Annotated in this window: 97 protein-coding genes, 1 pseudogene and 1 riboswitch (1 of these 99 cut by a window edge); of the genes and pseudogenes, 76 read left to right on the forward strand and 22 right to left on the reverse strand. The window is 60.3% G+C overall.

Annotated features, from left to right (window positions below; translation table 11 throughout):
- Positions 1-313 precede the first annotated feature (313 nt).
- The gene (locus FHW77_RS17365) at positions 314-1162 is read right to left on the reverse strand and encodes a LysR family transcriptional regulator (RefSeq protein ID WP_044459754.1); all 849 of its coding nucleotides are present in this window, start codon (positions 1160-1162) and stop codon (positions 314-316) included.
- 103 nt (positions 1163-1265) lie between these two features.
- On the opposite strand from FHW77_RS17365, the gene FHW77_RS17370 reads away from it, so the two are divergent.
- Positions 1266-2600, forward strand: a complete 1335-nt coding sequence (locus tag FHW77_RS17370; RefSeq protein WP_037090986.1) for an aspartate aminotransferase family protein — start codon at positions 1266-1268, stop codon at positions 2598-2600.
- 30 nt (positions 2601-2630) lie between these two features.
- Here FHW77_RS17370 and FHW77_RS17375 read toward each other — a convergent pair whose 3' ends face one another.
- Together FHW77_RS17375 and FHW77_RS17380 are read right to left on the reverse strand one after the other, a co-directional pair.
- Positions 2631-3257, reverse strand: a complete 627-nt coding sequence (locus tag FHW77_RS17375; protein ID WP_044459755.1) for a GDSL-type esterase/lipase family protein — start codon at positions 3255-3257, stop codon at positions 2631-2633.
- Between the two features lie 55 nt (positions 3258-3312).
- Positions 3313-4224, reverse strand: a complete 912-nt coding sequence (locus FHW77_RS17380) for a 2-dehydro-3-deoxygalactonokinase (RefSeq protein ID WP_044459756.1) — start codon at positions 4222-4224, stop codon at positions 3313-3315.
- A 116-nt stretch (positions 4225-4340) separates the two neighbouring features.
- Between FHW77_RS17380 and FHW77_RS17385 the strand changes: the two genes are divergently transcribed.
- The 9 genes from FHW77_RS17385 to FHW77_RS17425 all read left to right on the forward strand — a co-directional run bounded on the left by FHW77_RS17385 (position 4341) and on the right by FHW77_RS17425 (position 14048).
- Positions 4341-5249, forward strand: coding sequence for a dihydrodipicolinate synthase family protein (locus FHW77_RS17385; RefSeq protein ID WP_004438166.1), 909 nt, complete (start codon positions 4341-4343; stop codon positions 5247-5249).
- A complete protein-coding gene (locus FHW77_RS17390) occupies positions 5246-6412 on the forward strand; it encodes a mandelate racemase/muconate lactonizing enzyme family protein (protein ID WP_044459757.1) in 1167 nt (388 codons plus the stop codon). The genes FHW77_RS17385 and FHW77_RS17390 overlap by 4 nt, the downstream gene beginning before the upstream one ends.
- Before the next feature lie 24 nt (positions 6413-6436).
- Positions 6437-7708: an ABC transporter substrate-binding protein gene (locus tag FHW77_RS17395; RefSeq protein WP_044459758.1), complete on the forward strand. Its 1272-nt coding sequence runs from the start codon at positions 6437-6439 to the stop codon at positions 7706-7708.
- A 66-nt stretch (positions 7709-7774) separates the two neighbouring features.
- Entirely contained in the window at positions 7775-8701 is a 927-nt protein-coding gene (locus FHW77_RS17400; RefSeq protein ID WP_006698684.1) for a carbohydrate ABC transporter permease, read from the forward strand.
- Between the two features lie 10 nt (positions 8702-8711).
- A complete protein-coding gene (locus FHW77_RS17405) occupies positions 8712-9542 on the forward strand; it encodes a carbohydrate ABC transporter permease (RefSeq protein WP_004438176.1) in 831 nt (276 codons plus the stop codon).
- Between the two features lie 2 nt (positions 9543-9544).
- Entirely contained in the window at positions 9545-10627 is a 1083-nt protein-coding gene (locus FHW77_RS17410; protein WP_022563544.1) for an ABC transporter ATP-binding protein, read from the forward strand.
- On the forward strand, positions 10624-11604 hold the full coding sequence (locus FHW77_RS17415; RefSeq protein WP_044459759.1) for an NAD-dependent epimerase/dehydratase family protein: 981 nt from the start codon (positions 10624-10626) through the stop codon (positions 11602-11604). Before FHW77_RS17410 ends, FHW77_RS17415 begins: the two co-directional genes overlap by 4 nt.
- Entirely contained in the window at positions 11532-13283 is a 1752-nt protein-coding gene (locus tag FHW77_RS17420) for an SMP-30/gluconolactonase/LRE family protein (protein WP_182590610.1), read from the forward strand. Before FHW77_RS17415 ends, FHW77_RS17420 begins: the two co-directional genes overlap by 73 nt.
- A 3-nt stretch (positions 13284-13286) precedes the next feature.
- Positions 13287-14048, forward strand: a complete 762-nt coding sequence (locus FHW77_RS17425; protein WP_044459761.1) for an SDR family NAD(P)-dependent oxidoreductase — start codon at positions 13287-13289, stop codon at positions 14046-14048.
- A gap of 93 nt (positions 14049-14141) precedes the next feature.
- Here FHW77_RS17425 and FHW77_RS17430 read toward each other — a convergent pair whose 3' ends face one another.
- Positions 14142-15368, reverse strand: coding sequence for an MFS transporter (locus FHW77_RS17430; protein ID WP_006698679.1), 1227 nt, complete (start codon positions 15366-15368; stop codon positions 14142-14144).
- A 120-nt stretch (positions 15369-15488) separates the two neighbouring features.
- On the opposite strand from FHW77_RS17430, the gene FHW77_RS17435 reads away from it, so the two are divergent.
- A complete protein-coding gene (locus FHW77_RS17435) occupies positions 15489-16082 on the forward strand; it encodes a TetR/AcrR family transcriptional regulator (RefSeq protein ID WP_004438189.1) in 594 nt (197 codons plus the stop codon).
- A 39-nt stretch (positions 16083-16121) separates the two neighbouring features.
- Here the strand turns inward: FHW77_RS17435 and FHW77_RS17440 are convergent, their stop codons facing one another.
- Positions 16122-18230 (reverse strand): sensor histidine kinase, encoded by a 2109-nt coding sequence (locus FHW77_RS17440; protein WP_044459763.1) that lies wholly within the window; start codon positions 18228-18230, stop codon positions 16122-16124.
- On the reverse strand, positions 18227-18967 hold the full coding sequence (locus tag FHW77_RS17445; RefSeq protein ID WP_004438193.1) for a response regulator transcription factor: 741 nt from the start codon (positions 18965-18967) through the stop codon (positions 18227-18229). Before FHW77_RS17445 ends, FHW77_RS17440 begins: the two co-directional genes overlap by 4 nt.
- A 209-nt stretch (positions 18968-19176) precedes the next feature.
- On the opposite strand from FHW77_RS17445, the gene FHW77_RS17450 reads away from it, so the two are divergent.
- The 12 genes from FHW77_RS17450 to FHW77_RS17505 all read left to right on the forward strand — a co-directional run bounded on the left by FHW77_RS17450 (position 19177) and on the right by FHW77_RS17505 (position 34125).
- Positions 19177-20205, forward strand: coding sequence for an ABC transporter substrate-binding protein (locus tag FHW77_RS17450; protein WP_487272281.1), 1029 nt, complete (start codon positions 19177-19179; stop codon positions 20203-20205).
- 114 nt (positions 20206-20319) lie between these two features.
- Positions 20320-21345 (forward strand): ABC transporter substrate-binding protein, encoded by a 1026-nt coding sequence (locus FHW77_RS17455; RefSeq protein ID WP_003503939.1) that lies wholly within the window; start codon positions 20320-20322, stop codon positions 21343-21345.
- 85 nt (positions 21346-21430) lie between these two features.
- Entirely contained in the window at positions 21431-23662 is a 2232-nt protein-coding gene (locus FHW77_RS17460; RefSeq protein ID WP_044459764.1) for an ABC transporter permease, read from the forward strand.
- The gene (locus FHW77_RS17465) at positions 23659-24720 is read left to right on the forward strand and encodes an ABC transporter ATP-binding protein (RefSeq protein WP_037091001.1); all 1062 of its coding nucleotides are present in this window, start codon (positions 23659-23661) and stop codon (positions 24718-24720) included. Before FHW77_RS17460 ends, FHW77_RS17465 begins: the two co-directional genes overlap by 4 nt.
- A gap of 306 nt (positions 24721-25026) precedes the next feature.
- Positions 25027-26064, forward strand: coding sequence for an NAD(P)-dependent alcohol dehydrogenase (locus FHW77_RS17470; RefSeq protein WP_044459765.1), 1038 nt, complete (start codon positions 25027-25029; stop codon positions 26062-26064).
- Between the two features lie 374 nt (positions 26065-26438).
- The gene (locus FHW77_RS17475) at positions 26439-27323 is read left to right on the forward strand and encodes an AraC family transcriptional regulator (protein ID WP_004438205.1); all 885 of its coding nucleotides are present in this window, start codon (positions 26439-26441) and stop codon (positions 27321-27323) included.
- 97 nt (positions 27324-27420) lie between these two features.
- Entirely contained in the window at positions 27421-28332 is a 912-nt protein-coding gene (locus FHW77_RS17480) for an ABC transporter substrate-binding protein (protein WP_004438208.1), read from the forward strand.
- Positions 28333-28403: 71 nt separating this feature from the next.
- Positions 28404-29906 carry a sugar ABC transporter ATP-binding protein gene (locus FHW77_RS17485; protein ID WP_006698672.1) on the forward strand — a complete coding sequence of 501 codons (1503 nt, stop codon included), beginning with the start codon at positions 28404-28406 and terminating at the stop codon, positions 29904-29906.
- Complete coding sequence (locus tag FHW77_RS17490) at positions 29896-30873, forward strand: ABC transporter permease (RefSeq protein WP_004438211.1); 978 nt, start codon at positions 29896-29898, stop codon at positions 30871-30873. Before FHW77_RS17485 ends, FHW77_RS17490 begins: the two co-directional genes overlap by 11 nt.
- A 39-nt stretch (positions 30874-30912) precedes the next feature.
- Entirely contained in the window at positions 30913-31644 is a 732-nt protein-coding gene (locus FHW77_RS17495) for an SDR family oxidoreductase (RefSeq protein ID WP_004438213.1), read from the forward strand.
- A gap of 88 nt (positions 31645-31732) precedes the next feature.
- Positions 31733-33343 carry an FGGY-family carbohydrate kinase gene (locus FHW77_RS17500; RefSeq protein WP_044459766.1) on the forward strand — a complete coding sequence of 537 codons (1611 nt, stop codon included), beginning with the start codon at positions 31733-31735 and terminating at the stop codon, positions 33341-33343.
- A 56-nt stretch (positions 33344-33399) separates the two neighbouring features.
- Entirely contained in the window at positions 33400-34125 is a 726-nt protein-coding gene (locus tag FHW77_RS17505) for an SDR family oxidoreductase (RefSeq protein ID WP_037091203.1), read from the forward strand.
- Positions 34126-34229: 104 nt separating this feature from the next.
- On the opposite strand, the gene proP is transcribed toward FHW77_RS17505, so the two are convergent.
- Together proP and FHW77_RS17515 are read right to left on the reverse strand one after the other, a co-directional pair.
- Positions 34230-35750, reverse strand: a complete 1521-nt coding sequence (gene proP, locus FHW77_RS17510; RefSeq protein ID WP_004438219.1) for a glycine betaine/L-proline transporter ProP — start codon at positions 35748-35750, stop codon at positions 34230-34232.
- A gap of 165 nt (positions 35751-35915) precedes the next feature.
- Positions 35916-36212: a PRC-barrel domain-containing protein gene (locus FHW77_RS17515; RefSeq protein ID WP_004438228.1), complete on the reverse strand. Its 297-nt coding sequence runs from the start codon at positions 36210-36212 to the stop codon at positions 35916-35918.
- 232 nt (positions 36213-36444) lie between these two features.
- On the opposite strand from FHW77_RS17515, the gene FHW77_RS17520 reads away from it, so the two are divergent.
- From FHW77_RS17520 to FHW77_RS17535, 4 genes are all read left to right on the forward strand, one after another.
- Positions 36445-37284 carry an inositol monophosphatase family protein gene (locus FHW77_RS17520; protein WP_044459937.1) on the forward strand — a complete coding sequence of 280 codons (840 nt, stop codon included), beginning with the start codon at positions 36445-36447 and terminating at the stop codon, positions 37282-37284.
- 48 nt (positions 37285-37332) lie between these two features.
- Positions 37333-37941 carry a dual specificity protein phosphatase family protein gene (locus FHW77_RS17525; RefSeq protein WP_006698666.1) on the forward strand — a complete coding sequence of 203 codons (609 nt, stop codon included), beginning with the start codon at positions 37333-37335 and terminating at the stop codon, positions 37939-37941.
- Positions 37935-39620, forward strand: a complete 1686-nt coding sequence (locus FHW77_RS17530) for a metallophosphoesterase family protein (RefSeq protein WP_100911389.1) — start codon at positions 37935-37937, stop codon at positions 39618-39620. The genes FHW77_RS17525 and FHW77_RS17530 overlap by 7 nt, the downstream gene beginning before the upstream one ends.
- Before the next feature lie 82 nt (positions 39621-39702).
- Positions 39703-41349 carry a Na/Pi cotransporter family protein gene (locus FHW77_RS17535; protein ID WP_044459768.1) on the forward strand — a complete coding sequence of 549 codons (1647 nt, stop codon included), beginning with the start codon at positions 39703-39705 and terminating at the stop codon, positions 41347-41349.
- On the opposite strand, the gene FHW77_RS17540 is transcribed toward FHW77_RS17535, so the two are convergent.
- Positions 41346-42332 (reverse strand): LacI family DNA-binding transcriptional regulator, encoded by a 987-nt coding sequence (locus tag FHW77_RS17540; protein ID WP_044459769.1) that lies wholly within the window; start codon positions 42330-42332, stop codon positions 41346-41348. The two genes, FHW77_RS17535 and FHW77_RS17540, sit on opposite strands and share 4 nt — an antisense overlap.
- Before the next feature lie 504 nt (positions 42333-42836).
- Between FHW77_RS17540 and FHW77_RS17545 the strand changes: the two genes are divergently transcribed.
- The 7 genes from FHW77_RS17545 to FHW77_RS17575 all read left to right on the forward strand — a co-directional run bounded on the left by FHW77_RS17545 (position 42837) and on the right by FHW77_RS17575 (position 50966).
- On the forward strand, positions 42837-44690 hold the full coding sequence (locus FHW77_RS17545) for an ABC transporter permease (RefSeq protein ID WP_044459770.1): 1854 nt from the start codon (positions 42837-42839) through the stop codon (positions 44688-44690).
- Positions 44690-45823 carry an ABC transporter ATP-binding protein gene (locus tag FHW77_RS17550; protein ID WP_006698661.1) on the forward strand — a complete coding sequence of 378 codons (1134 nt, stop codon included), beginning with the start codon at positions 44690-44692 and terminating at the stop codon, positions 45821-45823. Before FHW77_RS17545 ends, FHW77_RS17550 begins: the two co-directional genes overlap by 1 nt.
- A gap of 33 nt (positions 45824-45856) precedes the next feature.
- A complete protein-coding gene (locus tag FHW77_RS17555) occupies positions 45857-46981 on the forward strand; it encodes an ABC transporter substrate-binding protein (protein ID WP_044459771.1) in 1125 nt (374 codons plus the stop codon).
- A gap of 23 nt (positions 46982-47004) precedes the next feature.
- Positions 47005-48144 (forward strand): ABC transporter substrate-binding protein, encoded by a 1140-nt coding sequence (locus FHW77_RS17560; RefSeq protein WP_100911609.1) that lies wholly within the window; start codon positions 47005-47007, stop codon positions 48142-48144.
- An 83-nt stretch (positions 48145-48227) separates the two neighbouring features.
- On the forward strand, positions 48228-49316 hold the full coding sequence (locus FHW77_RS17565; protein ID WP_161794453.1) for an ABC transporter substrate-binding protein: 1089 nt from the start codon (positions 48228-48230) through the stop codon (positions 49314-49316).
- Between the two features lie 61 nt (positions 49317-49377).
- Complete coding sequence (locus FHW77_RS17570) at positions 49378-50307, forward strand: inositol monophosphatase family protein (protein WP_161794451.1); 930 nt, start codon at positions 49378-49380, stop codon at positions 50305-50307.
- Between the two features lie 32 nt (positions 50308-50339).
- The gene (locus FHW77_RS17575; protein ID WP_044459940.1) at positions 50340-50966 is read left to right on the forward strand and encodes a dual specificity protein phosphatase family protein; all 627 of its coding nucleotides are present in this window, start codon (positions 50340-50342) and stop codon (positions 50964-50966) included.
- A gap of 115 nt (positions 50967-51081) precedes the next feature.
- On the opposite strand, the gene FHW77_RS17580 is transcribed toward FHW77_RS17575, so the two are convergent.
- The 6 genes from FHW77_RS17580 to argE form a co-directional block, all read right to left on the reverse strand.
- Positions 51082-52539, reverse strand: a complete 1458-nt coding sequence (locus FHW77_RS17580) for an NAD-dependent succinate-semialdehyde dehydrogenase (RefSeq protein WP_044459773.1) — start codon at positions 52537-52539, stop codon at positions 51082-51084.
- Between the two features lie 15 nt (positions 52540-52554).
- Entirely contained in the window at positions 52555-53598 is a 1044-nt protein-coding gene (locus FHW77_RS17585; RefSeq protein WP_100911392.1) for a tartrate dehydrogenase, read from the reverse strand.
- Positions 53599-53611: 13 nt separating this feature from the next.
- Positions 53612-55075, reverse strand: coding sequence for an aldehyde dehydrogenase family protein (locus FHW77_RS17590; protein WP_100911393.1), 1464 nt, complete (start codon positions 55073-55075; stop codon positions 53612-53614).
- 192 nt (positions 55076-55267) lie between these two features.
- Complete coding sequence (locus FHW77_RS17595; RefSeq protein WP_004438300.1) at positions 55268-55624, reverse strand: cupin domain-containing protein; 357 nt, start codon at positions 55622-55624, stop codon at positions 55268-55270.
- Positions 55625-55654: 30 nt separating this feature from the next.
- Positions 55655-56578: a 2-hydroxyacid dehydrogenase gene (locus FHW77_RS17600; protein WP_044459775.1), complete on the reverse strand. Its 924-nt coding sequence runs from the start codon at positions 56576-56578 to the stop codon at positions 55655-55657.
- Between the two features lie 21 nt (positions 56579-56599).
- Positions 56600-57724 (reverse strand): acetylornithine deacetylase, encoded by a 1125-nt coding sequence (gene argE, locus FHW77_RS17605; RefSeq protein WP_044459776.1) that lies wholly within the window; start codon positions 57722-57724, stop codon positions 56600-56602.
- Positions 57725-57948: 224 nt separating this feature from the next.
- Between argE and FHW77_RS17610 the strand changes: the two genes are divergently transcribed.
- From FHW77_RS17610 to FHW77_RS17630, 5 genes are all read left to right on the forward strand, one after another.
- Positions 57949-58827, forward strand: a complete 879-nt coding sequence (locus FHW77_RS17610) for a GNAT family N-acetyltransferase (protein WP_004438306.1) — start codon at positions 57949-57951, stop codon at positions 58825-58827.
- A gap of 125 nt (positions 58828-58952) precedes the next feature.
- Positions 58953-59186: riboswitch (cobalamin riboswitch) on the forward strand.
- A gap of 159 nt (positions 59187-59345) precedes the next feature.
- Positions 59346-60377: an ABC transporter substrate-binding protein gene (locus tag FHW77_RS17615; RefSeq protein ID WP_044459777.1), complete on the forward strand. Its 1032-nt coding sequence runs from the start codon at positions 59346-59348 to the stop codon at positions 60375-60377.
- A complete protein-coding gene (locus tag FHW77_RS17620) occupies positions 60374-61402 on the forward strand; it encodes a FecCD family ABC transporter permease (protein WP_162699260.1) in 1029 nt (342 codons plus the stop codon). Before FHW77_RS17615 ends, FHW77_RS17620 begins: the two co-directional genes overlap by 4 nt.
- Positions 61399-62196, forward strand: a complete 798-nt coding sequence (locus FHW77_RS17625; protein ID WP_044459779.1) for an ABC transporter ATP-binding protein — start codon at positions 61399-61401, stop codon at positions 62194-62196. The genes FHW77_RS17620 and FHW77_RS17625 overlap by 4 nt, the downstream gene beginning before the upstream one ends.
- Complete coding sequence (locus FHW77_RS17630; protein WP_044459780.1) at positions 62193-62645, forward strand: pseudoazurin; 453 nt, start codon at positions 62193-62195, stop codon at positions 62643-62645. The genes FHW77_RS17625 and FHW77_RS17630 overlap by 4 nt, the downstream gene beginning before the upstream one ends.
- A 144-nt stretch (positions 62646-62789) precedes the next feature.
- On the opposite strand, the gene FHW77_RS17635 is transcribed toward FHW77_RS17630, so the two are convergent.
- Entirely contained in the window at positions 62790-63614 is an 825-nt protein-coding gene (locus tag FHW77_RS17635) for a class I SAM-dependent methyltransferase (RefSeq protein ID WP_044459781.1), read from the reverse strand.
- 113 nt (positions 63615-63727) lie between these two features.
- Between FHW77_RS17635 and FHW77_RS17640 the strand changes: the two genes are divergently transcribed.
- The 7 genes and pseudogenes from FHW77_RS17640 to FHW77_RS17670 all read left to right on the forward strand — a co-directional run bounded on the left by FHW77_RS17640 (position 63728) and on the right by FHW77_RS17670 (position 71358).
- On the forward strand, positions 63728-64861 hold the full coding sequence (locus tag FHW77_RS17640; protein ID WP_044459782.1) for an ABC transporter substrate-binding protein: 1134 nt from the start codon (positions 63728-63730) through the stop codon (positions 64859-64861).
- A 98-nt stretch (positions 64862-64959) separates the two neighbouring features.
- The gene (locus tag FHW77_RS17645) at positions 64960-66099 is read left to right on the forward strand and encodes an ABC transporter substrate-binding protein (protein WP_044459783.1); all 1140 of its coding nucleotides are present in this window, start codon (positions 64960-64962) and stop codon (positions 66097-66099) included.
- Positions 66096-67163, forward strand: coding sequence for a FecCD family ABC transporter permease (locus FHW77_RS17650; protein WP_044459784.1), 1068 nt, complete (start codon positions 66096-66098; stop codon positions 67161-67163). The genes FHW77_RS17645 and FHW77_RS17650 overlap by 4 nt, the downstream gene beginning before the upstream one ends.
- On the forward strand, positions 67157-67909 hold the full coding sequence (locus tag FHW77_RS17655; protein ID WP_004438328.1) for an ABC transporter ATP-binding protein: 753 nt from the start codon (positions 67157-67159) through the stop codon (positions 67907-67909). Before FHW77_RS17650 ends, FHW77_RS17655 begins: the two co-directional genes overlap by 7 nt.
- An 80-nt stretch (positions 67910-67989) precedes the next feature.
- A pseudogene (locus tag FHW77_RS17660) lies at positions 67990-68196 on the forward strand (hypothetical protein); the annotation flags it as partial.
- A gap of 14 nt (positions 68197-68210) precedes the next feature.
- A complete protein-coding gene (locus FHW77_RS17665) occupies positions 68211-70058 on the forward strand; it encodes a type I secretion system permease/ATPase (protein ID WP_044459785.1) in 1848 nt (615 codons plus the stop codon).
- On the forward strand, positions 70045-71358 hold the full coding sequence (locus FHW77_RS17670) for an HlyD family type I secretion periplasmic adaptor subunit (RefSeq protein WP_044459786.1): 1314 nt from the start codon (positions 70045-70047) through the stop codon (positions 71356-71358). The genes FHW77_RS17665 and FHW77_RS17670 overlap by 14 nt, the downstream gene beginning before the upstream one ends.
- A gap of 24 nt (positions 71359-71382) precedes the next feature.
- Here the strand turns inward: FHW77_RS17670 and FHW77_RS17675 are convergent, their stop codons facing one another.
- A complete protein-coding gene (locus tag FHW77_RS17675; RefSeq protein WP_044459787.1) occupies positions 71383-72303 on the reverse strand; it encodes an SMP-30/gluconolactonase/LRE family protein in 921 nt (306 codons plus the stop codon).
- A 33-nt stretch (positions 72304-72336) separates the two neighbouring features.
- The gene (locus FHW77_RS17680) at positions 72337-73050 is read right to left on the reverse strand and encodes a GntR family transcriptional regulator (RefSeq protein WP_044459788.1); all 714 of its coding nucleotides are present in this window, start codon (positions 73048-73050) and stop codon (positions 72337-72339) included.
- Between the two features lie 103 nt (positions 73051-73153).
- Here FHW77_RS17680 and FHW77_RS17685 point away from each other — a divergent pair, with 103 nt between their 5' ends.
- From FHW77_RS17685 to FHW77_RS17730, 10 genes are read left to right on the forward strand one after another with little or no spacing between them, the layout of a single operon-like run.
- Positions 73154-74206 (forward strand): Gfo/Idh/MocA family protein, encoded by a 1053-nt coding sequence (locus tag FHW77_RS17685; protein WP_044459789.1) that lies wholly within the window; start codon positions 73154-73156, stop codon positions 74204-74206.
- Positions 74199-75215 carry a Gfo/Idh/MocA family protein gene (locus FHW77_RS17690; protein WP_044459790.1) on the forward strand — a complete coding sequence of 339 codons (1017 nt, stop codon included), beginning with the start codon at positions 74199-74201 and terminating at the stop codon, positions 75213-75215. Before FHW77_RS17685 ends, FHW77_RS17690 begins: the two co-directional genes overlap by 8 nt.
- Positions 75212-76285: a Gfo/Idh/MocA family protein gene (locus FHW77_RS17695; RefSeq protein ID WP_044459791.1), complete on the forward strand. Its 1074-nt coding sequence runs from the start codon at positions 75212-75214 to the stop codon at positions 76283-76285. Before FHW77_RS17690 ends, FHW77_RS17695 begins: the two co-directional genes overlap by 4 nt.
- A 22-nt stretch (positions 76286-76307) precedes the next feature.
- Positions 76308-77579, forward strand: coding sequence for an ABC transporter substrate-binding protein (locus tag FHW77_RS17700; protein ID WP_004438356.1), 1272 nt, complete (start codon positions 76308-76310; stop codon positions 77577-77579).
- Between the two features lie 57 nt (positions 77580-77636).
- Positions 77637-78605 (forward strand): carbohydrate ABC transporter permease, encoded by a 969-nt coding sequence (locus FHW77_RS17705; RefSeq protein WP_004438359.1) that lies wholly within the window; start codon positions 77637-77639, stop codon positions 78603-78605.
- Positions 78598-79641: a carbohydrate ABC transporter permease gene (locus tag FHW77_RS17710; protein ID WP_035208507.1), complete on the forward strand. Its 1044-nt coding sequence runs from the start codon at positions 78598-78600 to the stop codon at positions 79639-79641. Before FHW77_RS17705 ends, FHW77_RS17710 begins: the two co-directional genes overlap by 8 nt.
- Before the next feature lie 22 nt (positions 79642-79663).
- On the forward strand, positions 79664-80743 hold the full coding sequence (locus tag FHW77_RS17715) for an ABC transporter ATP-binding protein (RefSeq protein WP_044459792.1): 1080 nt from the start codon (positions 79664-79666) through the stop codon (positions 80741-80743).
- A 37-nt stretch (positions 80744-80780) separates the two neighbouring features.
- Positions 80781-82505: an L-arabinonate dehydratase gene (gene araD, locus FHW77_RS17720; protein ID WP_044459793.1), complete on the forward strand. Its 1725-nt coding sequence runs from the start codon at positions 80781-80783 to the stop codon at positions 82503-82505.
- A gap of 10 nt (positions 82506-82515) precedes the next feature.
- Positions 82516-83313 carry an NAD-dependent epimerase/dehydratase family protein gene (locus tag FHW77_RS17725; protein WP_100911395.1) on the forward strand — a complete coding sequence of 266 codons (798 nt, stop codon included), beginning with the start codon at positions 82516-82518 and terminating at the stop codon, positions 83311-83313.
- A gap of 34 nt (positions 83314-83347) precedes the next feature.
- Positions 83348-84058, forward strand: a complete 711-nt coding sequence (locus FHW77_RS17730) for a ribonuclease activity regulator RraA (RefSeq protein ID WP_003506768.1) — start codon at positions 83348-83350, stop codon at positions 84056-84058.
- A gap of 3 nt (positions 84059-84061) precedes the next feature.
- Here FHW77_RS17730 and FHW77_RS17735 read toward each other — a convergent pair whose 3' ends face one another.
- Complete coding sequence (locus tag FHW77_RS17735) at positions 84062-86413, reverse strand: helix-turn-helix transcriptional regulator (protein ID WP_044459941.1); 2352 nt, start codon at positions 86411-86413, stop codon at positions 84062-84064.
- A 135-nt stretch (positions 86414-86548) separates the two neighbouring features.
- Here FHW77_RS17735 and FHW77_RS17740 point away from each other — a divergent pair, with 135 nt between their 5' ends.
- The 19 genes from FHW77_RS17740 (at position 86549) to FHW77_RS17830 (ending at position 111022) form a co-directional block, all read left to right on the forward strand.
- Positions 86549-87577 (forward strand): ABC transporter permease, encoded by a 1029-nt coding sequence (locus tag FHW77_RS17740; RefSeq protein ID WP_044459795.1) that lies wholly within the window; start codon positions 86549-86551, stop codon positions 87575-87577.
- Complete coding sequence (locus FHW77_RS17745) at positions 87577-88458, forward strand: ABC transporter permease (RefSeq protein WP_022563594.1); 882 nt, start codon at positions 87577-87579, stop codon at positions 88456-88458. The genes FHW77_RS17740 and FHW77_RS17745 overlap by 1 nt, the downstream gene beginning before the upstream one ends.
- 4 nt (positions 88459-88462) lie before the next feature.
- The gene (gene nikE, locus FHW77_RS17750; protein WP_044459796.1) at positions 88463-90109 is read left to right on the forward strand and encodes a nickel ABC transporter ATP-binding protein NikE; all 1647 of its coding nucleotides are present in this window, start codon (positions 88463-88465) and stop codon (positions 90107-90109) included.
- A gap of 17 nt (positions 90110-90126) precedes the next feature.
- Complete coding sequence (locus FHW77_RS17755; protein ID WP_182590611.1) at positions 90127-91683, forward strand: hydantoinase/oxoprolinase N-terminal domain-containing protein; 1557 nt, start codon at positions 90127-90129, stop codon at positions 91681-91683.
- Positions 91676-92809, forward strand: coding sequence for an S-methyl thiohydantoin desulfurase family protein (locus FHW77_RS17760; protein ID WP_044459797.1), 1134 nt, complete (start codon positions 91676-91678; stop codon positions 92807-92809). Before FHW77_RS17755 ends, FHW77_RS17760 begins: the two co-directional genes overlap by 8 nt.
- Before the next feature lie 43 nt (positions 92810-92852).
- Entirely contained in the window at positions 92853-94448 is a 1596-nt protein-coding gene (locus FHW77_RS17765) for an ABC transporter substrate-binding protein (RefSeq protein WP_044459798.1), read from the forward strand.
- A gap of 117 nt (positions 94449-94565) precedes the next feature.
- Positions 94566-95642 carry an S-methyl thiohydantoin desulfurase family protein gene (locus tag FHW77_RS17770; RefSeq protein ID WP_006698622.1) on the forward strand — a complete coding sequence of 359 codons (1077 nt, stop codon included), beginning with the start codon at positions 94566-94568 and terminating at the stop codon, positions 95640-95642.
- Complete coding sequence (locus FHW77_RS17775; RefSeq protein ID WP_044459799.1) at positions 95639-97177, forward strand: hydantoinase/oxoprolinase N-terminal domain-containing protein; 1539 nt, start codon at positions 95639-95641, stop codon at positions 97175-97177. The genes FHW77_RS17770 and FHW77_RS17775 overlap by 4 nt, the downstream gene beginning before the upstream one ends.
- A gap of 44 nt (positions 97178-97221) precedes the next feature.
- Positions 97222-98166 carry an isoaspartyl peptidase/L-asparaginase family protein gene (locus FHW77_RS17780; RefSeq protein ID WP_182590612.1) on the forward strand — a complete coding sequence of 315 codons (945 nt, stop codon included), beginning with the start codon at positions 97222-97224 and terminating at the stop codon, positions 98164-98166.
- A 105-nt stretch (positions 98167-98271) separates the two neighbouring features.
- Positions 98272-99177 carry a LysR family transcriptional regulator gene (locus FHW77_RS17785; RefSeq protein WP_004438405.1) on the forward strand — a complete coding sequence of 302 codons (906 nt, stop codon included), beginning with the start codon at positions 98272-98274 and terminating at the stop codon, positions 99175-99177.
- A 178-nt stretch (positions 99178-99355) separates the two neighbouring features.
- Complete coding sequence (locus FHW77_RS17790; RefSeq protein WP_044459801.1) at positions 99356-100300, forward strand: ABC transporter permease; 945 nt, start codon at positions 99356-99358, stop codon at positions 100298-100300.
- Positions 100297-101115 carry an ABC transporter permease gene (locus tag FHW77_RS17795; RefSeq protein ID WP_044459802.1) on the forward strand — a complete coding sequence of 273 codons (819 nt, stop codon included), beginning with the start codon at positions 100297-100299 and terminating at the stop codon, positions 101113-101115. Before FHW77_RS17790 ends, FHW77_RS17795 begins: the two co-directional genes overlap by 4 nt.
- The gene (locus FHW77_RS17800) at positions 101112-102746 is read left to right on the forward strand and encodes an ABC transporter ATP-binding protein (RefSeq protein WP_044459803.1); all 1635 of its coding nucleotides are present in this window, start codon (positions 101112-101114) and stop codon (positions 102744-102746) included. Before FHW77_RS17795 ends, FHW77_RS17800 begins: the two co-directional genes overlap by 4 nt.
- A 13-nt stretch (positions 102747-102759) precedes the next feature.
- The gene (locus FHW77_RS17805) at positions 102760-103602 is read left to right on the forward strand and encodes a serine hydrolase (RefSeq protein WP_044459804.1); all 843 of its coding nucleotides are present in this window, start codon (positions 102760-102762) and stop codon (positions 103600-103602) included.
- A 29-nt stretch (positions 103603-103631) separates the two neighbouring features.
- Entirely contained in the window at positions 103632-105176 is a 1545-nt protein-coding gene (locus FHW77_RS17810) for an ABC transporter substrate-binding protein (protein WP_035208529.1), read from the forward strand.
- Positions 105177-105303: 127 nt separating this feature from the next.
- Positions 105304-106746 (forward strand): M20 family metallopeptidase, encoded by a 1443-nt coding sequence (locus tag FHW77_RS17815; RefSeq protein ID WP_044459805.1) that lies wholly within the window; start codon positions 105304-105306, stop codon positions 106744-106746.
- 503 nt (positions 106747-107249) lie between these two features.
- Positions 107250-108179, forward strand: a complete 930-nt coding sequence (locus tag FHW77_RS17820; protein WP_004438419.1) for a sugar ABC transporter substrate-binding protein — start codon at positions 107250-107252, stop codon at positions 108177-108179.
- A 237-nt stretch (positions 108180-108416) separates the two neighbouring features.
- Complete coding sequence (locus FHW77_RS17825; RefSeq protein ID WP_044459806.1) at positions 108417-109958, forward strand: sugar ABC transporter ATP-binding protein; 1542 nt, start codon at positions 108417-108419, stop codon at positions 109956-109958.
- Positions 109959-109990: 32 nt separating this feature from the next.
- Positions 109991-111022, forward strand: coding sequence for an ABC transporter permease (locus FHW77_RS17830; protein ID WP_022563607.1), 1032 nt, complete (start codon positions 109991-109993; stop codon positions 111020-111022).
- Positions 111023-111103: 81 nt separating this feature from the next.
- On the opposite strand, the gene FHW77_RS17835 is transcribed toward FHW77_RS17830, so the two are convergent.
- On the reverse strand, positions 111104-111859 hold the full coding sequence (locus FHW77_RS17835; RefSeq protein WP_044459807.1) for a gamma-glutamyl-gamma-aminobutyrate hydrolase family protein: 756 nt from the start codon (positions 111857-111859) through the stop codon (positions 111104-111106).
- 293 nt (positions 111860-112152) lie between these two features.
- Between FHW77_RS17835 and FHW77_RS17840 the strand changes: the two genes are divergently transcribed.
- The gene (locus FHW77_RS17840) at positions 112153-113250 is read left to right on the forward strand and encodes a TRAP transporter substrate-binding protein (protein WP_003510333.1); all 1098 of its coding nucleotides are present in this window, start codon (positions 112153-112155) and stop codon (positions 113248-113250) included.
- Positions 113251-113619: 369 nt separating this feature from the next.
- Here FHW77_RS17840 and FHW77_RS17845 read toward each other — a convergent pair whose 3' ends face one another.
- Both FHW77_RS17845 and FHW77_RS17850 read right to left on the reverse strand, forming a co-directional pair.
- Positions 113620-115101, reverse strand: a complete 1482-nt coding sequence (locus FHW77_RS17845; protein ID WP_044459808.1) for a TRAP transporter large permease — start codon at positions 115099-115101, stop codon at positions 113620-113622.
- Between the two features lie 31 nt (positions 115102-115132).
- Positions 115133-115343, reverse strand: partial view of a TRAP transporter small permease subunit gene (locus FHW77_RS17850; protein ID WP_100911398.1) — the 3' end only. It continues 329 nt past the right edge of the window; the window shows 211 of its 540 coding nt (coding positions 330-540); its start codon lies beyond the right edge, outside the window; the stop codon is at positions 115133-115135.

Here is a 115343-nt window from a genome sequence, read left to right on the forward strand (position 1 = left end):
ACACGTTTTCGTTGAGCGGGTCTTGATCCGATCTGATCCCTCGACGCAATTTCCAAGCTCTGTCGGAATTATCTCAACGATCCGGCCTGCCGTTACGCCGGATTCTTACGGGTGGTTTCTCGGGCTTTGTTAAGGGTCGCTGTTCATCTGAGGTTCATGTGCAGGAGGCGAATTTGTCTCCGGTCGCTCCGCCAAGCGGCACGATAGAGGCTCGTTGTTTGAAAAGAACAACGGGCCTCTTTTGGTTCTGGGGCAAAACTGCATTGCGTTAATCCAAAAGCCGCGCGAATGCGGTGGCCTTGGGTGGAATGTTTCAAGGGGTCAACCTTGGAAGAACGGCACGGATGTGGTCACCCAAGGCCCTGGCTGCAGGGGAGCTCTGCGGGCCGGAGCATTCGATTGCTATGCCGATTGTCGGCAGCGGAGGCAGCCAGCTTTTAACGACATGCAGATCCGGTGGAACAGCGGTTCTCGTGAGCACGCTGATGGCATGGCCGGATCGCGCAATTGCGATGAGGCCCGCTAGGCTGTTGCTGGCAAAGGCGATCCTGTAGCGGCGATTGGCTGTTTCCATGGCGTTGCACGCCGCGCGATGATCCAGCGTCGCCGGTGCCGAAAGAGCGAGCGGCAGCACATCCTTGGCAAGAAGTTCCGTGTCCGGCCTGTCCGCCACCCAGACGAAGCTTTCCCTTCGAAGAACCTCGGAGTGATCCGGTTCCGAGCGCGAAACCAGCGCCATGTCGATCTGACGGCGCTGAAGGAGAGGGCGCAGCTCTATCGTCGGCGCGCAGACCATACGCAAATCCACTTCCGGATAGGTGGCGCAGAAGCCCCTGAGCAATTCGGGAAGAAAGGCGATGGAATAATCTTCGGGACATCCGAGGCTAACCGTGCCCTGGACCGTGGCGCCGTTCATGTCGGCGAGGATTTCGTCATGACGGGCAAGCAGGGTGCTGGCATGGGCCAGCAGTTTTTCGCCCGCCGCCGTCACCCGTACGCCCGCACCGGTTCGTTGCAGCAACGGTTGCCCCACCTGTTCTTCCAGCCGCTGCATCTGTGTGCTGAGCGCCGATTGCGTGCGCCCCACCTGCGTCGCTGCGGTGCTGATGGAGCCTGCGCGGGCAACGGTGACAAAGTTCTTCAGAAGGGTGAGATCAAGCATGGCGATATCAAAATTATCTATATCCGCTTGAAATACTATCAATTGGACTGCCGGTGCAAGAGCCTGTTATCGTCCGGCAAAATCAGACACAGGGAACCTCGGCATGGACGATCTTTCGAAGAACTTCACATCGTTGAATGAGGAGCCGGCCTTCTGGGCGGCGGCCAACAGACATCTCACCCGTTATGGGCCTGCCTTCGAGGAGATCATTGTTGAGCGGGCCGAGGGGAGTTTCGTTTATGATGCGGATGACCGTGCCATCCTCGATTTCACCTCCGGCCAGATGAGCGCCCTGCTCGGGCACACCCATCCCGACATCGTCGCCACCGTCAACCGGCAGATGGCGTCGGTTGCGCATCTTTTTTCCGGGATGTTGTCCCGTCCCGTGGTCGAACTCGCGGCGAGGCTGGCAGCCCTCGCGCCCGGTCTCGACCGGGTACAATTGCTGACCACGGGCGCCGAATCCAACGAGGCGGCCATCCGTATGGCGAAGCTCGTCACCGGTGGTCACGAGATCGTCGCTTTCGCCCAGAGCTGGCACGGCATGACCGGCGCAGCGGCTTCCGCGACCTATAGCGCCGGCCGCAGGGGCTATGGCCCTGCAACGGCTGGCTCGCTCGTCATCCCGGCACCGAATGCCTATCGTCCGCGATTCAGGAATCCTGATGGATCGAATGACTGGAAGGCGGAGCTTGATGACGCCTTCGAACTGATAGACCGCCAGTCCACCGGCAATCTTGCCGCCTTCATTGCCGAACCAATTCTGTCGAGCGGTGGCATCCTCGAATTGCCCGTCGGCTATCTTGCTGCGCTCAAGAAGAAGTGCGTCGAGCGCGGCATGCTGCTCATCCTCGATGAAGCCCAGACCGGGGTCGGAAGGACCGGGCACATGTTCGCCTTTCAGCGGGATGGCGTTACACCCGACATCATGACGCTGTCAAAAACGCTGGGGGCCGGCCTCCCGCTCGCCGCGGTAATGACCAGCGAGGAGGTGGAGCAGAAAGCCTTTGAGAGAGGTTTTCTCTTCTATACGACCCACGTGTCGGATCCGTTGCCTGCGGCTGTCGGCGTTACGGTTCTCGACGTGGTGGCCCGCGATGGCCTTGTCGAGCAGGCAATCGCCCGTGGCAACCGCCTGAAGGAAGGCCTTCTGTCACTTCAACAGCGGTTCGAATGTGTCGGCGACGTGCGCGGCCGCGGGCTTCTGCTGGGGCTTGAGGTCGTGGCTGACAGGCATACGAAAGCGCCCGGTTTCGAGCTCGGCGCCCGCATCATGCAGGAGGCGATGCTGCGAGGGCTCAGCATGAACATCGTCAAACTGCCCGGCATGGGCGGTGTTTTCCGCATTGCGCCGGCGCTCACCGTATCCGATGCCGAGATCGACCTCGGGCTGGAAATACTGGCGGACTCAATCGAATCCGCCCAGGCGACGCGGTAGCATGTCGATGCCGGGCTTGTTTCCTGAAAATCAGGCGAGAAGCGCCGGCGTCTTCCGAAGTGCTTCCGCCCAGACCGCGTAACCTGCGGTGTTAAGGTGAACCAGGTCGGGAAGATAATAACGGAACATCGGCAGGCCGTTTTCCCCCATAAGGCCGGCATTCGGGTCCAGCCAGACGGCGTCGTTGGAGTTTTCGCACCAGTCCTGCGCTATGCGGTTGAAAAGGTCGAATTCGCCACGATAAATCCAGCGCGCGGGGCTGTGCTTGATGGCCAGAACAAAAACCTGCGTCTGCGGCAGCGCCTGCAGGATGCAATGCCTGAGCGCCTGCAGATGTTGCAGCGCCGTGGCCGCCTTTAAGCCATCGCTGGCTATGTCGTTCTCGCCGAAATAGAGCGCCACTCTCCGGGGTCTCAGCGGCAGCAGGAGTTTTTCCATGTAGTGAACGGCCGAGAGGCAGGTGCCGCCGCCAAAGCCGAGATTGACGATGTCGAGCGTGCCCAGATCTTCGGCGATGGAGTTCCATATCCGGAAAGATGAGGAGCCATAAAAGGCAATCGGGTCCTCCGGCAGCCCGAGTCGCTGAAGGCGCGTCAGGATGGTGAGGATATCGTTTTCGTGACGGCTGGTGCCGATGCTGGCCGGGTAATCGTACATGTTGGTCCCTGGTATTGTGAAGGCCGGACACTAGGTGTCCAGCCGGCGTTTCCATTCAGGAAAGCGTCTTCTGCAGAACCGCCAGGGCTCCCTTCGTCAACGCGTCGTCATCGCCCATTGATATTCTGAGGCCGAATTCGCCAGCGGCAATAAGATAGAGATCGTTGAGCCCATCATTGCCCACAATCGCCGCATCGTCTCCCTCTGCGTACCATCCCGCATCGCGGGCCTGCCGAAATTCCTGTCCGATGACCAGCCCACGGACATAAGACCGCAGCCGCTGTGCCGACAGTTTGCCGGCGAGCCCGCCTGTGCGTGCGGAAAACAACAGCGACAGCATGGCTGCGGATTTTTTGGCCTCTTTCAAACCCCACAGGTATGCCTCCGGATCGTCGACCGGCGGCTGTGCGGAACCGCGCGCGATGAAGGAGTGATTGATGAGTAGGTTGAAGATTTCACCGGTCACGAATGTCTGGAAACCATCGATCCGCCCTGTCTTCACCCGTGCCCATTTGCTGTGGGTTCCGGGGATGATGAGGGTGGCGTCTTCTGTAAGGCCGTGGCCGACGATCTGGGTTTCCTCGCCGCGCATGACATCCGGAAACGGCTGGCGGCCGGGGTCGTTCAGGCCTGGCAGGAATACAAGGTCGGACCCATTGGGCAACGTCCTGCGCACCGTGCCGGCGGCAAGTTCCGCCGGTCCCGCCGGGCAGGGCACATAGGCCACCTCGACCCAGCCGTTGCGGCTGGTGATCATGCCGAGCGCGGCCACGGGCAGAGCGCCGTGTTTTGAAAACCAGGGGGCGAGTGCGTTCATGAGGGCAGGCTCATGTTGCCCTTCGGCAAGGCTCGAAATGCCGTCGGCGGTTTCCAGATGTTCAAGTTCCGCCCCGTCGTTACCGACAAGCGCCGCTCGCAATGATGTCGTTCCCCAATCGACGATGATCGATGTCGCCCGTGCTGCCATTTCCCTGAACCTCCTCGTTCATTTCATCTGGGGGCTTGTCATAGGGCTCAAGTCTATGTAGTGTCAATTAGTGAATTCAAGGTATCAATATATGATACTTAATTGGGAGGAGTAAGATGGTGGCTGGCCTGAAGGGGATTTTGCCCGTTTTGCCAACGCCTTTTCTGGCGGATGGCGGCATTGACCAAGCGGGTATGGAGCGACTGGTGATCTTCGCGCTCGAAAAAGGCGTGGATGGTGTGGTGTTCCCGGGTTTTGCCAGTGAGGTTGAGACTTTGGATGCTGCAGAGCGTGCGTCGCTGCTGAAGATCGTTGTTGATGCTGTTGCTGGCCGGGTGCCGGTCGTGGCGGGCGCGAGCGCGGCAGACTGGAGAGACGTGGTTGAACATGGCCGCGCCGCATCTGATCTCGGTATTCGCCACCTGATGGTTCAGCCGCCAAAATCGGTCGGGACTGATGCGCCGGCGCTGATCGAGTTTCTGGGTAAGGTTGTCGAGGCGCTGCCCGGGGTTGAAATCATCCTGCAGAACGCGCCTGCGCCGCGCGGGTCTGATCTGTCGCCGGAGGCGATTGTCGAGATCGTCCGGTCTCTGCCGCAGGTCACCTACGTCAAGGAAGAAACGCTGCCGGCCGGTCCCGCCATCAGCCATATCATCGCCCATGCGCCCTCAACATTGAAGGGTATCATCGGCGGCGGCGGCGCCCGTTACATTCTGGATGAATATGCGCGTGGCGCCACCGCTGCCATGCCGGCGCTGGAGATCGTCGAGGAACACGTGGCAATAGATCGCGCTCTCCGCGCGGGCCGTCAGGATGAGGCCCGGAAAATCTATGTCCGCACTCTTCCGCTTCTGGTTCTGCAGGCGGTTTATCGCATGCGGCTGACCAAGTACGTGCTGGCCCGCCGTGGGGTGATCGAGGGTCTCGGTGTCCGCGCGCCCACCCCGGAACTCGACAAGGCGGCGATTGCCGATATCGACGCCAACCTCGTCGAGCTCGGCCTTGTCGCCCCGGAGGCCGCATGAACAGCCCCGTTGCAACCATCGAAGTCTTCACGCTGACCCAGCCACGCAAAGTTCCCTATCTCGGAGCGCTGCGGGAAGGTGAAGTGGTCAACCCCAATGGATACATCGTCAGAAAGGGCAACCGCACGGTCTATCCAACCTTCGACCGCAGCGTGCTTCTGCGAATGACGACGGAAGCCGGCACCGTCGGCTGGGGTGAGACCTATGGCATCGTAGCACCCGGTGCGGTGGCGGCTCTCATCAACGACCTGCTGGCCGGTTTCGTGATCGGCCGCGATGCATCCGATCCATCGGCGATCTACGACGATCTTTACGATATGATGCGCGTGCGCGGTTATACCGGTGGCTTTTACGTGGATGCGCTTGCTGCAATCGATATCGCCCTCTGGGATATTGCCGGACAGGAAGCCGGAAAATCCATTCGAGACCTGCTGGGTGGCGGCGTGGACAATTTCTCGGCCTATGTTTCCGGCCTGCCGGAGAAGACGCTGAAGGCGCGCGGAGAGCTGGCGAAATACTGGCAGGATCGTGGCTTCGACGCCTTTAAATTCGCGACGCCCGTTGCCGATGATGGGCCGGCGGCGGAACTTGCCAATCTTCGGCAGGTGCTCGGCCCGCAGGCGAAGATCGCCGCCGATATGCACTGGAACCAGACACCGGAGCGAGCGCTGGAGCTCATCGCAGAAATGCAGCCATTCGATCCATGGTTCGCCGAGGCGCCCGTCTGGACGGAGGACATTGCCGGGCTGGAAAAGGTTTCGAAAAATACCGACGTGCCGGTCGCGGTGGGCGAGGAATGGCGCACCCATTGGGATATGCGCGCCCGCATCGAACGCTGCCGTATTGCGATCGTGCAGCCGGAAATGGGCCATAAGGGTATCACCAATTTCATCCGTATCGGCGCTCTCGCAGCCGAACACGGCATCGACGTCATACCGCACGCTACCATTGGCGCCGGCATATTCCTTGCCGCCAGCCTGCAGGCATCGTCGACGTTGCCGACGCTGAAGGGGCACGAATTCCAGCATTCGATCTTCGAGCCGAACCGCCGCCTGCTGGAGGGCGACATGGATTGCCGCGAAGGCAGGTATCACCTGCCGTCGGGTCCGGGACTGGGCGTAAGACCGTCGGAGGCGGCGCTCGCCCTTATTGAACGTATCTGATTTGGTTCTTTGGAGGAGGAAACCATGACCAAAAGAATGAAGAAGCTGGCGCTGGGTACGGCGACCGCCGTTTTGATGACGATGAGCGCCGTTGCCCCTGCCATGGCCGATACCGTCCTGAAATTCATTTCCTGGCAAACGGATGACGCGGGAACGGGTGAATGGTGGCGTTCGGCAATCGCCGCCTTCGAGAAGCAGCATCCCGGCGTGAAGATCGAGTTCACCAAGGCGGAACGCAGCTCCTACGCGGATACGATGACCACGCTTTTCGCTGCCAACCAGCCGCCGCAGATCGTGCATCTCGCATCCTTCGAGTTCCAGATGTTCGCCGACAGCGGCTGGCTGGAGCCGCTCGACCCGTGGCTTAAGAAGGACGGCATCGACATGACCGGCTGGGCCGGTCAGCAGAAATGCGAATGGAACGGTGAGACCGTGTGTATTATGACGAACTACTTCGGCTTCGTCATGGCTTATAACAAGAAGATCCTGGATGAGGCGGGCGTCGCGGTTCCGAAGACCTATGACGAGTTTCTGGCGGCCGCAAAAGCCACCACCAAGGATTTGAACGGTGACGGTATCATCGACCAGTTCGGGACCGGCCACGAGACCAAGGGCGGTCCCGGGCAATATCTGACGGAGATGCTGAACTATGTCCTCGATGCCGGCGCATACTGGACCGACAAGGATGGCAACATAACCATCGACACGCCACAGATGGTGGAGGGGTTGACCCGGTGGAAAACCGTGATGAAGAGCGGTATCAGCCCGGTCGACATGAGCGCCAGCGACGTGCGCAAGCTTTTTGCCGATGGCAAGATGGCGATGCGTCTCGACGGGCCTTGGCTTTACGGCACCACCGAGAAGGGTTCAGCCAAGGCTGACATCGTTTACGCGGCACCCCCGCTTCATCCGCCGCTGGGAGGATCGTCCAACGTGCTCGCCATGCCGGCCGATATTCCCGATGACCAGAAGGCGCTCGTCTGGGATTTCATCAAGCTGACGATGTCGCCGGAGTTCCAGCGCAGCTATGCCACCCTTGGCGGCAACACCCCGCCAAGCCCCAAGGCCGACGTGTCGGGTGTCGAAAAGACCATCCCGCATTTTCCGGTACTGATCGAGACGATGAAGGCCGCATCCGAGGCGGGTATCGACCGCATTCCGACCGGACTTGAGCTCTTCTACAATGAATTCAGCAAGATGGTGATGGAAGAAAGCCAGCGGATGATCATTCAGGACCTCGATCCCGCGGAGGTGGCAAAGACCATGCAGGCGAAGGCCGAGGCCATCAAGGGCTGATCCCGTTTCGCCATGGCCCGCCTGGCGGGCCGTGGTTACCATCCGCATCCGGCAGGAGGACCATCCATGACCGCACCCGCTCGGGCCGGGCGCCGCAAGTTCTTTGATCTTGCGCGTCCCAGCCGGCAACATCTCCTCGGCTATATTCTGATCGCACCCGCGGTCCTGATGGTTGCCGCCATCATCGTCTGGCCGCTTGTGCTGGCCATCGACCTGTCTTTCCAGCAGGTCAAGATACCGCGGCTCGGTGGCGCAAGCCGGCCGTTTTCACTGAGCAATTACACCTGGCTTTTCTCATCGCCGGAATTCTGGCTCGCCTGCTGGGTGACGCTGAAGCTGGTTGTCGTCGTCACCGCGGGCAGCGTGGCCGTTGGCCTCAGCACGGCGCTTCTGGCCAATAACCGCTTCAAGGGCCGAACCGTTGCGCGGCTGGGAATGGCGCTGCCCTGGGCAGTGCCGGAAATCATCGCGGTCGTCATCTTCGCATGGATGTTCGATACGTCCTTCGGGCTGTTCGGATGGCTGGCGATAAAGCTCGGTTTCACCGACCAGATGATCCCGTGGGTGAGCAGTTCGACAGCCGCCTTCTGGGCTGTCGCTATCACCATGGTCTGGAAGGGTTTTCCTTTCGTGTCGATCATGTGCCTCGCCGGCCTTCAGTCCATTCCCGCCGATTATTACGCGGCGGCAAAGGTGGATGGCGCGAGCGTCTGGCAGCGTTTCCGCTGGATCACCATGCCGCTTTTGATGCCGGTGCTGGGCGTGACGCTGGTGCTGACGCTTCTGTGGGTGTTCCGCGACTTTTCCATCATCAAGGTTCTGACCGGTGGCGGACCGCTGAGGTCGACCCAGACCCTGTCGATCATGACCTATGACCAGGCCTTCCAGTATCACAATTTCGGCCGCGCCGCCGCCGTCGGCGTGCTGACACTGGTGATCTGTATCGTCGCGAGCCTTCTGATGCTCGGCCGGCGTTCGAAATCGATCTATTGAGGAGGCTTTGATGAAACGGACATTTTTACAGAGCCTTGCCCTTTACGCGACTGTCATCTTCACGCTGGTGATGATCCTGTTCCCGGTCTACTGGCTTCTGGTCACGGCGCTCTCCACCACCGATGAACTGTACCGCCTTCCGCCGACCTTCTGGCCGGATGATGCGCAATGGGACATTTTCGCCAGGGTCTGGGCCGCGAAGCCGATCCTGCTATGGCTGTGGAACTCGATGCTTGCGGCCGTCGGCTCGGTGGCGCTGTCGATGCTCGTCTCCGTCAGCGCCGGTTATGCCCTTTCGCGTTATTCCATGCGGGGCGGCGCGACCATGGGTCTCTTCGTCCTGACGGCGAAGATGCTTCCTGCAACGCTGCTCGTCATTCCGCTGTTTTCGATCTTTTCCAGCTTCGGTCTGATCGGCAGCCTCTGGACACTGGTGCTGGCGCATTCGACCATGATCATTCCTTTCGCCACATGGATGCTGAAAGGCTATTTCGACACCATTCCGAAGGAACTGGAGCAGGCCGCGATGGTCGACGGTTGCTCGCCGATCGGTGCAATGGTCCGGGTCGTGCTTCCGATCGCCACACCCGGTCTTGCTGCCACGGCACTTTATGCCTTCGTGCTCAGCTGGGCGGATTACGCCTATGCCCGCACCTTCCTCGTCAACTCGCCGGACAACTGGACGGCCAATCTCGGCATCACCACGATGCAGGGCGAATACGTCACCTACTGGAACGACATTTCCGCCGCATCCGTGTTCATCGCGCTGCCGATCATCGCAATCTACCTGTTTCTGGAACGTTATTTGGTCGGCGGACTCACCGCTGGCGCGGAGAAATAAGCATGGCCAATATTTCCATTCGCAATGTCAGCAAGTCCTATGGCGCCCTCAACGTGCTCAGGCCCTTTTCGCTCGAGATCGAAAACGGCGAGTTCGTGGTGCTGGTCGGGCCTTCCGGCTGCGGCAAGTCGACGATGCTGAAAATCCTTGCAGGCCTTGAACCGGCAAGCGAAGGGCAGATCTTCATCGGCGAAAACGAAGTCACGGATCTGGCGCCGGGTGACCGCGACATCGCCATGGTGTTTCAGAATTACGCGCTTTATCCGCACCTGACGGTCCGGCAGAACATCGGCTTCGGCCTGAAGATGCGCGGCACGGACAAGACGGAGATTGATCGCCGGGTGGATGACGCGGCGCGCATTCTCGAGGTAACGCCCTATCTCGATCGCAAGCCGAAGGATCTCTCGGGCGGACAGCGGCAGCGCGTGGCGCTCGGCCGCGCCATCGTGCGTCAGCCGCAGGCCTTTCTGATGGACGAACCGCTGTCCAACCTCGATGCCAAGCTGCGCGTCCACATGCGTGCCGAAATCGGCGCCCTGCACAAGCGTATCGGTGTCACCACCGTTTATGTGACGCATGACCAGGTGGAAGCCATGACCATGGCGGACCGGGTGGTTATCATGCAGGGCGGCATCATCCAGCAGATCGCGGCGCCCGATGAGCTTTTCAACAATCCGGCCAACCTCTTTGTCGCCGGTTTCATCGGATCGCCCGGCATGAATTTCCTCAACGCGGAACTGCGTGACGGCGCACTGACTGTTTTCGGCCAGAAGGTAAACCTGCCGGCGGCATCTGCCAGGCAGGGTAGCGTGATCGTGGGCTTGCGGCCAGAGCATCTCGTTCTGGGCGATGGGCCGGTGACCTTCAGCGTTCGCCCGACGCTGGTGGAAAGTCTGGGATCGGAAAAATACGTCTATTTCGATGCGGAAGGCGCAAGGGTCGCAGATGGCGAGGAGGGCAGGTCCAAGGGGCTGATCGCCCGCGTCTCGCATAGCGGCAACCTTCGGGCTGACGAAGCGCTTCAGCTCGGCTTTGATCCGGCACAGCTTTATCTCTTCGACGCAAAGACCGGAGCACGGCTATGATCCTCGTCACCGGATCGGCAGGCCGTGTGGGTCGTGCTGTCGCCGCTGCCTTGCGTATGGACGCTCGGGCGGTCCGCGGCTTTGACCTTCGTCCGTCGGGTACGGGCGGTGAGGAGGTCGTCGGATCGCTGGAGGACGGGCAGGCGCTGTCCAAAGCCATGGAAGGTGTGAGCGCCGTTCTGCATCTCGGGGCCTTTATGTCATGGGCGCCGGAGGACCGGGACCGCATGTTTGCGGTCAATGTCGAAGGCACGCGCCGTCTTCTGGATGCGGCCGCAGCCGCAGGCGTGCAGCGGTTCGTCTTCGCCTCTTCAGGAGAAGTCTATCCGGAAAACCGCCCCGAATTCCTGCCGGTCACCGAGGATCATCCGCTTCGCCCCAGTTCGCCCTATGGCCTGACCAAGCTTCTGGGCGAGGAACTGGTTCGCTTTCACCAGCGGACTGGCAGCATGGAAACCGTGATCCTGCGCTTTTCTCATACGCAGGATGCGGCTGAGCTGCTGGATCAAGACAGCTTCTTCTCCGGCCCGCGTTTTTTCCTGCGACCGCGCATTCGGCAGCAGCGGAATTTCGGGAACGTTGCGATTGCCGAACTGCTACAGTCCCGGGATATCGGCGAAGCGTCACATATATTGGCGCGTAATGAAAACGGCCGGCCATACCGCATGCACATAACCGATACACGCGATATGGTGGCCGGGATCCTGCTCGCCCTCGATCACCCTGACGCGGCGGGCTGCATCTTCAATCTCGGCGCGGATGAGCCATCCGATTTCGCCGAGCTTCTGCCGAAAATGGCCGCGGTGACCGGCCTCCCCATCGTGACTGTCGATTTTCCCGGCGACGGCGTTTATTACCATACGTCTAACGCGCGGATCAAAAACACCCTGGGGTTTGAGGCACAATGGACGATGGACCGGATGCTGGAAGAGGCGGCCGCCGCAAGGCGGCAGCGTCTCGCGAAGGAGACGCGATGAAACCCGAGACACCGGGCGGCACCGCTGCGCTGGCGAAGGGGTTGACCCTTCTCGACATGGTGGCCGATGCGCCGGAGCCGCCGCGTTTTGCGGAACTGTTGCGCGCATCCGGCCTGCCCAAGCCGACTTTTGCCCGCATCCTGCGCACCCTCATAGCCTATGGGCTCGTTCGTCAGGATGAGGCGCGTGGAACCTATGTTCTGGGCCAGCGCTTTCTCGAAATGTCCCACAAAGTCTGGGAGAGCTTCGATCTGGTATCGGCCGCGACACCCGAACTCGAGAGGTTGGCTGCCGAACTGGGCGAGACCGTAGCGCTCTGCCGGCTGGACGGCATCATGACGCAATATCTTGCGGAACGTTCTCCAAACGGTCTCTCCGTGCGGGTAGAAGTGGGACGCCGGGTTCCTTTGCATTGTACCGCGCCGGGCAAGGCGCTGCTTGCCTTTCAGGACCCCGCTGTCGGCCGTTCCCTGCTCGATCGGCTGACGCTGGATGCGCAGACGCCGCGGACGATTACCACGCTCGATGCACTTCAGGCCGATCTGACGCTGACGCGGGCGAGGGGTTACTCGATCTCCTATGAGGAGCACCTGCCAGGGGTGAATTCCGTTGCCGCACCCGTCATGGGCCGTGACAATACGCCGATGGGTGTGCTTGTCGCGCTCGGGCCGTCGTCGCGGCTCGATGCGTCCAACATTCATCCTGCCGGGCGCGAACTGATTGCCGCTGCACGCCGGATTACCGGCGCCGCCGGGGCTGTCGCCATCAGCTCGCGGCCACGACCGCGTTCGGTAACAGGACGCCCCAGCGCCGAACTCAGCTGCATTCTTCCCTGGGGCGCGCAGCTTGGGGAAAGCCCGGTCTGGCATGAAGGCGAAAACGCGCTCTACTGGGTGGATATTCTGCACCCCGCCGTCCATCGTTTCGATCCCGCCACCGGCCGTAACGAAACCTGCGAGACAGGTAAGCTGGTCAGTGCCGTCATTCCAGTCTCCGGAGGGCGATTGCTTGTGGCGTCGCAGGATGGCGTCGAGTGGCTGGACTTCACTTCGGGCCGGTTGACACCCTTCGTCAGCCCGGAGGCTGGCATTGGCGATAACCGCTTGAACGATGCCAAATGCGGGCCGGACGGCGCCATCTGGGTCGGGTCGATGCGCATCGATGCCTCCAAGCCCACCGGCGCGCTTTATCGGATCAATGCCGATGGGGCATTCGAACGCAAGGAAGGCGGCATCGTCGTCTCCAACGGTCTCGGCTGGAGCCCCGATGGCAGGACCTTCTATTTCGTCGATACGGTGCCCGGCCTTATCCATGCCTATGATTGTGACCCGACGACCGGCGCCCTGTCGCAGCGCCGTGAATTTGCCCGTATTCCCGTGGCCGACGGCCGTCCGGACGGCCTCGCCGTGGATGCGGAAGGCGGGGTGTGGTGTGCGATCTGGGACGGCTGGTGCGTGCGCCGCTATCTTCCGAACGGCAAGCTGGATCAGGTGATCGAGATGCCGGTGCCGCGCCCGTCGAGTGTGGCCTTCGGCGGGCCGGACCTGTCGACGCTCTTCATCACCAGTGCCCGCACGCGCCTGCCGGCATCCACGCTCGCCGACGCCCCGCTGTCTGGTGGCCTGTTCTCCTGCCGCCCCGGAATTGCCGGCGCGCGCATTTCACTGTTCGAAGGATAAATTATGCGTCTTGAAAGCGTCTTTGGTTTGAAAGGCCGCACGGCGCTCGTCACCGGTTCCAGCCGCGGCATAGGGGCAGCCATAGCGGAAGGGCTGGCGGGGGCCGGCGCGCATGTCATCCTGCATGGCGTGAAGCCGGGTGCGACAACCGCCGTGCGGCAACGCATCGCGGACGGCGGCGGCTTGGTCCAAGAGCTGGCGGGTGATCTCTCCGAACCGGGCGCCGGGCGCGATCTTGTCGAGCGCGCCGAGACGGTCGCACCGGTTGATATTCTCGTCATCAATGCGAGCGCCCAGATCAATGCGGTACTGTCGGAGCTGAAGCCCGATGATCTGGCGTTTCAGCTGGCTGTCAATCTCGGGTCGACAGTGGACATGCTGCAGATGATCCTGCCGCGCATGGCGTCGCGAAAATGGGGAAGGGTGGTTTCCATCGGCTCGGTCAACCAGTTGCGGCCGAAGGGCATCGTCACCGCCTATGCCGCCACCAAGGCTGCGCAGCATAATCTGATCCAGAGTCAGGCGCGCGACTATGCGAAGGACAATGTTCTCCTCAACACTCTAGCGCCCGGTCTGGTCGATACGGATCGCAATGCCCATCGCCGGGACGAAGACCCCGAAGGCTGGGCTGAATATGTCCGGACCCTGAACTGGATGGGACGAGCCGGTCAGCCGGAGGAAATGGTGGGCGCCGCCATCTTCCTGTCTTCGCAGGCCTGCAGCTTTATGACCGGCGAGAGTATTTTCCTGACGGGCGGTTATTGACTTCTCCGCATATCCTGCGCGGAGAAGCGTTTTTGAAGCGTCTACTCATGAGAAGCGGTGCGGTCCGTCCGTTTCATTGTCCGCCAGCCCGGATCATTCGGCGGGCTGCGCTGCCGGAGACCCACCCGGATGCCTTCGCTCCGCCGAGAGGCTGCGCTGACCAAGCCCAATGATCGTCACCGTTGAAAGGCTTGCGGCGACCGACACCCAGAAGCCATTGTCCGGGCCGAAATTGTCGATCACCCATCCCGAGACGAAAGCGCCCAGTGCCATGCCGATACCGATACCGGTCATGACCCAGGTCACGCCTTCCGTCAGCATCGATTCCGGCACCCGGCGTTCAATCAGGCCGAAAGCGGTGATGAAAATGGGAGAGATTGCCACACCGCTGAGGAACACGGCAAAGGCAAGCAGGGCGACACTGGATGCCGCGACGAGGAGCGGCAGCGCCGTCAGCGCAAGAACGCTGACAGCGATCAGCAATTGCCGGTGCAGCGGCGTTTTCGGGTTGAGCGCACCAAGAAGCAGGCCGACGACGAAGGAGCCAATGGCATAGACGCCGATGACGAGGCTGGCCGCTTCCGGCTGGCCGAGTTCCTTGGTGATGGCGACGGCGCTCACCTCGGCGGTGGCGAAAGTCGAGCCGACGAAGATGAGTGCGACCGTGATGATCTGTACCGGACGCAGCCATATTGCAGAACGCTGCCGACGGCCGCCCTCGACCGGACGCACTTTGGGTTCTGTGGATCGCTGCAGAAGAAAGGCAAATGTTCCGACCGCCAGAAATGCCGTGCTGATCATCATGCCCGCTTCTGGAAAAAGCGAAACCGCAAGCCCGACGGAAAGCGATGCACCCGCAATGTAGACAAGTTCGTCAGCCGCGGATTCGAAGGCAAAGGCCGTATTCAGTTCCGGCCGGTCCCGAAAGAGTTCCGTCCAGCGGGCCCGCATCATGGCGGGGATGCTTGGCATGGCGGCGGCGAGGAAAGCGGAAAGAAACAGCGTCCACGCCGGCCATCGCTGATTGGTAGCGATGATCAACGCCGCAAAGGCGAGGACGGATAGAATGGTCGCGGGGATGAGAACGCTGCTTTGGCCCCGGCGGTCCACCAGCCGCGAGATTTGCGGCGCGACGGCGGCATTGGTCAGCGCGAAGGTTGCCGATACGGCGCCTGCCAGCCAATATTCGCCATGCGTTTGCGACAACATGGCCACGATGCCGATCGGCGCCATGGCGATGGGAAGGCGGGCAAAGAAACCTGCGGCAGAAAAGCCTTTGGCGCCTGGAACCCGGAAAATTTCTCTGTATGGATTAGACATCGGATGCACCTTGTTTAGGGAGTATCCACCACACACATACGTGGCGTATGTGAATGAAATAATTGCATACGCGGCGTATGTCAACTAATATACGCGACGTATGTAGATGCTGGAGCAAAAATGCGCAAACCTCGCAGTGAAATGATTGCTGAAACGCGGGCAAAGCTGCTGGCTGCCGGACGCAGGGCGTTTGGCAGTATTGGTTATGCTGAGGCCTCCATGGATGATTTTACCGCCGAGGCAGGGCTGACCCGTGGTGCGCTCTACCATCATTTCGGTGACAAAAAGGGTTTGTTGCTGGCGGTGGTGGCCGAGATCGACGCGGAGATGACAAAAAGGCTTTGCGAGATTTCTTCGAGAGCCTCGACGCGTTGGGAAGGGTTCGTCGAGGAGAATGTCGGCTATGTCCGTATGGCGCTTGAACCGGAAATCCAGAGGATCATGTTTCGCGATGGACCGGCCGTCCTTGGCGATCCATCCCGCTGGCCAAATGCCAATGGCTGTATTTCCGCTGTTTCGCGCAGTCTCGATGCGCTCAAGCAGGAGGGAACGATCGCCGATATCGATTCCGAGGCGTGTGCCCGTTTCATCAATGCGGCAAGCAGCAGCGCAGCCCAGTGGATTGCCAATTCTGACGATCCGGAAACAACGTCGGAACGGGCCGTAAGGAGTTTCCGGACCTTTCTGGATGGATTGCGCATCAGCAAGGGCTGATCCCCGGGCGGCAGCGCCCCGACACCCGATCCTGCAATGTTATCTCGCCTGCCCGGCATGAATCGGGAAAAGCAGCTGTACCCTTGCGCCCTCACCGGGCTTTGAATGGATGTGGGCTTCGCCACCGCTCTGGCGCACGAAACCATAGACCATGGCAAGTCCCAGGCCTGCGCCTCCATGGTCCCCCCGGGTGGTGAAATAGGGTTCGAAGGCCTTGTCCACGGCCTCCGGCGTCATGCCGATGCCCTCGTCCGAGACGGTTATCGCCAGAGTATCCTTCTCGCAGGCCGCCTCGATTGAAATCAGGCCGCCGTCCGGCATGGCGGCCGCGGCGTTGAGGCAGAGATTGAGGATGGATTGCTCGAAGAGGGCGGGGTCGAGCGGGATGGCGGGAAGATCATCATCGAAATCGAGTGCAATCCGGCATTTGGGGCCAACCGCGATCTCGAGAATATCGGCCATGCCGCGCAGGAGATTGGCCACGTTAATGCAGCTTGGATGGATGGGCTGCTGGCTGCCGATGGTCAGCATGCTGCTGGCCAGGGAGCGGCCGCGATCAGCTGCCTTGCGAATGCGGGCAATATGCCGGTTCTGGCGGTCATTGAAACCGGCCTCTCGCTCCAGAAGGCCGAGGCTGCCGGTGATGATGCCGATCATGTTGCCCACCTCGTGGCTGACCTGGTGGGTCATGCGCATGATGCCGTCCAGCCGCTGGGCCTTGACTGCTTCCGCCTCCTGCCGGTCTAGCGCGGTCACATCGCGGGCAAGCAGCACGATGCCGCCATCCGGCTGGCGCGACATCGATATTTCTATAACCCGCTGGTCGGCAGTTCGATGCCGCACCACGGCGCGCTCCAGCAGGTTCCCATGCCCACCATCGAAGGGCAGCAGCGTCGAATCGATTTCGGGAATGGGCTCGACGAACCGGCGGATCGGCAGCTTTCGGGACGAGCCGGAGCGCCCGACAAGTTCGATGATGCGGCGGTTCATGGTGATAGGCCGCCCGGCCGGATCGAACAGCGCTATTCCCTCATTCATGTTGCGGAATGTGGAGCGGATGGTGCGGGCTGCGGCTTCGGCCGTACGCCTGAGGCGAGAGACACGGTCGACGCTGTCGTGGAAGGCGCGAAACGCGTCGAGCAGGCGGATGAGCTCCGTCTCGGGACCCGTATAGGAGGGCGGCCCGACATCCGTTTCCCCCTTGGCGAGGGCATTCATGCCGTTGGAGAGCGTCACGATCCCGCGCGAGACACGCATCACCGACCGGATCGAAAAAATCGCCACGATGAGAACCAACAGCGAGGCAACGGCGACAATGATCAGCAGCCGGTTGAGAGCATCGGAGGTGGAGATAAGATCTTCGTTCAGACTGCGCGCGACCGCGTCGCCCTGCGTTTCGGTCACATGCGAAAGATCGCGCGAGACGGTGTGAAGGCGCGATACCGAGGCGCGGATCGCGAACATCTCCAGAAGGTAACGGCTCTGGGCCTCGAAAACCCGCTCATAGGGCTGAAGCTCGGCAATGGGCAGGCGCTCGCCCGGATAACCCTGCTGACGCGCCGTTGTTTCCGCCACATAGCGGCGGCGCAGTTCGCCAAGTTGAAAAAGACTGTCGGACGCGGACGCGGCCTGTACGATGCCATTCATCCGCCGGCGCAGCTCCGGATCGAGGATACCCTGACCGGTGGCGATTTCGCCGAGCGCGGCTGCCGCCTCCGCCTTGTGGCCCTGCGCGGCATCGGCATCCTTAGCGAGATCGAGTGTCTGCGCTCGGATACGCTGCAGCAGTTCAACGATACGCTCACTCGCAAAGCCGCGTGCTGCCCGCTCGCCGCTGCCCGGCTCTGTCATCTGCAGAAGCAGATCGACCTGCTGGACAACGGAGCGGCTTTCGCTGGAAACGCGATAGGGCGAGGCGGCATTCATCAGGAAAGGTGCACTGGAGACGAGATCGGAGACCTGCCGCGAGACCAGCGAGGCCTTGGCGAGACTGGAGAAGGCCTGCAATCCATAGGCCGCCATTTCATCGCGGGCGCGCTGCAATCCGTAAATCGCGATGGCGGACAGGCTGAAGACGAGGACGCAGGTAAAGACGATCGCAAAGGGCAGGCGAAAGGCGATGGAGGAAAGGAAGGAGCGGCTGATCACGGGTAGGGCTCGCCCTCATCGGTGTGGAGCACGTAACCCTTGCCGCGCCGGGTCTTGATATGGCGCGGCAGATCGGGGTTTATCTCGATCTTGCGCCTCAGCCGCAGCACCAGCACGTCGACGTTTCTGTCGATATAACGGTCGCTCTCCGAACCCAGCCTGTCGAGAATCTGGGAACGGCTGACGGGCTGGTTGGGCGTCTCGGCAAGAATTTCCAGGAGCGCGAATTCGGCGCTCGTCAGTGTCCGGCTGCGGTCCGCGAGGCAGACAGCGCGGCGTGCATCAAGATCGATCGCCCAGTCGCCAAGCCGCAGCGCCGCGCGCCCGTGGTCACGCTCGCTGTCCTTCTCCTGTTTTAGCGAGGGAATTGTCCGGCGCAAGACGGCCTTGATCCGCGCCGTGAGCTCGATTGGTTCGAAGGGTTTGACCACGTAGTCGTCGGCGGCGGTTTCCAGGCCGAGCACCCGGTCGGCGGCACTTCCGGCGGCGGTGACCATGACGATGCCGATGTCGATCTGGCTGCGTAGCCGCTGGGCGAAGGTGCGCCCGGACGTGCCAGGCAGATTGTGATCGACGAGGACGAGCTGCATCCTGTCCTTTGCCAATATCTCGTCGGCCTCCTCTGCGGAGCGCGCACAGGTGGGCAGCCAGCCCTCGGCCTCGACGAGATCCGAGATAAGCTCGGCCATATCCGGATCGTCCTCGACGATCAGAATGCGAACCTTCTGATTAAGCACTGCAACTTCCTCCCGCCACCATCATAGGCATGGTGGCGGCTATCTTCAAAGGCTCGCTGGTTATCTCTCCTGTCATAATTGTAATATCTGTAATCTTGTTCGGCAGTGCGGTGAAAGATTGGTAACCATTCTTCGATTGCGGTGCGGACAGGATGTGACATGCTGTTGATGGAGACTGGAACGGGGAGGTTCCAGGCAGGGAGGCTTAATTGAAAGCATTGACCGCACTTGCGGCGAGCATGGTCCTTTGGCTGTGCGGCGCAGGGCATGGCACGGCCGAACCGAAGTTGAACGTCCTGTGCGGCGTCGATGAGGCCTGGTGCGTGACCATGCAGCGGGCATTCGAAGCCAAGACCGGACTTGAAATTTCGATGGTTCGCAAAAGCACCGGCGAAATTCTCGACCAGATTCGCGCCGAGCGATCCCATCCGACAGTCGACGTGTGGTGGGGCGGCACCGGCGATACACATTTGCAGGCAGGTTCCGAAGACCTACTGGACGAATATCGGCCCGCCAATCAACAGGATCTGTTGCCCTGGGCGCAGAACTTCAATGCGATGTCCGGGTCGAAATCGGCTGGAATTTATGCTGGCGCGCTTGGTTTTGCCTATAATTCGGAACTGCTTGCCAAAAACAGCTTGCCCGCTCCCACCTGCTGGAAGGATTTGGCCAAGGATGTCTATCGCGGCCATATCCTGACCGGCAATCCGAACTATTCCGGCACGGCCTTCACCATGCTCGCCACGCTGGTGCAGCTGTTCGGCGAGGAAGAAGCCTTTGGTTTCATGACGAAGCTGAACCTCAATGTCGTGGGTTATACCAAGGTCGGTTCGGCACCCGTCAAGGCGGCGGCGCGGGGTGAGGTTCTTATCGGGATTTCCTTCATGCATGATGCCGTGACCCAGAAGATCGAGGGTTTCCCGCTGGTCATCGTCGCGCCCTGCGAGGGCACCGGCTACGAGATCGGGGCGGTCAGCATTGTCAAGGGCAACCACAATACGGCGCTTGCGCAGACCTTCGTGGAATTTGCGCTGAGCCCTGAAGGACAGGAAACCGGCGCCATAGCCGGCCAGAACCAGGTGCCGTCCAACGCCCGGGCGACATTGCCGCTGACAGCACCTGATATATCGATGATCAAGATGGTGGATTACGACTTTGCCACCTTCGGCCAGCCGGAAGAGCGAAGTCGATTATTGAGCCGCTTCGACAGCGAGATTCACCCGAGCCAGACCCAGTAGGGCCAAATACCAAAAATCCCGAAACGACAGCACGCGCGCCACAAGGCGCCGCGACCGGCAGCGCCATGTCTGCGCGTGACCCGAAATTCAGACGCAAGCTACAGGAGGATAACCATGCGACTGACGATACTTTCCACTCTGCTTTTTGCCGGTACGGCACTGAGCGCCGTTTCCGCGCAGGCGGCCGGCGAACTGAACCTGATCTGCTCGGCCGATGTCGTCATCTGCGAACAGATGAAGGGCGATTTTGAAAAATCTCATGACATCAAGGTCAATATGGTGCGCCTGTCTTCGGGCGAGACCTATGCCAAGGTGCGCGCGGAAGCCCGCAACCCGAAAACCGATATCTGGTGGGCCGGCACGGGCGACCCGCACATGCAGGCAGCCTCGGAAAACCTGACGCTCGAATACAAGTCGCCGATGCTGGACCAGTTGCAGGACTGGGCGGTCAAGCAGGCGGAGAGCACGGGTTACCGGACTGTCGGCGTTTATGCCGGTGCCCTGGGCTGGGGTTACAACACCGAGATATTCAAGTCCAAGGGTTACAAGGAGCCAAAGTGCTGGGCCGACCTTCTGGCGCCGGAACTCAAGGGCGAAATCCAGATCGCCAATCCGAACTCTTCGGGTACCGCCTATACCGCGCTTGCCTCACTTGTGCAGATCATGGGCGAGGATCAGGCCATCGATTACCTGAAGAAGCTCAACGCCAATATCTCGCAATATACCAAGTCCGGCTCCGCACCGGTCAAGGCGGCGGCGCGCGGCGAGACGGCGCTCGGCATCGTCTTCATGCATGATGCGGTGGCCCAGACTGCGGAAGGTTTCCCGGTCAAGTCAATCGCTCCGTGCGAGGGCACGGGTTACGAGATCGGCTCGATGTCGATCATCAAGGGCGCCCGCAACCTCGACAATGCCAAGACCTGGTACGACTGGGCGCTGAAGCCGGAGGTCCAGTCGCGCATGAAGGACGCCAAGTCCTTCCAGCTGCCGTCCAACAAAACGGCGGAAGTGCCGAAAGAGGCACCGAAGTTCGAGGACATCAAGCTCATCGACTACGACTTCAAGACCTATGGCGATCCTGCCAAGCGCAAGGCGCTGCTGGAACGCTGGGATCGCGAAGTTGGTGCGGTCGCCAACTGATCTGAACTCCGGCGATCGGCATCCCGGCTTTTGAAGCCGGGGTGTTCGCCACTCTTTCATCGGCATGAAACAAGCGAGGTCGGCCATGACACGTGGCAATCGCAGGCTGGACATCGTCCTGGCGTTCGGGGCTTTCGCCCTCATTCTTCTTCCCTGGTATCGCATCGAAGGCGGCTTTTACAGCTTCCGCTGGCTGTCCGGGTTTTTCTCCTCCGCCAGCAATGCGCCAGGTGTGTTGCAGATACTGTCTTATGGAAAACCATGGCTGGTCGGCATTGTCATTTTCTTCCTTGCCGCATGCCTTGTCCGGCCGATCCGTGATCCGATGCGCCGGGGCGGTTTGCTTGCATTCATTGGCGCTGCTGGTCTAGTCTTCCTTGCCTTGCAAGGGCTGGCCATCGGCTTTACCGGCTGGACCTGGACAATCAGCGAAAATCTCTTCGGCATGCTCGCCGATGGCCAGCCGTCCATGGGGGCGGGGGCCGTCGTCATGTCGTTCGTCTTCGTGCTTCTTTTTGCCTTCGGGCTTGCCGAACGTGGTGTCATGAAGGGCGATGCCTTTGTCGTCGGCGCCATTTCCGTTCTGGTTTTCCTCGTTACGGTTTTTGTCTTCTATCCGATCGGCAGTATGCTGGTTGCGTCCGTTCAGGATTTCGACGGCTCCTTTAATGCCGATGGATTCATTCGCAATATCAAGGATCCCGGCATATGGAGCCTTGGCTGCGTCGTGGGTGAGGAGCGCTGCGGTGTTGCCTGGCGCACGCTCTTCCTCGCGCTGATGACCGCCTTCGGTTCGACCGTGCTCGGCCTTGGCTTTGCCCTGATCGCCACCCGTACGCGCTTTCCCTTCAAGAAGGGACTGCGGCTCCTGACGGTGCTGCCAATCATAACGCCGCCTTTCGTTATCGGTCTGGCCCTGACGCTGCTCTTCGGCCGCGCCGGCGTCGTCACCGAATGGCTTTCCTATCTCTTCGGCATTGAGCCGGGTCGCTGGCTTTATGGCATGACCGGCATCTGGATCGCGCAGGTTCTTTCGTTCACGCCCATCTCGTTTCTGGTGCTGATCGGTGTAGTCGAAGGGGTGAGCCCCTCCATGGAAGAAGCCTCCCAGACGCTGCGCGCCGACCGCTGGCGCACTTTCTGGCGGGTTTCCCTGCCGCTGATGAAGCCCGGTCTCGCCAATGCTTTTCTCATCGGCTTCATCGAAAGCATGGCGGATTTCGGCAACCCGCTGGTGCTTGGCGGCACACACGGCGTCCTGTCGACGGAAATCTTCTTTGCTGTCGTTGGTTCGCAGAACGATCCGTCGCGCGCCGCGGTTCTGGCGATCATCCTGCTGTGTTTCACGCTTTCGGCGTTCCTTGCCCAACGCTTCTGGCTGGCAGGCAAGAATTTCGCCACGGTGACGGGAAAGGGCGACAGCGGCGCGCATATCGCGCTTCCGCGTGGCCTGTCCATCGGCGTTCATGCCGTTGTCGTGCCGTGGATGGCCTTCACAATCGTCGTTTATGGCATGATCCTTGTGGGCGGTTTCGTGAAGACCTGGGGTCTCGACAATTCCCTCACCTTCGACCATTACCTCCGCGCATTTTCCGTGAGTTTCTCCAACGGCTCCATCGCGTGGACCGGCGTTGCCTGGAACTCGTTCTGGACGACCATGAAGATCGCGCTGATTTCCGCTCCGCTCACCGCCGCAGTCGGTCTCCTGACGGCCTATATCATCGTGCGGCAGAAATTTGCCGGGCGGAACCTGTTTGAATTTGCGCTGATGATGAGCTTTGCCATTCCCGGCACAGTCATCGGCGTCAGCTACATCATGGCCTTCAACCTGCCTCCGGTGGAAATGACCGGCTCGGCGCTGATCCTGATCGCCTGCTTTGTGTTCCGTAACATGCCGGTCGGTGTGCGCGGCGGCATTGCGGCGATGAGCCAGCTGGACAAGAGCCTCGACGAGGCCTCGCTGACGCTGCGGGCCAACAGTTACCGCACCATTCGCAAGGTCATCCTGCCGCTCCTAAGGCCCGCGATCACGGCCGCACTGGTCTATTCCTTCGTGCGCGCCATCACCTCCATCAGCGCCGTCATCTTCCTCGTCAGCGCCGAATACAACATGGCGACGTCCTACATCGTCGGCCTCGTCGAAAACGGCGAATATGGGGTTGCGATTGCCTATTCCTCCATGCTGATCGTGGTGATGATCACCGTCATTGCCGGCTTCCAGTTCCTCGTTGGCGAGCGTCGGCTGCGGCGCGAAAACCGCGTCGCTGGCCTACCATCCGCTTCCCCCGTTCCTCTTGCCCAGGAGAAAACCGCATGATTTCCGTTAAGCCCGGCTCCGTTACCTTCAAGAATGTCCGCAAGACCTTCGGTGCTTTTACCGCCATACCGGACCTGTCGCTCACCATCGAACCAGGCACGCTGGTAACTCTGCTCGGCCCATCCGGCTGCGGCAAGACGACGACGTTGCGCATGCTGGCGGGCCTCGAACACCCGACGTCCGGCCGCATTCTCATCGGCGATCAGGATGTCACGATGCTGCCAGCCAACGAGCGCGATGTCTCGATGGTCTTCCAGTCGTATGCGCTGTTCCCGCACATGACGGCGCTCGACAATGTTGCTTATGGCCTGCAATCCTCCGGGCTACGCAAGGCGGAAGCGCGGGAAAAGGCGGAAGAGGGGCTGAAGCTTGTCGGCCTTGCCGGCATGGGGCACCGCCTGCCTGCCGAACTTTCCGGTGGGCAGCAGCAGCGTGTCGCGGTTGCCCGTGCCCTGGTGCTGGAGCCGCAGGTGCTGCTGCTGGACGAACCTCTTTCGAACCTCGATGCCCGCCTTCGCCGCCGGGTCCGTACCGAAATCCGTGAGTTGCAGCAAAGACTTGGTTTCACTGCGGTTTACGTGACGCATGATCAGGATGAGGCGCTCGCCGTCTCCGACCGCATCATCGTGATGAAGGATGGAGAGATCGCCCAGTCTGGTGCCCCGCGCGAGCTCTATGAGGCTCCAGCCTCCGCCTTCATTGCCGATTTCATGGGTGAGGCGAATGTCGTGGGCTGCGAAGTGGTAAGGCTGGATGGACCGGACGCAATGGTCCGCGTTGGGGGCATCGATTATCGGCTTTCCGCAGGCAACGCCAGGCTGGGGCCGGCGAAGCTTGCGGTTCGCCCGGGCTCGATTTCAATCGGTCAGCCCGGCGGGCAGGGGGTTGCCGGGCGGGTGCTGCACAGCGCCTATCTGGGCGGCCACGTGGAATACGAGGTGGAAACCGAGATCGGCACGCTTTTCATCATCGATCATATGGCGGAAACCGGCCTGCCGCCGGCAAGCGACGTCACACTCGGCTTCAGGAACCGCGGGATCGCTTTGATCCAGGCCTGATCCCCAGGCAAGCCAGATGCGGTTCCGGTCCGCTTCTGGCTGTCGACGCGCGGTCAGCACGCCGCATTCCAGATCGCCGCCATGCCGGGCGAATAGCTCCGGCAGACGAATCAGTCCTCATGTCCGGCTCCGGAAAGGACACGACATCGCGCCAGTGATGAGAAATTGCAGGCTCCTCGATACAGTTTTTCCTGTGTGAAGAAAAACCGGTTGTTCCGGCGGATTTCTGTTTACTTTTGCCGAGGTTGCGCGCCATCACGCTGACTGAATTCGCTGCCAGGCGTATCGTAAACCACGGAGGATGAGATGAAGGCACTGGTGCTGGAAGAAAAAGGGAAGCTCGCGCTCAGGGACTTTGACATTCCCGGTAAACTCGGACCGAAGGATGTGCGTATCCGCACCCACACGGTCGGCATTTGCGGCTCCGACGTCCATTATTATACACATGGCAAAATCGGACATTTCGTGGTCAACGCCCCGATGGTGCTCGGGCACGAAGCCTCTGGAACGGTGATCGAAACCGGCGCCGAGGTAACGCATCTCAAGGCTGGCGACCGTGTTTGCATGGAGCCGGGTATTCCCGACGCAACGTCTCGCGCGTCGAAGCTCGGCATCTACAATGTGGATCCGGCCGTCCGTTTCTGGGCGACGCCCCCTGTGCATGGTTGCCTGACGCCGGAAGTCATTCATCCCGCTGCTTTCACGTACAAGCTGCCGGACAATGTGTCCTTTGCGGAAGGCGCCATGGTTGAGCCCTTTGCCATCGGCATGCAGGCGGCGCTGCGTGCCCGCATCCAGCCGGGCGATGTCGCCGTGGTAACAGGCGCCGGTCCGATCGGCATGATGGTGGCGCTTGCCGCGCTCGCGGGCGGCTGCGCGAAGGTCATCGTCGCCGATCTTGCGCAGCCCAAGCTCGATATCATCGCCTCTTACGATGGCATCGAGACCGTCAATATCCGCGAGCGCAACCTCGCCGAAGCGATCGCTGAGGCGACGGACGGCTGGGGCTGCGATATCGTCTTTGAATGCTCGGGCGCTGCCCCTGCCATTCTTGGCGTTGCCGCCCTCGCACGACCGGGCGGCGCAATCGTGCTCGTCGGTATGCCGGTCGATCCGGTTCCGGTCGATATTGTCGGCCTTCAGGCCAAGGAACTTCGGGTCGAGACGGTTTTCCGCTACGCCAATGTCTATGATCGCGCCGTGGCGCTCATCGCATCCGGCAAGGTCGATCTGAAGCCGCTGATTTCTGCGACCATTCCCTTTGAAGACAGTATTGCCGGTTTCGACCGTGCGGTGGAAGCGCGGGAAACGGACGTCAAACTGCAGATAGTGATGTCGCAATAAGTGCCAGACATTCGCTCGCTGATGCATAAGCGGCGAAAGGTGCGCGGAAAAGTATAAGTAGGGCCTGCCTGTGGCAGGCAGGCCTTACTCCAAAAATTCATCACAGATCGCCTCCTGATGAGAATTGTTTGGGCGCATCACGGCAAATTGAGCAAAAAAAACAGGCTCTCCGCAACGTTGACTGTCAATCACGCTGAGGCACTATTCAATTTCTGGCAAAAAACAGTCAAAAAAGTATCGGTAATTTCTCCGGCGTGATGTGGATGTTTAGCCGCGGCCCGCCCTATGCTCCTCATCAACGCCTGGGACGAGCCATAAAGAGGAATGGCTTCGCTTCGCAAATGCGGCGGACGTGACTGATGGGAGGAACCATGATGCAGCCCGATCTGGAACTGGTGCACATCCGCAAGGGCGAATCTTTCGCTGCCTGGCGGCATGGCTATCCGTTCCGTACCGTGCGCTGGCATTATCATCCCGAATATGAAATTCATCTGGTCGTCGCGACGTCAGGCACCTTCTATATCGGTGATTTCGTCGGCCGTTTCGGCCCCGGTCAGCTCATCATGACCGGCCCCAATCTCCCCCAGAACTGGATCAGCGAGATCGAGCCGGACGAAATCGTGCCGACGCGTTCCCTCGTGATCCAGTTTCCGGAGAGTTTTATCGAGGATGCCTGCGCCTCCATGTCCGAGATGGAAGTGGTGCGCGGCCTGCTGGACCGCAGCCGTCGCGGTATTCTCTTTGACGACGAGACGAGCGATCGGGTCCGCCCGCTGATCCTTCGGCTTATCGAGGCGCAGGGCCTGACGCGTCTGGCACTTTTCTGGGAAATTCTCGATCTCTTGGTCAATGCGCCGACATCCGAGGTGCTGGCAAGCCTCAGCTACGAACTGGATCTGACCGGGATTGGCGACAGCGGCATCAATCGCGCCCTCTCTCATCTGCGCGAGCATCTGACCGAACAGGTGGAGGAAATCGATCTCGCCGACATGGTGGGCCAGAGCCCGAGCGCCTTCTCCCGGGCCTTCAAGCGCCATACCGGCACGACGCTGGTGCGCTATCGCAATCAATTAAGGATCGATCTTGCCTGCCAGATGTTGCTGGCGGATCAGGATGTGAAGGTGGCCGAGGTCTGCTACGATGTTGGCTTTTCCAATCTTTCCAATTTCAACCGGCATTTCCTGAAACTCAAGGGAATGTCACCGTCGAGGTTCCGAACCATTTTTGCGGCCCAGAAGGCAGCTGTTATGGCGGAGTAAACCAGCGACACATCGCCGATTTTTACCAATTCGGGCAGAGGTCTGTCCGGAAACGGGCACTTGTTGCCCCAACTTTCCTAATGGGAGGAAGAATGAGATGAAAATGAAATCCAAGTTTCTGATGGCGACAGCCGCAATTGCAATGATGGCCGCTCCGGCGCTGGCGCAGGAAAAGCTGAAGATCGGCATGACCTTCCAGGAGCTGAACAACCCCTATTTCGTGTCGATGCAGGAAGCGCTGAAGGAAGCTGCGGCAAGCATCGGCGCTGACGTTGTCGTGACCGATGCCGGCCACGATGTGGCAAAGCAGATTTCCGACGTTGAAGACATGCTTCAGCAGAAGATCGACATTCTGCTTCTCAACCCAACCGACAGCGCCGGCATCGAAGCCGCCGTGCACGCTGCCAAGGCTGCCGGCGCAATCGTCGTTGCGGTTGACGCCAACGCCAATGGCCCGGTCGATACCTTCGTCGGCTCGAAGAACCGTGACGCGGGCTACAAGTCGTGCAAGCATCTCGGTGACGCGCTCGGCGGCAAGGGTGAAGTCGCGATCCTCGACGGTATCCCGGTCGTGCCGATCCTTCAGCGCGTCGAAGGTTGCAAGGCTGCACTCGCCGAATTCCCCGAGATCAAGCTGGTCGATACACAGAACGGCCGTCAGGACCGCTCCGTCGCTCTGGGCGTCGTTGAAAACATGATCCAGTCGCGTCCGAACCTCGCCGGTATCTTCTCGGTGAATGATGGCGGTGCGATGGGCGCTCTGGCTGCTATTCAGGGTTCCGGCAAGGACATCAAGCTGACCTCGGTCGACGGTGCTCCGGAAGCTGTGAAGGCGATTGCCGAGGGTGGCCCGTTCATCGAAACCACCGCGCAGTTCCCGCGTGACCAGGTGCGTGTCGGCCTCGCCATGGCGCTCGCCCAGAAGTGGGGCGCTCGCGTCGTGCCGAAGGAAGTCCCGATCGACGTTATGGTCGTCGACAGCAAGAACGCCGGCGAGTTCAGCTGGTAAGAACTCCTCCCAGGCTCCGTCCCCGCTTTATGCGGGGGCGGGGTTAAATCCCGACCATTGAGGAGGGTGAAATGCTGGAACTGAATGGAATAAGAAAAAGCTTTGGCAAGATCGAAGTCCTGCGCGGCGTCGACCTTGAGGCGCGCGCCGGCGAGGTGCATGCGCTTCTGGGCGAAAACGGCGCCGGCAAATCGACTCTTATGAAGATCCTGAGCGGCATCCTGCAGCCCTCGGAAGGAACGATCCGCATTGACGGCATGGATCGCCGCTTCGCCAATTACGATGAGGCGATTGCCGCCGGTGTCGGCATCGTGTTTCAGGAATTCAGCCTGATCCCTTATCTCAACGCCGTTGAAAACATGTTCCTTGCCCGCGAAATCCGCGGGCCGCTGCGCCTTCTGAACAAGGGCGCGATGCGCAAGCGCGCAGCCGAAATCATGGGCCGGCTCGCCGTGGATGTACCGCTCGACGTGCCGGTGCACCGCCTTTCCGTCGCCCAGCAGCAATTTGTCGAAATCGCCAAGGCCTTGTCACTGGATGCCCGCATTCTCGTGCTCGACGAGCCGACCGCCACGTTGACGCCTTCCGAGACCGAACATCTGTTCAAGGTCATGCGCGAACTGCGACGTCAGGGTGTCGCGATCATCTTCATTTCGCACCACCTCGAGGAAATATTCGAGATCTGCGACCGCATCACCGTCCTGCGCGATGGCGAGCTGATCGGCTCTTGCCTGACGTCGGAGGTCGACAATGACCGCCTGGTTGAAATGATGGTCGGCCGGCGCATCGAAGCCAGCTTCCCGCCGAAGCCGCAACTCGATCCTTCCGCCGCGAAGGTGATCGAAGTCGAGGAGCTGCAACTGAAGAAGGGCGGCCCTGTCTCGCGTTTCGCGCTGCGCAAGGGCGAAATTCTTGGTTTTGCCGGGCTCGTTGGCTCAGGCCGCACGGAAACAGTTCTCGCCATGCTCGGCGCGCATTCCGCGACGCGCCGCAAGATCAAGCTCGATGGTGTGGAGACGCGTTTTTCCGGCCCCGATGATGCGCTGATGCGCGGCATTGGCCTGCTGCCGGAAAGCCGCAAGGAAGAGGGCCTGATCACCAGCTTCTCCATCCTGCAGAATATCTCGCTCAACAATTACGGCAAATACCGCAAGGCGCACTGGTTCCTCGATCTCAAGAAGGAACTGGAGTACACGACAAAGGCCATGGCGCAGGTGCAGGTGAAGGCACAAGGGCCTTACGCCCGCGTCGACACGCTGTCCGGCGGCAACCAGCAGAAGATCGTTATCGCGCGCTGGCTGAACCACGACATGCGCGTGCTGATCTTCGATGAACCGACACGTGGCATCGATGTCGGAGCGAAGGCAGAAATCTATTCGCTGATGCGCGAATTTGCTGCCAGGGGCCATTCGATCATCATGATCTCCTCGGAACTGCCGGAAGTCATCGGCATGTCCGACAGGGTCTGCGTCTTCCGGTCCGGCGGCATCGTTGCCACGGTCGAGGGAGACGACATCAATTCAGAAACAATAATGACAAACGCCACCACCGGGAGAGTTGAACATGTCGCTTGATGCAAACACCGGCGTTGCCGCGAAAACGGGCGGTTTCAGTCTCAGTGCCATGCTGCGCTCGCCGCTCGCCCTGCCGCTGGCGGGTCTGATTGTCGTATCCATCCTGATGGGGCTTGCGAGCGACAATTTCTTCAGCCTCAACAACATCATGAACGTGTTGCGGCAGGTTTCCGTCGTTGGCATTCTGGCCGTCGGCATGACTTTCGTCATTCTGACCGGCGGTATCGACCTGTCGGTCGGCGCTGTCATGGCGCTTATCGGAACGCTTTCCGCTGGCCTGATGGTGAACACCGGCCTCTCGCCTGCAATTGCGCTGCCGGCCGGCCTGTTCATCGGTCTCGGCATCGGCATCTTCAACGGGGCGCTTGTCGCCTGGGGCAAGATGCCCGCCATCATCGTCACGCTCGCCACCATGGGCATGGCCCGTGGCCTTGGCCTTATCTATTCCGGCGGCTACCCCGTCAGCGGTATTCCGAGCTGGATTTCCTGGTTTGGTGTCGGCCGTATCGGTGTGGTTCCCGTCCCAGTCGTCATCATGGTGGTGATCTACGCCATCGCCTGGGTGCTGTTGCAGCGCACCGCTTTCGGCCGCCACGTATATGCGCTCGGCGGAAACGAGCTGGCAGCCCGTCTTTCGGGCGTGAAGACCCAGCGCGTCAAGCTTGCCGTCTATGGCATCTCGGGCGTCACGGCAGCATTTGCGGCACTGATCCTCACCGGTCGCCTGATGAGCGGTCAGCCCAATGCCGGTGTCGGCTTCGAACTCGATGCCATCGCGGCCGTTGTTCTTGGCGGCACGGCGATTGCAGGCGGCAGGGGCCTCATTCTCGGCACGCTCATCGGCGCGGTGCTGCTCGGCATTCTCAATAACGGCCTCAACCTGATGGGCATCAACCCCTATCTGCAGGATGTCATCAAGGGCGGCATCATCCTGCTGGCCATCTATATCGGACGGGAATGGCGCTAAGCCGGCCCGGAAATATCTTCATAAACGCAGGAGAATTAAATGTCTGAATCGCTGCAAGGCAAGATTGCGGTCATCACCGGCGCCGCATCCGGCATCGGGCTTGCCACCACAGAAGCGCTGTTGGAACAGGGCGCGACCGTGGTCATGGTGGACTGGAACGAGAAGGCCCTCAATGATCTGGTTGCCAAGCTTGGCGACCGCGCCATCCCGCAGGTCACCAATCTGCTCGATGCCGACAGCTGCAACGCAATGATCCCTGAGATCCTCAAGAAGGTCGATCATATCGACATTCTCTATTGCAATGCCGGCACCTATATCGGCGGCGATCTCACCGAGACGACGCCGGAAGCCATCGACAAGATGCTCAATCTCAATGTCAACGCCGTCATGAAGAATGTTCATGCCGTCGTGCCGCACATGTCGGAGCGCAAGACGGGTGACATCATCGTCACCTGCTCGATTGCCGGCCACTTCCCGACCTATTGGGAACCGGTCTATTCGGGTTCGAAATGGGCGATCACCAGCTTCGTGCAGGGCATGCGCCGCCAGATGATCCCGCACGGCGTGCGCGTTGCGCAGGTCTCCCCTGGCCCGGTCGTTTCCGCACTGCTGGCCGATTGGCCGGAGGAAAACCTCCGAAAGGCCAAGGAATCCGGCAGCCTGATCGATGCGAGCGAAGTGGCCGATGCCGTCGTCTACATGCTGACACGCAAGCGCACCGTCACCATCCGCGACATGCTGGTCTTGCCGACCAACTTCGACCGCGTTTAAAAAATCCCTGGGCGGCGGAAAGACCGGACACGGTCCCGCCGCCCAACCCTTTCCAGCATCGGATGATCCCCTCCGAGGAGTATCGCAAATGGCTTCCTATCTTGTTGGCGTCGATGTCGGGACCGGCTCGGCGCGGGCCGGTGTCTTCGACGTCTCGGGCAAGCTCCTCGCCACCGCCAAGCGTCCGATCAGCATGCATCGCGAAGATGGCGGCATTGCCGAGCAATCGAGCGCGGAAGTGTGGCAGGCGGTTTGCGACAGCGTCCGGGAGAGCGTCTCACGCGCTGGTATCGATCCTGTCGATGTTGCCGGGATCGGTTTCGATGCCACCTGCTCACTCGTCGTTCGCGGGCCGGACGATGAGACCCTGCCGGTTGGCGCTGCCGATCATCCCGAACGCGATATCATCGTCTGGATGGATCACCGTGCCGTTGAACAGGCGGAGCGCATCAATGCCGGAGAACATGCGGTTCTTAAATATGTCGGTGGCCGCATCTCTCCCGAAATGCAGACGCCGAAGCTTTTGTGGCTTCGGGAAAATCTACCGGATGTCTATGCCCGTGCCGAACACTTCTTTGACCTGACGGATTTCCTCACTTGGAAAGCCTCCAGTGCACTTGATCGATCCGCCTGCACGGTCACCTGCAAATGGACCTATCTCGCCCACGAGAACCGATGGGATTCGGAATATTTCAACAATATTGGCCTTGGCGATCTGGCGGAACAGGGCTTCCGCCGCATCGGTGAAAGCGTCGTCCATCCGGGCACGGCGCTCGGCACCGGTCTGACGGAAGACGCCGCAAAGGCGATGGGGCTGGTGGCAGGCACCGCCGTTGCTGCGGGCCTGATTGATGCCCACGCCGGCGGCGTCGGTACGGTTGCTGCGGGTGGCGATGCTTCGAAATGCCTTGGTTATGTTTTCGGGACCTCGTCCTGTACCATGACGACGACAGCCGAACCCGCCTTCGTGCCTGGCGTCTGGGGGCCTTATTATTCGGCCATGGTTCCCGGTGCGTGGCTGAATGAGGGCGGCCAGTCTGCTGCCGGTGCGGCCATCGATTATCTGGTTCAGCTACATCCGGCAGTCCCCGAAGCGAAGGTGCTTGCCGAGAAGGATGGCAAAGCCTTGCCGGTCTGGCTTGCCGACCGCGCCCTCGGCCTCGCCGAATCCGCTTCCGCCGCAGCAAAGCTTGCAGAGGATTTTCATGTGGTGCCGGAATTTCTCGGCAACCGCGCACCCTTCGCCGATCCCCATGCCCGTGCGGTCGTTGCCGGATATGGCATGGAAACCGGCGTGGATTCCCTTGTCGCGCTTTATGTGGCCGGGCTTCTCGGCCTTGGTTACGGGCTTCGTCAGATCATCGAAACGCAGGCCCGCAACGGCGCGCCGGTGGAAACCATCAGTGTCAGCGGCGGTGCGGGTGCCCACCCGCTTGCACGGCAGTTGCTGGCCGATGCGACCGGGCTTCCCGTCGAATTGACCGAATGCGAGGAGCCGGTGCTGCTTGGTTCGGCCATGCTGGGCGCCGTCGCCGCCGGAACCTATCCGGACCTGATGGCGGCGATGCCCGCGATGTCGCGTATCGCCAGCTGTGCGGCTCCCGATCCCGCTTTCCAGATGGTTCATCAGGCACGCTACGACGCCTTTCTTGCGTTGCAGAACGCAGCGCGCGCCATTCGCGCCGCCAGCCATTCCTGAACCGCGTCACAAGCTTAGATCATCCGGCCGCATTGGCCGCAAATAACGAGGATTCCATGCAGTTTTCCGGAAAATCCGTCATCATCACCGGCGCAGGCAAAGGCATCGGCCGCGCCTGCGCGCAGCTGATGGCCGCACGCGGTGCGGAGGTCGTGGCGATCAGCCGCACGCAGTCCGATCTCGACAGCCTCAGAAGCGAAATCGGCGGACGTTCGATCCGTGCCGATCTTGCCGACGTCGCCGCCACCCGCGCCGCCATGGCCGAAGCCGGCACCTGCGATTTCCTGATCAACAGCGCCGGCATCAACGTGCTGGAAAGTGTGCTTGACATGAGCGATGCAGGCTACGAGGCCGTGCTGGGCATCAATCTGCGCGCAGCCATCATCACCTGCCAGGAATTTGCCCGCGCCCGTGTTGCAAGGGGGGGCGGTGGCGCCATCGTCAACATCACCTCGATTGCAGGGCATCGCGGCTTTCAGGATCACCTGTGTTATGCGGCGTCCAAGGCCGGGCTTGAGGGCGCAACCCGCGTGCTTGCCAAGGAACTTGGCCCGCATGGTATTCGCGTCAATGCCGTCGCTCCCACCATCACACTCACTGAACTGGCTGCGGAAGCGTGGAACGATCCGGTCAAAAGCCAGCCTATGATGGTGCGTCATCCGCTCAACCGCTTCGCAGAAGCCGAAGAGGTGGCGCAGAGCATCGCGCTGCTGCTTTCCGATGACAGCAAGATGATTTCAGGCGCCGTATTGCCAGTGGACGGCGGCTTCCTCGCCGTTTGAGCGAAACAACAGCTGCTCTCGGCGCAGGCCGATTGAAACCTGAAAAAATCGATGCGCGGGGTGCGATACGCATTGCCCGCGCATTTCATCTATGGCGGATGGAGTTAGTTCAGGTCCGGGTGCCGGCCGACGAGCTGACTGCGTTTCGCCTGCAGAATTTCTTTCTGCTGTTCCAGTTTGAGAAGCTCCTCGTCAATCTCTTCAACGCTTTTTTCGATGTGCAGATATTGCGCGGCGAGAAGCGATTTCGCCTCTTTGCGGCTGGAGGCGTTGGGCGTATCGCCATAGAGAGGCCGGTTCGCCGTCTCTTTCAGGAAGAAAGTGGTGACAATGCCGAAGACAGCGGCGACCATGAGGTAATAGGCCGGCATATAGATGTTGTCGGTCGCTTCCACCAGCCAGGCCGTGGCCGTTGGAGTCAGGCCGGCGACGATGATCGAGATGTTGAACGCGATCGCCAGGGCGCTATAGCGTATGCGCGCCGGGAACAGAGCGGGCAAGGTCGAGGCCATGATTCCGATCAGGCAGTTCAGCGCGACGGCAAGAATAAGCAAGCCGAAGAAAATCTGGACCACCTGCCCGCTGGCGATAAGATGGAAAGCCGGTAGCGAGAGAAAAAAGATCGCCGTGCTGCCGACAGCGAGGAAAGGTTTGCGGCCTATCCGGTCGCTCAAAAGCCCGATGGCCGGCTGGACGAACAGCATACCCACCATGACGGCGATGATGATGAGGACGCCGTGATCCTCGCTGTAATTCAGCGTCTTTGACAGGTATGTGGGCATGTAAGTCAGCAGCATGTAGTAGGTGACATTGGTGACGAGAACCATGCCGATGCAGATTGCCAGCGAACGGAGATGTTTGCTGGTGATCTCCGCGATGGGGACCATGGGCCGTTCCTTCAGCGACTGACGGTCCTCCTCTTCAGCGCGGTGAAGGCGTTCGGTGAAAGCCGGCGTCTCCTCCGCGGCGTGGCGAAGATAAAGGCCGATCAGTCCGAGCGGAGCGGCAAGGAAGAACGGAATGCGCCAGCCCCAGTCAAGAAATTTCGCCTCGCCCATGGCGGTGCTGAGCAGCACCACCAGCCCCGCGCCAAGCACAAAACCGGCAATCGAGCCGAAATCGAGCCAGCTGCCGAGATAACCGCGTTTTCGGTCGGGCGCATATTCCGCCACGAAGATGGCCGCACCGGTATATTCTCCGCCCACGGAAAAGCCCTGAACGAGCTTGCAGAGCAGCAAAAGGATAGGGGCCCAGATGCCGATGGTCGCATAACCCGGAATGAGGCCAATGCAGAAGGTGCTGGCGGCCATGATGATAATGGTGAGAGAGAGGACCTTCTGCCGCCCGAACCTGTCGCCCATCGCCCCGAAGAAAACGCCACCTAGCGGACGAATGAGAAACGGCACCGAAAATGTCGCAAGTGCCGCCACTGTCTGAACGGCGGGCGCAGCCTCCGGAAAGAAGACCTTGCCAACGGCGTAAGCGACAAAGCCGTAAACACCGAAATCGAACCACTCCATGGCATTTCCGAGGGCGGCTGCCGTCACGGCTTTTTTGACCTTCTCGTCATCGATGACGGTCACGTCGTCAATGCTCAGCGGGCTGGCCTGAATCTGACTGTTCAATTGTTGTCCCCTTGAATGCCTTGCAACCATTTATTGCGCGACGTGAAAATGCGTGACATGCGCATGTGTTCCATTTGCAGGCGGAAGCGGTGCGGGGGCGGGGTGTGCCCCAATAAACGAACGCCCGGCAATGGCCGGGCGCTTGTGAAGTCTGGTGGGATGTATTCAGTGACGATGCTCGGGCATGTCCTTCAACTGATCCTTCGTCCATGAGGTCACCGCGTGGACATCGCCGTCCTCATCGCGCATGAAATCGAGATCGCTGAGCGGAACTGCGACGGGCTTTGCGCCGATGCCGAGAAAGCCGCCGACATCGATGATCGCCGTGCTGCCGGCGCCGACGCCGTGTACGTGGTCAACCTTCCCGACCTTGTGGTCATCGGCGCCATAGACGGTCGCGCCTTCTAGAACCGACGGCGTCAGTTCGGTTTCAACCAGACGTACGTGATTGCTATGATCCATTTTTTCCTCCTGTCATGGTTTACAGGAACGAAACTCCCGCGCTGCAAAACCGTTCCATTGGCTGTTGGTCGCAGTCATTGCGCTGCCTTGCTAACAGACCTGCAAGCTTCCGGAATGAACATGCCGATACTTTGTCATTCGATAGTCATGTTTGACCGAGGAAACCCTCTTGAAATTAATGAACGCGTGTGCAATATGAACACGCGTTCACTCAAAAGAAATGGTTTTGCGCATGGACTCGATGCCCTATCCGGATACATTGGCAGCTCGCGCTGAACTGTGCCGCAGCGTTATTTTATCCGCCGGCGAACTGGTACTCAAAGGTTTTCAGGGTGAGGCGACGCGAAGCTTCTCCATGAAGGGGCCGCAGGATTTTCTGACAGTGACCGATGCGGCTTCCGAGGCGCATATTCGCGGGGCGATCTCGGCTTGTTTCCCAGGCGATAGTTTCTTTGGTGAAGAAGGCGGTGGTGAGATCGGCGATCGGGTGTGGGTCGTCGATCCCGTGGACGGCACCGCGAATTTCGCGCGTGGCATCCCGCATTTCTGCATCTCCATTGCTTATGTCGAAAAAGGGCGGACCGAAATCGGCGCGATCTATAATCCTGCGCTTGACGAGCTTTATTTCGCGCGTCGCGGTGAAGGAGCAACGCGCAACGGGCAGCCGATTCAAACCGCGGAAACGACGCGCTTTGATGCGTCATCGATCGAGATGGGCTGGTCGACCCGGGTCGCGAATTCCACATATCTCGATATCGTCAGGAACCTGCTCGATATGGGCAGCAATGTTCGTCGTGCAGGCTCTGGAGCGCTGGCGCTTGCCTATGTGGCCGACGGTCGTTCCGACGCCTATCTCGAATTGCATATGAATTCATGGGATTGTCTTGCGGGCTTGCTACTCGTCAGCGAAGCTGGCGGCGATGTCTGCCCATTTCTGGAGATTGGCAGTCTTCGGGATGGCGGGCCTGTTCTGGCTGCGGCCCGCGGTGTTGCCAGAGGCGTCAGCCAGGCAGCGAATATACCCCTTGCCGAAAGGACGCCGTCGGACCGGCAGCGCGCCGCCTCGGCCTGATTTCAGGCGAACACCTGTTCGGGGTGTTCGCGCATGTGGAGGAATGAAATGGATGGACCCGTTTATGCCCGCCCGGCAATCAGCCTGATTGCGGAAGGGCTCGGTCCGCATAATGCCGCCCTTTACATCGGCGGCAGCGATGGTGCTGGCGACCGGGAGCTTCTGCGCCGGCACGGCATTACGACCGTCGTTAATTGCGCCGTCAATCTTGATATCAATCTCGTGCAGACGATGGCCGAAGAAGGCGACCGGCGGGCTGTCGGTTATGGTGACATCCGCTATTACAAGCTTGGCCTGATCGACGGCGATGGCAGTCCTGACACCATGATGCTGGGCGCTTATTACATACTCGATGGCGCACTTCGCCAGACCATGCCGAAGCGGGAAACTTATCCATTTGTCGATGGCGGCAATGTGCTTGTCAACTGCCGCAGCGGTCGCAGCCGTTCCGTCTCGCTGGTGGCGCTTTTCCTGCACAAGCAGCAGCCCGACCTCTATCCGACGCTCGACGATGCGCTGGCCGTGATCCGCACGAAACGGGAATTGCGGCCTGACGAATGGTTCGAGACGCCGAAACCGATGCTTTATGCCGCCGCCCGCCGCGCTTCCGAATGGATCGACTTGGTTGAGGGCAGAAAGATCGCGCAATCATGCTGACACATATGCTGCCTTCCGTTGCCGTCATTGCCGATGCGCATTTTCATGATACTTCAGCGGATTTCGGGTTTCCCGGCATCGAAATCGATGGCGAGCGCATCACCATGCGCAGCTGGTCGGAAACGCGTGAATCCACCCGGGTTTTCAACGAGAGCGCGGATGCATTGCATGCGGCGCTGGAAGAGGTGCGCCAGCGTGGCATTCGCCATGTGGTGCTGCTCGGCGATTATACCGATGACGGCCAGCGGGTGACGACTGAAACGCTGAAGGGCATTCTGGAGCGCCATCGCGATACCCATGGCACCGCTTTTTATGCGCTGCCCGGGAACCATGACATTTTCGGCCCTTGCGGCCGAAATCACACCAAGGAATTCCTGACGGAGAACGGCAAAGGCGTCCTGGTTTCCAGCGATGCGCGCCGCACCGGGGAAGGGGTCGTCATAACCGACCGCATGTACTGCGAAGGTTATCCCGCCGGCCTCGATCCGATGGGGGCTTTCGGTTATTTCCGCCAGCCGGATTATCTGCATTGGGAGACGCCCTTCGGCGCGTCCGACGCGCCGGAAGACCGGCTCTACGACGTGCGCTCTCCCGATGGGCGGAATGTCTATAGGTTGATGGACGCCTCCTATCTTGTCGAGCCGGAAGAGGGCCTCTGGCTCCTGATGATCGATGCGAATATTTTCGAGCCGCTGGACGGTGTCTTTCAGCGAGGTGAGGAAGCCGCCTTTACCGACAGCACTTCGGGTGGCTGGAACGCGCTCCTGCGTTGCAAGCCCTTCATCATTGACTGGATTGCCGACGTGCGCCACAGGGCGGAGCTGCTCGGCAAGACCTTGCTGGGCTTTTCCCATTATCCGGTGCTCGATCCCTTCGACGGAGCAAGCCGTGCCGAAGGTGCCCTGTTCGGTGAAACCAATGTCGTGCGCCGTACGCCACGCAAGGCGGTGGAAGAAGCGCTGGTGCGGGCTGGGTTAACCGTCCATTTCAGCGGGCACCTGCATGTCGAGGGCGTGACGCAGGGTGGGAAGGGTGATAGGTCGCTCACCAATGTTGCCGTCCCTTCGCTCGTCGCCTTTCCTCCCGGATTCAAGGTCATCCATCCAGCCCGGCAGGACATCAGCGTGGAAACGGTGGAAATGACCGCTCTGCCGGTCAATGACCGTATTTGCCAGGGTTACGCGCAGGAGACGGTACTGGCAGGTGAAGAGGACGACCCGTCTTTTGCAGCCGGTGATTATGGTGGGTTCCTGCTTGGCCACAAGCGGGCGCTGATCAGGCATCGCTATTTCAGCAAGGAATGGCCGGCAGAGGTCGTTGCGGCAATCTCCGACAAAACCGTGCAGGAGGTTCTCCTCCTGCTTGGGCATGATGGCCACGAACTGTCTGATGGACTTGCGCTGTCATTCGAATTGCCCATGTTCGAGCTGATTGCCGACTGGTATTGCCTGCGACAGGCGGCGGGTCTAGCCCTGCCGCATATCCCGCATGAGCGGCTCTGCCTCTATCGGAAATTGGCGCAGCGTTTCGGCCGCGCGCCGGATCGTCACGACGGGTCAGTCAGGAGTTTTATCGAAATCTTCCTCGGAGCGCTCGGCCTGTTTCTTGAGCGTGCAGAAGGCAGCCCGCGCGACATTACGCTTCGGCTCGGGTCGCAGCGTGAACGCGTTGCGGTTTGATCCGACGATTTGCGGAAGGGGCGGTCTATCATGGCTGGGTTGATTGCTGTCCGGCCGCCGGGACGGCAGGCGGGGGGATTGAATGGAATCGGTCGTTGTCGGCATCAACCTGTTCGGCGCCGTGGCTTTGCTGCTTTTCGGGCTTGCGCAGATAAAGGATGGCATGTCACGCGCCTTTGGTGCGAGGCTCCGCATCGGTCTGGCCGCCGGCACGCGCGGCCGGTATCGTTCCTTCTTCGCTGGTCTCGTGGCGACAATCGCCTTGCAGAGTTCCACTGCCACCGCGCTGATGGTCGCCTCTTTCGTCGAGAAGGACCTCATCGCGCCGGCCATGGCGCAGATCGTCCTGCTCGGCGCCAATGTCGGAACTGCGATGACGGCGTGGATTGTCGCTCTCGGGCTTGGCTGGCTGTCGCCGTTGCTCATCCTTGCGGGTGTCATCCTGTCGCGTGGCAAATCGGTGCAGCGGCAGGGAGGCGGGGCGGCGGTGGCCGGTGTCGGTCTCATGCTGCTGTCCCTTCATCTTCTCTCGGCTGCAACTGATCCCATCAGGCAGTCGCCAGCACTGGGTCTCTTTATCGGCATGCTCGGTGATGCCTGGCCTGTGGCGCTGATCTTCTCCGCCGTCCTTGCTGTTCTTGCCTCCTCCAGTCTCGCCATCGTCGTTCTGATCCTGTCGCTTGCCGCCAGCGGCGGCATGGAAACGAGCCTCGTGATCGTTCTGGTGCTCGGCGCCAATCTCGGCGGCGCGGTGCCGCCGGTACTGGCGACGCTGAAAGCCCCGATCGCGGCACGCCGGGTGACGGTGGGAAATCTCGTCGTCAGGGCGATAGGCTGCCTCGCAGCGCTGCCGCTCGCCGGATATGCCGCGGCCCTGCTGGACATGTCACCCTTTTCGCATGCGAATCTAGCGGTGGATGCGCATCTCGCCTTCAATTTCGCTGTTGCCGCCTTCGCGTGGCCGCTCTCGCCAGTGCTTCTGCGAGTAACGACGATGCTGCTGCCAGACAGAGAGAGCACCGAAAACAATCACAGCTATCTCGACAGTCACGATCTCGATCAACCGGTTGCGGCGCTTGCCGGCGCAAGCCGCGAGGTGCTGCTGGTCGGCGACCTGATCGAGCTTATGCTGCGGCAGGCGAGTGAGGCCATGCGGGACAGTGATGCGGCAAAGCTCAACGATATCAGCAGCCTGGAGGGCCGAGTCGACCGCCTGCAGCATGAAATCAAGGTTTATGTCTCGAAGGTCGGACAGAATGGCCTCGCCCGCAAGGACCAGCGCCGTGCGATGGATATTGTCGAATATGCCATCAATCTCGAACATATCGGCGATATCATCGAGAAAGGCATCCGTCCGGAGATTGCCAAGAAGATCGATCTCGGCCTCCGCTTTTCCGATGATGGGAAAAGTGAACTTGAGCGCCTTTTTGCCGTCACGCTCGATAATATCCGCATGGCACAGTCCGTTTTCGCCACTCGCAACGCCGATCTTGCCCGTCGGTTGGTGGAAGTGAAGGAAGATGTGCGGCGGCTGGAAAAACAATCGTCGGAAAGCCATCTCCAGCGCCTGCGCGACGGCCGGGTTGACAGCATTCAGACCAGTTCGGTGCATCTGGACATGTTGCGTGATCTCAAGCGCATCAACGCCCATCTTGCAGCCGTTGCCCACCCGATCCTCGATGAGAGCGGGCTGCTGATCGAAAGCCGGATCCGGCAGGCGGCGGGTTAGCGTGCGGTAATGCGCTCCACCATGGAAACGGGCACGACCTGGAGCCGCGTTTCCGGCTCGTCGCTGTCAAGAGCGGTCAGGACCTTCTCCGTCAACGCGTCGAAGGACTGGGCAACGGTCGTCAGCTGGTAGCTTTTCCAGCCCGCCTGCGGAATGTCGTCGAAGCCGACGATCGAGATGTCTTCCGGCACCCGGCGGCCCATTTCAAGACGCGCGGCGTCCATGAAGCCGAGCGCGAGCAGATCGGTCACGCAGAAGGCGCCATCGATGGACTTGTCCGCCAGCAATTCGCAGCCGGCCTGATAGCCGCTGTCATAGCTGGTCGGACCACCGGACCAGGGCACAACCTCGATACCTTCAACCGTCATGCGCTGGGTGAAGGCACCGGCGCGGCGCAGCTGAGCCGGCGTCTGGCTACCGCTGGAAACGACCGCGACTTTCCTGCATTTCGCCGCCACAAGCCGCATGGCGGCAAGATCGGCGCCATGGGAATCGTCGCTCAACACCATATTCGTGTCGGTGCGATCAAGACGCTGATTTATGAGAATGAGGCGCACGCCATTGGCGATGCATTCATCGACGATCGAAGCCGGCGGTTCGCCGGAAAGGACCACGATGGCCTGCGCGCGGAATTCGAAGAGAAGCTCGATCAGCGGCGCAATGTCCTTGCGGGCATCTGCCGCATTCAGCAACAGGCATTGCAAGCCCCGGCGCAGGAGGCCGATGCTGAGGAGATCGAGCTGTTTTGAAATAAATGGGGAGCTGAGATTGGCACCGACGACCCCGATGAGATTGGAGCGGTCGTTGTTGAGACCCTGCGCCAGACGGTTGACGCGGTAGCCGAGTTCCTGTGCGGCTTTCAGCACCTTGCGCCGGACGGCCTTCGATACGCTGCCGCCGGGTGTGAAGGTACGAGAGACGGCGGAGCGTGAAACCCCGGCCTTTTTCGCCACCTCTTCGGCCGTCACGAACCCTCTTGCCATCCGACTCCCCCGGTTCCGAAATCCAATGCCTGATATCACAGGCTACGGGATGTCGGCTATTCCAATTTCACCAGCACCCCGTCACCCTTGAGAAAAGCTCTCTGGCGTTTCAGGAAATATCCAATCCGTTCCACAGGCGTCGGGACAGGAAAAACATTTCCTGCCCCGCGCCGTTAAAAAATTACAGTTTTGTGACAAAAACACGTTTGAAAACAAATAAATAAGTTAATGATCACGTGTGCATTTTTTCATTGACAAAACGTCTTTTAAGACGGATCATGCATTCCAAGGTAGAGTGAGATATGGAATTTTTATTCCATAATCGCTTTGCCCGCGATGTTTTCGGGAGGAGCTGGGATCATCGTTGTGAGCGGGTGAAGCACCCGCTTCTGAAGCATTGATGCATTGCTGAAGGTTACGCACGCGCCGCCTGCTCTGCGGGTCGCGCGAAGGCAGGTGTTTGCCGGCGCGTGAGGGTAAAGCGTGGCCATATGGGGAGAGAGAATGGCTCTTTTAAGCGAATCGACGAAGGCGGAGGCGCTGGGAAGTCCCCCGACGACCGCGCCTTCGGCATGGCAGGCCTGGCGCTATCGTCTCAAGGTCGCACTCAGGGAGCCGACGACGCTGATCGGCGTTCTGACGGCTCTGCTTTTCACCTATCTGATCGTCGTTCCGATCGTTTCGATCATTCTCGATGCCGTCCGCGTCCAGTTCGGCCACGAACGGCGCCTCGGCAAGGATGTCGGCGATCTCACGCTTTATTATCTCGACAGGGCGTTTTTTTCGCCCGTCGCATCGGATCTTTTCTGGCGTCCGCTCTTCAATACGTTGACCGTCGCATTCGGGGCGATTGCACTTTCGCTCGTCATCGGCACCGTTCTTGCCTGGCTTATCAGCAGAACGGACATGTTCGGCCGCCGCTGGTTCGCCACGGCCTTGATCGTGCCCTATATGCTGCCGGCCTGGACCTTCGCGCTCGCCTGGACGACGTTGTTTAAAAATCGCACCGTTGGCGGCCAGCCCGGCTGGTTCGAGGCGATAGGCTTCACGCCGCCGGACTGGGTGGCTTACGGGCGTTTCCCGATCACCATCATCCTTGCCCTGCATTACACGCCTTTCGTCATCCTGCTGTTCGGCTCGGCGCTTCGCCGCTTCGACTCGCAGCTCGAAGATTCCGCCCGCATTCTCGGTGCCCATCGTTATCAGGTCGCCCTGCAGGTCATCCTGCCGCTGATGCGCCCGGCGCTATTGTCCTCGATGGTGCTGATCTTTGCGAAATGCCTTGGCGAGTTCGGCGTGCCCTATGTTCTCGGGCTGCCCGTGAAGTTCGAGGTTCTCTCCACATCGCTGTTCCGCAGCATTGCGTCGCGCCAGACGGGCGTTGCCGGTGTCGTCGCGGCCTCGATCATGCTCATCGGCATCATCACGCTCATGATCGACGCCCGCCTCGTTCGCGAAGCCCGCCGTTTCGTGACCATTGGTTCGAAAGGCTCGATGAACAGGCAGAGCCGTCTCGGCAAGATGCGGCTTCCGGCGACGGGCTTCGCGGCTGCCATCTTCGTCCTCAGTGTCGGCCTGCCGCTTCTGACCCTGGCGCTCTCGACGGTCATGAAAATGCCGGCCCGCTTCACGTTCGACAACTTCACCCTCGATTACTGGATTGGCAGCAACCTCAACACCGTCGCCTTGCAGACCGGCGTGCTCCTAAGCCCCGACCTATGGGCTGCCGCAAAAAACACGATGATGATCGTCGGGCTTGCCTCGCTCACATCGGGCATTCTTGGCCTGCTCGTTGGTTATGTCGTCATCCGCACGCCGGTGCGTGCCCTGTCCGTCTACCTGCGACAGGTGACATTCCTGCCCTATCTCGTGCCCGGCATTGCCTTTGCCGCCGCCTATCTGTCGCTCTTTGCCGTTCCGCGCGGGCCGATGCCGGCGCTCTATGGTACGGTGACGATCCTCATCCTGGCGCTGATCGCTGACCAGATGCCCTATGCTTCGCGAGCCGGCATTTCCGCCATGACGCAGCTTGGAAAGGACCCGGAAGAGGCTGCCCAGATCGCCGGTGCAGGCTGGTTCCGCCGCATGATCTCGATCGTCATCCCGATCCAGAAAGGGTCGCTGGTGACCGGGGTTCTCCTGCCCTTCATTTCGGGCATCAAGGGTCTCAGCCTCTTCGTGATCCTCGCCGTGCCGAGCACGGATGTTCTGACCACCTATTCGCTGCGGCTGGTCGACTACCACTACACGCAGGCTGCCAACGCCGTGGTGCTGATCATCGCCGCCATTGCCTATTTCGGCACGCTGTTGGCCCAGAAGCTGACCCGCACAAATCTTGCAGAAGGACTTGGAAGCTGATGCCTACCATCAACCTGCGCGGTGCGCAGAAAAACTACGGCGTGAATTCCGCGAATGCGGTTTCCGATCTCGATCTCGAAATCCGCGACGGCGAGTTCATGTGCCTGCTCGGGCCTTCCGGCTGCGGCAAGACCACCACGCTTCGCATGATAGCTGGCCTCGAAAACCTCTCGGGCGGAGAGATCCGCGTCGGCGACCGGGTGATCGATTCCGTGACCGAAGGCATTTTCGTGCCGCCGGAAAAACGTGAAATGGGCCTTGTTTTCCAGAGCTACGCGCTATGGCCGCATCTGACCATCGAGCGCAATACCGATTTCGGCCTGCGCCTGCGCAAGCTGCCGAAGGCCGAGCGTGAAGCCCGTGTCGAGCGCGTCATGCAGGCGCTCGACATCGCCAAATATCGCGACCGCTATCCGTCGCAGCTTTCCGGTGGTCAGCAGCAGCGTGTGGCGCTTGCCCGCATGCTCGCCGTCAATCCGGGCGTTCTGCTTCTCGATGAGCCGCTCTCCAATCTGGATGCCCGGCTGCGGCTTGAAATGCGCGCCGAGCTGAAGCGGCTGCACAAGGAATTCAAGACGACCATCGTCTTCGTGACGCATGACCAGTGGGAAGCCATGACACTTGCCACCACCATTGCCGTCATGAACGAAGGCACGCTGCAGCAGATGGGCACGCCGAACGATATCTACGACCGTCCGGCCAATCGTTTCGTCGCCGAATTCGTCGGCAGCCCGCCGATCAACATACTGACTTTCGGCCAGCCCGGGGTGTCGGACATAGCGGACAGCGCGGAAGCCTATTTCGCAACCCGTTATCCGCAACTGCGCGGCATTGCCTCGATCGGCATGCGGCCGGAAGCCATGGGTTATGTGATGAAGTCCGAGGATGTGCCGCAAGGCAGCTTCGCCGGCGAGATGACGGTGACCGGCGTGCTGCCGACCGGCGGCAGCTGGATTCTCGAACTCAGAAGCGAGAACCACACGCTGTTCCTGACCACCCACTCCCTGCCGCGTATCGACAGCGGCGACCGCGTGTTCTTTCACGTGCCGCCCGAAGCCCTTCACGCCTTCGATGCCAGGGGGCAGAGGATCACCGAGGCGGACGCCGTTCTGCGCCACAGCACCTACAACTGAAAACGCCGCCGAGACGGCTGAAGGAGAAGCAGGATGAAGCGGACAATAGCGGGCCTGAGCCGGCTCTTATGCGCAACGGCGATTGCCGCAACGCTTGGCGGCGTGGCGAAAGCGGGAGAGCCTTTCGACCTCAATGCCCTGATCGAGGCGGCGAAAAAGGAAAAACCGATCACCGTCTATGACAGCACGGGAAAGATCGTTGAAATGGCGAAGAACTTCGCCGCGAAATACGGTGTCGGCGCTGAGGGCGCGAAGGTGAAGGCCTCCGCCCAGCTGGAGATGATCATCCGCGAGGCGCGCGCCAACAATATTCAGGGTGACGTCTCGATCATCAGCGATGCGCCGGCCGCGATGGCGCAGCTTATTCCGCTCGGTTTTGTCGAAAGCTGGCTGCCGCCGGATATGGCCGGCAATATTCCGCCGGAGTATCAGGACCCGCTGACCGTCGTCACCAGCGCCAATGTCTGGGCTTATAATAGCGAACTCTTCGACAAATGCCCCGTTTCCAATATCTGGGAACTGACCGACCCGAAGTGGAAGGGGAAGGTGGCGATGCAGGATCCGCTCGGCAAGGCATCCTATGTCGACTGGTTCAACCAGATGGCCAGCCACGGCGACGGTGAAGTGAAAGCGGCCTATAAGGCGCTTTACGGCAAGGACCTCGAAACCGGGGAAAAGAGCGCGACGGCAGCCTGGGTGAAGGCGCTTGCCGCCAATGCTCCGCTTCTGACCGACGCCGATGCGGCTGCTGCCGAAGCCGTTGGTGCTCCCGGTCAGAAAGAACCCTTCATGGGCCTCATCAGCTCGGCCAAGTTCCGCGACAATGCCGAGAAGGGCACGAAACTCGGCCTCTGCAAGGAGCTGAAACCCTGGGTCGGCTGGCTCTATCCGGGCGTTGGGCTGATCACCAAGGGCACGAACAGCCCGAATGCGGCGAAGCTTTTCATTCACTACATCATGACTGCCGAAGGCATCGCGCCGCAGGCGATCGACGGCAAGATGTCGACCAACAAGGAGGTAAGTCTGCCCGCCGACGAGCCATCGGGTATTGGCGCCGTCCTCGATAACATCCTGCCCTACAGCATGGCGACCAGTCTTGAAGACTGGGATGCGCGTGAAACCTGGCAGGACTTCTGGCGTGTGAACTACAAAAAATAATGGGGGATCAACTCGTGACGATCATGGCTAGCAATAATAATGGCAACGAGCGCAGGCGGCGGGGGACCGCCTCCGCACTTTGCCTCGGCGTCTCGCTGGCACTTAGCGGGGCCGCGCATGCGCAGGAAGCCTTCAATCTCGATGAGCTCATCGCTGCCGCGAAGAAGGAAAAGCCGATTACGGTTTATGCGGTCACCGGTAAGATCGTGGATACCGCGCAGGCGTTTACGGCCAAGTATGGCGTGCAGGCCAGCGGCAAGAAGGTGAACGAGGCGACGCAGGTCGAGTTGATGATCCGCGAACATCGGGCTGGCAATGTCGTCGGCGATGTCAGCGTGGCCACGGATGTTGCCTCCGCCATGGGCGAGCTTCTGCCGGCAGGTATCGCTACCAGCTGGACGCCGCCTGATATCGAAGGCGATATTCCGCAGAAGCTGCGGGATCCGCTCGTGGTCGTCTCAGACCCGCATGTCTGGACCTACAATACCGAGAAATACGACACATGCCCGGTCACCAACATCTGGCAGCTAACGGAGCCGCGTTGGAAGGGCAAGCTTGCCATGCTCGATCTATTCGACAAACCGCTTTATGCCGACTGGTTCAACCAAATCGAAACCCACCACGATGCCGATGTCGCCAAAGCCTACGAGGACCTCTACGGCAAGAAGCTGGAAACGGGCGAAAAAAGCGCAACGGCTGCCTGGGTGAAAGCCTTTGCCGAAAATGCGCCGCTCTTGACGGATTCCAGTTCGGTGGCGGACGCTGCCGGTGCTCCGGGACAGACCGATCCCTTCTTCGTCATCACCTCGGTCGCGAAGTATCGTGACAATGAAGCCAAGGGGCTGAAGCTCGGTCTTTGCAGCGGTGTAAAGCCATTTTCCGGATTCCTCTATCCCGGTTTCGGCCTGATTGCCGGGCAAACGAAAAGCCCGAATGCCGCGAAACTCTTCCTGCATTATCTGATGACGGAAGAAGGCATCGCGCCTCAGACCGCTGACGGCAAGCTTTCCGGCAATATGAAAATCGCCCTGCCGGCGGATGAGCCTTCGAGGGTCGCCGATCATCTCGATGAGCTGATGGCTTTCGACGCCGCAACGGCGGCCGACGATCTCGACAAGCGCGAAGGCTGGCAGGATTTCTGGCGTGTGAATTACAAAAAATAAACGGAAGGCGGGGTGCAAACCCGCCTGTCTTTTCCTTGGGAGGGGAAACGATGCGAAAAATGAAATTGAGGGCTGCCTCGGCCATGGCCGCAGGTGCAATGATTATAGGCGCTTCCGCTCTGCCCGCCGCGGCTGAAGAGCCCTTCGATCTCGACGCCGTCCTCGCGGCGGCAAAGCAGGAGAAGCCGATCAACATCTATGACAGCACCGGCAAGATCGTTGAGATGGCGGATAAATTCAGCGCCAAATACGGGCTGAAGGCGACGGGCGTAAAGGTTTCCGCCAATAGCCAGCTGGAGATGATCATCCGCGAAAGCCAGTCGAACAATGTGCAGGGGGATGTGGTGTTGATTACCGATGCGCCCTCTGCACTTGCCCAGCTTCTGCCGGCGGGTTTTGTGGAAAATTACCTGCCGGGCGACATGACCTCGAAAATTCCGGCGCAGTTTCAAAACCCACTGGCCATTTCCACCAACGCCAACGTCTGGGCGTATAATACCGAAGCCTATGACAAATGCCCGGTGACGAATATCTGGGAACTGACCGAGCCGAAATGGAAAGGCAAGGTCGCCATGGTCGATCCGCTCAGCAAGAGCACCTATACCGACTGGTTCAACCAGCTTGAAGCCCACGGTAATGAAAAGATAGCGGCGGCCTATAAGGCTCATTTCGGCAGGGAGACGGAGGAAAAGAGTGCGGCAGCTGCGTGGATAAAGGCGCTGGCTGCGAATGGCCCGCTCGCCACCGACGGCGACGACCCGGTTGCGGAAGCGGTCGGCGCGCCCGGCCAGAACCAGCCCTTCTTCGGCCTGCTAAGTTCAGCCAAATTTCGCGACAATGCCGACAAGGGCTACAAGCTCGGCCTCTGCACCGACCTCGATCCCTGGGTCGGCTGGACCTATATCAAGCTCGGCCTGATGGCCTCCAAGACCAAAAGCCCGAACACGGCCAAGCTCTTTATCCACTATATCCTGACGGAAGAGGGCATCGCCCCGCAGATGAAGGACGGTAAGCTGCCGACCAATACCGACATCAAGATGCCGGATGATGAGCCTTCGGGGCTGATGAAGGTTGCCGACCGGCTGATGGGATACAATTCTGCTACGGGTCTCGATGATTTCGATCGGCGCGAGGAGTGGCAGGATTTCTGGCGCGTCAACTACACGAAGTAATCCCGGCTGGCGCGGTCCTGGCCGCGCCGCCTCCTCCTTTTTGCGAATGAACGGAATGGACATGCCGATGCAGACCTCATTGAGCGAACGAAATCCTGGAGATGAGGGCGCTTTTTCCCGCTCCGTGCGGTTGATGAAAATCGCCGAAACAGCGGCGCGTGCCGTGCGCGATCCTCTGCTTGCGGCATTCCGATCGGATATGACAGTGGACTACAAGGTCGATCTCCACGATATCGTGACTATCCACGACAAGCGCGCCGAGGCCGCCATTCGCACCATCATTCTCGAACGGGAACCCAACTCGGCCATCATGGGTGAGGAGGGCGGCCAGATCGGTAGCGGTGAGGTGCAATGGTATGTCGACCCCATCGACGGCACGGCAAATTTCGCCCGCGGCCTTGCCTTCTGGTGCGTGTCCATTGCCGCCGTTATCGACGGGAAGGTTGTTGCCGGCGTGGTTTATGACCCTGTCGCGGAGCAGATGTTTTCGGCCGATGTCCAGGCGTCTTATCTGAACGGCGAAAGGCTGCGCTCGCGTAGCGTCTCGGACGAGACACGGGCGACGCTCATCACCGGCTATCCCGTCTCGCGCGATTTCCGGCTGGATGGGCGGGAAGCGGCGCTGGCCAATTTCGGTACTCTTACTGAGACCTTTTCTACATTGCGCCGGCCCGGCAGCGCTGCGCTCAGCATTGCTCACGTCGCGGCGGGCTGGACGGATGCGGCCGCTGGTTTCGGCGTCAACGCCTGGGATGTGGCAGCCGCCATCCTCATTCTCAAAAATGCCGGCGGCACCTATGAACCTCTCACTCTTGGAAAGGTGGCGGAAGGCGCCGCCGAATTCCTTTGCCCGGGTTATATAGCCACGGGTGAGGGGGCCAACTATCCGACATTGCAGCGGGTGGCACGAGCCATATCCGCAAGCCGCAGCGCCAAGACGTCGGTGCAACACGGGCCAACCGCCGCAGAAACTGAAAAAGCAAAGATATGACGGCTGCCGTACCGGTGCCGGGGAGACATGACATGCCGCAACCGCAACAGACCATAGCCCGAGAGCAGGAGAGCGGCGAACTGCCGAAGCTCAGCCGCATCTATGAACGGCATCCGCTTTATGGTGTCGATCTCTTCATTTCGGGCAAAGAGGGTGCGAGCGACCTCAATCTTCTGCGTCAGAACGGCATTACCACCGTCGTCAATTGCGCCGTCAATCTGGACTTCAATTTCGTGGAACAGTCCGATGTGGTTTCAGATCATGAAGGCAGCGTCTATGGGCCGGGCGAAATCCGATATTACAAGATCGGTCTGATCGACGGGGCCGGAAATCCTGATACCCAGATGGTGGCAGCCCATTATATTCTGCGGGCGGCGCTGGAGCAGATTCTGCCGGAAAAACCATCTTACCCCCGCCGGGAGCGCGGCAATGTGCTCATAAATTGCCGGGGCGGTCGTTCCCGCTCTGTCGCCGTCGTCGCGCTCTTCCTCCATCTCACACTGCCAGCGGAGTTTCCGACCCTGGGCGACGCGATAAGCTTCGTTCGTCTGAAACGAGAACTGCCGGAAAATGAGTGGTATAAGGCTCCGAAACCCGTCCTGGCCGAAGCCGCCCGCCGGGCTGCCGGCTGGATCGCGATGATCGACGCGGCCCACTGAAGAAGGCGCTCATTCGGGCCGCGCTTCCATTCCGCACAGGCATCTCGTTTCTTGTCGATCTTCAAAAAAAGAAGGGTCGCTGGGCGACCCTTTAGTCGGGGATGGGAAAGAAGTATCAGGCAAGTCCGCCGATATGGAACGTCTTTATTTCCAGATATTCTTCGATGCCGACCTGCGCGCCTTCGCGGCCAAGGCCGGATTGCTTGACCCCGCCAAAAGGCGCTACCTCGGTGGAAATCGCGCCGGTGTTGAGGCCCACCATTCCGAATTCCAGCGCTTCACCCACGCGCCAGGCGCGTCTGAGGCTTTCAGTGTAGAAGTAGGCCGCAAGCCCAAACGGGGTGCCGTTGGCGATGGCGATCGCCTCTTCTTCCGTCTCAAAACGGAAGAGGGGAGCGACCGGGCCGAAGGTCTCTTCGCTTGCCAGACGCATGCCGGTCGTTGCGCCGGTCAGCACAATGGGGGCGGTGTATTGCGGACCTTGCGGTAGAGGGCGGGGTCTGGTGATGATCTTCGCACCTTTGGCCACGGCATCTTCCACATGGGCGCGGATCTTCGCTATGGCCGGCTCATTGATCATCGGGCCGATGGCCACACCGGCCTCCGTGCCGGGACCGACCCGCATGGCATCAACGCGATCCGCCAGTTTTTTTGCAAAGGCGTCATAAACGCCTGCCTGAACGAGAATGCGGTTGGCGCAGACGCAGGTCTGCCCACCATTGCGGAACTTCGAAACGAGCGCGCCTTCCACGGCCAGATCGAGATCGGCATCGTCGAAAACGATGAAGGGCGCGTTGCCGCCCAGTTCCAGCGAGAGCCGCTTTACACTGTCGGCAGCGCCTCGCATCAGGAGTGAGCCAACGCGGGTTGAGCCCGTGAAGGAAATTTTCCGCACCGTCTCATTCGCCATGATTTCGTTGCCGATATCGGTCGGCATGCCCGTCACGATGTTGATGACGCCAGCGGGAATGCCGGCCCGTTCGGCGAGAACACCGAGCGCCAGTGCCGAATAGGGCGTGAATTCGGAAGGCTTGATGACGACGGTGCAGCCGGCGGCAAGCGCGGGTGCCACCTTGCGCGTGATCATCGCGTTCGGGAAGTTCCATGGGGTGACGATGCCGCAGACGCCGACCGGTTCTTTCAGCACCACAATGCGCCGGTCCGGTGTCGGTGAAGGGATGGTGCTGCCGCCAATACGGCGAGCTTCTTCCGCGAACCATTTGACGAAGGATGTGCCATAGCGGATTTCTCCCTTCGCCTCCTCAAGCGGCTTGCCCTGTTCCGTGGTCAGGATCAGCGCAAGATCGTCCATATGCTCGATCATCAGGGCGAACCATTTTTCGAGAAGGGCCGCCCGCTCGGCATGGGTCTTTTTTCTCCAGGGGCCGAAGGCCGCATCGGCGGCCTCCACCGCGGCCCGGGTTTCCCTTCCGCCCATATCCGGCACGCTGCCAATGACTGCCTGCGTTGCCGGGTCGATCACGTCGACCGCCTTGCCCGATGCCGCTGCCTTCCATGCGCCGCCGATCAGGCCGGCCTGGCGAAAGAGATCCCTATCCTTCAAACCTTGCATCATCTGTCTCCGAAATCAGTCGAGCGCTGCGAGAACTGCAGCCGTTATGGCGTCCGTCTCATCCCTGCCCGGCACGGTGCCGATACCCCGGCCGGTCGTCGTTTCCAGTGCGGCCATAATCCGAGCCGCGGCATTCTTTTCCCCGAGATGCTCGAGCATCATCGCCCCCGACCAGATGGCGGCGATTGGGTTCGCGATGCCGAGATGGGCGATGTCAGGCGCTGAACCGTGCACCGGCTCGAACATGGAGGGCGCGCTGCGGTCGGGATTGATATTGGCGGAGGCGGCAAATCCGAGACCGCCCTGAATGGCCGCGCCCAGGTCGGTCAGAATATCGCCGAAGAGATTGGAGGCGACGACGACATCGAGGCTTTCCGGCGCCATCACCATGCGCGCCGCCATGGCGTCGATGTGGTAGCTGGAAACCTCGACACCGGGATATTCGGCGGCGAGCCTGTGCGTTACCTCATCCCAGAACACCATCGAATATTTCTGGGCATTCGACTTGGTGATCGAGGCCAGCTTGCCGCGACGTTTCTGCGCCTGTTCGAAGCCGAAACGCAGGATGCGCTCCACGCCCGTCCGCGTGAAGATCGAGGTTTCCACGGCCACCTCATCGTCCGTGCCCTGATGCACCCGGCCACCGGCGCCGGAATATTCGCCCTCGGTATTTTCGCGAATGCAGAGGATATCGAATCCATCGGCCTTCAACGGACCTTCGACACCGGGAAGCAATCGGTGCGGTCGGATATTGGCATATTGCACGAAGGCCTTGCGGATCGGCAGCAGCAGGCCGTGCAGAGATACCGAATCCGGAACTTCGGCCGGCCAGCCTACGGCCCCGAGGAGTATGGCGTCGAAACCGCGCAGGGTCTCAATACCGTCCTTGGGCATCATCGCGCCGGTTTCCTGATAGAACGCGCAGGACCAGGGGAACTCCGTTGCTTCAAGCGCAAAACCGGAGGTTCTGGCGGCGGCGTTGAGTACCTGCCATGCGGCATGAGTGACGCTCTTGCCGATGCCGTCGCCGGGAATGAGTGCGATGCGATGCGTTTTCAAGAAATTTCCCCTGTCACAGTCCAATCAGGACGCTCTTGCTCTTGCGGTTGGCGAGATAGGCTTCCCGTCCGAGATCCTTGCCGATGCCGGAACGTTTGTAGCCGCCGGTAGGCAGAATGTGGTCGCGCGAGCGGCCGTAACGGTTGACCCAGATCGTACCCGCCTGGATGGCGCGGGACAGGCGCATGACGCGTGAGACGTCACGGCTGAAAAGACCCGCCGCCAGACCGTAGGTCGGATGATCGGAAAGCGAAAGAGCCTCTTCTTCCGTGCGGAAGGTCTGCAGCGTCAGCACCGGCCCGAAGATCTCCTCGGTCACGGCGGGGGAGGTCTGGTCGACGTTTGCGATCAGTGTCGGCTGGTAGAAATAGCCGGGGCCGTCCATGATCGCGCCGCCGGTGAGGCATTGGCCGCCATTGGAGACCGCCGCCTGCACGATACCGTCGATGCGCTTGCGCTGCACCTCGGAGATAATAGGCGAATATTGCGTTGTCTCGTCCCAGGTGGGCCCGGGCTTCACCGCCTTCATGCGGGCGATGATTGCGGCGGAGAGGGCATCTGCCGCACTGTCCTCCACGAGGATGCGCGAGCCGGCCACACAGGCCTGCCCGGCATTGGAGAGAATATTGCCGGCGATGGCCGTCGCCGCCTTTTCGATATCCGCATCGGCGAAGACAATCTGTGGGCTCTTGCCACCAAGTTCCAGCGTCATGGGCTTGATCCCTGTACGGGCGATATTGGCCATGATGGCGGCTCCCGCGGCGGTGGAGCCGGTGAAGCTCACCTTGGAAATCTCGGGATGGCCGGTGATAGCGTTGCCCGTGACGGGACCGTCGCCCAGCACGATGTTGATGAGGCCGGCCGGTAACCCGGCCTTGATCGCCAGCTGCGCCATGAAAATACTGGAGAAGGGCGTCATCTCCGAAGGTTTCAGCACCACGGCATTGCCTGCCGCAAGCGCCGGGCCGAGCTTCCAGCCAGCCATGGACACCGGAAAATTCCACGGTGTAATCGCACCCACCACGCCATAGGGCTCCGTCATGATCATGCCGAGGCTCGTGTCGTCGGTCGGCACCAGATCGCCGCCTTCCTTGTCGGCGAATTCGGCGAAGAAGCGGATTTGCTCGGCGGTCACGGCGATATCGCCGGCGATCAGTTGGCCCACCGGCCGGGTCGAGGACAGCGCCTCGATCTTTGCCAGCGTCTCGGCTTCCTGCTCTATTAGGTCAGCCCAGCGTTGCAGGACCCGGGTGCGCTCGCGCGGGCGCACGCCGCCCCAGTTGCTGCTTTTCAGTGCGGCCTTGGCCGTTTGCACCGCTTCATCCACCAGGGCTGCATCCGCCTTGGGGCACCCGGCATATGGGGCCCCGTCCGATGGGCGGTGCATGTCGATACCGTTTTCAGCGGTGACGAGCCGGTTGCCGATGAAGTGGCCGATTGGCAGGGACAGGCTGTCTGGATCGAAGCTGAGCGTCATGGGAAATCCCCTTTGAATATGCCCTCAAAGCTAACTCCTGTCGGCAAGCGAAATCGACCGACTGCAGCCGTGGCAGTGAACGAAAATCCCGTTTTACCGTTGCCAGACAGCGCAATCTTTGGTGCGTGCTGCCTGTGGTCTCTCGCCGGTTCCCGTTGTCGCGGGCAACCTGGAAAACCGGCGAGATACGCCTCATCCGTTCACTGTGACGTAAATTTTGCGCACCGTCTCGATGGTCTTCCAGACGCCGACGAAACCGGGTTTCATTACGAAACTGTCGCCCGCCGTATAACGCTGCGGTTCGCCGCCATCAGGGGTGATTTCGATGACGCCGGCCAGAATATGGCAGAACTCGAAGGTCTCACCTTTGATGGAACGGCTTTCCCCCGGTGTCGCTTCCCAAATGCCTGTCTTCACGGTTCCGTCGCGAGCTTCGTCAAGCGCCCAGGTCTTGAACGACGGGTCGCCTGCAATGAGGCGTTCTGGCAGCGCCTTGGAGGCCTTGGGCTCGAAATCGGGGTTGGTATCGATGGGCTTGAGAAGCGGCATGGATTTTCCTTTCTGAAACAGGCGTGATGATCAATATCCGCGGCGGCGGTCGACAAGGCCGAGCGGTTGAAGACCGGACTCGTGACGTTTGATGTTTTCGACAACGGTGCGTGCCGCGGAATGGGGCTGAGTGACGCTGGCGATATGCGGCGTCAGGAGAATTTTGGGGTGGGTCCAGAAAGGATGGTCTTCGGGCAACGGTTCGGGATCCGTAACGTCGACCACTGCACCCGAGAGCCGGCCTTTATCGAGCGCATCGAGGAGTGCGCCGTGATCGAGCTGTCTGCCACGTCCGGCGTGAACAAGTCCCGCGCCATCGGGTAAAAGGCTCAGGCGCTGGGCGTTGAGAAGTCCGGTGGTCTCGTCCGTCAGCGGCAGCAGGCAGATGAGGATGTCGCTGGTGGAGAGCATGGCTTTCAGCCCGTCATCGCCATGGTGACAGGTGACGCCATCGATCTCGCGCGGCGACCGGCTCCAGCCGGCGAGCGGAAAGCCGAAAGTTCTTAACCGCTCCAGCGCTGCGACGCCCAGCATGCCGAGGCCAAGAACGCCAATCCGGCAGTCTTCTGCCTGCCGTTGCGGCAGCGCCTTCCACAACTGCTGCCGCTGCTGTTTCAAATAGGCGGGGAGATTGCGGTGAAGGGCGAGCACGCCGAGGCAGATATATTCCTGCATCATGCGGATGATCCCCTCATCCACCATGCGTACGACTTTCACCGTCTGCGGGACCGTATCGATGTGAAACTGGTCCACACCGGCCCCGATCGAAAAGAGGATTTCGAGGTTACGATAACGCGCTATATCCTCCGGCACCGTCCAGGTGATGAGGTAACGGACTGCATCGGGATCGACCTTGGAGGCATCCATTGCGAAGGGGAGATCCGGCAATTCGTCAGCCAGGGCCTGCCGGAAGATTTCGCCGCGTCTGGCGTCGGAGTTAAATAGAAATGTCATCTGATCTGTGGTCTCGAGGGTTCAAGCCGTGCAGCGCCGGCCGAGCGTTTCCAGCATCGACTGGCAGGCGGAAAGTTCGCCCGCTGTTATGAATTCGTCCGGTTTATGGGCGCGGCCGATATCGCCGGGGCCGCAGATGATGGCGTCGATGCCCGCAGCCTGAAAGAGCCCGGCCTCCGTGCCATAGCTGACGGCCGCGAGACCGGGAGTGCCGGTCAGTTCCTCCAAAAGCGAGGCAAGCGGGGCCTCGGCGAGAAGCGACAGCGCCGGATAGGCGCTCATCGGCAGCCATTCGATATCGACACCTGTCGCGGTGAGCGCCTCCACGCTACGTCGTACCGGCTCCAGCAGGTCGATTGGCGAGACACCTGAAATAGCCCTTGCCTCCAGTTCGATGGCGCAATGATCGGGAATGATGTTGATCGCCTGTCCGCCGTTGACGGTACCGATCTGCAGGGACGAGTAGGGCGGCTCGAAGGTCTTCTCTAAAGGACCCCGGGTCAACGCGTCTGCCGCCTCCACCGCCGTCGCGATGATGCCTGCCATCAGATGAATGGCGTTCACTCCCTGATCGGGCCGTGAAGAATGGCCTGACCTGCCACGGATGCTGACCCGCGCCGCGGCTTTTCCCTTGTGGGCACGCACGGAACGCAAATTGCTGGGCTCGCCGATAATGGCGCCCGCCGGTGGCGCGCACAGTTCCGGCAGGCGCGCGATGAGATGGGGAACACCGCGGCAACCTGCCTCCTCGTCGTAGGAAAAGGCGATATGCACGGGGCGCTGAAGCGTCATGCGCGAATAGGCAGGGGCTGCGGCGAGGACGGTTGCCAGAAAACCCTTCATGTCGGTCGTCCCGCGTCCGTAAAGCCTGTCGTTTTCCGTTCTCAGCCGGAAAGGATCGGAAGACCATTCCGGTTCTCCGGCGGGTACCACATCCATGTGCCCGGACAGAATGTAACCGGCCCGATCGGCTGGTCCGAAGGTGGCGAAGAGATTGGCGCGGTCTCCCTCCGGCCCCGGAATCACGGATACTCTTGCGCCATGGCTTTCCAAATATTCGGCAATCCATCCGGCAATGTCGCCATTGGCCGTTCCCACCACTGACGGAAAGGCGACGAGACGCTCAAGGATTTCGATTGCGTTCATGGTCGTCCCCGTTGGCCCGTTATGATGGCCGCATTGCTCATTGCAAAAGCTTAGAACGGCCGAAGGCGTTTATCTGCTGAAAAGCGAGGTATTTCGGTAGATTGTTGTGTCCTTCCAGTGCTTTCAGAAAATTCGTGCTGGCATGGCTCGTTATCCTCGGACGTCATGGCTTGGACGCCGGGAACGCTGGTTCCCCGCGCTGGAGGGAGTGAGAGCCGTTTGCGATGGAGCTGCTCAAAGTCGATAGTTTCGAGTTGCGGACCGTGGATATTGCCGATGTGGAGGCAGATCGTCTGCACGCCCTCTCCATGGCGGTCGGATGGCGCTATCACGCCAATGAATGGTGTTTCCTGCGGCAATGCGGTGTCGGTCTCGCTGCGCTGGACGAGATCGACCGTGTTGTCGCGACAGCGATGCTCTTTCCCTATGATCAGGGTTTCGCGACGCTCGGCATGGTCATCGTATCGCCACGTCTGCAGGGGCGTGGCGTGGCGCCCTGGCTGGTGCGGCAGCTTCTGGCAAAATACCCGTCAACCGTCTTGCGGCTGAACGCCACCGACGTTTCACGTCGTCTTTTTGCAGGGTTAGGCTTTTCCGGAGATGCGGAAAAGGTGCAGCTGTTCAGGGGCAGGGCGCGCTCCCCCGTGCAGACACCGGGGCTTGGCAGAAAGCAACGGATCGAGCCCCTCTCGGAAGATCATTTGTCGGCGGTCGTGACGATTGACCGGGTGGCTTTGGGCGTATCGAGGCGGGGCGTGCTGCAACGTCTTCTGCGCGACAATACTGGCTATGGCCTTTTCGAGGTCGATCGTCTGGTGGCTTTCGCGCTGCGCCGGGCGGCCGGGCGAGGTCACATCGTCGGTCCGGTCGTCGCAGTTGAGGAGAAAGATGCGGTCGCGCTGGTGAGTCGGCATTTTGCCGATCTGGACGATCAGCTCGTCCGTCTGGATGCCGTGCAAGACCAGGGCGTATTGACCGATTTTCTGACTCAATCCGGCCTGGTCGTGATCGAAACTCTTACCACCATGTCGAAACAGGCGCCGCAGCCTGCGGGTTCGGGTCCGGCGAGGATTTTCGCCCTTGCGGGTCCATCGCTGTGCTGAAGCGCAGTTTTGAACCGCCTCAATTCGACTGATTATGTGGTGGTCCTGTTTCGGGCGTCGCCCGACGCGATGCGTTCCGCTGCGCTAGAAACATGCTTTGATGATTGACGCACTGCCCCTTGACCCTTATGTGAGAAAGCGACGGTTCCTGCAGCCGAAAGGCGAAGGGATTAATAGGGAACACGGTGCGGGTGATGATTATCGCCCAATGCCGTGGCTGCCCCCGCAACTGTAAGCGGATTGCCGCTCATCCTCGTGACGCCGATGGCGTCATGCCACTGCATTCTCCGGAATGCGGGAAGGCAGATGAAAGGCGCAAATCCGTGAGTCAGGAGACCTGCCGTCAAAATATAAACCATCGTTACGGGCGGGGAAGCCCGGAAGAGGAGATTGTAATGTTATTTCATAACATTTGGTTTGCGTCCTGTTACCGTTCTCCGTACAAGACGTTCCGTGGTTGCTGCGCGTTCTGACGCCGCTGCTCTGGAACAAGCGATTTCATTTCGATTGGAGAACACATGTTTCATTCTGGACGCCTGCCGGTCCGCGCCGGCTTTCTCGCTGCTGCGCTTGCAGTTCTGCCCGCCGCCACCGCCAATGCCGCGGAAACGGCATATCCCTTGACAATCAAAAGCTGCGGTCACGACATCACTTTCAAGCAGCCGCCCGCCCGCGCCGTCTCCGTCGGCCAGAGCACGACTGAGGTTCTTTATCTGCTCGGGCTGGCCGACAAGGTCGTTGGCACGGCCCTGTGGATCGGCCCGGTCCTTGCGGACTATGAGGAGGCCAATTCCAGGGTGGAGCGTCTGGCCGACAATGATCCAAGCTTCGAGGCCGTCGTCGGAAAGAGGCCGGACCTCGTCACAACGCAGTTCCAGTGGCAGATCGGCCCCGAGGGCGTTGTCGGTACGCCGGCGCAATTCGCCGAACTCGGCATTCCTGTTTACACCTCGCCGGCAGATTGCGTGGGCAAGGACAATTCCGGGGGCGGCGACGGCGTGCGCAAGACCGGCTTCACAATGGATTTGATCTATCAGGAAATCCGCGACCTCGCGCAGATTTTCAACGTCCAGGATCGCGGCGAAGAAGTGGTCAATGATCTCAAAAAACGGGAAGATGCTGCCCGCGCAAAGATTGCTTCCGCAAACGGCAAGCTTTCCGCCGTCTTCTGGTTCTCCAGCGCGGAACTGGATATCGATCCCTATGTGGCGGGCCGCAATGGCGCGCCCGGCTACATCATGTCGGCGCTCGGCCTGGAGAATGTGATCGAGAGCGACGAAGAATGGCCAACGGTCGGTTGGGAAACCATCGCCAAGGCCAATCCTTCGGTGATTGTGGCCGGAAAGATGGACCGCCGCCGTTTCCCGGCTGACGACATCGCCGTCAAGCAAAAATTCCTCGCCACCGATCCCGTGGCCAGCATCATGCCAGCTGTCAAGGAAGGTCACGTCTTCGAGATGGATGCCCAGGCGATGAACCCGACCATCCGGACGATCGAAGGCATTGAAACGCTGGCTGAGGCAATTTCGGCTGCCGGTCTCGCCAAGTGAGCGGGTTTTCAATCCATCTCGGCAGAGGAGGGCTGGTTTTTGCCGCGCTCGCCCTGCTGCTCGGCGCGCTGATGGCCGGGGCGGCCATCGGCGAAACCGCCATTCCATTCGATGTGGTGGCGAAAACCATCGCCAACCGGGTGTTTGACGCCGGTTATCCGCTGGAGCCGCTGGATGAGGGAATTGTGTGGAGCTATCGTCTCAGCCGCGCCGTCGTGGCCGCCTGCTGCGGGGCTTCACTGGCGCTTGCCGGCGCGGTTCTGCAATCGCTGCTGCGCAACCCGCTTGCCGACCCCTATATCCTCGGTATTTCCGCGGGCGCCTCCACCGGAGCGGTGGGCGTGGCCCTTCTCGGCTTTTGGGCGGGCTTTCTGACAATGCCGGCGGGGGCACTGATCGGTGCCTTCGTCGCATTCTCGCTTGTCAGTCTTCTGGCGATGCGTGCAGGGCACGGCAACAGTGCCATCATCCTGGCCGGTGTGGCCGGTTCGCAACTGTTCAATGCCATGACGTCCTTCATCGTCACCAAATCCGCCAATGCCGAACAGGCGCGCGGTATCATGTTCTGGCTGCTGGGGAACCTCTCGGGCGTGCGCTGGCCGGATGTGTGGCTGGCGCTGCCGGTCAGTGTTGCCGGTCTTGCGGTTTGCCTCTGGCACGCCCGGGCGCTTGATGCTTTCGCCTTCGGCGGGCAGGCGGCCGCCTCGCTCGGCATTCCGGTGCGGCGGACCTATGCAGTACTGATCTCGGTTTCGGCGATCATGACTGCGGTGATGGTCTCGCTGGTCGGGTCCATCGGCTTTGTCGGCCTCGTCATTCCCCACGCGGCACGCATCTTCGTCGGCGTCCGCCATGGGCTGCTGCTGCCGGTGACAGCATTGACCGGTGCGGTATTCATGATCATCGCCGATATTCTCTCCCGCATCGTCATTCCCGGGCAGGTGCTGCCCATCGGCGTTATCACCGCGCTCGTCGGCGCGCCCGCCTTCGCCTTCATCCTCGGACAGAAGAGGGGACGTTCGTGAAGCTATCCGCTCATGACCTGAAATTTCGCGCAGGCAATATCGACATCGTACGCGGTGTCTCGCTCGATGTCGGCTCCGGAGAGTTTCTCGGCATAATCGGCCCGAATGGGTCCGGTAAAAGCACGCTGCTCTCCATGCTGGCCGGCACCCGCAAGTCGCGCCACGGTCACGTCATGCTCGGCGGCGATCCGCTCGCCTCCCTCGGACGGCGTGAACTCGCTCGCCGGCTGGCTTTTGTGGAGCAGCAGGCCGAAACCACCGAGCGCATCACGGCACGACAGGCGGTGGAATTGGGGCGCACGCCCTATCTCGGTCCACTTTCGGCGTGGTCTGCGCATGACGACGCGATCGTCGAGGCCGCGCTCGATAATGTCGACATGGCCGACAAGGCGGAGCGCAGCTGGCACCACCTTTCCGGTGGTGAGCGCCAGCGACTGCATATCGCCCGCGCATTGGCGCAGGAGCCCAATATTCTGCTGCTGGACGAGCCTACCAATCACCTCGACATCGGCCACCAGATCGGCTTGCTCGATCTGGTGCGCCGGCAGGGATTGACCGTTGTGGCGGCCCTTCATGATCTCAATCACGCCGCCATGTTTTGCGACCGCGTCGCCATTATGCATCGCGGTGAGATGATCGCCATCGGCGCGCCGCGCGAAGTCCTGACGCCGGCAACGATAGCGTCCGTCTTCGGAGTGGAATGCGTTGTGACGGTTGATGGAAGCGGCTTTTCGCACATTCGTTTTCTGCCGGCCCACGGACGGGCCGATCATGCAAGAAAGGTCATGGCATGATGAAATTGCTGAGGCTTGCAAGAGTTGCAGGCGTTGCCGTGCTCATGGGGTCGGGTTTATCCGTACATGCCTCGGCAGAAACCTTCGAGGTGAAAATGCTGAACAGGGGCGAGAAGGGCCCAATGGTGTTCGAGCCCGATTTTCTGGAGATCACCGCCGGTGATCGCGTACGCTTCGTGCCGACCCACAAGAGTCACAATGCCGCGACCGTTGAGGGGATGGTTCCTGAAGGTGTGGAAGGTTTCAAAAGCCGGATCAATGATGAATTCGAGACCGGTTTCGACAAGCCGGGTTTCTACGGTATCAAATGTTCACCGCATTATGGCATGGGCATGGTCATGCTGATCAAGGTCGGCGATGCGACCCTGCCGCAGAGCTACCGGACGGTCGATATGCCAGCTCGGGCAAAACCGCGCTTCGAGGAACTTTTCGAGCGCGCGGAAAAATGAGGTGCCGGTCAGTCCGTGCAACAGGGCAGGGAATGATCCGCCCCCCAGTCACCGTTGCGCATTGGTCATCAGAAGACAGTCTTCTACGGTCAGGGACTTGACGCTCTGGATCTCACAATCTGGCCTGAGGACACAGACTGAGCCTCAGGTTTTGCCTGTGATGTCCGGCTTCACCGCGCAGACTGCATAACGATGCTGCAGCCCCCGGAGTATACCTTTCAGCAGGCTGAAATTTTTCGCCTGGGCGCGGTGAATGGCCTGGAGTTCCTGATCGATTGCAACAGGTTGGAAACCCGTCTGTCGCAGAAGCGCTGCAACTTCGCCGGCTCTCGCACCGTTTGAAAAATAGACACGCGACAGGATGCTGGTGAAGGTGTTTTCCGGATCCGCTGGCTTGTGCGGCTGATCCTGTTTGACCAATCCCAAGCCTTCGAGACCTGCCGCAAGTTTCTTTACCAGTTTTTCGCGCCAGCTGGTATTCACGAAATCGCCATCCACGATCAGCAGGCGTCCACCCGGTTTCAGCACTCGGAACCACTCCGCGAAACTTGCCCGCGGATCGACCAGCGTCCAGACCAGATGGCGGGTGATGATGACATCGGCGCTCTCATCCGGCTCCATCGTGTTTTCGGCATCGCCGACGAAGAAACGGATGCCACGCCCACGGCTTTTTGCTTTTTCACGGGCAAGCGCCAGCATTGTTTCGGACCAGTCCATGCCGGTAACCTGAAATCCGAGATCGTCCATGAGGTGAGAGATGACGCCGGTGCCGCTGGCAAGATCGAGCGCGCTGCGCCCCTCACCCGGACCAAGATGTTTCAAGATCAGCGCGTGCCACGCCTCTCGCTCCTCTTCGGAGAAAATTTCATGGCCGGGGGACAGGTCGAAAGTCGCGGCGCGGCCGGACCAGTAGGCTTTGATTTCGTCTCTCAGGCTGTCGTTTTTGCCATATTCTATGGTGTCGATCATTGGTCTTCAGCTCATGTACCGGTCAGTTAAGAATGGCTCTAAAACATAAATGTTGACTAGTACAGTCAGAAAATAATACAGCCGCGCCAGTCAACACTGGAGAGCAATATCCGATGCGCATCTCAGCCAAATCTGCGGCATTTGCCCTTGGCCTTCTCGTATCTGCCGCATGGCCGGCATTGGCCGAAAAGGTCACCGTCAAGGATGTGACCGGCCGGGATGTCGAAGTCAACGTTCCCGTTTCGCACGTCATTCTCGGCGAAGGCCGGCAAATTTACTTCCTGGCGGCGCTCGACAAGGAAAACCCTTTCCAGCACGTGGTCGGCTGGCGTGACGATCTGTCGAAGGCCGATCCGGAAACCTACGACGCCTATCTCGCCAAATACCCCGATATCGCCAAGCTGCCGACTTTCGGCGGCATGAAGGATGGCACCTTCGATGTCGAGCAGGCCGTTGCCCTGAAGCCCGACGTCATTCTGATGAACATCGACGCGAAGACGGCGACCGAAGAGGCAGGTTACATCGAAAAGCTCGCAAAGGTCGGCATTCCGCTGGTCTATGTCGACTTCCGCGAAAAGCCGATGGAAAACACCGAGCCGAGCATGCGTCTGATGGGCAAGCTGATCGGCAAGGAAAAAATCGCGGAAGACTTCATCACGTTCCGGGCGGAATCCATCGCGAAGGTAACGGACACGCTTGAAAAGGCAAATCCAAAGAAACCTGTAGTGTTCATGGAGCGTGCCGGCGGTTACTCCGACGATTGCTGCATGTCTTTCGGCAACGAGAATTTTGGCAAGATGGTGGAGCTGGCGGGCGGCGTCAACATGGCCAAGGATATTATTCCGGGCACCTTCGGCACCGTCAATCCTGAGCAGATCATCGCTTCCAACCCGGAGCAGATCATCATCACCGGCGGCAACTGGAACGGTTATGTTCCCGGCGGCAACTGGGTCGGCGTCGGTTACGGCGCGGATGTGAAGGAGGCCCGTCGCAAGCTGGAAAACCTGACCAAACGCCCGGCTTTCACAGGCGTCCAGGCCGTGAAGGATGGCAATGTCCACGCCATCTGGCACCAGTTCTATAACAATCCCTATCAGTTCGTGGCTATTCAGGAAATCGCCAAGTGGCTGCACCCTGATCTCTTCAAGGATCTAGATCCCGAAGCCACGTTCAAGGAACTTCACGCCCGCTTCCTGCCGCTTGACTACAAGCCCGGCTACTTCGTTTCGCTGAAGGATGCGAAATAAGACAGGGACGGTGAAGGAGGAGCGCCGGTCCACTCGATGGATGAAGCCGCAGCCACGCGGCTTCATCGTTTTGTTTTGAACTTGATGAGGACCTTCTCATGCGGCTCAACGCCCTCAGGCATCTTGCGATGCTGGCCTTCTCCCTTCTCGCCGTCGCGGCTCATGCCGGGGAGATCATCGATGTCACCGGACGCAAGATCGAGCTGGACCTGCCGGCGAAGCGTGTCATCGTTGGCGAGGCGCGCCAGGTTCACGTCATCGCGGCGCTAAAGGGCGACCAGACTTTCGATACTATTGTTGGCTGGCGTGACGACCTGCTCAAGAAGGACCCGGACAGCTACGCCGCCTACGTCGAGCGTTTCCCCGAGATCGAGAAACTGCCGCGCTTCGGTTACGTGCCACAGGGGGATTTCAGCCTCGAGTCGGCCATCACGCTTTCGCCTGATGTCATCACACTCAATCTCGAAGCGGAGAAATCAGCCAAGGAAAGCGGTTTCGAAGAAAAAGCCGAAGCTGCGGGTATCAAGGTCGTCTATCTCGATTTTCGCATCGATCCCGAAAAGAACAGTGAAGCCTCGGTCGAAATCCTCGGCAAACTCTTCGGCGCCGAAGAGCGCGCGAAGGAGTTCATCGCCTATCGCCGTGCCGAAATCGCGCGTGTGACCGACCGGCTCGCCAGCGTCAAGGACTTGAAGCGCCCTAACGTCTTCATTGAGCGTTCGCCCGGCATTTCTGGTGAAAACAACTGCTGCCGCACTTTTGGCCCGGCCAATTTCGGTGCCATGGTCGATCTCGCCGGTGGTCGCAATATTGCCGATGGCATCATCAAGACGACCTTTGGCGACCTCAATCCCGAACAACTCGTCGTTGCCGATCCCGAGCACGTGATTGTCACAGGTTCGAACTGGGCGGCTGAATCCGACATCAATCAGTTCGTTCCCGTAGGACGCGGTGCGGATATGGCTCTTTCCCGTGAGCGGCTGGCCAACCTGATGAAGCGCACGCCGTTTCCGGAACTGACGGCCGTCAAGCAAGGCAACGTGCACGCCGTCTGGCACCAGTTCTATGGCGCGCCTTACGAGTTTTTCCCGATCCAGCAATTCGCCAAGTGGTTTCACCCGGACCTCTTCGCCGATCTCGATCCGGAAAAGAATTTCGAGGAGTTTCACCGGAAATTCCTTCCCGTCACCTACAAGCCCGGCTATTTCGCCTCGCTCGAAAAAGGTTTGAACCAATGAGTTCGCTGAATGAAAGCGCCGTTGGCGTCAGCGGGCGCGATCAATATCGCGCCCTTGCCGCGCGCAGGATCGTCATCCTCTTCGGGCTTTTCATCGCCCTGTGTTTCAGCATGGCCGCAGACATGGCGCTCGGTCCGGCTCGCTACACCCTCTCCGAAGTGCTTGCGACCATCGCCGATCCGGCCGCGGTGGGAAACCAGCTGCGTGTGGTCATCTGGGACATCCGCATGCCGATCGCGCTGATGGCGGTCACCGTCGGCGCGTCGCTTTCGATGGCGGGCGCTCAGATGCAGACCATCCTGTCGAACCCGCTCGCCAGTCCGTTCACGCTCGGCATCTCGGCCGCCGCAAGCTTCGGTGCGGCGCTGGCGCTCGTCGGCGGGGTGGCGATCTTTCCGGGCGCCGTGCACTACATGGTGCCGATCAATGCCTTCATCATGGCAATGGTTGCGGCCCTTTTCATCCATTTCGCGTCAACGCTTCGCGGTGTGACGGTTGAAACGATCGTGCTGCTTGGCATCGCACTGGTCTTTACCTTCAATGCGGCGCTGTCGCTGCTCGAATACCTCGCTTCCGAACAGGCGCTTGCCGCCGTCGTCTTCTGGACCATGGGCAGCCTGACGAAGGCGACCTGGGACAAGGTCTATGTCACCGCCGCCATTCTTCTCGTTACCGTGCCGATGTTCATGCGCAACGCCTGGGCGCTGACGGCGCTCAGGCTTGGCGATGACAAGGCGGCCAGCATGGGCATCAATGTGCGCCGTCTGCGGCTGCAGACGATGCTGACGGTCAGCCTGCTGGCCGCCATTCCCGTTTCTTTCGTCGGCACAATCGGTTTTGTCGGGCTGGTGGGGCCGCACATCGCCCGCATGCTGGTGGGTGAAGATCAGCGCTTCTTCCTGCCGGGTTCGGTGATCTGCGGAGCATTGCTGTTGTCTGCAACCTCGGTCATCAGCAAGATACTCATTCCCGGCGCTGTTCTGCCGATCGGCGTCATCACGGCGCTGGTGGGCGTACCTTTCTTTTTCGCGCTTATTTTCGGTAACAGGAGACGCGCATGGTAGCCCTCGCATTGAAGGATGTTGGCGCCGCCTATGGGCGCACCACGGTTCTCTCCAAGGTGGGCATCGATACGCTCGAAAGCGGTAGCGTGACGGCGGTGATCGGCCCGAATGCCGCCGGCAAGTCGACGCTTTTCAAGCGCATCGCTAGCCTGATCTCCGGTCCCGGGCTGGTGGAACTTTCCGATACCGCCCGTGGAGACCGCGCCATCTGCTACATGCCGCAGGACACCGGCGCAAACGCGGTACTGACGGTCTATGAATCCGTTCTGCTTTCCGCCAAGCAGGGCGGCGGCTGGCGCGTTCAGGATCATGAGCTGTTCGAGATCGACGCCATTCTCAAGGCGCTGAAAATCCATGACCTTGCCTTCCGCGGGCTTGGCGAATTGTCAGGCGGCCAGCGCCAGCTGGTCTCGCTGGCACAGGCGCTTGCCCGCAAGCCGGAGGTGCTGCTGATGGATGAGCCGACTTCCGCACTCGATCTCCACCGGCAGATCGAGGTTCTGGGCTTCGTCACCGAACTCGCGCAGAAGACAGGCATGATCGTTCTGATTGCTCTGCATGATCTCAACCACGCGCTGCGCTATTGCGAGAAGACGATGGTGATCGCACAGGGCGAAATGGTGGTGAGCGGCAGCACGGAAGCGGTGATAACATCCGACATGCTGCGCGAAATCTATCGCATTGATGCACGTATCGAACCCTGCTCGCAGGGCAGGCCGATGGTCATCGTCGACGGGGCAATCTGACGATGGAAGAACCCGGCTGCAAAAATTGCCGGGTTCCCTGGTAACTCGGGCCATGGGCCCGCGTCGGCGCACTAATTCTCGGTGATGAGGATGGTACGGACAAGCTCGATGTATCCGCCTGGGGCGCAACATCGGTGGACGATTTGTTGTGGTATGATGATAATGGAAATGCCGTTATCCTCTTGGCCACAGACACGTCCGTCTCCGTCACGCTGAACGGCGTCGATGCCAATGTGCTCGACGCATCGGACTTCATTTTCGCCAGCGCACCGGCGCTTGCCGCGTAAAGGAAAAACCGGCTGTGGGCTTTCAAAACCAGCAGCAGACACCGCCGCAGTCCCTCACTGCGGCGGTCGTTTCGCCCCTCAAGACTACGTTTTTCGGCCTCACGCTCGTCAGCGGTGTCGTCAACATATTGGCGCTGACGTCGCCGCTTTTCATGTTGCAGATCTATGACCGGGTACTGGCAAGCGGCAGTCTGCCGACCCTGGTCGGGCTCGCGCTTCTTGCTCTCGGGCTTTATGGTTTCCAGTGCCTGCTCGATATCATCCGTGCCCGTGTCCTGATCCGTATCGGCGAAGACTTCGACCTGCGCTACTGCCGCAGAGTGCATGACGCCGTGGTGCGCCTGCCGCTCGTCAACCGCATGCCGGGTGACGGCCTTCAGCCGCTGCGTGATCTCGACAATGTACGCGGCTTTTTATCCGGCACGGGTCCGACTGCCTTTTTCGACCTGCCGTGGATGCCGCTTTATCTCGGTATATGTTTCCTGTTCCATTTCTGGATCGGTGTAACGGCGCTCGCCGGCGCTGTGCTGCTGGTCTCGCTCACAATTTTCACCAATATCTTTTCTCAAAAACCAATCCGCGACACCATGGTGGAAAACATGGTCCGCAACCGGCAGCTGGAGGCCTCCCGCCGCAACGCAGAGGTGGTGCAGGCCATGGGGCTTGGCGGCCGGCTCGGTAAACGCTGGCAAAATTCCAACGAGGCCTATCTCGCCGCCAATCGCAGGGCGGGCGATGTGGCAGGCGGCCTCGGCAATATCGCAAAATCGCTTCGGGCCGTTCTACAATCGGCAATTCTTGCTGTCGGCGCTTGGCTCGTCATCGAGCAGGAAGCCTCCGGCGGCGTGATGATCGCCAGTTCGATCATGATGGGCCGGGCACTGGCGCCTGTCGATCTCGCCATTTCCAACTGGAGGTCCTTCGTGGCCGCCCGGCAGAGCTGGGCACGGCTGAGAGAGCTTTTTTCGCAAATGCCGGCCGATGCCGCTGCCATGGCCCTGCCGAAGCCAGAGAAGGAATTACGGGTCGAGAATGTCACCATCGTTCCGCCGGGCGGAAAAAAGCCCATCGTTGCTGGGCTCGGTTTCGTCGTGACAGCCGGAAACGCGCTCGGCATCATCGGTCCGTCAGGTTCGGGCAAATCGACGCTATCGCGCATTCTCACCGGCGCGTGGATGCCTGCCGCCGGCAAGGTGCGGCTCGATGGCGCAAGCTTCGATCAGTGGGACCGGGAAGCGCTTGGCCGCCACATCGGTTATCTGCCGCAGGGCGTGGAACTTTTTGAAGGCACCATCGGCGAGAATATCGCCCGTTTCGCGGACAACCCAGATCCCGAAGCCATCATCGCTGCAGCTAGGGCTGCCGGCGCACATGAGCTGATCCTGCGTCTCGAAAAGGGGTATGACAGCGATATAGGCGAGGCGGGTTCAGCTCTCTCGGCCGGGCAGCGCCAGCGCATCGGTCTGGCCCGCGCTCTTTATGGCACTCCCTTTATCGTGGTGCTGGATGAACCCAACGCCAATCTTGACGCGGAAGGCGAGGCGGCGGTGGTCCGGTCGATTGCCTCCGTCAAGGCGCGCGGTGGTATTGCCGTTGTCGTCGCCCATCGGCCAAGTGCCATCGGTGCGGTGGATTTCATCCTGATGATGGAAGAGGGAAGGATGAAGGCCTTTGGCCCGCGCGACGAGGTGCTTTCCAAGGTGCTGCGTGTTCCGCAGGGGCAGGGCGGCAAAGGTTTCACCGCATCCGCGCAAACGGTCTCACCGCTGCGCGTCGTGGCCAATACCCAGGCCCGGCCTGCCGGGCTGGAAGACGGCCGTGAAGAGAACAGCCGGAAGGGAGAGACGGATGTCAAAGATTGATCAGCGCAGCAGCGTTTCCCGCTCCATCCGCAAGCATCTCTTTGCGGGACTTGCCGCAAGCATTGCGCTTCTGGCCGGTGTCGGCGGCTGGGCCGCGACGACCCATCTCGCCGGTGCAGTCGTCGCCTCCGGTCATCTGGTTGTGGATTCGTACACGAAAAAGGTCCAGCATCCGAGCGGCGGTGTCGTCGGTGAAATTCTTGTGAATGAGGGCGAGAGGGTGAAGGCTGGCGATGTGGTCATGCGTCTCGATGCGACGCAGACCCGTGCCAATCTCGCCATCGTGACCAAGCGCCTGGACGAACTGACTGCACGGATGGCCCGACTGGAAGCCGAGCGGGACGATTTGCCTGAACTCGCCTTTCCGCGGACTCTGATCGCGCGCATGGATGACCCGAATGTCGCTTCTGCCATGCGCAGTGAAACGAAGCTGTTCGAATTCCGCAAGTCCTATCGAGAGGGCAGGAAAGCGCAGCTGTCCGAGCGCATCACCCAGTTCGAACATGAGATCGAAGGTCTGAAGGCGCAGGAAGTGGCCTATGATAACGGGCTTGCGGTGTTGCAGGCTGAAATTGCCTCGCAGAAATCGCTGCGCGAACAGGGCGTCGTCTCCGTGCAGCGGCTGAACAGCCTGCAGACTCAGGCCGCGACATTCGGCGGGGAGCGCGGCGAAAAAATCGCCTATCAGGCACAGACTGCGGGGCGCATCACCGAAACCAAGCTGCAAATCCTTCAGATCGATCAGGAATTGCGGACCGAGGTCGGGAGGGAACTGCGCGAAATACAGGCCCAGATGGGCGAATTCGTCGAGCGCAAGGTTGCCGCCGAAGATCAATTGAAACGCATTGATATCGTCGCGCCGCAATCAGGCACGGTGCATGAAATGGCTGTGCATACGGTGGGGGGCGTTGTAACGCCGGCAGATCCGATCATGCTGATCGTACCTGACGGAAATGACCTTGCGCTCGAGGTGCAGATCCTGCCGAAAGATATCGACCAGCTTCGGGTGGGGCAAAAGGCCATGCTGCGCATGACCGCCTTCAATCAGCGTGTCACGCCGGAGCTGGAAGGTCATGTCAGCCGCATTGCGGCGGATATCACGACAGATCAGCGCACCGGGCTCTCCTATTATCTGGCACGGATTTCCGTCCCGGTTACCGAGCGGAAGAAGCTGAACAATGCGCCGCTGGTGCCGGGCATGCCCGCCGAGGCCTTTATCCAGACCAGCGAAAGAACGGCGCTGTCCTACATCGCCAAACCGCTGACGGACCAGATCAGCCGCGCTTTCCGGGAGGACTAGGAATTCGAACCCGACCTGAGGGCGTTATCCACCGTCGCCAAAACGGAAGCCGGCAAACCCTCTCGTTTGCGTCGGGATAGCCCAGACGCCGCCCGAAAATGGCGCTTTCTCAAGCCGGTCTTCGGACATGTTGTGGCGGTGTGATGTCAGGAAAAGGATGCTGAAATCAGGCCCTCCGAAGCAGGGCATCGTGGGGTGAGGGACAGGAGCCGCAATCGCGTTCGTCAGCTTGCCATCGGGCGAGAAAATGTTCAACACGCCAGCGGAAACGCCCGCGCTGTAATAGTTGCCGTTGCTATCGAGACAGCCGCCATCGGGTCTTCCTGTTTCTTCGGTCATCCGGGCCACCTGTACACCCTCATCGAAGGTGCCGTTCAGGCGGTCGAATTTTCGCCGGCGTATCCATTTCTGGACGGAATCGCTTTGCCACATGATCGATCCGTCGGCAGAAAAAGCGAGGCCGTTCGGGCATGTCAGCCCGGTCTGCATGCGCTCGGCGCTTTTTTCGGTGATCCGCCAAAGCTCGCCATGGGGCTCCATGTCCGAAAGCGGCACATTGTGCATTGTTCCCACCCAGAAAGCGCGGTCGGGGCCGATCCGTCCGTCATTCAGCCGGCACGGGATGCCTTCGGGTGCCGGAATGGAATGGAGGAGACGCGTTTTGCCGCTGTCCGGATCGAGGATGACGATGTCCATGCCACAAGTGACGATGAGTTCGCCGTTCTGGCAAAGGCCGAGACTTGAAACTGTCCTGGGGAACGGCCATTCTTGATAGACGCCGGGCTCAAGACCTGCGCACCGCACGGTCTTTCCGAGAATATCGCACCAGAAAAGCACCTGTCGCCGCTCGTCCCAGACAGGGGATTCCGCCAATGTACTCATCGTGTCGCACAGAAGTTTCGTTTGCGACATGGCAAGCGCTTGTCCGGGATTTGCCGTATTCATGATGTTCGAACCGTTGAAAAAGATGCCGCAGAATTACTCGAAATAGTCCTGGTGGTTCTCGAAGACTTGCGAAAGAATGCCGAGGACACGTCTCAGATGTTTGCGCAAATTATCGGTCGCGCGGACTTCGTCTCCTGCCCTGATTGCGTCATATACAGCCTCATGTTCGGAAAGCAGGCGTGCCATATGCGCTTCGTCGGTTATGGCGAGTGCGCGCAGGCGATCCAGCCCCGCCTTCTCGCGGATCAGCAGGGATTCCAGTCTTTCAAGCCCCGTCGCGGCGGCAAGCGCGCTGTGGAATTGGTCGTCATGAACGCGGAAAGCCTTTCTGTCTCCATTGCGCATTGCTGCCCGCTGGCCGTTCAGGGCGTGTTCGATCTCCTGTTCCGCTTCCGCTGTCAGGCCGATCTGGCACAGCCTGCACACTGCCGCCACCTCAAGTGCCTCGCGGATGAATTGCGCGCTGCGGATGTTCTTTTCCGATAATCTCGAAACATAGGTGCCGCGGCTTGGCAGCGTCACGATCAAACCATCGTCGCGCAGACGGCTCAGCGCCTCCCGCACCGGGGTTCGGCTGGAATTGAACGACTGTCCGATTTCGTTTTCCGAGACTGCCTGACCGGGAAAAAGCTCCCGCGAAAGGATGGCGGATTTCAGCGCGGAATAAATCTGGTCCACGACCGGACGGTTAAGGTCCAGTCGCTCCATTGTCGGCACGGTGCCGCCTGTCACGGGAATTTTCGGCATATACCCTCCAGCGTTCTCATAACCGGTATACCGGAACACAAGTCTGTTGACAACCGGCATACCGGTATGCAAATGATTGCGCATTGGGAAGGAGGCTCCCGAAATGCAAAATATCAAGACCTGCGTCATTGTTGGTGCCGGAATGGTAGCGAAGACGCATGTGCTTGCCTGCGCGGCAAGCCCTGAAAAAATTCGCCTGAAAGGCATAGTCGACGGTGGCTCCGGCCGCGCCAAGGCGCTGGCCGCCGAAGCCTCGAAACACACCGGATATGAAGTTGCGGTTTATTCCTCAGTCGAGGAGGCGGCGCGCGATACGGATGTCGATTTCGCCATCATCGCAACACCGCCAAATGCCCGTATTGATATCGTCGGGAAACTGGCGAGAGCCGGCAAGCACATCCTGATGGAAAAGCCTGTTGCCAGAAATACGCAGGAAGCAGACGGTCTCGTTGCCCTGTGTCGCGAGGCAGGTGTTACTCTCGGCATCATCTTCCAGCACCGCATGCGGGCTGCATCGCAAAAAGCCCGTGAGCTCGTTGATGGCGGCACGCTCGGCGCGCTAGGCCTCTGCGAAATCTCCGTGCCCTGGTGGCGCGCGCAATCCTATTACGACGAACCGGGTCGCGGCACGCTGGCGCGCGATGGCGGCGGCGTCCTGATCTCCCAGGCAATTCATACGATCGATCTGGCATTGAGCCTGACGGGGCCAGTGGCCCGTGTTCAGGCCATGGCTGCGACGACGCGGTTCCATCGAATGGAAACCGAAGATTATGTTTCTGCTGGGCTGCGCTTTAAGAATGGTGCCGTTGGCTCGCTGGTGGCAAGCACCGCAAGTTTCCCCGGCGCTGCGGAATCGATCCTGCTGCATTTCGACAATGCCAGCCTGCGGCTCGCTTCGGGTTTGTTGCATCTCGACTGGCGCGATGGCCGGCAGGAGACTTTTGGCGGCGCGGCCGCTGGCACGGGCGGCGGCGCCGACCCCATGGCTTTCACGCATGAATGGCATCAGGGCGTCTTCGATGATTTCGCAGACGCCATCTCTTCAGGACGCCCGCCGGTCGTCACCGGTGAAGCGGCTCTTTTGTCTCACAGATTGATCGACGCGATCATCAACTCGGCCGACACCGGCAAGGAAGTGGAACTGCAGGATGAGTAAAGCAATCAAGTTCGTCGCTCTCGGGATTGAGCACCGGCACATTTTCGGCATGGCCCAGAACCTGCTGGATGCCGGCGCCGAATTTGCCGGCTGGTGGACGGAAGGCGAGCCCGATGTCGTGGAAGGCTTCGTCAAGCGCTTCCCGGATGTGCCGCGCGCAGCATCGAAAGAGGCGCTGCTGGCTGACGGCACCGTCGATCTCGTCGTGATCGCCGATATTCCCTCCAAGCGCGCCGATCTCGCGATTGCCGCCATGGAAGCCGGCAAGGATGTCATGTCCGACAAGCCCGGCTGCACCACATTCGAACAGCTCGACCGCCTGCGCCAGACGGTGGCAAAGACCAAGCGCATCTGGACCGTGGATTTCTCCGAGCGCTTCGAAGTGCCGAGTGTGACAAAGGCAGCTGAACTCGTTGCCGAGGGCGCCATCGGCCGCGTCATCCAGACTGTCGGCCTTGGTCCGCACCGCCTGAACCGCCAGATTCGCCCGAAGTGGTTCTTCGAGCGCGAAGCCTACGGTGGTATCATCACCGACATTGCCAGCCACCAGATCGACCAGTTCATGTTCTTCACGGGTTCGACCGAGGTTGAGATCGTGTCCGCCACCGTTGCCAATTACGCCAACCCGCACGATCCTGGCCTTCAGGATTTTGGCGAGGTCGTGCTGCGCGGCGACAAGGGCCACGGCTATATCCGCGTCGACTGGTACACACCGGATGCGTTGCCGACCTGGGGTGACGGTCGTCTGACCATTCTCGGCACCGAGGGCTACATCGAGCTGCGTAAATATGTTGACGTCGGCAACACCGAAGGCACCGACCGCCTCGTTCTCGTGAATGGTGACCGCTGCGAGTATATCGATGCTTCCGGTGCTGGCCTGCCCTATTTCGCTCGCATCTGCGACGATATCCGCAACCGCACGGAAACGGCAATGACGCAGGAACACGTCTTCAAGGTCTGCGACCTGTCGCTGCAGGCACAGGCCAAGGCTGAGGGAGCCTCGAAATGATTGGTGTTGCCATCATCGGCGCCGGCATCGGCGCCCAGCATCTGAGCGGCTATCGGGCGCTACCCAATCGCTTCGTCGTCAAGGCGATCTGCGATCTCGATCTGGAGCGCGCTCGCTCCGTCGCCGGCGATGATACCTCCATTCGTCTGACCACCGATCTCGATGAGGTTCTAGCCGATGAGAGCATCCAGCTGATCGACGTCTGCCTGCCGCCGCACCTGCATTTTCCGGTGACGCTGAAGGCGCATGCGGCGGGTAAGGATGTGGTCTGCGAAAAGCCGCTGGTCCGCTCTCTGGAAGAAGCCAATGCGCTGATCGATTCCGTCGAGAAGACCGGTCGCGGCGTGTTTCCCGTGTTCCAGTACCGCTTCGGACACGCCATGCGGCAGATGCGCGCGCTCATCGATGCCGGTCTTGCCGGCAAGGCCTTTGTCGCGAGCTCGGAAGTCCATTGGAACCGTGGTGCCAGCTATTACGACATTCCCTGGCGCGGCACCTGGAAGGGTGAGTGCGGCGGTGCAATCCTTGGTCATGCCATTCATGCCCATGATCTTCTCTGCCACGTCCTCGGTCCGGTCGAGGAAGTTTTCGCCATGGCCGATACGCGGGTCAACAAAATCGAAACCGAAGATTGCGCAGCACTCAGCTTCCGCATGAAAAGCGGTGCGCTCGCAACCAGCTCGGTCACGCTCGGCGCGGCCGAAGACACCTCGCGCCTGCGTTTCTGCTTCGAGGGCTTCACGGCGGAAAGCGGCACCTTGCCGTATCGTCCGGCGGAAGACACCTGGCGTTTCATTGCCCGCGCCCCGACGACGCAGGATCAGATCGACTCTGTTCTGGCAACGGTGGCTGATGGCGAAAACGGCTTTGCCGGTTTTGTCGAAGCTATTGCCGACGCGATGGAAGGACGCGGCGGCAAGGAAGTGACGGTTCATGACGGCTTGCAGTCAATCGAACTCGTGACAGCCATCTACCGATCCGTCCGGGAAGGAAAGCCGGTTCGTCTGTCCGATGCCGCCGAAGGTGAGTGGATCAAGGGCTGGGCTCCGAGCGCATCCGCCAAAGCATAATCATCTAACGGGAGGAAACCAGATGACCAGAAAATACAGCATGGCACTGGCGCTCGCCATTGGCGCGGCGTCCTTTGCCGGTGCCGCGCAGGCGGCCCAGGAAGTGCGCTTCACCTGCGCTTATGACGGCAACGGCTGCGAAATCCTGAAGGATATTCTCGCACGTTACGAAAAGCAGCATCCTGATGTGAAGATCGTCACCGATGTCGTGCCCTACAAGGCGCTGCTGGAAGGTCTGCCCGTGCAGCTCGCCGGCGGCAGCGGTCCTGACTTCGCAACCGTGACCGATCTTGGCGGTCTCAACCGCTATTATCTCGATCTGACGCCCTATGTGGACGCGAAGTATTGGGAGGACAATTTCTCCAACGTGCTGAAATGGTACCGCAGCGGCCCTGACGACAAGGGCATCTACGGCATGCACACGCAGCTCACCATCACCGGCGCCTTCATCAATCGCACCCTGTTCGATCAGGCAAACGTCGCCGTTCCCGGCAAGGATGCAACGCTGGACGACTGGGCGAAGGCCGCCAATGCCGTTGCGAAGGCAACCGGCACGCCTTACCCGATGGCGATCGATCGTTCCGGCCACCGCATCGCCGGCCCGGCCATCTCTTACGGCGCGAAGATTTTCGACGCTGACGGCAAGCCGATCCTCGTCGATGAAGGCTTCACCACGTTCGTGAAGAAGTTCGTGGAGTGGAACAAGGACGGCACCATGGCGCGTGACGTCTGGGCTGGTCAGGGCGGCAATACCTACCGCGACGCCGCGCAGGAATTCATCAACGGCCAGCTGGTCTATTATTATTCCGGCAGCTGGCAGACAGCGCGCTTCGACAGCCAGGTCGGCGATGCCTTTGACTGGGAAGTCGTGCCGCAGCCCTGCGGTGGCGCAGCCTGCACCGGCATGCCCGGCGGCACCGGCATCGTCGGCTTCAAGCAGACCAAAAACCCGAAGATCGTTGCCGACATCCTGAACTTCCTTGCTCAGGACGAGAACTATCTCGACTTTACGGTGCGCACCCGCAACGTTCCGGCGAACAAGTCGGTGGCGGACAAGGGCGTGACCTATACCGGTGCGACGCCTGCGACGCAGAAGGCCATGAATGCCTGGCTCGACCAGATCCCCGGTCTCAGCCCGATTGCCTACGCCTACCAGGGCTACAAGAACAACCGCGCCATGTTCAACATCTCAGTCCAGCGCATCACGCAGGCCATTGTCGGTGAAAGCACCGTTGATGAGGCCATGGCCCGTGCGAAGACGGACCTTGAGGAAGCGTTGAAACAGGCGAAGTGATCCATCGCCTTCCGGCGCGGCGCATGCCGCGCCGCGCCGGATCGAAGGAGGACCCTCATGTATAAATTTCTTGCGCCCGTCATGGGCATTGTCGAACTGCCCTTTTCCTTCCTGCAGAAGGTTCTTGGCCACAGGCGGATTGCGTGGGTGTTTCTGACGCCCAACCTGATCCTCTTTGCGGTCTTCGCCTTCCTGCCGATCCTGCTGAACATGGCCTATTCCGTCACCGGCAGCGAACACATATTGCTTTCCGAGCGCCCTTCGGTGGGCGGCGAAAACTTTTCGGTCCTTCTTTCCTGTCAGAATTATCTCGATCCCAATTCCTGTGCGCGCGATCTCTTCTGGCGTTCCGTCTGGAACACGCTGTTCTTCGTCGTGCTGCAGGTGGGTTTCATGGTCGGCTTTTCGCTGATCACGGCCATCGTGCTCAACCGCGATATCCGGGCGCGCGGCTTTTTCCGTGCGGTATTCTTCTTCCCTGTTTTGCTGTCGCCTGTCGTCGTGGCCTTGATCTGGAAGTGGATACTCCAGCGTTTCGGCGTTCTCAATGCGGCGATGGAAGGCTTGGGCCTCGGTTCGGTGGACTGGTTGCTCGAAGCCAATCTTGCCTTCGGCTGGTCGGTCTTCCTGTCGGTCTGGGCGCATATGGGCTTTTACACGCTCATTCTCCTCGCCGGCCTTCAGGCGATCCCGCGCGATGTCTACGAGGCGGCGCAGCTGGACAAGGCAAGCCCATGGCGCATCTTCCGGCGCATTACCCTGCCGCTGCTTGCGCCCACCATGCTCGTCGTTCTCGTCCTGTCGGTCATCAAGGGCGTGCAGACTTTCGATGAAGTCTTTGCCTTTACCGGCGGTGGCCCGGGTTCGGCGACGACCTTCATCATTCAATTCATCTATCAGACCGGCTTTGCCGGGACGCCCCGGAATTTCGGCCTTGCTGCCGCCGCTTCGCTGCTGCTCGCCGTGGTGCTCGTGGTGCTGACCGCCCTGCAATTCCGGGCAAACAGGAGCAAGGTCGATGGCTAGGATTGGCGCATTTCTGACCCGTACCCGCGGCCGTAACGGCAAGCTGCATTGGACCGACTGGCTGTCCTACGCCTATCTCGGCGTGGCCGTGCTGATGATGTTCGGTCCTGTCGTTTGGCTGGTGCTCTCCTCGTTCAAGACGGAAGCCGATCTCCAGCGCTTTCCGCCACGGCTGCTGCCCTATAGCCAGGAAACCATGGTGGTTGACGGGCAGCCAAATCCGCTGCCGGCCTATGTCGACAAGGATGGCCGTAAGCTCGGCATGATCAGGCGTATCGGCCTCGTGGCGCAGGTGGTTGATCCCGCCAAGCCGGCGGAAGTGCTGAAGATGCAGTTTAACGAGCTGAAGCCGGCTGAAAAGGTGGCGCTCGCGACGGAAAACTACACCGAGCTTTTCCAGCGCTTCAATTTCCCGCTCTATTTCTGGAACTCGACCTTCATCACGGTCACCTCGACCATCATCATGCTGATCGTCAATTCCATGGCGGCCTTCGCGCTCTCGAAATATCAGTTCAAGGGCAGGGGCGCCGTGCTGGCGCTGGTGGTCGGTACGCTTATGATCCCGCAGACCGTTGTGCTTGTGCCGTTGTTTCTCATCACCAGCCAGCTCGGTTTGATTAACAGTCTCTGGGGCGTCATCATTCCCGGTGCGGCGACACCCACGGGCGTCTTCCTGCTGCGGCAATACATGCTGACGATACCGGACGAGATCCTCGATGCGGCGCGCATGGACAAGGCCAGCGAGTGGAAAATCTACTGGCGCATCATCCTGCCGCTCTCGGCACCCGCGCTCGCGGTTCTCGCGATCCTTGCGATCATGTGGCGCTGGAACGACTTCCTCTGGCCGCTGATCGTGCTGACCCGCAACGACAACTTCACCCTGCAGCTGGCGCTCAACTCCTTCCAGGGCGAGATGACTACGGAATGGAGCAATCTTCTGGCCATGACGGTGCTGACACTCGCCCCGATCGCGCTGGTCTTCATGTTCCTGCAAAAATATATCGCCACCGGCATTGCGTCCACGGGCGGCAAATAATCCTCAGGGAGGAAATACGACAATGGCAAGTATAGAGCTTCGTCAGGTCAAAAAAACATATGGCGCCCTCGATGTGATCAAAGGCGTCGATCTCGATATCAAGCACGGCGAATTCTGCGTATTCGTCGGCCCTTCCGGCTGTGGCAAGTCCACCCTGCTGCGCATGATCTCTGGCCTTGAAGAGTTGAGCGGCGGCGATATCGTCATCGGCGGTGATGTGGTCAATACGGTGCCGGCTGCGGATCGCGGCCTTGCAATGGTGTTCCAGTCCTACGCCCTCTACCCGCATATGACGGTCCGCGAAAACCTCTCTTTCGGTCTTGAGAACATCGGCACGCCGAAGAAGGAGATCGCCGAGAAGATCGCGCAGGTCGCCAAGATGCTGCAGATCGATCAGCTTCTCGAGCGTCGTCCCAAGGATTTGTCGGGTGGGCAGCGCCAGCGCGTCGCCATCGGCCGCGCCGTGGTGCGGGAACCTCGCGTGTTCCTCTTCGACGAACCGCTTTCCAACCTTGATGCGGAACTGCGCGTCGATATGCGCGGTGAGATTTCCAGTCTGCATCGGCGGCTCGGCAACACCATGATCTACGTCACGCATGATCAGGTGGAAGCCATGACCATGGCCGACAAGATTGCCGTTTTGCGCGCTGGTAAACTCGAACAATTTGGCGTGCCGCTCGACCTTTACAACCGCCCGGCCAATCTCTTCGTGGCAGGCTTTATCGGCTCCCCGAAAATGAACTTTTTCGCAGGCGAAGTGACCTCGGACGCAATGCCCGCGCTTAAAATCGCGACGGGCGAGTTGATCCCGCTGCCACAGACCGGCTTTGCCTATAAGCCCGGCCAGAAGGTGACGCTCGGCATCCGCCCGAACCATGTGGAGCCGGGCGAGGGCGGCGCGTTGACCATGTCGGTGCGCACGGCGGAACAGCTGGGCGGGGAGTCCTATCTCTACGGTAATCTCGGTGACGGCACTCCTGTAACGTTGCATCTTTCCGGCCAGACCTCGACATCGGCGGGCGAAGTCATCCGCCTTTCGGCGCCACTTCAACACGTCCACCTTTTCGACACGACGAGCGGGCTGACGCTCCGGCAGGACTGACAGCCTTAGGCACCACCCGCAACGTAGGACCAATGACATGACCGATAAAAAACTCCGCTCCGACCGCTGGTTCGCTCCCGACGACCTGCGCAGCTTCGGCCACCGCTCGCGCATGATGCAACTGGGCTATGCGGAGGAGGATTTTATCGGCAAACCCGTCATCGGCATCCTCAACACCTGGTCGGAGCTCAACACCTGTCATTCGCACTTTCCAGAGCGCGTGCAGGATGTGAAACGCGGCGTGTTGCAGGCTGGCGGCTTCCCCGTCGAAATGCCGTCGCTTTCCGTGGATGAGAGCTTCACCAAGCCGACATCGATGCTTTACCGGAACATGCTGGCGATGGAGACGGAAGAAATGATCCGCTCGCATCCGCTGGATGGTGTGGTGCTGATGGGCGGTTGCGACAAGACGACGCCGGGCCTCGTCATGGGTGCGATCTCGGCCGGTGTGCCGATGATCTATCTGCCCGCCGGCCCGATGCTGAGCGGAAATTATGCCGGTAAGGTGCTGGGCTCGGGTTCGGACGCCTGGAAATATTGGGATGAGCGCCGCGCAGGCAATGTCACGGACGAGGAATGGCGTGGCGTGCAGGGCGGCATTGCCCGTTCTGCCGGTGTGTGCATGACGATGGGCACGGCCTCGACCATGACGGCCATTGCCGACGCGCTCGGCATCACCCTGCCGGGTGCCTCCTCCATTCCGGCAGTCGATTCCGAACATCAGCGGATGTCCGCAGCCTGTGGCCGCCGCATTGTCGAGATGGTGTCGGAAGACCTGACACCGAACCGCATCCTTACGGCGGCAGCTTTCCGCAACGCTGCCATCGTCGCCATGGCGACAGGTTGTTCCACTAATGCCGTCGTCCACCTCATCGCCATGGCGCGCCGCGCCGGCGTGCCGATGACGCTGGATGAGCTGGACGAACTTGGCCGCGTTACACCGCTCATCGCCAATGTCCGCCCCTCCGGCAAGAACTATCTGATGCAGGACTTCTTTTACGCCGGTGGCCTGAGGGCGCTGATGAAGCAGCTGGAAAGTCGTCTCGACTGTTCCGTGCTGACCGTGACTGGCCGCAGCATGGGCGAAAACCTTGAGGGTGCAAAGGTCTACAACGACGACGTCATCCGCTCGCTGGACAATCCCGTCTATGCGGAAGGCTCTCTTGCCGTGCTGCGCGGCAATCTCTGCCCTGACGGTGCCGTCATAAAGCCCGCCGCCTGCGACCCCAAACTCCATATACATCAGGGTCCGGCGCTGGTGTTTGACAGCTACCCTGAAATGAAAGCCGCCATCGACGATGAAAATCTCGATGTGACGCCCGACCATGTGCTGGTGCTGCGCAATGCCGGTCCGCTCGGCGGCCCCGGCTTCCCGGAATGGGGCATGCTGCCCATTCCAAAGGCGCTGATCAAAAAAGGCCACCGCGATATGCTGCGCATCTCAGACGCCCGCATGTCCGGCACGTCCTACGGTGCCTGCGTACTGCATGTCGCACCGGAAAGCTTCGTTGGCGGTCCCTTGGCGCTGCTGAAAAACGGCGATATCGTCCGCCTCGACCTGCCGCAGCGTCGTCTCGACATGCTGGTCAGCGAAGAGGAAATCGCTCAGCGCCGGGCGGCATGGCAAGCGCCTGCGCCGCGTTATGAACGTGGGTACGGCTATCTCTTCTCCAAGCACGTGACGCAGGCCGACCAGGGTTGCGACTTCGACTTCCTGCAGACGGATTTTGGCCGTTCCGCCGGCGAGCCCGATATTTTCTAAGAGGCCCATCATGTTGAAGCGATTGCTCATCACCGGTGCCGGCGGCAAGCTGGGTAGCATGTTGCGCGGGCGGCTTGGCCATGTTGCCGAAACCATCCGTCTTTCTGATATGGTCGATCTCGGTTCGCCAGCGCCCCATGAAGAGCTCGTCCACTGCGCGCTGGAGGACGAGCAGGCAGTTTACGACCTGGTCAAGGATTGCGACGGCATCGTCCATCTCGGCGGAGTTTCCGTAGAAAGGGCGTTTGATCCCGTCGAGGCTGCCAATCTGCGTGGTGTCTACAATCTCTACGAGGCGGCGAGGGCGCACGGCAAACCTCGCATCCTGTTCGCGTCCAGCAACCACACGATCGGCTATTACCCGCAGGGGCAGCAACTTAGCCCTGAGACGCCTTTTTTGCCTGATGGCCTCTATGGGGTTTCGAAGATTTTTGGCGAGGCCATGGCAAGCCTCTACCATTCCAAATTCGGACAGGAGACGGCTATCGTGCGTATCGGCTCCTGTGACGAGAAACCCACGAACTGGCGCATGTTGTCGACCTGGCTCAGCTACGGTGACTTTGTCTCTCTGATAGAGGCAACCTTCCGTGTGCCAAAACTCGGCTGCCCAGTTATCTGGGGCGTTTCGGCCAATGACGACAGCTGGTGGGATAATTCCCATGTCGATTTTCTCGGCTGGCAGCGGCGCGACAATGCCGCGCGCTACCGGGCCGAAATCGAGCGCGACGTCCCGCGCCCCGGCCCCGAGGCTGCGATCGCAAAATATCAGGGTGGCGTCTTCATCGACGAGCCCATTCACAGGACTTGAAACACATCCATCCGGCCATTGCGAGGAAACAGACATGAACAATGAAACGCGCGAAAAACTGATGACGATTTCCGTCGCCACGCTGGCGACAGCGCTTTACAAGCGCGGCCTGCGAAACCAGGTCATTCAGGGCGTTCGCCCGCTGGGCTACAAGGGCAAGAACATGGTGGGCCCGGCCTTTACCCTGCGCTACATGCCGGCCCGCGAGGATCGCAACCAGCTCGTAGAATTCCGCAATCCCGCCCATCCGCAGCGTGTTGCCATCGAAACCTGCCCGCCGGGCCACGTGCTTGTCATGGACAGCCGCAAGGACGCCTCTGCCGCCTCGGCCGGCGATATTCTGGTGACGCGTCTCATGGTTCGCGGTGGTGCGGGCATCGTTTCCGATGGCGGTTTCCGGGATGCGGCCACCATTGCCGAACTGGACATTCCGGCCTACCACACCCGCCCTTCGAGCCCCACCAATCTGACCAAACACGAGGCCATCGAGATCAACGGCCCCATCGGCTGCGGCGATGCACCGGTGTTTCCCGGCGACATCATCGTGGGTGACGCCGATTGCGTCATCGTCATCCCCGCCGGCATTGCCGATGAAGTGGCGACGGAAGCGGTTGAAATGACAGCCTATGAGGATTTCGTGGTAGAGCAGGTCAAGGCCGGCCAGACGATCATCGGCCTTTACCCCTGCACCAAGGAAGAGCACCAGACGGCCTTTGCCGAATGGCGCAAGAAGAATAACCGCTGAGCCTCATAACCAGCCCAGTGCTTTCGCCGCGCGGATCGCCTCCGCGCGGCGTTTGCAATCCAGCTTGCGGAACAGGTTGCCAAGGTGAAACTTCACTGTCACTTCCGAGATGTTGAGCGTCTGAGCAATCTTCTTGTTCGACATGCCGCTGGCCAATAGCTGCAGCATCTGTGCTTCCCGTTGAGAAAGGCCGCCATGCAGCGCCCGGGCCTGCGGTGAGTTCACCGAGGCGGCGAAAATAGACAGCGCGGTGCGGACATCGGATGAGGTTTCGATGAAACTGCGGATGCGGCGATTGTTGAGAAGCGGCGAAAGGAAGACGCGTTCTTCCGACAGCACACCGTTGCAGCCAAGGCGGGTCGCCGATTCAAGCGCGGTGAGTATATGCGCGCGGGCGGCGGCGTTGTCACGGCGCTGGTGCGCGGCATAGCTCTGCCAGATTCTCAATGCGACCTTCTCGCGATTGGTGACCTTTGGATTGGCGATCATCGCATCGATCTGCCGGGAGAGATAGGCGCGGGGTGTGAACAGATGCACCGCGTCGCGCAGCCAGGCCATGACATAGGCGATTTCATCACGACGTGTCAGGCGAGAGAGGTCTTCGTGGGCGCTCTCCACCCAGTTACGGCCCATGGGCATGCGAACTGCTGAAAGCGCCGCTGCGGCATCTGCCCAACGGTTGGCGTTCTGATAGGCGATGGCCGTTCTGATCTCCATCATCGCATGAAACTGCAACCCCTCCGACAGATGAATCCAGAGTCCGTCCAGAAAACCCGGACGAACGGTCATCGGAAAATGGTCGATCAGCACCTGCGAGGCGTAATGCAGTGCAAACTGCATCAGACTCGGCCAGATTTCGGCGGCGGCAAAATGATCGAAGTCATGTTCGACGAAATGCAGCAGGTCGCGCGGTTTTCCGGCCTCATAGGCAAGGCAGGCTTCCGCCAGTCGCAGCATCCGGAACTCCTGCATGGCATCATGCGGCACCTGTTCCAGCCGTACGCGCGCTTCCTGCGCCGCCCGGCGCGCCAAAAGCACATCGCCGCTCATCAGCCGCAGCACTATCTGGTGCAGATGGATGAAGAATTCGAGCAGAGGCTGTCCGCCCATCTTGCGCAGATAAATAAGCGCGCGGGCGGCGGCCGCCTCTGCCTCGCGGAAATTGCGACGGCGGATTTCGAATTCAAGCAGCGCATTGTAATAGGCCGCCCATTTCCCGTGATCGTCCATGGGGTAATCCGCCATGAACTCGCCAAGCCGCGTTATCACCGCGTCATTGGGCGTCAGGTCCTCGGCGATCATCAGGTTCAGCCGGAAGGTGCGGGCGGCGAAGGAAAACCGTGAGCCGCGGGCTAGCACCTTCAGCGGGTCAAGGTAATCCGAGCCGAGGCTTTTGCCGAGCAGATGGCGCACGCGCTGCAATTCGCCCTGTTTCAGCAAGGCGCGGGTAACCGCGAAAAGGACGGTTTCATTGGAGGTGATCATATCCTGCGAAAACCGCATGATGATTTCGCGAAACCTGTCGACGCTGCTCCGGTAGATCAGTTCCCGCCCATGGGCGCGTTCGAGGATTTGCGCGGCATGGGTCTCGTAACCGCGATCGAGCAGCATCGCCATGGCTGCGAGCGAATGCCCTGCCTTTTCGAAGGCCGAGGCGACCTCCACCACGGCGCTGCCGGCCTGCAAGGTGGCGAGGCGTTCTCTTGCCGCGACCGTTAGGAGCCGTATCAGTGTGTGGTGATTGTCGGGTTTTCCCGTCAGAAAGGGCGGCAGAAGCATGGCCCAGTCAGCATCTGGGGCGGCGGAAGGGTTTTCGAGCCAAAAGGAAAGTTCGACGGTCTGGGCGGGCGTGAGATGGGGCAGATAGCTTTCGCGCAGATAGTCGGCGCATAACGTGTCATCCGGCAGGCGCGCCAGCGAAAGAAAGGCCGGCCATCCCGCGTAATCCTCGAGTGCCAGCCGTCGTTGCCCGGGTGGAAGGTCGTCTGCCTCATCTGGCCGCAAGGCGAGTTCTTCCGGTCCTATGGTGAGCGAGCCGTGATGCAGGATGTGACGCGCCATGCCGCTGATCCTCTGGTCCGGCCGGCAGGCGATGACGACGAAACGCACCGACTCCAGAATGGGGGCTGGCATGCGTACCGCCCTTGCAAAAACTGGAATGTCCCACAGCAGGTTGCCATTGACCGCGTCATCGCTTTGCGGCTGGTGCGTGCGGCATATCTGAGCTCCGAGCTCCTTTGCCAGCGTCTCCAGCAATACGCTTTTTCCCGCACCCGCCGGTGCGCGCAGAAACACCACGCCCGCGGTTTCGCTGGCAATGCGATTGCAGAGGTGGGTCCGGGGCAGAAGCGTCATGGTAAAGGGATAGGATATCAGTTTCAAAAAACCTATACTCATTCTTTAAAAAACTATACCTTTCAGCGATTGCTCGAATGGCCATGTGGTGAAAACTTGTGCTCAGGCAACCGATGCACAAGGAACGTTCCACCGATGCAGCAACATCCGCTGGTCGCGATTTTGAACAGGCTCGGCACCTTCGTGCTGGTCATGATCGCCCTGTCCATCATGATTTTCGTGCTGGCCCGCGTGGTGCCGGGAGATCCCGCCCGCATGGCGCTGGGGCCGGCGGCAACGCAGGAGCAGGTGGATGCGTTGCGCGGGCAGATGGGCCTCGACAAGCCGCTCGCCGTTCAATATCTCGATTATATCGGCAATGCATTGCATGGTGATCTGGGCTTCTCGCTGGTTTCGCAGCGCCCCGTTACAACCGATCTGGCGCAGACTGTTCCTGCGACCGTCGAACTGGTGCTGGTCTCGGTCATTTTCATGTTCCTCGTCGCCATCCCGCTCGGCGTCATCACGGCGCATTATCGCAACCGGCCGCTGGATCACATCGGTCGCATCCTGTCGCTTACCGGGGTCACGATCCCAAGCTTTCTCTTCGCCATCACGCTGCAATTGCTGGCAGCGCGCTTTTTCTCCGGCTGGCCGATCATCGGCAGGCTCGATCATTCGCTTGGCTGGCAGGGCGGCCCCACCGGTTTCATCCTTGTCGACGGCGTGCTGGCCGGACGTTTCGACGTCGTGCTCGATGCGTTGAAACATCTCGCGCTGCCGGCTTTTGCGCTTTCCATGGCCGGCATCGGCCAGATCACCCGCATCACGCGCTCCTCTATGATCGAGAACCAGCGCAAGGACCATGTGCTGACCTTGCAAAGCTTCGGCGTGCCGGAGCGGGTCATCATCTTCCGTTACCTGCTGAAGCTCTCTTCCATCGCGCCGCTGACGATCATGGGTCTCGAATTCGCGTCGCTGATCGGCAATGCCTTCGTGATCGAGATGGTCTTCGCCTGGGGCGGTTTTGCTTCCTACGGGCTCAACGCCATCCTGCAGAAAGACCTCAACGCCGTGACCGCCGTGGTGCTGGTGGCCGGCCTGTTCTTCATCGTTGCGAACCTGATCGTGGATGTTCTGATCTCGATCATCGACCCGCGCCTGCGCCGCAAGGAGGCTCGCTGATGGCCGATATGAAAATGCTCGAACCCACCGATCGGGGCTTAAGCGCCGGTTACATGATGTGGTATCGCTTCAGTCGCAATCCGGCGGCGGTCATCGGCTCGCTGATCCTTCTGTCGGTGCTTATACTGGCGGTCTTCGCACCCTGGCTTACGCCCTATCCGAAACATATCGGCGCGGTCGTCGATTTCCGCGCCCGCCATATGCCGCCGGATCTGGAACACTGGTTCGGCACCGACAAGGCCGGGCGCGATATCTTTTCCCGCACCATCTTCGGGCTGCGTGTCTCGCTGCTTCTCGTCATCGGCGTGCTCGGTATTTCGGTTCCGGTCGGAACTGTGCTCGGCCTGATCGCCGGTTATTTCGGCGGCTGGACCGAAAAACTCATCAGCGGCCTGACGAATGTGATGCTGGCCATGCCGCCACTCGTCATGGCGCTCGCGGTTTCCAACCTCCTGGAACCGACGCTGACGAATGCCATGATCGCGATCACGCTGCTGTGGTGGACCTGGCATGCGCGGCTGATCTATTCGGTATCGAAGTCCATCGCTTCGGAAGATTACATCGAGGCGGCGCGTCTTGCCGGTGCCGGCCCGTTACACATCCTCTTCCGCGAAATACTGCCCAACTGCGTTTCGGTCATTTCGGTCAAGACGACGCTCGATGCCGCCTTCGTCATTCTGTTCGGCGCGACGCTGAGCTTCCTGGGTTTCGGCGTCAAGCCGCCGACGCCTGACCTTGGATCGATGGTCGCCGACGGGCGCCAGTTCATGCCGGATTTCTGGTGGGAAGTGCTCTGCCCCGGCGCGGCCGTGCTTTACGTGACGCTGGGTTTCAATCTGCTGGGCGACGGCCTGCGCGACATGTTCGACGTGGAAAGCTAAGGCCATGACTGAACCGCTTCTCAAGGTCGAAAACCTCAACGTCACCTTCACCAATTACGGCCGCACCCGGCAGGTGCTGCGCGATGTCGCCTTCACGGTTGCCGCCGGCGAACGCGTGGCGTTGATCGGCGAAACCGGGTCGGGCAAATCCGTCACGGCGAAGGCAATCATCGGTACCCTGCCGAAAAACGCCGCGATCACGTCAGGTGCCATCGTCATCGATGGCCGGGATGTGCTGTCCATGCCACGCAGGGAGCGTGAGGCCCTGAAGGGGACCGCGTTTTCACTGATCATGCAGGACCCACTCTCCTCCTTCAATCCGGTCTTCAAGATCGGCACGCATCTCGATGATGTCATGCGCTTCGCCGACAAGCGCGATGGAATCAACTCGTCCAAGGCCGAGCGTCGCAACCGCATAGCTGCCGTTCTGCGCCGGGTGCAGCTTGCCGACACCGAGCGGGTGATGAACGCCTATCCGTCCGAACTTTCGGGCGGCATGCGCCAGCGCGTGTTGATCGGGCTTGCCCTGCTGCATCAGCCGAAGCTCCTGATCGCGGACGAGCCGGGCACGGCACTTGATGTGACGACGCAGGATGAAATCCTCAATCTCATCAACCAGCTGGTCGCCGAAGAAAACATGGCGCTCTTGATGATCACCCACAATCTCGGCGTCGTACGCAAGGTGGCGGATCGGGTCGTGGTCATGCATCACGGCGATATCGTCGAGACCGGACCCTGCACGCAAATCCTCCATAGCCCTGCCAAGGATTATACGCGCTCGCTTCTCGATGCCGTGCCTCCGCTTTATGGCCCGCGCGTCACCGATCTGGCGCAGAGCACGCGTTCGCCCATCGTCACCATCGAAGGGCTGAACAAGATTTATGGTCGGCGCAACGGTTATCACGCCGTGCGGGATGTGAATCTGACGCTGAAGGAAGGCGAGGTATTCGGCCTGGCCGGTGAATCCGGCTCCGGCAAAACTTCCGTCGCCCGTATGATCATGGGCCTTTCGCGCCCGACCTCCGGCAATCTTGTCATTGACGCTCCCGCGCCTGCGCGCGGCAAGCGATTGACGCAGATCGTCTATCAAAACCCGGGCACCTCGCTTAATCCGAAGCGCACGGTGAAACAGACGCTTGCCTTGCCGCTGAAATCCATCGGCATGGATGGGCAGGCGCGGGAAAACCGCATGCAGGAACTGATGGGGCTGGTGCGGCTGCCGCAATCCTATCTCGGCAAATATCCGCATGAGCTGTCCGGCGGCCAGAAGCAGCGTGTGGCGATTGCCCGGGCGTTGGCGGCCGAGCCGAAAATTCTCATCCTCGATGAGCCAACGGCCGCACTCGATGTGTCCGTGCAGAAGACGGTTATCGACCTTCTGCTGCAGCTGCGTGAGGAGCTTGGCCTGACCTATCTGATGATCTCGCACGACCTGTCGCTGATGCGCAATTTCTGTTCGCGCATCGCCATCATGCTGCGGGGCGAGATTGTCGAAGAGGGCGTGACGTCGGCGGTCTTCGCCGAACCGGCCCATCCCTATACCCGCGCCCTGATCGCGGCCATCCCCGTCGTCACCGACGAGGAAGAACGTCTCAAACCCACGGTGACCGAGGAAGAGCGCATGCGCTTCCTCGTCAAAACGACCGATTGATGAAAGAGGAGCCTGACGTGTATCGCGTTGGAATTGACGTCGGCGGCACGAATACCGATGCCGTTGTGTTGCAGGATAAGACCGTTCTGGCGGGGGTGAAGGCCTCCACGACAGAGGATGTGACGTCAGGCGTCATCGAAGCCCTTGAAAAGGTCATCGAGGCATCGGGCATAGACAGGGCTCGCATCGGTGCCGTGATGATCGGCACCACGCATTTCACCAATGCGGTGATCGAGCGCCGGCATATGGACGAGGTTGCAGCCATCCGGCTCGGCCTGCCGTCCGGTGCCGGCCTGCCGCCCATGGTCGACTGGCCGGATGATCTCAAGGAAATCGTCGGCAACCACGGTTACCAGGTGCGCGGCGGTTATGAATTCGACGGCCGCGAAATTTCGCCACTCGATGAGGACGAGATCGTCCGCATCGCCGCCGATATTCGCGCCAAGGGCCTGAAGGCCGCTGCCGTGACCTGCGTTTTCAGCGGCATCAACGATGCGATGGAACTTCGGGCGAAGGAAATCCTGCAGGAACGCTGCCCCGGTCTGCCGGTGGTGATGTCCAAGGATATCGGCCGCCATGGCCTGCTTGCACGCGAAAGTGCGGCAATCATGAATGCCAGCCTGCTGTCGCTTGCCGACCGCACGGTTGCGGCTTTCGGCGAAGCGCTGAAGGCTGCAGGCATCACCTGCCCGTTCTATATCACACAGAACGACGGTACGCTGATGGCGGCTGACGTGGTGCGCGGTTTCCCCGTGCTCACCTTCGCTTCCGGTCCGACGAACTCCATGCGCGGTGCGGCCTTCCTCACCGGTCTCAAGGATGCCGTGGTCGTGGATGTAGGCGGCACCACGTCAGACGTCGGCTCGCTTTCACACGGCTTCCCGCGTCAGGCCTCGACCACGGTGGATATTGGCGGCGTGCGCACCAATTTCCGCATGCCTGACGTTTTCTCCATCGGTCTTGGCGGCGGTTCCCTCGTGGTCAATGGCGACCATGGCCTGACTGTCGGGCCGAAATCCGTCGGTTACCGCGTCCGCCGCGAAGCGCTCTGCTTCGGTGGCTCGACCCTGACGGCGACCGATATCGCGGTTGCCTCTGGCAAGGCGGATGTGGGCGAGAAAAGGCTGGTCTCCAGCCTCGACAAAAAGCTCGTGGATGCGGCCGTCAACAAGATCAACGACATGCTTGAAGCCTGCGTGGAGCGCAGCCGCATCTCATCGTCACCAGTGCCGGTTATCGCCGTTGGCGGCGGTTCCATCCTGATGCCGGATCGCATCGGTGATCTTGAGGTTATCCGGCCTGAGAATTTCGCGGTGGCCAATGCCGTTGGCGCGGCCATTGCGCAGATCAGCGGTGAGACCGACCGGGTCTTCTCACTCGTCGATGGACGCACGCGCGAGAGCACACTGGCGGAGGCAGAAGCGGAGGCCCGCGAAAAGGCGGTTGCCGCCGGCGCGATTGCCGCGACGCTCGAAGTAATCGAGCGCGAGGATATGCCGCTGGCTTACCTGCCCGGCAACGCCACCCGCATTCATGTGAAAGTTGTTGGAGAAATGGGGGCCAATCATGGCTGAGACACGCAAGCTGAAATATGACGAAGCGGCATTGCGGACGCTGACGCGTGAAGATCTCGACGCACTGGAAATCGGCGCCGGCATTCTCGGCACGGGCGGCGGCGGCAATCCGTATCTCGGGAAGCTTCTGGCGCTGGAGGCCATGAAGGCCGGCTACGAGATGAAGATTCTCGCAACCGACGCCATCGAGCCGGACGCGCTCTGCATGTCCATCGGCGGTATCGGCGCGCCTGTCGTCGGCGTCGAGCGCATTCGCGAAGGCCGTGAAGGCCTGCGTTGCCTGCGGGCGATGGAAGAGCTGATCCGCACGCCAGTTGACGCCATCGTCTGCGAGGAAATCGGCGGTTCCAATTCCATGAACCCGCTGGTGACGGCGGCGCTGGGCGGCCTGCCGATCCTCGATTGCGACGGCATGGGCCGGGCATTCCCGGAAATGCAGATGACCACCTTCTCCATCTATGGCCATAGTTCCACGCCCTCGGTGATGTGCGATCTGCACGGTAATGCCGTCATCTTCAGCCATGCCGTTTCCGAGGTCTGGCACGAGCGCATGGCGCGCGCCTGCGTCGTCTCGCAGGGCGGCGGCGCGATGCTGGCGACCGCGCCGATGCAGGCGCACTACGTGCACCAGTATGGCATTCCGAAAACCTACACCAAGGCCATTGCCATCGGTGAGGCGGTGATCCGTGCCCGCAAGCAGCAGGAAGACCCTATTGCTGCAGTCTGCGCGCTCGAAGGCGGGCGGCGCATCTTCAACGGCAAGATCACCGATCTGAAGCGCCATCTTCGCGGCGGTTTCGCCGTCGGCGATCTTACGCTCTCCGGCTTCGACGATTGCGCCGGCCAGACGGCAGGCGTCGCCATCCAGAACGAATTCCTGCTGTTTTCCCGTGACGGCAAGGTGGAAGTGACGGTTCCCGATCTGATCGTCCTGCTCGATGTCGACACCGGTTATCCGATCACCACCGAAGTGCTGCGCTATGGCCAGCGCGTAGCCGTCATCGCCATTCCCTGTCACGACCTGCTGCGCAGCGCCCGCGCGCTTGAGGTCGTTGGCCCGGCGGCCTTCGGCTATCCGGACATTCCTTTCTTACCGCTGCCCGTTCCGGTCAGCAAGGCTGCCTAACCATAAGCGGGTCCGATGACCCGCAATAAAGAGGAGAACGATAATGAAAATGCCTGTAGTTTCTTCCCGTCTCGCCGCGCTGGCACTCGGCACGGCGCTCGCGTTGCCGGTCCTTTCTTCTGCAACCCTTGCGGAAGACAAGGTGTCGGTCGCGGTCAACACCATGCAGATATTCAGCTCGCTCGACCCGGCGAAAGTGACTGACTATACCGGCTACATGGCCATCGTGAACATGTATGACGGTCTGACCACGGTAAACGCCAAGGGCGAAATCGTGCCGCATCTGGCGAAATCCTGGGAGATTTCCGAGGACGGCCTGACCTACACCTTCCACCTGCGTGGCGATGCGAAGTTCCAGGACGGTACGGCAGTGAAGGCGGCCGATCTTGCCTGGTCGATCCAGCGACTGCTCGGCATCAACAAGGGCCCGTCGAACCTCATCGTCGGCGTGCTGAAGCCTGAAAACGTGACCGCACCTGACGATGCAACCCTGGTCATGAAGATCGACCGCCAGTTCTCGCCCTTCATGGCGGCGACGCCGCTGATGATGGCAATGAACAAGACGCTGATCGAAGCCAATGCCAAGCCCGAAGACAAATGGGGCGAGGCTTATGTCGGCGAACATTCCGCCGGTTCCGGCCCCTACAAGTTGATCAGCTACAACCGCTCCGCCGACATGGTCATCGCCCGCAATGCCGATTATTTCCTCGGCTGGACGAAGGGCAAGCCGATCGATGAGGTGCGCTTCGTGCAGACCAGCGACGACGCCACCGTCAAGGCGCTGGCGGAAAAGGGTGAGCTCGGCCTTTCCTCGCACGGGCTCGGCAACGACACCTATGAATCCATCGGCCGGATGAAGGGTTACAAGCTGATCCAGACCCGCACCGCCGGCGGCTTCGTCATCAAGCTCAATACCAAGGTCTATCCGACCGACGACGTCCACGTTCGTCGCGCCATCGCCTATGCGACCGACTACAAGACGATCCAGGAAGTGATCTATCCGGGCTTCGATATGAAGGGACCGCTCTCTGACGCGTTCAAGGACGCGCATAATGGCGATATCCAGCCGGGCGTCTACGATCTGGAAAAAGCCAAGGAAGAGCTGGCGAAGTCGAAATATGCCGGCCAGAAGATCACGCTCGTCAACAGCTATGTCGCGTCGCTCGCCTTCGAGGCGGAAGTGGCGCTGCTGTTGCAGTCGAGCCTCGAGCAGATTGGCATCACGCTCGATATCAAGCCTGAGCCGTGGAACCGTATCGTCGAGCTTTCTTCCAAGCCCGAAACAACGCCGGCATCGACGCAGGTGAACATCTCGCCGACCTATCCGTCGCCGGATTCGATGTTCTACAACCAGTATCATTCCAAGGCATCCGGCACCTGGATGTCGATGGAATGGCTGCAGAACGCGGAAATCGACGGGCTGATCGACATGGTTCGCGCCACCACTGATGTGAACGAGCAGAACGCTACCTACAAGGAGCTGCAGACAAAGATCGTCGATCTTCAGCCTGACGTCTGGGCGGTTGCGCCGAACCGCCGTTATGCGGCGAACAAGTGCCTTCAGGGTTACGAGTTCATTCCCATGCAGAGCTGGGATCTGAACTTTTCAAACTTCCATTGGGACTGCAAAGCGGAGTGATCTTCACTTCATGAAAACCGGCCCCGCCACAAAGGCGGGGCCTGCCAGACTTGGAACTTCAAAGGGAAGGAGCATCGCCTGCGGCCGGAAAGGCTGCGGCATGCCCGAGGATGACGCATGATCCAGGAATTTTCCGAAGACGATATCGAACCTCTGGCCACCGGCGCCTGGATCCTGGGAACGGGTGGCGGCGGCAATCCCTATATCTCGACGCTCAATCTGCGGCGTCTCTATGCCGAGGGGCGACGGGTCAAGGTCATGGATCCCATGGCGCTTGCCGATGACGACATGGTCGCCGTCGTGTCCAAGATGGGTGCCCCGCTTGTCGGTCAGGAACGGCTGGGAGACCCCGTGCATCTTGCCCGCGCTGTCGAGGTCATGGAGGATTATCTCGGCAAGCCGTTCCGGGCGATCATGAGTGTGGAGATCGGCGGCTCCAACGCGCTCTCGTCTTTCCTCGCTGCCGCCGTCCTCGACCGGCCGGTCGTCAATGCCGACGCCATGGGACGTGCCTATCCGGAAGCGCAGATGACATCCTTCGCCATCGGCAACCTGCCGATGTTTCCGCTGTCGCTGGTCGATGTGCGCGACAATGAGGTGATCGTAACGCGGGCTGCCTCGTGGAAATGGATGGAGCGTATCTCGCGTAAGGTCTGCACCGAAGTCGGCTCCACCGCCGCCACCTGCAAGGCGCCGCGCACCGGCAAGGAAGTGAAGGAGTGGGGCATTCATTATACCGTCACCAAGGCGACCGAACTCGGGCGCGCCGTGATGGAGGCCCGTGCGCGCCATGACGATCCCGTTCAGGCGGTTCTCGACCACGAGGGCGGCAAGCAGCTGTTTCGCGGCAAGGTGGTGGACGTGGCCCGCGAGACCACGGGTGGTTTCCTGCGTGGCAGCACGACCATTGAAGGCATCGATGCCGACCGTGGTTCGCGCATGGAGCTCGCATTCCAGAATGAGTGGGCCGTTGCCTTCCGCGATGGCCAGCCAGTCGCCATGACGCCGGACCTTCTTTGCCTTCTCGATACGGTTTCCGGCGGCGCCATCGGTACGGAATCGGTGCGTTACGGCCAGCGCGTGACGGTTGTCGCCCTGCCGGCACCCGAGCTTTTGACGACGCCTGCCGGCATCGCCGCCGTCGGCCCGCGCGCCTTCGGTTATGACATTGACTTCAGATCGGTATTCCCATGAAACGCATCGGTATTGACGTTGGCGGCACCAATACGGATGCCGTTTTGATCGATGGAGACACCATTGTCGCCTCCATCAAGGTTCCGACCACGCAGGATGTCCTGTCGGGCGTAAAAGCAGCGCTCGCCCATGTGTCCGGCCATGTCGGCGCGACGGATCGACCGATCGACGCGGTGATGATCGGCACCACCCATTTCACCAATGCAGTGGTGGAGCGCGCCCGGCTGGAACGGGTTGCAGCCATCCGCATCGCTCTGCCGACCGGTTCTTCGCTGCCGCCCATGTGCGACTGGCCAAAAGATTTGTACGATGCTGTCGATCCGTTGATTTTCATGGTCCATGGTGGCCATGAATATGATGGCAGCCCGCTGGTGCCGATGATTCCCGATGAAATTCGGGAGGCGGCGATGAAAATCCGCGATGCGGGCATCACTTCCATCGCCATTTCGGCAACCTTCTCGCCGTTGACAACGGAATGCGAAGTGCGGGCGGCGGAAATCGTCCGTTCGGTCATTCCCGATGCACGCATCACGCTTTCCCATACGCTTGGCCGCATCGGGCTTCTGGAGCGGGAAAACGTCGCCCTGCTGAACGCGGCACTGCAAACCCTTGGCAGGACAACCGTTCAGGCATTTTCGGATGCGTTGCGCGAAGCAGGTGTGAAGGCGCCATTCTATCTGACCCAGAATGACGGCACGGTGGCGCTCGCGGATGTCGCCGCTGCCAACCCGGTGCACAGCTTCGCTTCCGGCCCGACGAACTCAATGCGGGGTGCTGCCTTCCTCACCGGGCTAACCGATGCCATGGTGGTGGATGTCGGCGGCACGACTTCCGATATTGGCTGCCTTGTCGGCGGTTTTCCGCGGGAAGCGAACAATATCGTCCATATTGGCGGGGTGCGCACGCTCTTCCGCATGCCCGATCTTCTGCCGATTGCGCTCGGCGGCGGCACGATCGTTGATCCTGAGACGGGCAAGATCGGTCCACGCTCGGTCGGTTATCGCATCCTGACGCAGGCCCGTGTTTTCGGCGGCGATACGCTCACGACCTCGGATATTGCCGTTGCCGCGGGGCTGATCGAGATGGGTGACCGCGACCGTGTCAAAGGCCTCGATCCGGCTTTCGTGCAGGCCACACTCCAACGCATCCGTGACATGGTGGCCGACAGTTTCGACCAGATGAAGACCTCGGCGGAAGATGTGCCGCTCGTTGCCGTCGGCGGCGGGGCGTTTTTGATTCCCGAGACGGTTCCGGGTGCGTCGGAAGTGCTGCGTGTGGAAAATGCCGGCGTTGCCAATGCGCTGGGCGCGGCGATGGCGCAGGTTTCCGGCGAGGTTGACCAGGTCTTTTCCGGCCTGAGCCGCGAGGAGGCCCTTGCGAAAGCAGAGACCGAGGCGCAGAACGCGGCGATTGCTTCTGGAGCGGAGCGAGCGAGCCTGAAGACGCTTGAGGTGGAAGATATCCCGATTGCCTATCTGCCTGGCGGCGCGCGGCGGGTTCGCGTGCGGGTCATCGGCGATATCGCCTTTCATTGATGGTAAGAGGCCCTGCGGTGGGCGGGGCGACGAGGGGAGAGAACATGACAAAGATCGCACTGGCCATTCACGGTGGTTGCGGTGTTATGCCGGAAGACAGCATGACTTCAGAGGAGTGGACCGCTGCGCGCGATGATCTGGCAGCGGCGCTGCGTGCCGGTTATGGCGTATTGAAGGCTGGCGGAACCGCGCTTGAGGCGGTCGAGGCGGCGGTCGTTGTCATGGAGGACAGCCCGCATTTTAACGCAGGGCATGGTGCCGCACTGAACGAGAACGGCATCCACGAACTCGATGCCTCGATCATGGATGGTGCCACATTGGCAGCGGGCGCGATCAGCGCGTCCCGCGCCATTCGCAATCCGGTGAAAGCCGCCCGCGCACTGATCGCGGATGACCGTGCCGTCTATCTGACGGGGGAGGCGGTCGACCGCTTTGCAGAGCAAAAGGGGCTCGCGACCGAGCCGCAATCCTATTTCACGACCCAAAAGCGCCGTGAAGCACTGGCGGCGATGAAGCGCCATGCCGCCGCTGGCACGGAAGCGACGGAAAACGAGAAACACGGAACCGTGGGTGCGGTGGCGCTCGATGCGGCGGGCCATCTTGCCGCGGCCACTTCGACAGGTGGCTACACCAACAAGCCCGATGGCCGGGTGGGTGACAGCCCGGTGATCGGGGCAGGCACCTATGCACGGGATGGGGCCTGCGCGGTTTCCGGCACCGGCAAGGGCGAATTTTTTATCCGCTACGTCGTTGGTCACGAGATCGCATCCCGCGTCGCCTATCTCGGGCAGGATCTGGAGACGGCTGCTGGCAATCTCGTCCATAAGGATCTGGCGCCCTACGATATTGGCGCGGGTCTTGTGGCTATCGATGCCGAAGGCGGGATTGCAGCGCCCTACAATACCCCCGGCATGTTCCGCGGCTGGGTTACCCCCACGGGTGATGCTTGCGTGGCCACCCATGACACCGTGTATTCGGTGGAACTTTAGGCAATTGCCGCGTGCGGGATAAAAAAACCGGTGACATGAAGCGTTATCGGCGGCAAAACGTCAGAACCGAAACCGGCTTGTCTCTTCATCCATGGTGCTGGCCTCATGAACATCAAGCAGCTCGAAGTTCTTCGCACGCTTCTTTCCACCGGCTCGACCATCGCCACGGCCAAGGCAATGGGGCTTAGCCAATCCGGCATCAGCCGGCTTCTGGCGCAGCTTGAGGCCGACCTGTCTCTGACGCTGTTTGCCCGCGACAAAGGGCGGCTCATTCCGACACCGGAGGCGGTACTGCTTGCGCGGGATGCGGAAAACGTGCTGCTTGCGGTCGACCGCATGTCCGGTCATGCGGAAGATTTGCGGAATGGTGCGGCTGGTCCGGAAATCGTGCGCATCGGGCTGCCGAGCAGTATGTGGGAAAATTTCGCGCCCGCCATGCTGATCGACTATGTCCGGGATTTTCCCGGCGTTCGCATCGAGACTTTTTTCGAGACGACGACCGCCATCAACAAGCTTGTCGGCGAGCGGGTGATTGATCTCGGTTTCCTGCGGATGGAAGGTGAGATCGGGCCGGGCATCGACGTCGAGCGTGTCGCGACCGGCAAGAGTGTGTGCGTGGTCCGGGAGGATCATCCGCTGGCGGCGCTTGACGAAATTACCGTGAAGGACCTGCGCAACATTCCGCTCATCCTGATCGGCCGCCAGCGGCCAAATCGCATGGCGCTCGATCAGGTGTTCAAAAAGGCTGGCGTCAAACCGATGGTGAAGATCGAGACTCACACCAACAGTTCCGCCTGCGCCTATGTGGCGCACGGGTTGGGGGTAACGATCATCAGCAGTTTTTATGCCAACCTCTATCGGCACCTGCCCGTTGTCGCGCGGCCGTTCGTCCCGCAGGCGACGCAGGAGTTCGGTCTTGCCCGCGCCTCCGGGGCACCGCTCTCCATCGCTGCGCAGGCGCTAAGCGATGCCTTGAAGCGGGAAATCCAGCTCTCGCAAAAGATCGTCTGAAGCGGGATTTTGGGCGGAAGATGTCCTTGTCCTCATCGGGATGACCGCGCCGTCATTCTGCATAGAGGTATGACGTTTATGCATAATATTGCGCGATATTTCTCAATCCGTCATAGTCGCCAGCAATGAAACCGATAGAGGCGGGCTGTCATTACCTGCCATCAATCGTGGGGAACCGATGATAAGATTCATACTGAGCCGTCTTTTGATGGCGCTGCCGACGATCGCATTCGTGTCGATCACGGTGTTTGCGCTCATCCGCTTCATTCCCGGCGATCCGGCCGCCCTGATGCTGGGCGACATGGCGCAACCGGAACAGATCGAAGCCATGAGGACCGAGCTCGGCCTCGACAAGTCCATGCCGCAACAGTTCGTCATCTGGGCCGGCAATGTGGTGCAGGGCGATTTCGGTCGCTCCATCGTCAATGACGAGCCGGTGCTGCCGCTGGTCGTCTCGCGCTTTCTCGTCAGCGCCGAGATCGTCGTGGTTGCGGTGCTTCTCGCCAGCCTGATTGCGGTTCCGGCAGGCGTGATCGCCGCCTGGAAACAGAACAGCCTGACTGATCTCGCGCTGGTCGGAACGGCGACGCTGCTTCTGTCCATTCCCACGTTCTGGCTTGGGCTTCTGCTCCTTCTGTTTTTCGGCCTGAAACTCGGCTGGCTGCCGGTGCTCGGATATGTGTCGATCAGCGACAATCTCGTCGGCGGCATGCTTTATCTCGTCCTGCCCGTCATGACGCTGGTAATCCACGAAATGGGTGTTCTGATCCGCATGGCGCGCGCCTCGACGCTGGAGGTTCTGCGGCTGGATTACATCACCCACGCCCGCGCCAAGGGCCTTTCGGAAAGCGCCGTTCTCTGGGGGCACGCCTTCAAGAATGCCTTCGGTCCGACCTGGACAATGATCGGCCTCATCCTTGGCAATCTTCTCGGCGGCATCGCCGTTATCGAAACGGTGTTCACCATTCCGGGCCTCGGACGGTTGATGGTCGACAGTATTTTTGCCCGCGACTATCCGGTCATACAGGGCTGCCTGCTGTTCGTCTCGCTCTCCTATGTTCTGGTCAACCTGTTCGTCGACCTCCTCTATCCCCTCTTCGATCCGCGCGTGGTTGCCGAATGAAAAAGTTCACACTCAACGGGCTTATCGGCGGCTTTCTCATCGCCCTCCTGCTCATTACCGCCGCAACCGGCCTGTTCTGGACACCTTATGATCCAATGAAGCTCGGTTTCGCCTCGCGTCTGGCCAGTCCAAGCGCCAGGCATCTTCTCGGCACCGATGAATTCGGGCGCGATGTTTTGAGCCGCCTGATGGTCGGCGCACGTGCCAGCGTCTGGATCGGCTTCCTGACGGTCAGCTTCGCGACGATCTGCGGCACGCTGATCGGCCTTGTCAGCGGTTATGCGCGGGGCTGGGTGGATGGCGTCATCATGGCCATCAACAATGCGCTTCTCGCCTTTCCCGGCATTCTGCTGGCGCTGGGCCTGCTCGCGGTGTTCGGCGCAAACCAGTATGGCATCATCTTCGCTCTAGGTATCGCTTATACGCCATCCATGGCCCGCGTGGTGCGCGGTGCCGTGCTTTCTCTGCGTGAGCGTGAATTCATCGAGGCGTCGCTGGTGATGGGCAATGGTGAAATCTACACCATGTTCCGCCACATCCTGCCCAATTGCATCGCGCCGATCACGGTTCTTGCCACTTCCATGTTTGGCTGGGCCATTCTGTCGGAAAGCGCGCTCTCCTTCCTTGGCCTTGGTGTGCCGCCGCCGGCCCCCACCTGGGGCAACATGCTGGCCGCCGGCCGACCCTTCATCCAGCAGGCCGTGTGGCTGGGTCTTTTCCCCGGTCTCTGCATCGCGCTGACGCTGCTCGGCATCAATCTTTTGGGCGATGCCCTCCGCGACAGGCTTGACCCGCGCATGAGAGGTCTCAAATGACTGATAATACACTTCTCACCGTCCGGGGCCTTTCGCTCGAAGTCGCCAGAACCGGCCATCGGGTGGTCAAGGATGTTTCCTTCGATATAGCCGCGGGCGAAATCTTCGGCATCGTCGGTGAAAGCGGTTCGGGCAAGACGCTCGCCACCCGCGCGCTCATCTCGCTTCTGCCACCGGCCATCGCTGTCACCGGCGGGTCGATCGTCTACAAGGGGCAGGATGTGATGTCCCTGCCGGTGAAGGCGCTTCGAAGTTTGCGCGGCGCAGAGATCGGTGTGGTGTTTCAGGAGCCGATGACCTCCCTCAATCCATCAATGACGATAGGCCGGCAGCTGGAAGAGGGGCTGATCCTTCACACGAAATTGTCGGGAGAAGAGCGCCGCGCGAGAATTCTCGACATGCTGAGCCGGGTCGGCATCCGCGACCCCGAAGGCGCGTTGACGGCCTATCCGCATGAGTTTTCCGGCGGTATGCGCCAGCGCATCATGCTGGCCTCGGTCATGCTGTTGAAACCCGCTTTGCTGATTGCCGACGAGCCGACGACGGCACTTGACGCTGTCATCCAGCGCGATGTCATGGAACTGATGGTGGAGCTGACACGTGCGGAAGGCACCGCCGTTTTGCTCATCAGCCATGATCTGCCAATGGTGGCGCGTTATACCAGCCGCATCGTGGTCATGGAAAAAGGCACGATTGTCGAGCAGGGCCGTACCGAGGACCTGCTGGACGCGCCGCAGCACCCATATACCAAGAAGCTGCTTTCCTCTCTGCCGTTCCGTGGCGAGCCGCGCCGTATCGACACCTCCAAGGCGCCGATGGTCTCGGCCCGCGATATCGTTGTCGATTATGCCGGCCGCAAATCCCTGCTGAAGAAAGCCAAGCCAAAGCGCGCGCTGCATGGCGTCAGCATCGATATTCATGAGGGTGAGGTCGTGGCGCTGGTTGGCGGCTCCGGTTCCGGCAAGACGACGCTCGGCCGCACCATCGCCGGTCTCGTCAAGGAAAGCGAAGGGTATATCCGCTTTCAGGGCCGCGAGCGCAACGAGGACTGGAAGGATTATCGCCTGAATTGCCAGATGGTGTTTCAGGATCCCTATTCCTCGCTTGATCCGCGCATGACCATTCAGGCGCTGGTGGAGGAGGCATTGCGCCTCGTGCCTGACCTCGATCAGGCCGCCAAGCGCAAGCGGGCGCTGGAAACACTGGAGGAAGTGGGGCTCGGCGCTGACTACGCCGCCCGTTATCCGCACGAGCTTTCCGGCGGCCAGCGCCAGCGCGTGGCGATTGCCCGCGCCATTGCCCGCCGTCCGCGGTTCCTGATCGCCGACGAACCGGTCTCGGCACTCGACGTGACGGTGCGGGCGCAGGTGCTCGATCTCTTTTCCGATTTGCAGAAACGTTACGGCTTTTCCTGCCTGTTCATCAGCCACGATCTCGGTGTGGTGGAGCAGGTGGCCGACCGTGTCGTCGTCATGCAGGACGGGCGCATCATCGAAGAGGGTGACCGCGACACGATTTTCGACAGTCCTAGAGAGGCCTATACGCGCCGGCTGCTCTCGGCCATTCCCGCCCTCGACCAGAATGAAAAGGGCGGCGTGACACTGAAATGGCGCCTGGAAGATGAAGTTTAACAGGAAGATGACAATGACTGTGGCTGCCCAATTAAATGCGATCTGTGATGCACAGCCTTTCGTGACGCGCTTCATGGTGCGCAATCTCCTGACCGGTGAAGAGATCGGCCGGGGAGAAAACGAGGAGACGCCATCGGGCAGCACCCGCAAGACGTCGATCATGATGGCAGTGCTCAAGGCCGCCAGCGAAGGGCGGATCGATCTCGACCAGCCCGTCACCTATGAAAAACGGCTGGCGGAAGAGGTGGCGAGCGGCATGTTCCGCTATATGACGCCGGGTATCGTGATTTCGCTACGCGATGCCGTCGCCGGCATGATGGTGCTGAGCGATAATGTTTGCACCAAGATGGTGCTGGAGAGGCTGACGCTGGAAGAGGTGGACGGCTATTGCAAATCGCTCGGCATGTCCAACACCCATCATCGTTTTCTCATTCCGCCATTGGCACTGGCGGCGGACCATCCGCTTAAAACCGTCACCACAACGTCGGCGGCGGACCAGGTGTTGCTGTTGCAGACCATTCTCGATGCCCAGTCCTCGCGGCAAGCGCAGGCGAAGCTCGGATGCAGTCCGCAATTGTGCGAATGGGCGATGCAGACGCTGAAGAACCAGATTTTGCGTTATGGAATTCGCTCCCGCCTGCCGTTCGAGGCCGTGGTGGCGAGCAAGAGCGGTCGCGGCAAACGTGGTCGCATGGATGCGGGCATCGTCTACAGAAACGGCGCGCCGTCCTTCATCATCACCGCCTATACCGATGAGGTGCCGCAAACCATGCCTGACGGCACGCCGGGATACACCATCGCGCTCGAAACGATCGGCCGACTGGCGCAGGCGTGCTGGGATGGCTTTCATCAATAACAATCAACGACAACAAAGAGGGTAGAACAGTGAAAAAACTTCTTCTCGCAGGCGTTGCCCTGCTCGTAACGGCCAACATAACCGCAGCACGCGACATCACCATTGCGCAGAGCTCGGATCTGCGCAGCAACAACCCGGGGGTGAACCGCGATGGCAATACGGATGGGGTCATCCTGCATATCGTCGAGGGTCTCGTCGGCTATAACAATGCCGGTGAGGTGAAGCCGCTTCTCGCAGAAAGCGTCGAGGTCGCCCCTGATGGCCTGACCTATACGTTCAAGCTGCGCAAGGACGTGAAATTCCACAACGGCAAGCCGCTCACCGCGGAGGATGTCGTCTGGAACTGGACGCGTTACCTGAAGCCGGAAACCAAATGGGCCTGCCTCAACGATTTCGTCGAGGGCGGCGCAGCACACGTCACTGGCGTCAAGGCCACGGACGCTTCCACTGTCGAGATCACCCTGGAAAAACCATCCGGCGTTTTCCTGGGCCTCATGTCACGGCCGGAATGCGGTTATACGGGCATGATCTCACCGGAATCGGTTGCCTCCGATGGCAGCTTCGTCAAGCCGATCGGCACCGGGCCGTTTCAGTGGGACGAGTGGAAGAAGGGCGAGTATATCCGCCTCGCCAAGTTTGCCGACTACGTTTCGCCGGCAAATGACGGCAAGCCTGACGGCATGGTCGGCTCCAAGCGGCCGCTGGCCGATGGCGTCAAGTTCATGGTCATCCCCGATGCCTCGACCGTGAAGGCGGGTCTTGAATCCGGCGTGCTCGATACGGCCGAGATTTCTCCCGATCTCATTCCGGAGTTCAAGACCAACGAAAAGATGCAGCTCATCGTTTCCCGCAACAACGGCAAGAACCTGTTCTACATCCAGACCCGTGACAAGGTGCTGAGCAATCCCGGCGTGCGTCGCGCCATGGCGATGGCACTCGATCTTGATGAACTGGTTGCCGCCGCATCCAACGGCACGGGCGAGGCCAACGGTTCGATGGTTTCGCAGGATTCTGTCTATTATGGTGAGACCCAGAAGAAGCGTCCGGCCTATGACATCGATGCCGCCAAGAAGGAGCTTGAGGCGGCCGGTTACAAGGGCGAACCAATCTCGATCATCGCCAACAAGCGTGGCAACGTGCCGAGCTTCCCGGCCGCAGTCATGGCGCAGGCGATGATGCAGCAGGCGGGCCTCAACGTGCAGATCGAGGTGCTGGACTATGCCACCCAGGTGGATCGCCGCCGCTCCGGCAATTATCAGGTGATCTCGCAGTCGGTCGCTCCGCGCCTCGACCCGGCGCTGATGTATGCCTTTTATGTCGGCAACAAGGACAAGAACGCTTCCCTGATGTGGGATGATCCGAAGGCGATCGAGCTGATGAAGGCCGCCTATGTTGAGGCCGACCAGACGAAACGCCAGAAGATTTTCGATGAGTTCCATGAGCTGATGCTGAAGGAAATGCCGGGTATCTTCCTCTATGACATGGTCGATGTCTGGGGCGCGACGAAGAAGCTGAAGGGCCAGCCTGTCTGGCAGTCGAACGCTCGCCTCTGGGAGGTCTCGGTCGACAACTGACCCACCCTTGCCCGCGCCGGCGGCTGACCCCGGCGCGGGCTTTCCATTATTAAGCGCGGTAATTTGGCGGTGCCTCTGCCGAAGCGCCTGCGCGTGCCCGAAAAGGGCGGAAATGCGAGGAAAAGCCATGAACCGTGATGCCGTGATGTCGATTGCCGCCGAAATCGAGGCGATGAAGCCTGATTTCACCACTTTGAGCGACAGCATCTGGGATTTTGCCGAACTCAAATTTGAAGAACGGCAATCTGCCGGCATTCTGGCCGCCGCGCTTGAGGAAAATGGCTTTACGGTTCGGCGCGGTGTGGCGGGCATGGAAACCGCCTTCATCGGCGAATTTGGCAGGGGCAAGCCCGTTATCGCCTTCCTCGGTGAATTCGATGCGCTGGCCGGCATGAGCCAGGTGGCCGATGTGGCGAAGGTGCAGCCGCGAGAGGAGGGCGCCACCGGCCATGGCTGTGGCCATAACCTGCTCGGCGTCGGCTCATTGATGGCCGCTATTGCGCTCGCCCGGCATCTGAAGGCCAATAATATGCCCGGCACCGTCCGTTATTACGGCTGCCCCGGCGAGGAGGGCGGTTCCGGTAAGACCTTCATGGTGCGTGCCGGCCTGTTTGACGATGTCGATGCTGCGCTGACCTGGCACCCGGCACCGTTCAACGGGGTACGCTCGACCAATAATCTGGCCGTGCTGGAATATTTTTACCGTTTCAAGGGTGTTGCGGCCCACGCTTCCAATGCAGCCCATCTCGGCCGCTCGGCGCTCGATGCCGTCGAACTCATGAATGTCGGCGTCAATTTCCTGCGCGAACACATGCCGCAGGATTGCCGGGTACATTATGCAATCACTGACACTGGCGGCAAGGCGGCCAATGTGGTGCAGGCCAAGGCGGAAGTCCTTTATCTGATCCGCGCCCCGGAAATGCGTCAGGCGCTTGATCTCGCCGCGCGGGTCGACAAGGTGGCGCGCGGTGCGGCACTGATGACCGAGACCGAGGTGGAGATCGTCTTTGATACCGCCTCCACCAATCTCCTGCCCAACATCGCGCTGGAAACAGCGATGCATGAAAACATGGTGGCGCTTGGCCCTGTCGCTTTCGATGAAGCGGATATCGCTTTTGCCAAACGTATCCAGAATACTTTTACTGACGAGGCGATCAAAAGCAGCATCCGGCTCTACCAGATAAAGGGTGATGTCTTTTCCAACCGTAAGATCGACGGCTCGACGCCCCTGCATCTCGGCCTGCGGGATTTCGAGGGGCATTCGCATTTTCGGGCCGGCTCCACCGATGTCGGTGACGTCAGCTGGGTGACACCGACGGCACAATGCTGGACACCCGCCTGGGCGATCGGGACCAATCCGCATACCTGGCAGGTGGTGGCACAAGGCAAAACTCCTGCCGCCCACAAGGCCATGGTGCATGCCGCCAAAACGCTTGCAGCGACAGGTCTTTCACTGATGACATCGCCGGAATTGCTCGCCAGCGCCAGGAAGGAATGGCAGGAAAAGACGGAAGGCAGCAAATACGTCTGCCCGATTCCCGCCGATGTCATGCCGGGTTCCCACCGGTAAGGCGCTACGCACCTCCTTTTGCCGCCGTCCCCGTGCCGCCATATTTCCACAGGCGGCACGGAAGATCCCCTGACTGTTTCGAGCGGAAGAAAAGCTGATGCGCCGCCGGCCTTCTCCAAGGAGAGCCGGTGGATGCCGGTTTGGAATAAATCTTCCATCCCGGCCGAGTTATCCCCATTTCGAGCCGTAAAGCATAATTTCAACGGCTTATGGACCCGGCCTCCCGGTTGGGAACGAGGCCGAGCGAGCCTCTGCATCTTCCACGGCTATGCGATCCGGAGGCACGTCCCCCGCAATTTCCCATCATCACAGCCTTGTGCACCACTCCGCTGCGGGGCTGCGAAGAAAACATTGACGTTCGAACCAAAAATGGAATAAATATATCGAACAGGCAGAAAATCGGTTTCATTATTCCGTTTTCTGATGTGAGGAGGTTGCGGCGGGCTTTCGGGTTCGCCTCCGGCTGGGAGAGGCGGCGCCGGACGCCACGGAGGAGAAAAACAATGAAGAAATTTATCATCGGCGCGGCTATGTCTGTGCTTCTCGGCACGGCGGCCCATGCGGAGACCGTAGGTGTCTCGATGGCGCTGTTTGACGACAACTTCCTGACCGTGCTGCGCAATGGCATGCAGGATTATTCCAAGGAGCTGAAGGGCGTCACCCTGCAGGTCGAGGATGCGCAGAACGACGTCGCCAAGCAGCAGAGCCAGATCCAGAACTTCATCGCTTCCAAGGTCGACGCAATCATCGTCAACCCTGTGGACACGGATGCGACAGCGGCCATGTCCAAGCTCGCAGCCGACGCCAAGATTCCGCTCGTTTACGTCAACCGCCAGCCGGTGAACGTCGACAGCCTGCCGGACGGACAGGCGTTTGTCGCCTCCGACGAAACGGTGGCTGGTACGCTTGAGGCGAAAGAGGTTTGCCGCCTCCTCGGTGGCAAGGGCAATGCCGTCATCATGATGGGCGAGCTCTCGAACCAGGCGGCGCGCATGCGCACGCAGTCTGCGAAGGATGTCTTGAAAACCGACGAATGCAAAGGCATTTCCGTGGTTGAAGAGCAGACTGCCAACTGGCAGCGCACGCAGGGTTCCGACCTCGTGACCAACTGGCTGTCGAGCGGCATCGAGTTCAACGCCGTCATCGCCAATAACGACGAAATGGCGATCGGCGCCATTCAGTCTCTGAAGGCTGCTGGCAAGGACATGAAGGATTATGTCGTCGCCGGTGTGGACGCCACGCAGGATGCTCTCGCCGCCATGCAGGCGGGCGATCTCGACGCCACGGTCTTCCAGGATGCGGCGGGCCAGGGCAAGGGCGCACTTGATGCCGCGCTGAAGCTCGTCAAGGGCGAGAAGGTCGAGAAGAAGGTTTACATCCCCTTCCAGCTCGTCACGCCTGAAAACGTCAAGGACTACGTGGCCAAGAACTAATGGCCGCCTTCCGGCATCTGCGCCCGTTCAGATTGATATTGGAGGCAGATGCCGGTTCCCGACGGCGCCGAACAAGCTTCGGCGCATGAGGGAATCGTGATTGAATTCCAGTGAATTCAAAGTGTTGCAGCGCCCTGCATGTTGTGGTCGACATGGCGCTGTAAGCCTCCCCGGAGGCAAGGTGCGCCATTGGGCGAAGCCTGTTTCCGGTCAATTTTGTCTATTGTGGAGGATGAGATGGTCGTCAGTCCATCGACAATGGCCGCCGTGCGCGCCAGCGGCGCCGTTCCGAATGCGGAATACCTTCTCGCCGTCGAAGGCATACGCAAGGAATTTCCCGGCGTGGTGGCGCTCGATGATGTGCAGTTCAAGCTAAAGCGCGGCACCGTGCACGCGCTGATGGGCGAGAACGGCGCTGGAAAATCGACACTGATGAAGATTCTGGCTGGCATCTACCAGCCAGACAGCGGCGAAATCCGCCTGAAAGGCGCCGACATTCGTCTCGATTCCCCGCTTGATGCGTTGGAAAACGGCATTGCCATGATCCATCAGGAATTGAACCTGATGGCTTACATGACGGTCGCGGAAAACATCTGGATCAGGCGGGAACCCAAGAACCGGCTGGGCCTTATCGACCATGGCGAGATGTACCGCCGTACCGAAGCCCTGCTGGATCGCCTCGGTATCGATCTCGATCCGGAAACGCGGGTCGGTGAGCTTTCCGTCGCCAGCCGTCAGATGGTCGAGATTGCCAAGGCGGTTTCTTACGATTCCGACGTTCTCATCATGGACGAGCCGACATCCGCGCTGACGGAGCGCGAGGTGGAGCATCTTTTCCGCATCATTCGCGATCTCAGGGAACGCGGTATCGGCATCGTCTACATCACCCACAAGATGAACGAGCTGTTCGAAATCGCCGACGAGTTCTCTGTTTTTCGAGACGGGAAATATATCGGCACGCATGCCTCTACCGATGTAACGCGCGACGACATCATCCGCATGATGGTGGGCCGCGAGATCACGCAGATGTTCCCGAAGGAAGAGGTTCCTATTGGCGACGTTGTCCTGTCAGTCAAAAACCTGACGCTTGATGGCGTGTTCCACGATATTTCCTTCGACGTTCGCGCCGGTGAAATTCTCGGCGTCGCGGGCCTGGTCGGTTCCGGTCGTTCCAATGTTGCAGAGACAGTCTTCGGTGTGACGTCCGCGTCTTCCGGGACGATCAGCATCGATGGCAAACCCGTTTCAGTCACCAGCCCGACGGAAGCCATTCGTCATCGCATGGCGTTTCTGACCGAGGATCGCAAGGACACGGGATGTCTGCTGATCCTGAACATTCTGGAAAATATGCAGATCGCCGTTCTGCAGGACAAATATGTCGCCAATGGTTTCGTGCAGGAAAACGCGTTGTCGGACGCTTGCGAGGAAATGTGCCGCAAGCTGAGGGTGAAAACTCCGCATCTTTACGAGCGCATCGAAAATCTTTCGGGCGGCAACCAGCAGAAAGTGTTGATCGGTCGCTGGATGCTGACCAAGCCGCGCATTCTGATCCTCGATGAGCCGACGCGCGGCATCGATGTGGGCGCCAAGGCAGAAATTCACAAGCTCGTTTGTGAGATGGCGCGCCAAGGCGTCGCCGTCATCATGATTTCCTCCGAAATGCCGGAGGTTCTGGGAATGAGCGACCGCATCATGGTCATGCATGAAGGTCGGGTGACCGGCTTCCTTGATAGAAGTGAAGCCACGCAGGTTAAGGTGATGGATCTCGCATCGCGGTGAGGCGCGCCGGGATTTCTCGAGGAGGAACAGATATGAATAGCAACGCCGCCGCCACTCCGGAGCTGGATGCCAAATCCGGACGCAAACCGCACCGGCGCATACCGCCGGAAGCCAATATTTTCTTCATTCTGATCGGCATAGCGCTGATTTACGAGATTCTCGGCTGGATATTCATCGGCCAGAGCTTCCTGATGAACCAGCAGCGACTGACCATCATGATCCTGCAGGTCTCCGTGATCGGCATCATAGCCGTAGGTGTGACACAGGTCATCATTACCGGCGGCATCGATCTGTCCTCCGGGTCGGTCGTCGGCCTCACGGCGATGTTGTCCGCTAGCATGGCGCAGTCCTCAACCTGGCCGCGGGCCCTTTATCCCGGGCTCACCGACCTGCCGTTCATCATCCCGCTTGCTGTCGGCATTCTCGCCGGCATGTTGGCCGGTTTCATCAATGGGCAGCTCATTGCCCGCACGAAAATCCCGCCCTTCATTGCCACTCTCGGCATGATGGTGACCGCGCGCGGCATTTCCAAGTGGTATACGAAGGGTCAGCCGATCTCCGGCCTGACCGACGGTTTCAATTTCATTGGCACAGGCATCTGGCCAGTCGTGGTGTTCCTGCTCGTGGCAATCATTTTCCACGTCGCGCTGCGTTACACCCGCTATGGCAAGTTCACATATGCAATCGGTGCCAATGAGCAGGCTGCACGTGTATCCGGTATCAATATCGAGGCACATCTGATCAAGGTCTATGCAATTGCCGGAATGCTCGCCGGTCTCGCCGGTGTCGTCACCGCTGCCCGCGCTCAGACCGCGCAGGCCGGCATGGGCGTGATGTATGAGCTTGACGCCATCGCCGCGGCCGTCATCGGCGGCACCTCGCTATCCGGCGGCGCCGGCCGCATCACCGGAACGGTAATCGGTACGATCATTCTCGGCGTCATGACATCGGGCTTCACCTTCCTCCGAGTGGACGCCTATTATCAGGAGATCGTCAAAGGTCTCATCATCGTGGCGGCCGTCGTCGCCGACGTCTACCGGCAGAAGAAACGCGCCAAGCGTTAAATCCTCCTCCCAGACCTTGGGGCAGGCCTTCAGGCTTGCCCCTTTTTTGTGTCCTCATGCGGCGATGGGATCAGCAGCGGCTCATGCTTTGCTGTTTCTATAGTCGTGAACGGCTTTGCCGAAGGCCTCGAACAGGGCGCGGGAGGGCGCGTCCGTCTCGGCCCAGTATTCTGGATGCCATTGCACCCCGACAGCAAATCCTTTTGCGTCAATGACAGACACCGCCTCTATTGTGCCATCGGCGGCCGTCGCCTCCACCTGCAGGCGCGGCGCGGTTTCGGCAATGGCCTGCCTGTGCAGCGAGTTGATCTGGATTTCGCCCGACATGCCGAGATGCTGTGCAATGCAGGAGCCTTCGCGCACATGCACTGGCTGGCGGATGGCAAAGGCGACGTCGCGGTCGTCATGTTCCGGCTTGCGGTGGTCCCATATGCCCGGCTGCTCCTGAATTTCGGACGCCAGCGTTCCGCCCAGCGCCACATTCAGTTCCTGAATTCCTCGGCAGATGGCCAGCATCGGAATGCCGCGCTCGATCGCACGGCGGATGAGCGGCAGGCTGGTGGCATCGCGTGCCTGGTCGAACGGGCCGTCGCTCTCCTTCGCCTCCTTTCCGTAGAGGGAAGGGTGCACATTGGTGGCGGAGCCGGAGACGAGCAGGCCATCCACCCGGTCGAGAATGGCGTCCACGTCGTTTCCGTCCTCAAAGGCCGGCACGATGAACGACATGACACCAGCCACTTTCAGGGCGGCGGAAACATACTGGTTCTGCGCGGCGTGCCAGTCGGCTCCGGTAAAATGCCTTATGTCGGCGGGGACGGCGATGATGGGTTTTGGCATGGCGGCTCCGGAACGAATCTTCGAAATATGTGCGACCGCCGGCGAACCAAGTCAAGCATACCTTTGCCTCCTGCTGATCCGGCATGCGCCTAAAGTATAAGGCGATGCCGAGATATTTCAGTTGAATATAAAATGCGAAGAAAATTCCCGGAAACACCGCGTTTTTCCGCGATTAATTCTTGGTGCGGGTGCTTGTCAGTCGGGCGATAACCGTGCTTACTTCGCTACAATGCCTGAACAGCAACGAGGGGAATTCAAAGCTGCAGGCAGCGTTCATATCTGGGAGGATATAGATGGATCGCCGTTCCTTTATGAAAAAAGGTGCGCTCGCGGGAGCTGCCACTGCAGCCCTTGCCGCGCCCGCCATTGCGCAGCAGAATACCAAGATCAACTGGCGCCTGACGTCGTCATTTCCGAAATCGCTTGATACGATCTATGGCGGAGCCGAGGATATTGCGAAGCACGTCGCTGCCGCCACCGACGGCAATTTTACCATCCAGCCCTTTGCCGCCGGGGAAATCGTTCCCGGCTTGCAGGCGGCCGATGCCGTATCGTCAGGCACTGTGGAAATGTGCCATACCTGCTCCTATTATTATGTCGGCAAGGATCCGACCTTTGCGATCGGGACGGCGATACCCTTTGGCCTGAATGCCCGCCTGACCAATTCGTGGTTCTATGAAGGCAACGGCAACAAACTGCTCAATGAATTCTACGCCAAACATAACCTCTACGGCATGATTTCGGGCAATACCGGCGCGCAGATGGGAGGCTGGTTCCGTAAGGAGATCAACACGGTTGACGATTTCAAAGGCGTCAAGATGCGCATTGCCGGCCTTGCCGGCAAAGTGGTTGAAAAGCTTGGTGTCGTGCCGCAGCAGATCGCCGGTGGTGATATCTATCCGGCGCTGGAAAAGGGCACCATCGACGCCGCCGAGTGGGTCGGCCCTTATGACGACCACAAGCTCGGCTTCCAGAAGGTCGCAAAGTACTATTATTATCCGGCCTTCTGGGAAGGCGGCCCGGTCATTCATTCCTTTGTCAATCTGGACAAGTGGAACAGCCTGCCCAAGAACTACCAGACGGCGCTGCAGGACGCCTGCGCCTTCGCCAATACCAGCATGATGGCGAAATACGACGCCAAAAACCCGATTGCCATCAAGCAGCTCGTTTCTGAAGGCGCGGTACTCAGACCCTTCAGCCAGGAAATTCTGGAAGCGTGCTATAAGGCGGCCCTTGAGGTATACGCCAATATTTCGGCTTCCAATCCGGACTTCAAGAAGATTTACGAGGACCAGGTCGCCTTCAAGCGCGAAGGCTATCTGTGGATGCAGCTGGCGGAGTACACCTTCGATACTTTCATGATGATCCAGCAGCGTAACGGCAAGCTCTGATTATTCAGTAACGGCGGCGGACCGGGCAAAGGCCTCGGAGATTTCGGTCTCCGGGGTTTTTGTTGTGCGCGTACCCTCATGCATTCGACAACAAAGGATGGATTATGATCGGGTCCTTCAGAGCACAATCGCAGGATGGGCGACCGGCCGGAGTGCCGGCTGAGATCGGCGCCCCCAGCCCCGGCCATTGGTCTCAATTGTGGACGTGACGCGATGTGGAAAATGCTGAGCGTTGCATTCGTCATCAAGAAGAACCGGACAGGCAGTATAGTGACTGCCCGGGTCCGTTTCTAAAGAGAATGAACGGAAGGCGGGGGCGTGCCCCGTCTTCGCAATCACAGGCGTTTCCGCTCCCTTACAGGATGCCTGTCAAGGCCCGATCTTCGGCGGCTCGCCCAGATTTGGCATGCCCGGCATTCCTCCTGGCTGGCCTCCTGGCAAGCCGAAATTGGGCATGGTGTTGCCACCCTGATTACCGAAGGCGGGCACCTCGATCTTGATGGAGTTCAGATCGACGTCGGGAGCCTTGTCTATCCAGTAGGTGACGGATTCCGGCCAGAATATCACGATGGCGACGAGGATGAGCTGCATGCCAAGCCAGGGAATGGCGCCCATGTAGATATCCGATGTCTTGACGGTGCGCGGCGCGATGGAACGCAGGTAGAACAATGCAAATCCGAAGGGCGGGTGCATGAAGCTTGTCTGCATGTTGATGCAGATCAGCACGCCGAACCAGATGAGGTCAATGCCGAGCGACTGGGCTATCGGCGCCAGCATTGGAATGACGATGAAGGCAATTTCGAAGAAATCCAGGAAGAAGGCGAGGAAGAAGATGAAGATATTGACGAAGATCAGGAAGCCGATAGGACCGCCCGGAATGCCCGACAACATGTGCTCGATCCAAAGCGAACCATCCATGCCTTGGAAAACGAGCGAAAAACAGGTCGCGCCGACCAGGATGAACACCACCATCGACGTGATGTGCATGGTGGAATGCATTCCCTGCTTGACGAGATCCCAGCTGAGCCGCCGATGTGCCGCCGCCAGCGCCATCGCGCCGACAACGCCGAGCGCTCCGGCTTCCGTCGGTGTTGCGAGGCCGAGAAAGATGGTGCCGAGCACTAGGAAGATGAGCACGATGGAGGGGATCATGCCCGCCAGCACACGCAACACCAGCGCCCGGTTAAGCTCACCGCGTGCCTCCGGCGGCAAAGCCGGAAGGTCCTTCGGCCGCAAGATCGACATCAGCAGGATGAAGAGCATGAAGATCGCCACCTGCAGGATCGACGGACCGATCGCGCCGAGATACATGTCGCCCACGGATTTACCGAGCTGGTCGGCAAGGACGATCAGCACCAGCGAGGGCGGAATGACCTGTGTGATCGTGCCCGAGGCGGCGATGACGCCGGTGGCAAGTCGCGGATTATAGCCGTATTTCAGCATGATGGGCAGCGAGATGACGCCCATGGTGATGACCGAGGCCGCAACCGTGCCGGTGATCGCGCCCAGGATCGCGCCGACAATGATGACGGCATAGGCAAGTCCGCCCGGTATAGCGCCGAAAAGCTTCCCCGTTCCTTCGAGCAGGTCTTCCGCAAGGCCGCAACGCTCCAGAATAGCGCCCATGAAGGTGAAGAAGGGAATGGCCAGCAGAAGGTCGTTCGAAACGATGCCGAAGATGCGCAGGGGCAGGGCCTGAAGAAAAGCCGGTGAAAAATGCTCGGTGAAGATGCCGATGACGCCAAAAACGAGGCCGACGGTGGCAAGCGAGAAAGCCACCGGAAATCCGTAAAGCATGAAGATAATCATGCCGATGAACATCAGTGGCGGAAGAATACCGTATTCAAACATGGGAATATCCTGAAGGTTCAGATCGGCGCGATCATTGCAGGGGTTTTTCGTACTTCGTATCGAGCGCATAAAGCCCGTTGAGGGCGCCTATGCGCTTGATGAGTTCGGAAAACCCCTGAAGAACCAGAAGGGCGAAACCGGCGAAGATGATGAGTTTCACGGGCCAGCGGATCAGGCCGCCGGCATTGGAAGACATTTCGCCCTGATTCCAGGACAGGGTGAACATGGGCCAGGACAGCCAG

Source organism: Agrobacterium sp. RC10-4-1, from assembly GCF_014138475.1.
GTDB lineage: Bacteria > Pseudomonadota > Alphaproteobacteria > Rhizobiales > Rhizobiaceae > Agrobacterium > Agrobacterium pusense.

Bases quoted from the DNA above. Each gene is read 5' to 3' on its own strand.
- FHW77_RS17365 (WP_044459754.1), bottom strand. From the start codon at position 1,162: ATGCTTGATCTCACCCTTCTGAAGAACTTTGTCACCGTTGCCCGCGCA.
- FHW77_RS17370 (WP_037090986.1), top strand. From the start codon at position 1,266: ATGGACGATCTTTCGAAGAACTTCACATCGTTGAATGAGGAGCCGGCC.
- FHW77_RS17375 (WP_044459755.1), bottom strand. From the start codon at position 3,257: ATGTACGATTACCCGGCCAGCATCGGCACCAGCCGTCACGAAAACGAT.
- FHW77_RS17380 (WP_044459756.1), bottom strand. From the start codon at position 4,224: ATGGCAGCACGGGCGACATCGATCATCGTCGATTGGGGAACGACATCA.
- FHW77_RS17385 (WP_004438166.1), top strand. From the start codon at position 4,341: ATGGTGGCTGGCCTGAAGGGGATTTTGCCCGTTTTGCCAACGCCTTTT.
- FHW77_RS17390 (WP_044459757.1), top strand. From the start codon at position 5,246: ATGAACAGCCCCGTTGCAACCATCGAAGTCTTCACGCTGACCCAGCCA.
- FHW77_RS17395 (WP_044459758.1), top strand. From the start codon at position 6,437: ATGACCAAAAGAATGAAGAAGCTGGCGCTGGGTACGGCGACCGCCGTT.
- FHW77_RS17400 (WP_006698684.1), top strand. From the start codon at position 7,775: ATGACCGCACCCGCTCGGGCCGGGCGCCGCAAGTTCTTTGATCTTGCG.
- FHW77_RS17405 (WP_004438176.1), top strand. From the start codon at position 8,712: ATGAAACGGACATTTTTACAGAGCCTTGCCCTTTACGCGACTGTCATC.
- FHW77_RS17410 (WP_022563544.1), top strand. From the start codon at position 9,545: ATGGCCAATATTTCCATTCGCAATGTCAGCAAGTCCTATGGCGCCCTC.
- FHW77_RS17415 (WP_044459759.1), top strand. From the start codon at position 10,624: ATGATCCTCGTCACCGGATCGGCAGGCCGTGTGGGTCGTGCTGTCGCC.
- FHW77_RS17420 (WP_182590610.1), top strand. From the start codon at position 11,532: ATGGACGATGGACCGGATGCTGGAAGAGGCGGCCGCCGCAAGGCGGCA.
- FHW77_RS17425 (WP_044459761.1), top strand. From the start codon at position 13,287: ATGCGTCTTGAAAGCGTCTTTGGTTTGAAAGGCCGCACGGCGCTCGTC.
- FHW77_RS17430 (WP_006698679.1), bottom strand. From the start codon at position 15,368: ATGTCTAATCCATACAGAGAAATTTTCCGGGTTCCAGGCGCCAAAGGC.
- FHW77_RS17435 (WP_004438189.1), top strand. From the start codon at position 15,489: ATGCGCAAACCTCGCAGTGAAATGATTGCTGAAACGCGGGCAAAGCTG.
- FHW77_RS17455 (WP_003503939.1), top strand. From the start codon at position 20,320: ATGCGACTGACGATACTTTCCACTCTGCTTTTTGCCGGTACGGCACTG.
- FHW77_RS17460 (WP_044459764.1), top strand. From the start codon at position 21,431: ATGACACGTGGCAATCGCAGGCTGGACATCGTCCTGGCGTTCGGGGCT.
- FHW77_RS17465 (WP_037091001.1), top strand. From the start codon at position 23,659: ATGATTTCCGTTAAGCCCGGCTCCGTTACCTTCAAGAATGTCCGCAAG.
- FHW77_RS17470 (WP_044459765.1), top strand. From the start codon at position 25,027: ATGAAGGCACTGGTGCTGGAAGAAAAAGGGAAGCTCGCGCTCAGGGAC.
- FHW77_RS17475 (WP_004438205.1), top strand. From the start codon at position 26,439: ATGCAGCCCGATCTGGAACTGGTGCACATCCGCAAGGGCGAATCTTTC.
- FHW77_RS17480 (WP_004438208.1), top strand. From the start codon at position 27,421: ATGAAAATGAAATCCAAGTTTCTGATGGCGACAGCCGCAATTGCAATG.
- FHW77_RS17485 (WP_006698672.1), top strand. From the start codon at position 28,404: ATGCTGGAACTGAATGGAATAAGAAAAAGCTTTGGCAAGATCGAAGTC.
- FHW77_RS17490 (WP_004438211.1), top strand. From the start codon at position 29,896: ATGTCGCTTGATGCAAACACCGGCGTTGCCGCGAAAACGGGCGGTTTC.
- FHW77_RS17495 (WP_004438213.1), top strand. From the start codon at position 30,913: ATGTCTGAATCGCTGCAAGGCAAGATTGCGGTCATCACCGGCGCCGCA.
- FHW77_RS17500 (WP_044459766.1), top strand. From the start codon at position 31,733: ATGGCTTCCTATCTTGTTGGCGTCGATGTCGGGACCGGCTCGGCGCGG.
- FHW77_RS17505 (WP_037091203.1), top strand. From the start codon at position 33,400: ATGCAGTTTTCCGGAAAATCCGTCATCATCACCGGCGCAGGCAAAGGC.
- FHW77_RS17515 (WP_004438228.1), bottom strand. From the start codon at position 36,212: ATGGATCATAGCAATCACGTACGTCTGGTTGAAACCGAACTGACGCCG.
- FHW77_RS17520 (WP_044459937.1), top strand. From the start codon at position 36,445: ATGGACTCGATGCCCTATCCGGATACATTGGCAGCTCGCGCTGAACTG.
- FHW77_RS17525 (WP_006698666.1), top strand. From the start codon at position 37,333: ATGGATGGACCCGTTTATGCCCGCCCGGCAATCAGCCTGATTGCGGAA.
- FHW77_RS17530 (WP_100911389.1), top strand. From the start codon at position 37,935: ATGCTGACACATATGCTGCCTTCCGTTGCCGTCATTGCCGATGCGCAT.
- FHW77_RS17535 (WP_044459768.1), top strand. From the start codon at position 39,703: ATGGAATCGGTCGTTGTCGGCATCAACCTGTTCGGCGCCGTGGCTTTG.
- FHW77_RS17540 (WP_044459769.1), bottom strand. From the start codon at position 42,332: ATGGCAAGAGGGTTCGTGACGGCCGAAGAGGTGGCGAAAAAGGCCGGG.
- FHW77_RS17545 (WP_044459770.1), top strand. From the start codon at position 42,837: ATGGCTCTTTTAAGCGAATCGACGAAGGCGGAGGCGCTGGGAAGTCCC.
- FHW77_RS17550 (WP_006698661.1), top strand. From the start codon at position 44,690: ATGCCTACCATCAACCTGCGCGGTGCGCAGAAAAACTACGGCGTGAAT.
- FHW77_RS17555 (WP_044459771.1), top strand. From the start codon at position 45,857: ATGAAGCGGACAATAGCGGGCCTGAGCCGGCTCTTATGCGCAACGGCG.
- FHW77_RS17560 (WP_100911609.1), top strand. From the start codon at position 47,005: ATGGCTAGCAATAATAATGGCAACGAGCGCAGGCGGCGGGGGACCGCC.
- FHW77_RS17565 (WP_161794453.1), top strand. From the start codon at position 48,228: ATGGCCGCAGGTGCAATGATTATAGGCGCTTCCGCTCTGCCCGCCGCG.
- FHW77_RS17570 (WP_161794451.1), top strand. From the start codon at position 49,378: ATGCCGATGCAGACCTCATTGAGCGAACGAAATCCTGGAGATGAGGGC.
- FHW77_RS17575 (WP_044459940.1), top strand. From the start codon at position 50,340: ATGCCGCAACCGCAACAGACCATAGCCCGAGAGCAGGAGAGCGGCGAA.
- FHW77_RS17580 (WP_044459773.1), bottom strand. From the start codon at position 52,539: ATGCAAGGTTTGAAGGATAGGGATCTCTTTCGCCAGGCCGGCCTGATC.
- FHW77_RS17590 (WP_100911393.1), bottom strand. From the start codon at position 55,075: ATGACGCTCAGCTTCGATCCAGACAGCCTGTCCCTGCCAATCGGCCAC.
- FHW77_RS17595 (WP_004438300.1), bottom strand. From the start codon at position 55,624: ATGCCGCTTCTCAAGCCCATCGATACCAACCCCGATTTCGAGCCCAAG.
- FHW77_RS17600 (WP_044459775.1), bottom strand. From the start codon at position 56,578: ATGACATTTCTATTTAACTCCGACGCCAGACGCGGCGAAATCTTCCGG.
- argE (WP_044459776.1), bottom strand. From the start codon at position 57,724: ATGAACGCAATCGAAATCCTTGAGCGTCTCGTCGCCTTTCCGTCAGTG.
- FHW77_RS17610 (WP_004438306.1), top strand. From the start codon at position 57,949: ATGGAGCTGCTCAAAGTCGATAGTTTCGAGTTGCGGACCGTGGATATT.
- FHW77_RS17615 (WP_044459777.1), top strand. From the start codon at position 59,346: ATGTTTCATTCTGGACGCCTGCCGGTCCGCGCCGGCTTTCTCGCTGCT.
- FHW77_RS17630 (WP_044459780.1), top strand. From the start codon at position 62,193: ATGATGAAATTGCTGAGGCTTGCAAGAGTTGCAGGCGTTGCCGTGCTC.
- FHW77_RS17635 (WP_044459781.1), bottom strand. From the start codon at position 63,614: ATGATCGACACCATAGAATATGGCAAAAACGACAGCCTGAGAGACGAA.
- FHW77_RS17640 (WP_044459782.1), top strand. From the start codon at position 63,728: ATGCGCATCTCAGCCAAATCTGCGGCATTTGCCCTTGGCCTTCTCGTA.
- FHW77_RS17645 (WP_044459783.1), top strand. From the start codon at position 64,960: ATGCGGCTCAACGCCCTCAGGCATCTTGCGATGCTGGCCTTCTCCCTT.
- FHW77_RS17650 (WP_044459784.1), top strand. From the start codon at position 66,096: ATGAGTTCGCTGAATGAAAGCGCCGTTGGCGTCAGCGGGCGCGATCAA.
- FHW77_RS17655 (WP_004438328.1), top strand. From the start codon at position 67,157: ATGGTAGCCCTCGCATTGAAGGATGTTGGCGCCGCCTATGGGCGCACC.
- FHW77_RS17670 (WP_044459786.1), top strand. From the start codon at position 70,045: ATGTCAAAGATTGATCAGCGCAGCAGCGTTTCCCGCTCCATCCGCAAG.
- FHW77_RS17675 (WP_044459787.1), bottom strand. From the start codon at position 72,303: ATGAATACGGCAAATCCCGGACAAGCGCTTGCCATGTCGCAAACGAAA.
- FHW77_RS17680 (WP_044459788.1), bottom strand. From the start codon at position 73,050: ATGCCGAAAATTCCCGTGACAGGCGGCACCGTGCCGACAATGGAGCGA.
- FHW77_RS17685 (WP_044459789.1), top strand. From the start codon at position 73,154: ATGCAAAATATCAAGACCTGCGTCATTGTTGGTGCCGGAATGGTAGCG.
- FHW77_RS17690 (WP_044459790.1), top strand. From the start codon at position 74,199: ATGAGTAAAGCAATCAAGTTCGTCGCTCTCGGGATTGAGCACCGGCAC.
- FHW77_RS17695 (WP_044459791.1), top strand. From the start codon at position 75,212: ATGATTGGTGTTGCCATCATCGGCGCCGGCATCGGCGCCCAGCATCTG.
- FHW77_RS17700 (WP_004438356.1), top strand. From the start codon at position 76,308: ATGACCAGAAAATACAGCATGGCACTGGCGCTCGCCATTGGCGCGGCG.
- FHW77_RS17705 (WP_004438359.1), top strand. From the start codon at position 77,637: ATGTATAAATTTCTTGCGCCCGTCATGGGCATTGTCGAACTGCCCTTT.
- FHW77_RS17710 (WP_035208507.1), top strand. From the start codon at position 78,598: ATGGCTAGGATTGGCGCATTTCTGACCCGTACCCGCGGCCGTAACGGC.
- FHW77_RS17715 (WP_044459792.1), top strand. From the start codon at position 79,664: ATGGCAAGTATAGAGCTTCGTCAGGTCAAAAAAACATATGGCGCCCTC.
- araD (WP_044459793.1), top strand. From the start codon at position 80,781: ATGACCGATAAAAAACTCCGCTCCGACCGCTGGTTCGCTCCCGACGAC.
- FHW77_RS17725 (WP_100911395.1), top strand. From the start codon at position 82,516: ATGTTGAAGCGATTGCTCATCACCGGTGCCGGCGGCAAGCTGGGTAGC.
- FHW77_RS17730 (WP_003506768.1), top strand. From the start codon at position 83,348: ATGAACAATGAAACGCGCGAAAAACTGATGACGATTTCCGTCGCCACG.
- FHW77_RS17735 (WP_044459941.1), bottom strand. From the start codon at position 86,413: ATGACGCTTCTGCCCCGGACCCACCTCTGCAATCGCATTGCCAGCGAA.
- FHW77_RS17740 (WP_044459795.1), top strand. From the start codon at position 86,549: ATGCAGCAACATCCGCTGGTCGCGATTTTGAACAGGCTCGGCACCTTC.
- FHW77_RS17745 (WP_022563594.1), top strand. From the start codon at position 87,577: ATGGCCGATATGAAAATGCTCGAACCCACCGATCGGGGCTTAAGCGCC.
- nikE (WP_044459796.1), top strand. From the start codon at position 88,463: ATGACTGAACCGCTTCTCAAGGTCGAAAACCTCAACGTCACCTTCACC.
- FHW77_RS17760 (WP_044459797.1), top strand. From the start codon at position 91,676: ATGGCTGAGACACGCAAGCTGAAATATGACGAAGCGGCATTGCGGACG.
- FHW77_RS17765 (WP_044459798.1), top strand. From the start codon at position 92,853: ATGAAAATGCCTGTAGTTTCTTCCCGTCTCGCCGCGCTGGCACTCGGC.
- FHW77_RS17770 (WP_006698622.1), top strand. From the start codon at position 94,566: ATGATCCAGGAATTTTCCGAAGACGATATCGAACCTCTGGCCACCGGC.
- FHW77_RS17775 (WP_044459799.1), top strand. From the start codon at position 95,639: ATGAAACGCATCGGTATTGACGTTGGCGGCACCAATACGGATGCCGTT.
- FHW77_RS17780 (WP_182590612.1), top strand. From the start codon at position 97,222: ATGACAAAGATCGCACTGGCCATTCACGGTGGTTGCGGTGTTATGCCG.
- FHW77_RS17785 (WP_004438405.1), top strand. From the start codon at position 98,272: ATGAACATCAAGCAGCTCGAAGTTCTTCGCACGCTTCTTTCCACCGGC.
- FHW77_RS17790 (WP_044459801.1), top strand. From the start codon at position 99,356: ATGATAAGATTCATACTGAGCCGTCTTTTGATGGCGCTGCCGACGATC.
- FHW77_RS17795 (WP_044459802.1), top strand. From the start codon at position 100,297: ATGAAAAAGTTCACACTCAACGGGCTTATCGGCGGCTTTCTCATCGCC.
- FHW77_RS17800 (WP_044459803.1), top strand. From the start codon at position 101,112: ATGACTGATAATACACTTCTCACCGTCCGGGGCCTTTCGCTCGAAGTC.
- FHW77_RS17805 (WP_044459804.1), top strand. From the start codon at position 102,760: ATGACTGTGGCTGCCCAATTAAATGCGATCTGTGATGCACAGCCTTTC.
- FHW77_RS17815 (WP_044459805.1), top strand. From the start codon at position 105,304: ATGAACCGTGATGCCGTGATGTCGATTGCCGCCGAAATCGAGGCGATG.
- FHW77_RS17820 (WP_004438419.1), top strand. From the start codon at position 107,250: ATGAAGAAATTTATCATCGGCGCGGCTATGTCTGTGCTTCTCGGCACG.
- FHW77_RS17825 (WP_044459806.1), top strand. From the start codon at position 108,417: ATGGTCGTCAGTCCATCGACAATGGCCGCCGTGCGCGCCAGCGGCGCC.
- FHW77_RS17830 (WP_022563607.1), top strand. From the start codon at position 109,991: ATGAATAGCAACGCCGCCGCCACTCCGGAGCTGGATGCCAAATCCGGA.
- FHW77_RS17835 (WP_044459807.1), bottom strand. From the start codon at position 111,859: ATGCCAAAACCCATCATCGCCGTCCCCGCCGACATAAGGCATTTTACC.
- FHW77_RS17840 (WP_003510333.1), top strand. From the start codon at position 112,153: ATGGATCGCCGTTCCTTTATGAAAAAAGGTGCGCTCGCGGGAGCTGCC.
- FHW77_RS17845 (WP_044459808.1), bottom strand. From the start codon at position 115,101: ATGTTTGAATACGGTATTCTTCCGCCACTGATGTTCATCGGCATGATT.